86 protein-coding genes and 1 pseudogene (1 of these 87 running past the window's edge) are annotated in these 98,685 nt (G+C 63.0%); 24 read left to right on the top strand and 63 right to left on the bottom strand.

From position 1 onward, the window contains the following. The 3 genes and pseudogenes from P0652_RS09595 to P0652_RS09585 all read right to left on the bottom strand — a co-directional run. On the bottom strand, window positions 1-4,677 hold a 4,677-nt coding region (locus tag P0652_RS09595; RefSeq protein WP_284178554.1), incomplete at its 3' end, for an ExeM/NucH family extracellular endonuclease. Between the two features lie 318 nt (window positions 4,678-4,995). Then, window positions 4,996-5,523, bottom strand: coding sequence for a hypothetical protein (locus P0652_RS09590; RefSeq protein ID WP_284178553.1), 528 nt, complete (start codon window positions 5,521-5,523; stop codon window positions 4,996-4,998). 115 nt (window positions 5,524-5,638) lie between these two features. After that, a pseudogene (locus P0652_RS09585) lies at window positions 5,639-6,382 on the bottom strand (IS5 family transposase). A 327-nt stretch (window positions 6,383-6,709) separates the two neighbouring features. Here P0652_RS09585 and P0652_RS09580 point away from each other — a divergent pair. Continuing rightward, window positions 6,710-7,063, top strand: a complete 354-nt coding sequence (locus tag P0652_RS09580; RefSeq protein WP_284178552.1) for a hypothetical protein — start codon at window positions 6,710-6,712, stop codon at window positions 7,061-7,063. Between the two features lie 448 nt (window positions 7,064-7,511). Here the strand turns inward: P0652_RS09580 and P0652_RS09575 are convergent, their stop codons facing one another. The 19 genes from P0652_RS09575 to P0652_RS09485 form a co-directional block, all read right to left on the bottom strand. Continuing rightward, entirely contained in the window at window positions 7,512-8,216 is a 705-nt protein-coding gene (locus tag P0652_RS09575) for a response regulator transcription factor (RefSeq protein WP_284178551.1), read from the bottom strand. 115 nt (window positions 8,217-8,331) lie between these two features. Further along, window positions 8,332-8,616 carry a hypothetical protein gene (locus P0652_RS09570; protein ID WP_284178550.1) on the bottom strand — a complete coding sequence of 95 codons (285 nt, stop codon included), beginning with the start codon at window positions 8,614-8,616 and terminating at the stop codon, window positions 8,332-8,334. A 362-nt stretch (window positions 8,617-8,978) separates the two neighbouring features. Further along, window positions 8,979-9,518, bottom strand: coding sequence for a hypothetical protein (locus P0652_RS09565; RefSeq protein ID WP_284178549.1), 540 nt, complete (start codon window positions 9,516-9,518; stop codon window positions 8,979-8,981). A 28-nt stretch (window positions 9,519-9,546) separates the two neighbouring features. Continuing rightward, entirely contained in the window at window positions 9,547-10,581 is a 1,035-nt protein-coding gene (locus P0652_RS09560; protein ID WP_284178548.1) for an EscU/YscU/HrcU family type III secretion system export apparatus switch protein, read from the bottom strand. A gap of 6 nt (window positions 10,582-10,587) precedes the next feature. Next, window positions 10,588-11,385, bottom strand: coding sequence for an EscT/YscT/HrcT family type III secretion system export apparatus protein (locus P0652_RS09555; protein ID WP_284178547.1), 798 nt, complete (start codon window positions 11,383-11,385; stop codon window positions 10,588-10,590). A gap of 6 nt (window positions 11,386-11,391) precedes the next feature. Continuing rightward, the gene (locus tag P0652_RS09550; RefSeq protein ID WP_284178546.1) at window positions 11,392-11,661 is read right to left on the bottom strand and encodes an EscS/YscS/HrcS family type III secretion system export apparatus protein; all 270 of its coding nucleotides are present in this window, start codon (window positions 11,659-11,661) and stop codon (window positions 11,392-11,394) included. 8 nt (window positions 11,662-11,669) lie between these two features. Continuing rightward, window positions 11,670-12,320 carry a type III secretion system export apparatus subunit SctR gene (gene sctR, locus P0652_RS09545; RefSeq protein ID WP_284178545.1) on the bottom strand — a complete coding sequence of 217 codons (651 nt, stop codon included), beginning with the start codon at window positions 12,318-12,320 and terminating at the stop codon, window positions 11,670-11,672. After that, the gene (locus P0652_RS09540; RefSeq protein WP_284178544.1) at window positions 12,317-13,267 is read right to left on the bottom strand and encodes a hypothetical protein; all 951 of its coding nucleotides are present in this window, start codon (window positions 13,265-13,267) and stop codon (window positions 12,317-12,319) included. Before P0652_RS09540 ends, sctR begins: the two co-directional genes overlap by 4 nt. Further along, window positions 13,267-13,707, bottom strand: coding sequence for a hypothetical protein (locus P0652_RS09535; protein WP_284178543.1), 441 nt, complete (start codon window positions 13,705-13,707; stop codon window positions 13,267-13,269). The genes P0652_RS09540 and P0652_RS09535 overlap by 1 nt, the downstream gene beginning before the upstream one ends. After that, window positions 13,697-15,112, bottom strand: a complete 1,416-nt coding sequence (locus P0652_RS09530; RefSeq protein WP_284178542.1) for a FliI/YscN family ATPase — start codon at window positions 15,110-15,112, stop codon at window positions 13,697-13,699. Before P0652_RS09530 ends, P0652_RS09535 begins: the two co-directional genes overlap by 11 nt. Further along, the gene (locus P0652_RS09525) at window positions 15,112-15,783 is read right to left on the bottom strand and encodes a FliH/SctL family protein (protein ID WP_284178541.1); all 672 of its coding nucleotides are present in this window, start codon (window positions 15,781-15,783) and stop codon (window positions 15,112-15,114) included. The genes P0652_RS09530 and P0652_RS09525 overlap by 1 nt, the downstream gene beginning before the upstream one ends. After that, complete coding sequence (locus P0652_RS09520; protein ID WP_284178540.1) at window positions 15,767-16,423, bottom strand: hypothetical protein; 657 nt, start codon at window positions 16,421-16,423, stop codon at window positions 15,767-15,769. The genes P0652_RS09525 and P0652_RS09520 overlap by 17 nt, the downstream gene beginning before the upstream one ends. A gap of 14 nt (window positions 16,424-16,437) precedes the next feature. Beyond that, on the bottom strand, window positions 16,438-17,154 hold the full coding sequence (sctJ, locus tag P0652_RS09515; RefSeq protein WP_284178539.1) for a type III secretion system inner membrane ring lipoprotein SctJ: 717 nt from the start codon (window positions 17,152-17,154) through the stop codon (window positions 16,438-16,440). 53 nt (window positions 17,155-17,207) lie between these two features. Further along, entirely contained in the window at window positions 17,208-17,651 is a 444-nt protein-coding gene (locus P0652_RS09510) for a hypothetical protein (RefSeq protein ID WP_284178538.1), read from the bottom strand. Between the two features lie 51 nt (window positions 17,652-17,702). Then, the gene (locus P0652_RS09505) at window positions 17,703-17,879 is read right to left on the bottom strand and encodes a hypothetical protein (protein WP_284178537.1); all 177 of its coding nucleotides are present in this window, start codon (window positions 17,877-17,879) and stop codon (window positions 17,703-17,705) included. Between the two features lie 48 nt (window positions 17,880-17,927). Further along, window positions 17,928-18,251, bottom strand: coding sequence for a hypothetical protein (locus P0652_RS09500; protein ID WP_284178536.1), 324 nt, complete (start codon window positions 18,249-18,251; stop codon window positions 17,928-17,930). Between the two features lie 98 nt (window positions 18,252-18,349). Continuing rightward, window positions 18,350-20,470 (bottom strand): type III secretion system export apparatus subunit SctV, encoded by a 2,121-nt coding sequence (gene sctV / locus P0652_RS09495; protein ID WP_284178535.1) that lies wholly within the window; start codon window positions 20,468-20,470, stop codon window positions 18,350-18,352. Beyond that, complete coding sequence (locus tag P0652_RS09490; protein WP_284178534.1) at window positions 20,467-20,883, bottom strand: tetratricopeptide repeat protein; 417 nt, start codon at window positions 20,881-20,883, stop codon at window positions 20,467-20,469. Before P0652_RS09490 ends, sctV begins: the two co-directional genes overlap by 4 nt. A 14-nt stretch (window positions 20,884-20,897) precedes the next feature. After that, window positions 20,898-21,308 carry a hypothetical protein gene (locus tag P0652_RS09485; RefSeq protein WP_284178533.1) on the bottom strand — a complete coding sequence of 137 codons (411 nt, stop codon included), beginning with the start codon at window positions 21,306-21,308 and terminating at the stop codon, window positions 20,898-20,900. A gap of 252 nt (window positions 21,309-21,560) precedes the next feature. On the opposite strand from P0652_RS09485, the gene P0652_RS09480 reads away from it, so the two are divergent. The 4 genes from P0652_RS09480 (at window position 21,561) to P0652_RS09465 (ending at window position 23,338) form a co-directional block, all read left to right on the top strand. Further along, on the top strand, window positions 21,561-21,785 hold the full coding sequence (locus P0652_RS09480) for a hypothetical protein (RefSeq protein WP_284178532.1): 225 nt from the start codon (window positions 21,561-21,563) through the stop codon (window positions 21,783-21,785). Further along, window positions 21,770-21,946 (top strand): hypothetical protein, encoded by a 177-nt coding sequence (locus P0652_RS09475; protein WP_284178531.1) that lies wholly within the window; start codon window positions 21,770-21,772, stop codon window positions 21,944-21,946. The genes P0652_RS09480 and P0652_RS09475 overlap by 16 nt, the downstream gene beginning before the upstream one ends. A 138-nt stretch (window positions 21,947-22,084) precedes the next feature. Next, window positions 22,085-22,981, top strand: a complete 897-nt coding sequence (locus P0652_RS09470) for a SctD/MshK family protein (protein ID WP_284178530.1) — start codon at window positions 22,085-22,087, stop codon at window positions 22,979-22,981. Window positions 22,982-23,137: 156 nt separating this feature from the next. After that, entirely contained in the window at window positions 23,138-23,338 is a 201-nt protein-coding gene (locus P0652_RS09465; protein ID WP_284178529.1) for a hypothetical protein, read from the top strand. Between the two features lie 209 nt (window positions 23,339-23,547). On the opposite strand, the gene P0652_RS09460 is transcribed toward P0652_RS09465, so the two are convergent. The 3 genes from P0652_RS09460 to P0652_RS09450 all read right to left on the bottom strand — a co-directional run bounded on the left by P0652_RS09460 (window position 23,548) and on the right by P0652_RS09450 (window position 27,584). Beyond that, window positions 23,548-24,483 (bottom strand): hypothetical protein, encoded by a 936-nt coding sequence (locus P0652_RS09460; RefSeq protein ID WP_284178528.1) that lies wholly within the window; start codon window positions 24,481-24,483, stop codon window positions 23,548-23,550. A 691-nt stretch (window positions 24,484-25,174) separates the two neighbouring features. Next, window positions 25,175-26,935 carry a DUF1521 domain-containing protein gene (locus P0652_RS09455; protein ID WP_284178527.1) on the bottom strand — a complete coding sequence of 587 codons (1,761 nt, stop codon included), beginning with the start codon at window positions 26,933-26,935 and terminating at the stop codon, window positions 25,175-25,177. Window positions 26,936-27,056: 121 nt separating this feature from the next. Further along, window positions 27,057-27,584, bottom strand: a complete 528-nt coding sequence (locus P0652_RS09450; RefSeq protein ID WP_284178526.1) for a hypothetical protein — start codon at window positions 27,582-27,584, stop codon at window positions 27,057-27,059. Between the two features lie 620 nt (window positions 27,585-28,204). Here P0652_RS09450 and P0652_RS09445 point away from each other — a divergent pair. Together P0652_RS09445 and P0652_RS09440 are read left to right on the top strand one after the other, a co-directional pair. After that, window positions 28,205-30,190, top strand: coding sequence for a phytanoyl-CoA dioxygenase family protein (locus tag P0652_RS09445; protein WP_284178525.1), 1,986 nt, complete (start codon window positions 28,205-28,207; stop codon window positions 30,188-30,190). Between the two features lie 12 nt (window positions 30,191-30,202). Then, a complete protein-coding gene (locus P0652_RS09440) occupies window positions 30,203-31,804 on the top strand; it encodes a class I SAM-dependent methyltransferase (RefSeq protein ID WP_284178524.1) in 1,602 nt (533 codons plus the stop codon). Window positions 31,805-32,081: 277 nt separating this feature from the next. Here the strand turns inward: P0652_RS09440 and P0652_RS09435 are convergent, their stop codons facing one another. The 3 genes from P0652_RS09435 to P0652_RS09425 form a co-directional block, all read right to left on the bottom strand. After that, window positions 32,082-33,311: a TadE/TadG family type IV pilus assembly protein gene (locus P0652_RS09435; protein WP_284178591.1), complete on the bottom strand. Its 1,230-nt coding sequence runs from the start codon at window positions 33,309-33,311 to the stop codon at window positions 32,082-32,084. Between the two features lie 115 nt (window positions 33,312-33,426). Further along, window positions 33,427-34,527, bottom strand: coding sequence for a DUF1513 domain-containing protein (locus tag P0652_RS09430; RefSeq protein WP_284178523.1), 1,101 nt, complete (start codon window positions 34,525-34,527; stop codon window positions 33,427-33,429). Next, window positions 34,517-35,665 (bottom strand): imelysin family protein, encoded by a 1,149-nt coding sequence (locus tag P0652_RS09425; RefSeq protein ID WP_284178522.1) that lies wholly within the window; start codon window positions 35,663-35,665, stop codon window positions 34,517-34,519. Before P0652_RS09425 ends, P0652_RS09430 begins: the two co-directional genes overlap by 11 nt. Window positions 35,666-35,855: 190 nt before the next feature. Between P0652_RS09425 and P0652_RS09420 the strand changes: the two genes are divergently transcribed. The 4 genes from P0652_RS09420 to P0652_RS09405 all read left to right on the top strand — a co-directional run bounded on the left by P0652_RS09420 (window position 35,856) and on the right by P0652_RS09405 (window position 41,301). Beyond that, window positions 35,856-37,139 carry an imelysin family protein gene (locus P0652_RS09420; protein ID WP_284178521.1) on the top strand — a complete coding sequence of 428 codons (1,284 nt, stop codon included), beginning with the start codon at window positions 35,856-35,858 and terminating at the stop codon, window positions 37,137-37,139. A gap of 8 nt (window positions 37,140-37,147) precedes the next feature. Further along, window positions 37,148-38,623 (top strand): di-heme oxidoreductase family protein, encoded by a 1,476-nt coding sequence (locus tag P0652_RS09415; protein WP_284178520.1) that lies wholly within the window; start codon window positions 37,148-37,150, stop codon window positions 38,621-38,623. 715 nt (window positions 38,624-39,338) lie between these two features. Then, entirely contained in the window at window positions 39,339-40,376 is a 1,038-nt protein-coding gene (gene gmd / locus P0652_RS09410) for a GDP-mannose 4,6-dehydratase (protein ID WP_502947504.1), read from the top strand. After that, entirely contained in the window at window positions 40,360-41,301 is a 942-nt protein-coding gene (locus P0652_RS09405) for an NAD-dependent epimerase/dehydratase family protein (protein ID WP_284178518.1), read from the top strand. Before gmd ends, P0652_RS09405 begins: the two co-directional genes overlap by 17 nt. Before the next feature lie 503 nt (window positions 41,302-41,804). Here the strand turns inward: P0652_RS09405 and P0652_RS09400 are convergent. After that, window positions 41,805-43,769 (bottom strand): glycosyltransferase family 2 protein, encoded by a 1,965-nt coding sequence (locus P0652_RS09400; RefSeq protein ID WP_284178517.1) that lies wholly within the window; start codon window positions 43,767-43,769, stop codon window positions 41,805-41,807. An 838-nt stretch (window positions 43,770-44,607) separates the two neighbouring features. Between P0652_RS09400 and P0652_RS09395 the strand changes: the two genes are divergently transcribed. Further along, window positions 44,608-45,918 carry a glycosyltransferase family 4 protein gene (locus P0652_RS09395; protein ID WP_284178516.1) on the top strand — a complete coding sequence of 437 codons (1,311 nt, stop codon included), beginning with the start codon at window positions 44,608-44,610 and terminating at the stop codon, window positions 45,916-45,918. A gap of 14 nt (window positions 45,919-45,932) precedes the next feature. Here the strand turns inward: P0652_RS09395 and P0652_RS09390 are convergent, their stop codons facing one another. The 6 genes from P0652_RS09390 to P0652_RS09365 all read right to left on the bottom strand — a co-directional run bounded on the left by P0652_RS09390 (window position 45,933) and on the right by P0652_RS09365 (window position 53,620). Beyond that, the gene (locus P0652_RS09390) at window positions 45,933-47,234 is read right to left on the bottom strand and encodes a capsule polysaccharide biogenesis protein (RefSeq protein WP_284178515.1); all 1,302 of its coding nucleotides are present in this window, start codon (window positions 47,232-47,234) and stop codon (window positions 45,933-45,935) included. 104 nt (window positions 47,235-47,338) lie between these two features. Then, a complete protein-coding gene (locus P0652_RS09385; RefSeq protein ID WP_284178514.1) occupies window positions 47,339-48,997 on the bottom strand; it encodes an ATP-binding protein in 1,659 nt (552 codons plus the stop codon). A 194-nt stretch (window positions 48,998-49,191) separates the two neighbouring features. Further along, window positions 49,192-50,004: an SDR family oxidoreductase gene (locus P0652_RS09380; RefSeq protein ID WP_284178513.1), complete on the bottom strand. Its 813-nt coding sequence runs from the start codon at window positions 50,002-50,004 to the stop codon at window positions 49,192-49,194. Between the two features lie 4 nt (window positions 50,005-50,008). Further along, a complete protein-coding gene (locus tag P0652_RS09375) occupies window positions 50,009-51,172 on the bottom strand; it encodes a polysaccharide biosynthesis/export family protein (RefSeq protein ID WP_284178512.1) in 1,164 nt (387 codons plus the stop codon). Window positions 51,173-51,315: 143 nt separating this feature from the next. Beyond that, a complete protein-coding gene (locus P0652_RS09370) occupies window positions 51,316-52,200 on the bottom strand; it encodes a lysophospholipid acyltransferase family protein (RefSeq protein WP_284178511.1) in 885 nt (294 codons plus the stop codon). 7 nt (window positions 52,201-52,207) lie between these two features. Then, on the bottom strand, window positions 52,208-53,620 hold the full coding sequence (locus tag P0652_RS09365) for a cytochrome P450 (protein WP_284178510.1): 1,413 nt from the start codon (window positions 53,618-53,620) through the stop codon (window positions 52,208-52,210). Window positions 53,621-54,271: 651 nt separating this feature from the next. Here P0652_RS09365 and P0652_RS09360 point away from each other — a divergent pair. The 3 genes from P0652_RS09360 to P0652_RS18775 all read left to right on the top strand — a co-directional run bounded on the left by P0652_RS09360 (window position 54,272) and on the right by P0652_RS18775 (window position 58,880). Beyond that, window positions 54,272-56,632 carry a putative bifunctional diguanylate cyclase/phosphodiesterase gene (locus P0652_RS09360; protein WP_284178509.1) on the top strand — a complete coding sequence of 787 codons (2,361 nt, stop codon included), beginning with the start codon at window positions 54,272-54,274 and terminating at the stop codon, window positions 56,630-56,632. Window positions 56,633-56,766: 134 nt separating this feature from the next. Further along, on the top strand, window positions 56,767-58,188 hold the full coding sequence (locus P0652_RS09355) for a mannose-1-phosphate guanylyltransferase/mannose-6-phosphate isomerase (protein WP_284178508.1): 1,422 nt from the start codon (window positions 56,767-56,769) through the stop codon (window positions 58,186-58,188). A 326-nt stretch (window positions 58,189-58,514) separates the two neighbouring features. Then, window positions 58,515-58,880 carry a type II toxin-antitoxin system TacA family antitoxin gene (locus tag P0652_RS18775; RefSeq protein WP_502947503.1) on the top strand — a complete coding sequence of 122 codons (366 nt, stop codon included), beginning with the start codon at window positions 58,515-58,517 and terminating at the stop codon, window positions 58,878-58,880. A 154-nt stretch (window positions 58,881-59,034) separates the two neighbouring features. Here the strand turns inward: P0652_RS18775 and P0652_RS09350 are convergent, their stop codons facing one another. Beyond that, entirely contained in the window at window positions 59,035-59,331 is a 297-nt protein-coding gene (locus P0652_RS09350) for a hypothetical protein (protein WP_284178507.1), read from the bottom strand. 43 nt (window positions 59,332-59,374) lie between these two features. Between P0652_RS09350 and P0652_RS09345 the strand changes: the two genes are divergently transcribed. The 4 genes from P0652_RS09345 to P0652_RS09330 all read left to right on the top strand — a co-directional run bounded on the left by P0652_RS09345 (window position 59,375) and on the right by P0652_RS09330 (window position 60,788). Further along, window positions 59,375-59,614, top strand: coding sequence for an AbrB/MazE/SpoVT family DNA-binding domain-containing protein (locus P0652_RS09345; RefSeq protein ID WP_284178506.1), 240 nt, complete (start codon window positions 59,375-59,377; stop codon window positions 59,612-59,614). Continuing rightward, a complete protein-coding gene (locus P0652_RS09340) occupies window positions 59,611-60,012 on the top strand; it encodes a type II toxin-antitoxin system VapC family toxin (protein ID WP_284178505.1) in 402 nt (133 codons plus the stop codon). The genes P0652_RS09345 and P0652_RS09340 overlap by 4 nt, the downstream gene beginning before the upstream one ends. A gap of 157 nt (window positions 60,013-60,169) precedes the next feature. After that, window positions 60,170-60,403, top strand: a complete 234-nt coding sequence (locus P0652_RS09335) for an AbrB/MazE/SpoVT family DNA-binding domain-containing protein (RefSeq protein WP_284178504.1) — start codon at window positions 60,170-60,172, stop codon at window positions 60,401-60,403. Between the two features lie 109 nt (window positions 60,404-60,512). Further along, on the top strand, window positions 60,513-60,788 hold the full coding sequence (locus P0652_RS09330; RefSeq protein ID WP_349774977.1) for a type II toxin-antitoxin system death-on-curing family toxin: 276 nt from the start codon (window positions 60,513-60,515) through the stop codon (window positions 60,786-60,788). A gap of 301 nt (window positions 60,789-61,089) precedes the next feature. Here the strand turns inward: P0652_RS09330 and amt are convergent, their stop codons facing one another. From amt to P0652_RS09265, 13 genes are all read right to left on the bottom strand, one after another. After that, complete coding sequence (gene amt, locus P0652_RS09325; RefSeq protein WP_284178503.1) at window positions 61,090-63,519, bottom strand: ammonium transporter; 2,430 nt, start codon at window positions 63,517-63,519, stop codon at window positions 61,090-61,092. 155 nt (window positions 63,520-63,674) lie between these two features. Continuing rightward, window positions 63,675-64,772, bottom strand: a complete 1,098-nt coding sequence (locus P0652_RS09320; protein ID WP_284178502.1) for a calcium:cation antiporter — start codon at window positions 64,770-64,772, stop codon at window positions 63,675-63,677. A gap of 120 nt (window positions 64,773-64,892) precedes the next feature. Next, entirely contained in the window at window positions 64,893-65,648 is a 756-nt protein-coding gene (locus P0652_RS09315) for a maleate cis-trans isomerase family protein (protein WP_284178501.1), read from the bottom strand. Further along, a complete protein-coding gene (locus tag P0652_RS09310; RefSeq protein ID WP_284178500.1) occupies window positions 65,632-67,284 on the bottom strand; it encodes a hydantoinase B/oxoprolinase family protein in 1,653 nt (550 codons plus the stop codon). Before P0652_RS09310 ends, P0652_RS09315 begins: the two co-directional genes overlap by 17 nt. Further along, a complete protein-coding gene (locus tag P0652_RS09305; protein ID WP_284178498.1) occupies window positions 67,281-69,386 on the bottom strand; it encodes a hydantoinase/oxoprolinase family protein in 2,106 nt (701 codons plus the stop codon). Before P0652_RS09305 ends, P0652_RS09310 begins: the two co-directional genes overlap by 4 nt. Further along, window positions 69,359-70,660 carry a TRAP transporter large permease gene (locus tag P0652_RS09300; RefSeq protein WP_284178497.1) on the bottom strand — a complete coding sequence of 434 codons (1,302 nt, stop codon included), beginning with the start codon at window positions 70,658-70,660 and terminating at the stop codon, window positions 69,359-69,361. Before P0652_RS09300 ends, P0652_RS09305 begins: the two co-directional genes overlap by 28 nt. Further along, window positions 70,657-71,250 (bottom strand): TRAP transporter small permease subunit, encoded by a 594-nt coding sequence (locus P0652_RS09295; RefSeq protein WP_284178496.1) that lies wholly within the window; start codon window positions 71,248-71,250, stop codon window positions 70,657-70,659. The genes P0652_RS09300 and P0652_RS09295 overlap by 4 nt, the downstream gene beginning before the upstream one ends. A 62-nt stretch (window positions 71,251-71,312) precedes the next feature. Beyond that, window positions 71,313-72,368 (bottom strand): TRAP transporter substrate-binding protein, encoded by a 1,056-nt coding sequence (locus P0652_RS09290; RefSeq protein WP_284178495.1) that lies wholly within the window; start codon window positions 72,366-72,368, stop codon window positions 71,313-71,315. Between the two features lie 185 nt (window positions 72,369-72,553). Then, a complete protein-coding gene (locus tag P0652_RS09285; RefSeq protein WP_284178494.1) occupies window positions 72,554-74,737 on the bottom strand; it encodes a glycoside hydrolase family 31 protein in 2,184 nt (727 codons plus the stop codon). A 30-nt stretch (window positions 74,738-74,767) separates the two neighbouring features. After that, window positions 74,768-75,835, bottom strand: a complete 1,068-nt coding sequence (locus P0652_RS09280; RefSeq protein ID WP_284178493.1) for an ABC transporter ATP-binding protein — start codon at window positions 75,833-75,835, stop codon at window positions 74,768-74,770. 1 nt (window position 75,836) lies between these two features. After that, entirely contained in the window at window positions 75,837-76,892 is a 1,056-nt protein-coding gene (locus P0652_RS09275) for a carbohydrate ABC transporter permease (RefSeq protein WP_284178492.1), read from the bottom strand. Next, window positions 76,889-77,902, bottom strand: a complete 1,014-nt coding sequence (locus P0652_RS09270) for a carbohydrate ABC transporter permease (RefSeq protein WP_502947502.1) — start codon at window positions 77,900-77,902, stop codon at window positions 76,889-76,891. The genes P0652_RS09275 and P0652_RS09270 overlap by 4 nt, the downstream gene beginning before the upstream one ends. Window positions 77,903-77,990: 88 nt before the next feature. After that, window positions 77,991-79,268 (bottom strand): ABC transporter substrate-binding protein, encoded by a 1,278-nt coding sequence (locus P0652_RS09265; protein ID WP_284178491.1) that lies wholly within the window; start codon window positions 79,266-79,268, stop codon window positions 77,991-77,993. Between the two features lie 189 nt (window positions 79,269-79,457). Here P0652_RS09265 and P0652_RS09260 point away from each other — a divergent pair, with 189 nt between their 5' ends. After that, complete coding sequence (locus P0652_RS09260) at window positions 79,458-80,456, top strand: LacI family DNA-binding transcriptional regulator (RefSeq protein ID WP_284178490.1); 999 nt, start codon at window positions 79,458-79,460, stop codon at window positions 80,454-80,456. On the opposite strand, the gene P0652_RS09255 is transcribed toward P0652_RS09260, so the two are convergent. The 8 genes from P0652_RS09255 to P0652_RS09220 all read right to left on the bottom strand — a co-directional run bounded on the left by P0652_RS09255 (window position 80,443) and on the right by P0652_RS09220 (window position 89,191). Continuing rightward, entirely contained in the window at window positions 80,443-81,159 is a 717-nt protein-coding gene (locus tag P0652_RS09255; RefSeq protein ID WP_284178489.1) for an HAD-IA family hydrolase, read from the bottom strand. The two genes, P0652_RS09260 and P0652_RS09255, sit on opposite strands and share 14 nt — an antisense overlap. Window positions 81,160-81,163: 4 nt before the next feature. Continuing rightward, on the bottom strand, window positions 81,164-82,111 hold the full coding sequence (cbbX, locus tag P0652_RS09250) for a CbbX protein (protein ID WP_284178588.1): 948 nt from the start codon (window positions 82,109-82,111) through the stop codon (window positions 81,164-81,166). A 112-nt stretch (window positions 82,112-82,223) separates the two neighbouring features. After that, the gene (locus P0652_RS09245) at window positions 82,224-82,619 is read right to left on the bottom strand and encodes a ribulose bisphosphate carboxylase small subunit (RefSeq protein ID WP_284178488.1); all 396 of its coding nucleotides are present in this window, start codon (window positions 82,617-82,619) and stop codon (window positions 82,224-82,226) included. A gap of 14 nt (window positions 82,620-82,633) precedes the next feature. Continuing rightward, on the bottom strand, window positions 82,634-84,091 hold the full coding sequence (locus tag P0652_RS09240; RefSeq protein WP_284178487.1) for a form I ribulose bisphosphate carboxylase large subunit: 1,458 nt from the start codon (window positions 84,089-84,091) through the stop codon (window positions 82,634-82,636). 28 nt (window positions 84,092-84,119) lie between these two features. Beyond that, the gene (gene fba / locus P0652_RS09235; protein WP_284178486.1) at window positions 84,120-85,205 is read right to left on the bottom strand and encodes a class II fructose-bisphosphate aldolase; all 1,086 of its coding nucleotides are present in this window, start codon (window positions 85,203-85,205) and stop codon (window positions 84,120-84,122) included. Between the two features lie 10 nt (window positions 85,206-85,215). Further along, a complete protein-coding gene (gene tkt, locus P0652_RS09230; RefSeq protein ID WP_502947501.1) occupies window positions 85,216-87,231 on the bottom strand; it encodes a transketolase in 2,016 nt (671 codons plus the stop codon). Window positions 87,232-87,245: 14 nt separating this feature from the next. Beyond that, a complete protein-coding gene (locus tag P0652_RS09225; RefSeq protein ID WP_284178485.1) occupies window positions 87,246-88,121 on the bottom strand; it encodes a phosphoribulokinase in 876 nt (291 codons plus the stop codon). A 23-nt stretch (window positions 88,122-88,144) separates the two neighbouring features. Further along, window positions 88,145-89,191 (bottom strand): class 1 fructose-bisphosphatase, encoded by a 1,047-nt coding sequence (locus tag P0652_RS09220; RefSeq protein WP_284178484.1) that lies wholly within the window; start codon window positions 89,189-89,191, stop codon window positions 88,145-88,147. Between the two features lie 126 nt (window positions 89,192-89,317). Here P0652_RS09220 and P0652_RS09215 point away from each other — a divergent pair, with 126 nt between their 5' ends. Continuing rightward, the gene (locus tag P0652_RS09215) at window positions 89,318-90,247 is read left to right on the top strand and encodes a LysR family transcriptional regulator (RefSeq protein WP_284178483.1); all 930 of its coding nucleotides are present in this window, start codon (window positions 89,318-89,320) and stop codon (window positions 90,245-90,247) included. A gap of 34 nt (window positions 90,248-90,281) precedes the next feature. On the opposite strand, the gene P0652_RS09210 is transcribed toward P0652_RS09215, so the two are convergent. From P0652_RS09210 to P0652_RS09200, 3 genes are all read right to left on the bottom strand, one after another. After that, on the bottom strand, window positions 90,282-91,790 hold the full coding sequence (locus tag P0652_RS09210) for a tripartite tricarboxylate transporter permease (RefSeq protein WP_284178482.1): 1,509 nt from the start codon (window positions 91,788-91,790) through the stop codon (window positions 90,282-90,284). A 35-nt stretch (window positions 91,791-91,825) separates the two neighbouring features. Next, the gene (locus P0652_RS09205) at window positions 91,826-92,284 is read right to left on the bottom strand and encodes a tripartite tricarboxylate transporter TctB family protein (protein WP_284178481.1); all 459 of its coding nucleotides are present in this window, start codon (window positions 92,282-92,284) and stop codon (window positions 91,826-91,828) included. Window positions 92,285-92,388: 104 nt separating this feature from the next. Beyond that, the gene (locus tag P0652_RS09200; protein ID WP_284178480.1) at window positions 92,389-93,351 is read right to left on the bottom strand and encodes a Bug family tripartite tricarboxylate transporter substrate binding protein; all 963 of its coding nucleotides are present in this window, start codon (window positions 93,349-93,351) and stop codon (window positions 92,389-92,391) included. A 184-nt stretch (window positions 93,352-93,535) separates the two neighbouring features. On the opposite strand from P0652_RS09200, the gene P0652_RS09195 reads away from it, so the two are divergent. From P0652_RS09195 to P0652_RS09185, 3 genes are read left to right on the top strand one after another with little or no spacing between them, the layout of a single operon-like run. Beyond that, window positions 93,536-94,201 carry a response regulator transcription factor gene (locus P0652_RS09195; protein WP_284178479.1) on the top strand — a complete coding sequence of 222 codons (666 nt, stop codon included), beginning with the start codon at window positions 93,536-93,538 and terminating at the stop codon, window positions 94,199-94,201. Further along, a complete protein-coding gene (locus P0652_RS09190) occupies window positions 94,198-95,613 on the top strand; it encodes a sensor histidine kinase (RefSeq protein ID WP_284178478.1) in 1,416 nt (471 codons plus the stop codon). The genes P0652_RS09195 and P0652_RS09190 overlap by 4 nt, the downstream gene beginning before the upstream one ends. Next, a complete protein-coding gene (locus tag P0652_RS09185; RefSeq protein ID WP_284178477.1) occupies window positions 95,610-96,692 on the top strand; it encodes an ABC transporter substrate-binding protein in 1,083 nt (360 codons plus the stop codon). The genes P0652_RS09190 and P0652_RS09185 overlap by 4 nt, the downstream gene beginning before the upstream one ends. A 4-nt stretch (window positions 96,693-96,696) precedes the next feature. On the opposite strand, the gene P0652_RS09180 is transcribed toward P0652_RS09185, so the two are convergent. The 3 genes in view from P0652_RS09180 to P0652_RS09170 are tightly spaced (at most 3 nt apart) and all read right to left on the bottom strand, a layout consistent with a single transcriptional unit that may run on beyond the window. Beyond that, window positions 96,697-97,614, bottom strand: coding sequence for an SMP-30/gluconolactonase/LRE family protein (locus tag P0652_RS09180; RefSeq protein ID WP_284178476.1), 918 nt, complete (start codon window positions 97,612-97,614; stop codon window positions 96,697-96,699). After that, a complete protein-coding gene (locus P0652_RS09175; RefSeq protein ID WP_284178475.1) occupies window positions 97,611-98,333 on the bottom strand; it encodes a cytochrome b561 domain-containing protein in 723 nt (240 codons plus the stop codon). The genes P0652_RS09180 and P0652_RS09175 overlap by 4 nt, the downstream gene beginning before the upstream one ends. 3 nt (window positions 98,334-98,336) lie before the next feature. Then, window positions 98,337-98,685: the final stretch of a carbohydrate ABC transporter permease gene (locus P0652_RS09170; RefSeq protein ID WP_284178474.1), read on the bottom strand. 488 nt of this gene lie beyond the right edge of the window; only the last 349 of its 837 coding nucleotides appear in the window; its start codon lies off the right edge, out of view; the stop codon is at window positions 98,337-98,339.

Raw genomic sequence — 98,685 nt, 5'->3', positions numbered from 1 at the left:
ATCGAACTCGTGGTTGCCGATCGTCGAGGCTTCAACCCCGATCCGGTTATGGATCTCGATATCGGCTGCACCCGCATTGTTGCCCTTGTTATGCGTCGCGGCGACGCTGGCATCGGTGCCCGCGGCGAGGAACGGACCCGGCAGGAAGTTGTCGCCCCCCGCAAGGATCAGCGTGTTGGCGTAATCGTCATCGAACGCATCAACGAGCGCGGCGAGGTTCGGCGCTGTATCGCCGGCCAGAAGGCCCGCCTCGCCATCCGCAAAATGCAGAAGCTGGAGGGTGAAGTCCGGTGCCTGTTCCAGCTCAAACGTGGTGAGCGTATTGGAAGCTTCGTTTGAAACGACAAGCAGGGCTTTTCCGGTCGGGCTGTCCGCAGCGGAGATGTTGAGCAACCCTTCGGGGTTGAGGTCGCCGACATTGACCGCTGCCGCCGCATAGGTGACGGCAGAGGGGTCGGTCACGTCGAAAGCCAGCGTGCCATGCGCGCGCTCCAGACCCACGAAGGCGTAGGTCTTGCCGCCAATCTTGGCAATCGAGATGCCTTCGGGTTCCGCACCCTTGTTGTCCGAGCGACCATCATCGAAGACGAGGCCGGACTGGCCGGTTGCAACAATCTGGTCGATGATGTCACCGCTATCGAAGACGATCTCGCCGGCGCTGTTCACGATCGAGAAAGAACGACCGCCATAGGTCAGGATCTGGTCGATATCGCCATCGCCATCCGTGTCACCGCGAAGACCCGTCGCATTCGAGACGTTCAGGCGGCCAAGTTCGGAGTTACCCTTGAGTGTCGCCTCATTCGGGAAGGCCGGATTGTCAAGATCGTAGCTGCTCGACGAGACGCGTACCGTTTCGTCGGGGGTGATGAAGTCGTCGCGATCATCGCCTTCATTGGCAATAACGTAGTACGTCTGCCCGCCTGCCTCGAATGAGGCAATGGAATCCGGCATGAACATCCCGAAAACAGGGTTTCCGGTCTCGAGCTTGATTGCGTTGCTGTTCCCAGCACCATCGCGATCCGAGAAATCCGCAAGAAGAGAGGAGAAATCCTTGACGCCGAGCGGTTCGATGCTGGTGAAGGTTGCGGTTGCGATGTCGAGAATGGCTACAGCATTGGCTTCCTGCAGCGTGACCATAGCCTTTGAGCCATCGGGCGAGATCGCGATATATTCCGGCTCGACATCCTGCGACACGGTCTTGCCGTCAAAGAGACGCACGCCCGCGGCGCGGAGCGCGTTCTCCTGGCCGTCGAACGCCGTGAAGCTCGCCGTCTGGACCGTGGCACTTGCGATACCGGCCGAGATATCGATGATCGAGACAGAGCCGACAGGGTCCGTGCCGTCCGAAGCAATCTCGCCTTCATTCGCGACCAGGATCTTCTCGCCATCCGGGGTGAAGGTCACCTGGTCGGGATTGGCGCCGACCGTAACGGAGTTCAGCAGCGTGCCGGTCGCCGGGTCAATGAAGGCAAGCGTGCCGGGTTGGGTCTTGTCGGTGGCGATGATCGTCGCCACGAGAACACCGCCCCTGAAGGCGACGCTGGATACATTGTTCGAGCCAAGACCAAGCGCCACGAAGTCGATATTGGCCAGCTGAACCGGCGTGCTCGGATTGGCGAAGTTCACAACCTGAAGCCCGGCATCCGACGTCACGAACAGGCGATCCGTTGTCGGGTCGAAGGCAGAGATTTCCGCGCCCGACGTCAAGGTGATCGAGCTGACCTCGGTGATTTCGAGCGCGCCCGTCGGCGTTGTCGTTCCAGTGAAAACCGGGCCGGCATAGGTATTGAACTGCACAGGAGTATCTCCGAGGTTGAGACCGATCAATAGCGGGTCATGATCCGAAACGCGGACGGCAACATTCGCATCGAAGATCGCGGTGTCGCGGCCGAAATCGGTATTGTAGTCAAGGGCATCCGCCTCATCGGCGTTGATGTGCCATTCCGTGATGCCCGTGACCTGAAGCGCGGCGCTTTCGCTGGCGAAGATGTAGTCGAGCGCGCCGATCTGACCGTCGAACACATAGGAATACGGGTCCGTCAGCCGGGTTTCCTGCAGGTTTTCGTAGCCTTGCGAGATCAGGAACTCGATCGGGTCTTCCTGGAAATAGGCATTGAAATCACCGAGCAGGATATAATCATCGTCGGTCGTGCCGGTTGGATCGCTGTCGATCCAGGCATCAAGCGCTTTGGCCGCCAATTCGCGCTGGTTGTTCCAGTTGCCGGCCCCGTCAAGGGCATCGGCATCGGCGCCGGTGCCTGCTCCGCCCTTGGATTTGAAGTGATTGACGACAGTCGTGAAATGTTCGCCGCTGACAGTCTCGGACCACGTCACGGCAAGGGCATTGCGCGAGGTATTCGCTCCGTCGAAAATGGCGTCGACCGAGCTTTGCTCCAGAAGAGATGATTGGCCAAGGGCGGCGAGATCCGCGTCGCCGAGGGATTCAATGGTGGTGTTGAAGGCCACGGTTACCTTGGCCGGCTTGTAGATATAGCCCACCGCAATCGCATCGCCGCCGATGAAACGCTGGCCAGGATCGATCCAGTCATAGGTGCCGGCACCAAGGACGGCATTGAGGCTATCCACCAGATAATCGAGCGCATTGCCCGGGGCGTTGTCCTGGAAGTCATTTTCCAGTTCGACGAGGCCAAGAATATCCGCATCCAAGGCAACCAGCGTGTTGACGAGCTTTGCGGTCTGGCGGTCGAATTCGGCTTGGTTGTTGGCGCCGCGCGGCTCGAGGCCAATCGCCGTGGTGGCGCCACTCGTCGCCAGCGTCGTAAAGTAGTTGAGGACGTTGAAGCTCCCGACGGTCAGGCGGCCGCCGACATCCTGGGGCGCTGCCTCCCGGGGATTGGCATCAACAAAGGTATTGTCGCCGTCCTCGATCGACCGGATGCGCCAGGTCGAGCCTGAGGCTGAGGCCCCGGCCCATTGGTAATCCAGCACACCGGTCAAGCCGGTGATCGTGTCGCCCATGCGCGGCGCCGAGGCAGTGGTGTAGGAGGGGCCAAACCCGTCAAGGTTGCTGATCGCCGCATTCTGAGTGTTCAGCCCATCATCGTAGGTGACGGAGCGCGTTCCGACAAAACGCAAATGATTGTCATAACCGGTGGCGTCCGGCGCATTTTCATGGGTGAACTGCGCCGGACGCTCGCCGGCCACGAGCTTGATCTCGTTGAACCGGTCGAGCTGGAACTGCTCGGTAATCGTGAGGGTCTGCGGGATCGTGACCAGCATGCCCTCGAAGGCCTCAAGGTCCGGCTGGTAGTCGCCATCCTGGCTGGTTGTGACCGCCGCCGCGGGCAGGTTGATCGTCGCGGCCATGGTGCTGACATCGGCGACAGCGCCCGCCGCAACCACCGATACCGAGGTGGCGTTGAGCTGGGTCAGGCCGAAATACTCGGAAACCGTGCCGGTAACCTGTACCCTGTCGCCTTCCTGGACATCGCCGGTCAGGCTGCCAAAGAAAACGAAAATGCCTTCCGAGGTCGCTGCATCGCCGTCGCTGTCAGCCGCTTCTTCCTGGAGGTAGATGCCATTGAGGTTGCGCTTGGTGTCCGTGTCGTCATTCTGGAAATCGCCGACCACAATCGCCTCGACCGTGACCGTCTGCCCAACCAGGGGCGAGGCCGTGCCTGTCCCCTGAATTGCGCTGATCTTCGTCAAGGTGACCGGCGCCAGATCATCGTTGGTAATGGTGCCGATGGCTGTTCCATCGGAGATAACGGCCGATCCGGAAATGTTGCTAAGGTTGCTCAGCGTGACATTCAGTATCTCGTTGGCCTCGACATCCGTATCGCCGTTGAGAGTGATCGACACGGTCTGGATCAGTGCACCCCCGACGGTGAATGTGACAGTTCCGGCGCCGGCGAGATAATCCGTGCCCGATGATGCCGAGCCATCCGAGGTGGCATAGTCAACCGTGAAGGCTCCTTCATTGTCGGAGCGTGTCACCGTGAAGGTCATGGTGCTGGTGCCGGCATCGCCCTCGACAATCGCCACATCGCCGATCGAAACCTGCGCGACATTGCCACCGCTCGCCGCTTGGCTCGAAACAACGATGTTGTCGATCCCGACCCACTCGTCATTGCCGACAGCATTGGTTGTGATGACCCGGACCTGCACCTTCGGCTGGTTCTCGGCGGCAGCGGGCAGGGTCACGGAAACCGGCGTCACCAGGGATGCGAGGCTTGGACCGTTGGCTGCATCCGCGATATAGCCAGCGGGAACGTTGGTCCAGGCGCCAGTCTCGCCCACGCGGAACTGCACCGCAATCTGCTGGACGGCATCGTCTGAGGAGCCGTCAATATCGCGCGCATCAAAGCTGAACACGACATTCGACCGTCCTGTCGTATCAAGATGAAGCACGATGGAGGGCGCATCAGCCGTGCCGGAACCGGCGAGCGCAATTGTCGGGTCTGTGAGCGCGAATTCCGTGACGCCACCGGTGAAAAACGAATTCGGGTTGGTCTGGTTGGCGTTGACATCCACAGTCACCGTGCCGTCGCCGGTCAGGGTCTGGGGGTCAACCCCGGTCGAACTCGTGATCTCGTCGCCGAGATAGCCGATGATCGAGGGCACGGCAGACCAGTCGTCACTGACGGTAATCAACCCGGCATCGGACCAGTTTTGCGTGAAATTGCCAGAGGCCAGAGAATGGTAGGTAACCGGCATTTTTCCCCCGAGAATTGTGACGATGAGCCGTCAAAATACCCGGTGAGTACACGCAAGAAACGCTGACGCGAACCTGGTCACGCGAAAAGCCCGAACACACCGAGGCTCGACCGGTTAATCGGCGGATATGACAACTTAATGAAAACTTAACGATCTGCCCATGCCCGGATCGGCATTGACCGGCTATTCCTTCATCCTCAGTATATTGCCAACGAAATACATTGGCAACGAACCTTGGAAGCAGTCATCCATCCCCTTGCATGCCCGTTCTTCCATCCAGATTGAGGCCGTCAGGAGCCCGGCGCTTGGTCCGTCATGTCAATGAAGGCTCGGGAACACCAATCGGGGGGCGCTACTCGAACTTTCCATCCAAACCGGCCATTCAGGTTCTCGCCATCCCGCGCATTGATGGCAGTGACGAAGGATCTTCAGCCAAGCGAGAAAACGTGGCTCGTCAAACGGCAGGCGGCATTTTTGCCCTCCCACAGCCTGCAAGGTCACGACCATGCCCGCGGAGTGGATGGTGAGACTGATTTCAGAGGCGAGCCAGACCTCGCCTGAACCAAAATCCTCGAAGTGATCGCCTTGCGGGTTGATGGCGCGACTTGCCTGCTGGCGATCGGTTTCAAACCGTTCGGGCGCCGTGCGCGCCATGTCAGGCTCGTGCCCTCTCGAGCCATCGCTAGCGGGCGGAGGATTGACATACCAGCCAAAAAGGCCGTGCCAGAATCGGTCGAGAAGCCTTTGTGTCAGCCAGATTGTCGAGACAGCCCCCTCAGAGGGCATCAGGCAAACCTTGATCCGGTCTTCGGCTTCATCATAGCGCATGGTGACATTGAGCAGCATGGCCAGGATCCTGACGAAAGAGATTGAAAACGCCAAGAGCACGTTCTCCGCATCCGTAACCTGCCGCCCCCTCGTCTCTTGGCATGAACACAGGGGCGTAACCTAGGACCCAGACTCATAACCAGAAACTGACGGTTGCCGCGATGCAGATGGCGGCAAGGAAGTTGGTGGCGTTCCGGTTTCAGGCGGCAGAACATCCGTTCGATGGCATTGCGGTGCCTGTTGAGGCCAGGCGAGAAGCCGTTTTTCCAGATGCGATTGGCCTTTGGCGGGATATTCGGCATCGTGCCGCGCTCTTCGACCTGCCGACGCAGGGCATTGCTGTCATAGCCCTTGTCCGCATGCAGGATTTCGTAAGGCCGGAGGCGCTGCAACAGGGCCGATCCCGCCGTGCAATTAGCAACTTGCCCTCCGGTAAGCATGAAGGCAAGCGCGCGGCAGTATTCGTCGGTCAGGGCGTGGATTTTAGTCGTGCGCCCGCCGCGCGAGCGGCCGACTGCCTGAGTTTTCTCCCCCTTTTTAGCCAGAAGCAGAGCGGTGAGCTTTGACAGCCGAGCTATCGATCAGGACTTGGACGGGTGGCCCGCCAGCACCGGCAAGAGCGTGGAAAAGATCGGACCAGACACCTTTCTCTGCCCATCGGACATAGCGGTTATACAGCGTTTTCTTCGGTCCGTAGTCCGGCGGCGCATCGATCCAACGCCCGCCAGATTTCAACACATGGATGATCCCGCTGATCACTCGCCGGTCATCAACCCGCGCCTTCCCGCGCGTGTCCGTTGGGAGATGCGGCGAATGGTAGATGCGGCGAAATCAGCGCAAACTGAGCCTCGCTTAGCCAGACTTGGTCCCGATTCATCAATGCTTCCTTTCGAAAGCCGTGAATCACACTACGCTGAGCACGCCAACCTTTTTATAGGTCTGGGCCCTAGCGCAATGGCGGGTCAACTATACCTCCCATGCCCGCGAGCATGGCCTGAAAGTCGTCGCGACCCGCGCAGCAGAGCAGGCCTCCTCCCGTTCCTATGGCCCGAAGGACAAATCCATTGTCGATGCCGCCGCGCACCCGAGGCCCGAGCGGAAAGACCAGGATCGCGCCTATGCTAGGGATACCCGGAACGCCACCCTCATCGGGAACGCGCAAGTGCGGATGGAAAGGGCACGCGCCAACCCTGTTCGCGTTCCGATGACCGAGCGTGAGCGTGCTGGAGTGACGGAGAGTCTCGCGCAATGGCGTGGCCTGGCGAAAGACAGTCCAGCCCATGAAGTCGCGAGAACCATGGTCAACCGTCTTTCTGTAGCAAAGGAAGCGGGGGATGCCCTCGACGCCCTCAAGACCACGCTGTCGCCGAAGTCAGCTATCCTGATCCATCCATCAGTCAACGACAAAAGCCGAGCGCCAAAGATGACGGAAAATGCTGAGCGATCTGCGGATACCATGCTGCGCGATCTCCGCCAGATGAACCAGAGGATTGCCGAGGTTACATCCATGCTTCCTGAGGGGTCGCGCGAGCGGTTCACCCGGCAAACGACAGGCTAACTCGAGAAGATTGCCGAACGTATCGATCAGCAGCGGGCGCAGGAAACAAAGGTGAACGTGCCGGCTGGCGTGCAGGCTGCAGTTCGATCACTTGTAAGCGATCAGGCTCAGTCAACACCCGATCAACAAATCCCAATCGATCCTTTGGCCGAGCTTAGGCGCCAGCAGATCGAAATGTTGGACCGTCTTGCGCAAGAGCGCGGGCATTTTAGAGACCGCAAGCGAGTATATGAAGCTGGAGACTAGAACATATTTCGTAATAGATGAATTTGTATATATTCCAAAATACTCGCAAATCAGATGTTAAAATAACCAAAATTTCTATAAGATCTTGGCTTTAATTTGATAATTGCTCTAAATTTTTGTGAGTGATATTGAACGTTATTGGCAATTGCGTTCCTCCCTCATCGAAGTCAGGCGGAGTGATTCACGGTCTGCTGGTACCCCCTCAGCCCAAGGCGCGCCGCCGCTCGGACATCAGGGGTGTGGACGGTGTTTCTGTAAGCTGGGCCCGTTCCATCAATCCGAGTTGCTGGGCAATCTGAACCAGATCACGAACTCTCGGCGCGTTGGTTTTCTTGCGAATGTTGAAGCGATGAGTTTCAACCGTACGGACGCTTAGATCACAGCGGCGGGCGATGTCCTTGTTGGAAAAGCCCTGGCAAATCAGCCGCAGGACCTCAACTTCGCGATCGGTTAGAGCAAAGGCATTCGTCCCGCGTGAAAGACGCTCCTGCTGAACGAACAGATGGCCGGTGATCGGGCTGGAGAAATAGCTCCCTCCGCTGCTAACGGATAGCACAGCATTGACGTATTCACAGGGACTGGCGGTCTTGACCAGCAACCCGTTGGCACCAGCACGTATCAGATAATGCAGTTCGACCGGATCAATTGAGTCGATGATCACCACGATGCCGGGACGATATCCATTCAATAGGATGCGGTTGATTGTCTCGACACAATCGAGCTTGGTGATAGCCGAATCCAGAATGACCACATCCGGCTTCTGGGATTTCGCCGCCAAGGCGGCGGCGTAACCGTCCTCGGCCTCGGCGACGACGCTGATCCGCTCGCTCCGTTCCAGAGCCAGTCGCAACCCCTCCCGGATAAAGGGATGGCGATCTGCCAAAACAACCCGAGTTTTCTCGTTCATGGTTGTATCTCCTCATCCTTCCCAAGGGGCGGGCTGACTTTGGCTTCCTCGGCTGTCAGATGCCCTGCCCCTTCCTTCGCCGGTACCGGGCCGATCAATACTCATCACACGGTCCTTACTCGCGGGCAGGGGAAATCATGGCGACAAACGGAACCGCTGTGCCCGTACGCATGATGAAAGAGCCGGAAGCCGTGACGGTTTGGGTATCGCGGAAGTTATGGGCCGAATTGATTTCGCTCTCGACGGGATCGCCCGGCAGATCCAGCCCGGTGACAGTGGAAAGGAACGTATCAACAATTCGCGATGGAGCATTGTGCATGAAGGCTTCCGGCGCATCAAATTCGAAACGCCCTTCGGAAGCGCCTGCGGGCAGAACAATAATTGCACGATACTTGGTCATCGATCCCTCCTTGGAACATTGAGGTTTCCCTGTCCTGTTTTGGATCAGGAGCCCCATGGACAATCCGAAAGGATCAAATTCCGTGCCAAGGCGGATACGAGCAATAACCAAGGGCCAAAAGCCGACGGAATGGCCTTGGCAGTCCGGCGTTTTGTCAATTCATCCCATCACTGCGCTGGACAACCAGTCTGACTGGAAACACAAAAAACCCACCACATCAAAGCAAAACAAAATATCAACGAAGCAATTTTGAAAAAACAGATCATGTAATTTTATAACTGCATCACATTATTCAACATATTTCATGCTGATGTGGCATAAATTATGCTCCGCAACCTGCCGAAATAAATCACGCCCCGCCCTTAACGCGAGGGCATGGCAGGAGCATTCATGGTTTCAAACATCAGAATTGATGAATGAACGGCACGATAGAAGCGATCATCTTCAATACCCGGCGTCCAATCCTCGGAGAGGTGATGACCGAGATAAATCGTATCGCCTACCACGGAAATGTTGGTCTGGATCGGAGTCGTCTGGTGAACCCGGACCACAACCACATTGGGCCATTGATAACGTGCCAATTTGTGTCGGGATTCCAACAAGGCCAAAACGTCACGCCTCGCGGGAGGGAGGTCCTTCTCGTCTTGGCCGCGCCGCAGCCATTGGGATCGCTGACGGTTCAACGCTTGTCGCAGACGCCGCAGGTCAATCACCCGGATCGTTTCGATTACCGGCGGGGGAGGCGATACGGTTGGGGCAACTGGCGCGGTCGGCAGCCGCACGACCTTGGCGCTTGTTGGCGCTGGCGAAGCGACAGGGATGGTCGGCGAGATGGAGATGGCGCTCCGGTCCGGCAGCGGGGGCTCGTTCTGACCGTCTCCCTTGTTGTTGTCACTGGCCATTTCGCCTGATCAAATCCGTTTGTGTCCGTCAACCCGCCTTTCCATGACGCACAAGAGCCATGGCGACGGCGTTGAATTCCCGTTCAGGAACAATACTGCCAATTCCCCCGCGGAACAATTCACGAGCCAGGCGCGGATCGATCTCGATCGGTGTTTGGCCTATTTCTGCTGCTTTGAGAATGGGATCTGCCGCCCGCCCCTCCCCTTTGGCAATGATGATGGGGATGGGCTGCTCGACCGGATCATATTGCAGGGCCACGACTTCGTTCGAGCTCATGACAATCAGCGTCGCGCCACGCATCCCGGAACCAGCCAGCATTTGCCGGTGCTGTTCACGCCGGGCCCCAATCATTTCCGGAGCGCCTTCCTGCTCCTTGTACTCACGCTTGAGCTCCGAGCGGGACATGCGCTGTTCGCGCAGGAACAGGAAAATCTGGACCGGGAGGTCGAGAAAACCAAATAGGATCAGCATCAACACGGCAACGATGGCAATCCGATAAGCCACATTCCAGCCGACATCCACTAGGCAGGCTTGGCCGCATTGCGTGACCCGCAAGACATCCGGCAGAATGAGCCAGATGATCAGGAAGCTGGCGGCGCCCCAGAGCACCACCCTGAGCAAGGCGACGAAAAACTCGACCGCGTTCCGAATTGACAGGATCCGCTCAATGCCCGTCGCTGGGTTGATGCGCGAAAAATCGGGCGTGATCGGGTCCATGGATACCACGACGCCCTTTTTGTGGACGATATGCGCCACAAGGCTTGCAATTGCGACGATGGTCATGAGGGGCACGACCACATCGCCGGTCAGGGTCATAACACCAACCAATGCAGAAACCAGACCAGCCTCGCCGCCGCCCATGGCATGATCCAAGGCCAGCCGCAGCGAGGAGGCGAATACATCCATGACCTTCTGGCTGTTGCCCATGAGATAGCCCAGCCCGGCGCAGAAACCCACGACCGCCACGAAATCGGCGCTGCTGGCGACCTGACCCTTTTCTCGCGCCTTGCGGAGCTTTCGATGACTAGCTGGAAGTGATTTCTCTTCAGTTTCCCCGGCCATCGGGACTTACCTCAACGAAGCCTCGAGGATGGCGTTGATCTGCCGCAGCGAGGCAATCTCGCCGGTAAAGGCCCGAACCAACCCGAAAGAAACCAGTGGCAGCAGCAAGATTGCGACCAGCGTCTTGATGGACATGGCCAAAAAGGTCACATCGACGCGCTTGCCGAGTTTGGCGGCGATGCCCAGGACAACATCCGTAGCCAGCATCACAATCAGTAGCGGACCTGCCAGCGTCAAGCTTAGCAGGATGAACCGGGCGAGCAAACCCGGCACGACCGCCGCCCCTTCAAGCGACAGGCGCGGCAGGACCTCGAGCGGGGGCCAGAGGCGATAGCTGTCAAAGATCACATCGACGACCAGCCAGAAGCCACCAAGTGAGGCAAAAAGCCATAGGCCGATGATCATGAAGAGTTGCCCGAATGGCGTAACCTCGCCTGCGGGCGAACCGATCGGGGTTGTCGTTCCGCGCATCGAATCGAGAATGCCGCCGGCACCGCCCAAGGCCTCGAAGGGCAGCGAGGCGATCAGGCCGAGCAGAATCCCGATGAACAGCTCCTTGCCGATCATCGCGAAGCCCGGCAGCGGCAGGGCTTTGACCATGGCCGGCGCATCCCCCAGAATTGGTGCTATAGCCGGCAGGGCAAGAACGAGACCAAAAGCGATCCGCAACAGACCGGAATTGAGATGAGCCCAGGCGAAGGCCGTGAAAACCAGTGCAAAACCAAGTGGGCGCGCAGCCAGGATCACCATCATCTGGGCGGTTAGGTAGAGCTGTTCAATCGGCCCAGAAAGCAGGTTTGCCATGACCGGTCACCGATGATAGCGGTGGAAATTCGAGAAGATCTCCGAACTCGAGGAATAAAAGGGCCCGATCAGTGTGTTGCCGAGGAACACCAGCATCAGTGTGATCACCACCATCTTGACCGTTTGCGGGAGCGTCTGTTCCTGAGTCTGCGTGACCGCCTGGAGGATGCCAATCACGAAGGCAATGACGGTAGAAACCAGCAGCGGCGGCCCAACCAGAAAAGCCGTATCCCAGAGAATCCGGTACAAGACGGAGGTGATGGTTGCCTGAGACATGGCTGGTCCTATGCGTAGGTCAGGACAAGGCCCTGAACGATCTTGGTCCAGCCATCCAACAGGACGAACAGCAGCAATTTGAACGGGATGGCGATTGTGGTGGGCTGAATCTGCATCATGCCGAGGGCCACGAGTATCGCGGTGACGATGATATCGATCGCCATGAAGGGCAGGTACAGCAGAAAGCCGATCTCGAAGGCGCGAGTGAGTTCGGAGAGCAGAAAGGCCGGCACAAGGATCGAGAGCGCATTTTCGCTCGGCGGTGCCAGCTTTTCACCGCCCCAGATCTTGGCAGTGGATTGCATGAAGAACGCGAGTTGTCTGTCATCCGTGAAGCGCCGCAGGAAGGCCTGCAGCGGGGCCGATGCCTGCCGCGCAGCTTCCTCCCAGGCCGAAAAGGTCGTGAATTTCAGGCCGGACATCGCCACACTACGCCATGCCTCTTCCAAAACCGGCATCGCAATGTAGACCGAGAGGATCAGGGACAGGCCATAGACGATGATGTTAGGCGGCAATTGCTGGATGCCGATGGCATTCCGGACAATAAACAACACAATCGCCACTTTGGCGAAGGCTGTCACTGTAACCGCCACCAGTGGTAGGAAGGCCAGACCAGCAACCAGAATCAGTAGTCCGAAGGTGTTCTCGCCCAGGTTCATGCGCCGGCATCCACCCTGAGAACTTCCAAAGCGAGGCCGGGCTCAAGCTTGACGAGTTGGCAAGTTGCGATCTGGCGTCCATCCTCGATCAGTGGAATAGCGTCCGGGCTGACTGGTTCATGCCGCAAGCGGAGACCTTGCTGGATGGACGTGGATTCCTGAGTGCGCCCCCAATCCAGAAACAACGTCCGGAGCTGAGACAGTCTGGCGCCGCTCTCGCCAACGGGAAAGCTGCGGAGCGGGCCAGTAATGTCGCTGAAGGTTTCGAACAACTGAACGGGCCAGCCATCACGCTGATCGAGAAAGACCACGCCGGTCAGACTTTCCTGATCTTTCTCGGTGATCAGGAGCTGATCACCGATCGCAAGTCGGCTGTCATCGCGGGGGAGATAGATCGGGCCGATCATAACCATCAAGCCCGGCGGCACTCTCATTGGTTGGCCTGAAATTTCCACCAGCACAGCATGGATCTGGCCGGACTCCACGCCGTCACCCAGCCAGAGCCGAACCGGCTGCCAACCGGCGGGCGTTTCCACCTCGAATGCAAGGCTGGTGGGCGCGACAGGTCGTTCCGGACCTGTCAGCGTGTCAAAGCGAATCGGCCGTCCAAGCCGCTCTTCAATCGCACCGAGAGCTTGGCTCATGAGATGTTCGAGCAGCAACGCAATGGTTGGGCCCGATAGTTCATTCCGCTGAACGGGTTTGGGTGCCAGCATGAGCCCGGCCTGAAGCAGGTCAGCGGTGATGCCGAGCCGGAGCGGCGTTGAGCCAACCACACCTTCGATGAGATGCAGGGGTTCATCGAGAGGCCGTGTCTCGATTTCGCGAACATGCCATTCGGTTTTCGCGAAAGGCATGCGAAAGCGTAACCTGTGCCGGCGCTCCGGTTGCCTCAGGACCACCGGCATACATTCGGGCAAGCGCTGGATTTCTACAGGCACGGCCATCAATGTTCCTCTTCCGTCAGCGCATCATGGCGAAGGGCCGCCTGCCATGCGATGCGATTGACCAGTTCGGTAACCTTCTTTTCCGCCTTTGCCGCAGACTGGGCGGCGCGGCGCGCAATCTCGCATGCCTGGCGCGCGGTCGTCAGCTCATCCCGCATTGCGATGATTGCGCGGGCAGCATCCGTCAGCGCCTCATCATCCGCACTATGTTGAAGGCGCAGCCTGACCATGGTCAGGGTATGGGTCGGCTTCTGGATCATCGAGTCGATCCGATCCGCCCGCTGGGTTTGGATATCCGCCGCCAGGGCGTCATAGCCAGCCATGGCGGTAGCGAGCCGTGCCTCGATAACACGGCAGCGGTTCTCTTCGCGGGCGAGCGCTTCACTGGCTTGCCGGGCCTGCAATTGCCGCAGGGTCAGAAGCGCACGCTCATCCGCCATGGGTCGTTCCCGCCATGGTCATGTCGGGGGTCACGAGCCCGGTCATTTCCTGCAGCGTCGCCTGCAAGTCGATCTGGTCGAACCGCCCCTGGCGCAGGAAGGCCTGGATCTGCTTGTGGCGGGCCAGCGCAAAATCCGCCTCGGGATCGCGGCCCGCCTGGAATTCTCCGACCTGAACCAGCAGCTCGATTTCTTCATAACGCGCCATCAACCGGCGGATGTTCTGGGCGGTTTCAAGATGGGTCTTGGACACAATCCCGTTCATCACCCGGCTGGTAGAACGCAGAATATCGAGTGCGGGATAATGGCCGGCCTGGGCCAGCTTCGGCGTGAGGACGAGATGACCATCGGTCAGCGAAACAACTTCTTCCGCGATCGGATCGTTCAACCCCTCGTTCTCCAGAAGGACAGTATAGAAGGCCGTGATAGACCCGGCAGGATCACGCCCTGACCGCTCGATCAGACGCGGCAATTCGGAATAGACCGATGGCGTGAACCCTCGGCGGACAGGTTGTTCACCGGAAGCCAGACCAACCTCACGCAGGGCGCGGGCAAAACGCGTCACGCTGTCAAACATCAGCGCAACATGATGGCCGCGCTCCCGGAAATATTCCGCAATCGCTGTGGCAATATGAGCGCCGATGACCCGCTCCATGGCCGGGCGATCCGATGTCGACGCGACCACAATGCAGCGTTCGCGGAATTCTGGCGGCAATTCGCGATCCAGGAATTCACGAAGTTCACGGCCACGTTCGCCGATCAGGGCAAGAACACAGAGATCCGCTTTCATGTTGCGAGCCAGCGCTCCGATCAGCGACGATTTGCCGGCGCCGGGCGGCCCGAGGAGGGCAATCCGCTGCCCGACCCCGATGCTGAGCAGGCCGTCAATCGCCTTGATCCCGGTTATTGCCATCTGATCAATCACCGGCCGTGATACCGGGTTTGGCACGCGAGGCGTCAGCGCGCGATCCAGCATGCCGGTGCGGGCTGAATGGCTATGACCGTCCAGCGGGTTGCCCAATCCATCAAGAACGGAACCGATCAAACCGGGGCCACAGGGGAAGGATAGCGGGCCGAAGGTCGGAATGACCTCGGTTTGGGCGGAGAGCCCCTCTGTCGGGCCGATCGGCGCCAGCAGCGCCTGACCGTCCCGCAGTGCCACGACAATCGCCAACGTTTCGAGGTTATGGCGTCGATCGCGCAGTCGGCACACCTCGCCCACGGCAACCTGTCCCAATGTCGAACGCAGCCCGGCGGGCCCAACATCGGTAAGCCGCCCGACAATGTTGTAGAATGGGCGTTGCCGCATGGTCTGATGCCCGTTTCGCAGGCGAAATCGCAGGATGTCGGCATTCACCACGGGAAGCGGCAAACCCCGGTTGGGAGAAGCGCCGGGCGTCGCCATCAATCTCTCCCGGTCCTCGGATCGGACGGCTCGGCGCTGTCCATTTTCAGGCGTGCCTCCAGGATCGACAATTGGCTGGCCAAGCCGATATCGAGATGCAAACCACTGGCTTCCAACCGGCAGAGGCCCGGCGTCAGATCAGGATCGGCCTGAACGCGGGCGGAAATCACCTCGCCGCGTGCCATCAAGGCCTCGATCGCCTGGCGGAACCGGTCCATTTCCGCCGGCGGTACGCGCAAGACAAGTCCTTGGTTCTGGCCGATTTCGAGCACGGCCTTGTGGATCAGGCCTGCCACCTGCTGTTCAGGCGGAAAGCTGCCAATCACCATTTCCACGGCATCGCGGACCAGCCGGACCATTTCAGCATAGGCACGGTCGAGTTCGAGATGAAACTGCTGATGATAGGCGAGCAGCTGCTGCGAGAGAATGTCCTCGCTGCGCTGCCGGGCCTTAGCCTCGATATCTGTGACAAGCTTTGTCGCGGCACCTTCCGCACGGGAAATGATGATATCCGCCTGACGTCTAGCCTGTTCGATGATCGCTTCGGCTTCGCGCTTGGCGAGATCCGCCGGCGATGGCGGCACGGCTTCGGCGGACTTGTTGGCGCCCGGCTGCGTTCGTGCCGGCAGGCGCTTGAGCACATAGCCCGTAGGTTCATGCTCGTCGAGCATCCGATCCTCCTGTCGGCAACTCGGCCAGCAACCGTTTGGCGACATCGCGCAGCAACTTCAGGCGCAAGGGATCCATCAGCCGGCTGACTTCCGTCATTTTGTCGGTCTTTGGCATCGTGAGCCGGATCCGGCCCGAAAAGGCAGGCGGCAGGGTTGCCAGCCATTCCTCGATCAAGGCAGCCCCTTCAGCATCGGCAATGGCAGCGATCTGACCGAAATCGGAGGCAACCCCTGCCGCGCGGTCAGTTTGTGCTCGGACAGAGAAAGCGAGGCACAGATCCGCCTCGTCAAACTGTTCGCGCAGGCGCTGAACCGCTTCAGGTTCGATTTCCACGGCGAGAACCGGCGCCAGAATCGCCAGTCCCAGCACGCGCCGGAACCGGGCCGGCGCCTCAATGGCAACATGATAGGCAATCTGGCAAGGAAGGTCCGGGCTGGAGCTGGTATTGAGCGGCGGCAACCCCTGCCGCCCCGCGAGATCTTCACCGATGCGGCGCTCGAGACGAGGATTGCTTGCCAAGGCTGCCCGGTTGGCCTGCGCCGTGAGATCCGGGCACCATTCGGCTTGCCAATCCTCATGGATGGTTCGGGCTGCAACCTCCAGCGGTTGTCCGCCTTGCTGTGTTGCCAACCCGATCATCGCGGCTTTTCCCCTCAGGCGCGCGCCAGCAACCTCCCCACAGCACGGCCAATCGTCTGCCGAGCGATGAGCATAATTGCGAGGACCGCCCCCAGAAGCATCAACACAATATGGTTGACAGATGGTAAAACTCCGGTCAGCCGCGAGCCGGGCTGATAGCCGACCGGGCTCGAGGGGAAGATCGCCACAGCGACATCCTCATAATTCAGGCCATTCACGGCATTGACGATCAAGGTTTTAATGATCGGGATATGCTGATTCATCGCCACATCGGGCAGATGGTAGACGAACACCGAGGCCCGTGGCGTCTGCCGGTCCCGTTCGAGCGGTGAGGATTCCGGCATCATGACATGGACGCGGGCCGAAACCACGCCTGCGATTTGGGTCAGCGAATTCGCCAATTCCTGGTTGATCGCGTGCATGAAGCGCGCCCGTTCCTCAAACGGGGTCGAGACCATACGCTTGGCATCAAACAGCGTACCGAGCGTTTCGAATTGCTGCCTTGGCAGGCCAAGCTGCGAGAGCAGCATCGTTGCCCTGGCTGCCTGGGACTGGTCAACCGAGAGGGCGAACTGGCCATTCTTCAGCCGCTGGCGCTGGGCATCAATGCCGGCCTGACTTAGAACGCTCATCATTTCATTCGCTTCGCGTTCCGGAAGGCTGGAATAAATCTCGCTCTTGCAGGCGGCGAGCGCGCCGGCAATGCCGCAGATCAGAACAAACCGGACCAATCGGCTCCATACCAGTGTGGGAATGTGACAACCAAACATGGCAAAACACTCCATTATTGCTGACGGATGAGGGTGGAGGTTGTCTGCGAAACGCCGCCAACAACCTGGCTAATCAAGGTGACGGCGATGGCGTGGTCGAAACTCTGGCGGAGCACGTCATTTGCAGCGCTGGCGGGATTGGCCGGCGGCGTGGCGCCGGTCGTCTGCGGGTTGCCCTTTGGCGACGCATCCCCCGCGCCCGATGCCGACTTCCAGGGCGAAGGCAGGATCTGGGCCATTTCACGGGCCACCGGATCTCCCTTCATGCTGGCCGGTGTATCATTGGCGGTGCCCTTGGTGGTGATTTCCTCATGGGCCCGCGCCAGTGCTTCGCGAAAGCCTTCGGCCGCCTGCGATGATTTGTCCACCTGGCCGGCCAGCTTTACTTCGCTTCCCTGGGCGGGAAATGCGCTCGTCGCCTGGCTTTGCGTCAGGGATTGGGACATTGCTTCGATCACGTCGACGCCTCCATCGGTATCAGGCGCCGGCCAAATGGCTGGCCCCAGGAGTTACCCCTCGCCGGTCTGACTCATGATCAGACTGAACAGAATGCCGAAAACCTGCTGAGCACCCTGTTCGATCATCTGATCCAGCATGGGATCATTGGTCCCTGACACGGAAGCGGACTGGGAATTGCCCGCAGCGGTGACAGTAGCCAGGTTCGATGCTTGCAAGATCGGGTCCATGGGCTTTTCGTCCTTTTTTGTTCCAGAATAGAACAGGTCTACGTACGATCAGGCTTTACGCTGGGCAAAACTCGCCAGGGCATCCAGTGTCGCGGCGGCCTTGTGCCGTTCCATGGCAGTCTTGGGGCCGGGAAGCCGAAGCCCCCGGACCCGGTTCGCGGCATCGCTCAGCGTTCCACGGCGGGCTGCGTACATCGCATCGCCCAAGATCAGCAGGTTGCCGCCGGGGGCGAGGCGTTCGGCCAGCCGCCCCAACCCGCCGGCGCGCGGCACGAGCCCTTGCTGCCGGGCCAGGACATAGCACGCCATCAGAGCGGCACGCTCTTCTGGCCTCAGGGCAAACGGACGTGTGGTTCCGATCTCTGGTGACATGGCATCATCCTTATTCTCGGGGATTGCGCGCACAATCCCGCGCGATTGCTGAAACACCTACGTAGTCAGGCGCGTGGCGACGTCTTGCTGGCTTGTCTTCATGCCACCGCCTTCAGATCGGCGCCGGGTTTGTTGAGTTGCAGCGTGCCAACCGGGAGAACGTTGAACTCCGCCGCAATTTCCTGGAAGGAGAGCACGGTCAAGCCGAGATTGTGGCTCCGGAGATAGGCCTGGACATGGCGCCGAAGATCCACGGCGGTCACAATGACCGGCAGCGGCGCATCCGGATCCACCACCTCGCGGATCTGCTCGATCTGGCCGAGCAATGCGCTGGCCTGGCGGCTGGAAAGGCTGAGGAAGATGCCCGCTTCGGTCGTCCGGACGCCTTCGCGCAGCATCTCCTCGAGATCAGGCTCAACGATATAGGCGGCGATCTGGCGGTTCTTGTCGGCAATCTGGTTGCAGATCTGCCGGCGCAGCCCCCGTCGTGCATGTTCGGCGAGTATCGCCGGATCTGTCTCACGTGAAGCCCACTCCAACAGGGATTCCATGATAAGGCGCAACGGAATGAGTGGAACCTGCTCGTCAATCAGGCGGCGCATCACATCGTGCAAGATCGGCGCTGTCAGCACCTGCGTCACCTGCTCGTAGAGCTGCGGCGATTCCTTGCGGGCTTGGTCCAGAATGCGGCGAACATTCTCGTAATCCGTCATCTGGCCGATATTGTTCTTGACCAACGTGAAGGCGACGCGAACCAGCAGGCCGGCGGGCGAAATCAGTGGAACCTGTGCGGCCTCAAGCTGCTCGCGATCCGAAACGCGGACAAACAAGGCACGCTTGAGGCGCCAGGACTTTGGCAGTTCCATGCGCGGCAGACGCAGGATATCAATCGTTTCCGGATCGGTCTCCGCAGCGATTGCGTCGGCAGGAATGGTGCCGGCGATCAGGGCAACCTGGTCCAGTAGCATGGTGAAGCCGTTCGCCGGCAGGCTATCATCGGTGATGAAGCCAAAGCGGCCGATCGGCACACCGAACTGACGGGTCACTGCCATACGCTCGTGATCCCGGAACTGGACGAACTCGGCCTGATCGATGCGGGCGGCGAGAGAACTGCCGACCTTGATCACAAAGCTTTCGCCCGCGTGGTGCTCGGCGGTTTCCGAGGCATCAATCGACTCGATCACGCCCTGGGCAATCCGCTCGCGCTCCTCGGCTTCCGCGCGCTTCTTCGCCTTGACGTCCTGCTCGGCATGCCTGGCCATGCGATGACCGATAAAGGCGAGGAAGCTGCCAAAGGCGAGGAAGATGATGGTGGGGAAGCCCGGAACCAGGCCGATCAGCGCCACGACTGACCCGGTAACGATCAGCGTCCGTGAGGAGGCGGTGAGTTCGGAGAAGATGTCCTTGCCCAGATCGCTCGAATTGTCAGTGGAAACTCGGGTCACCACGGCGCCGGCGCAGAGCGCGATTAGCAGGGCGGGGATCTGCGCCACAAGGCCGTCACCGATGGTCAGCAGCGAGAAGGCCCGCGACGCCTCGCCGATTGACATCCCCATCTGGGTCGTACCGATGGCAATGCCGCCGACAATGTTGACGATGATAATGAGAAGGCCGGCGATCGCATCGCCTTTCACGAACTTCATGGCACCGTCCATGGCGCCGAAAAACTGGTTTTCCTTGTCCAGCTGCCGGCGACGTGCCCGCGCTTCATCGGGCGTGATGTCGCCCGAACGGAGCTCGGCATCGATAGAGAGCTGGCGCCCCGGTAAGGCGTCGAGGACGAAGCGGGCGGCCACTTCGGCCACGCGCTCGGCGCCCTTGGTGATGACCAGGAACTGTACAATGGTGATGATCAGGAAGATCACCAGACCGACAACGATGTTCCCGCCAGTGACGAAATTCCCAAAGGTTTCGATGATCGCACCGCCCTCCGCCGTCGTCAGGACGGTTCGGGTGGTCGAGATGGAAATCGCGAGGCGGAATGTCGTTGCGATCAGCAGGATGGCAGGAAAAGTCGAGAAGCTTGTCGGCCGGTCGAGATAGACCGCCACGATCAGAACCAGCATTGTCAGGGTAATGTTGAACGCGATCAGGATATCGATCATCAGGACCGGCATCGGGATGATCATCACCACCACGGCCGTGAGGAGGATCGCAATCAGGACGAGATCCTGACGCTTACGCACCTGCAGAAGGAAGTTTGTCAGCTTTTCGATCATTGCTGTGCCCTCAGGGTGGAGATGGCGCTCATGAGGCTGGAATGGGCTTTGTTGATCTGGCCGAGACCCAGCCAAATGGCCGCCCGGCGCAGCATGTCGGCCCGTGTTGGGATCGGTTGCCGAAGCTGATAGGCGCGATCGGTCATTTCCGCCGAAGCGTGATCACCAATTGCTAGAAAGGACTGGGTTAACAGGCGCAGAGCCGTGCGATCCTGGGGCCAGATCCGGATGACCAGCTGAAGCAGTGCCAGTGCCTCATCCGTGCGGCCATACCGCAAGTGAAAGGCGCCAAGGGCCGTCATCAATTCCCGGTCGCTCTCGCTGAGGCCCGACTGCGCTGGCCAACTGGCGGCGGCGGGACCCGCCGTGCCAGACCAAGCCGAGGCGGCGGATCGCGGTTTGCCGAAGCTCATGGTGTGATCTCCCATCAGGGCTTGATGACAAGGGCCGCAAGCCCGCCATGCACCAGGCGAAGGCGACGAATTGTTTCGGAAACGATGGTCAACCCGGCCTGGAGCGAGGAATGTTGGTCAGGATCCTTGGCATCCCGCAGGGAGCCGAGCAGGTGGTGCTCGATGCGCGAAAGTTCCGCGAGCATCTGTTCACCACTCATCCCTTCCAGCTTGGCCAGATCCGGGCCGGCCACTGCATGGATCGCATCGGGCTGCTCGAAGGGTTCAGGGCTAGCAAGGCCAAACTCATGCACCGCAGCCCTGGTCGGAATCGACCGGGCGGGTGTCCGCGCCGGGATCACCGACGGGCGGGCCGTGTTGACTTCGCTCCGCCCCGGGACACTGACTCCCGGCCTTGGGTTACGAACCGTATCGATCTGAGACATGGCAGGCTCCTTTGCCAGTTCTTTTGCAGGATCAGGGCCAGATCTGCTTATCTTTCGATGATGGCCGCCGGTCATACGCCGAACCGGCATTCCAGCGCAGCGGGCTGACGCGACAGCGCGGGGCTCTCTGCTGCCCGTACGATTCAGAAGTCAGAAACCTTGTTCTGCTATGCTTTCTGGTGACGGAAAACGACATCCGCCTTGGCACACAAGTTGCTGTCCAGACCCTGCACGACGAAGGATGACGCAACAATGATCCAGATCGAAACAAAGCACGCCATGCCGGGCCTCGACGATCTGGACACCATTGCTGTCATTCTCGATCGTCTGGCCCAACGCATGGGTAACAATGACTGCCAGGTTGATCCCCTGATCAAAGCGGCACTTGTTGAGGCCCGTCGGGTCATTCCCAGTCTCAAACGGGCATCGTCCAGACCGGACGCAAAGCCAAGGAGTGAACCATGGAAAACCAAGTAGCGCCGACCGCCACAACAGGTGCCGGTGGCACAAGTTCCGGCGGCGGCAATGCGCAACTTGCTCAGGCCTTTCAGCAAGCCATCAACGAGGCGTCGGCCACCCTGTCGATTTCGGTGAGCGGTCAGGCTCAGCTGAATGCCTTGCGGGCTCGCCCGAACTGATCTCAAGACTTCCGATCCACGAGGGGGACGCCGCCCCCCTCGAACAGATGGTGACATCCAGGAATGCGATCTGCACTCTCTTCACGTTCGAAGGCCACCGGCCCGGCCGTCACGCCAGGTCTCGCCGGAACCCTTGGCTTGGCCAACACCCTTGGCCTGAAGCTGACTGGCGGTCTGGTTCTGACCGTGGAGTCTGGTGCGCATGCCGGCGCGCGCCTTCATAATGCGCAGGGCCAGCTTTCGGTGGGCTCAGCCCTGACCAATGATGCCGTGCTGATTGCCGATGGCCTGGCTGCGCATCATGTTCGTATTTCGCTGACGGATGCCTGGCAATCCAAGGCTCAACTGGCAGCGGTCGATGCCCTGGTCCAGCTGGATGTCGGCACCAAACTTCGACCCGGACAAAGCCAGGTTGTCAGTTTGCCGGCCACCTTCGTGGCCGGAGGGGCGACATTCCGTGTTGAGACGGCGCGGCTCTGGCAAGATGTGATTCCCGGCGGCAAGCGGAGTCTGACGGCAGTTGCTGTGCTCGCCATTGCCTTTCTGGGCATCAATGCACTTTCCGGCTTGAGCGGCCTCTTTGCCTCCTCGGTGGATGGAGGGCAGATCAGCCGCCAGGTATCGCCCGGCCCAAATGCAGCCAGCGTCAACGAAGCGCAGGCGGCGTTCCGCGACCGGCTGGACAAGGCCGGCCTGGGCAACGAGATCCAGGTCGAGGCGGGTCCTTCCGGCACCCTCGTGGCGCTTGGCAATGTCGGAGCCGCGAATGTCGAGAAATGGCGCGATTTGCTGAAATGGTATGACAGTCGGCCTAGCAGCCCGCTGCTCGTCAACAACGTGACCCGGACGGCACAGGCGAAGGATGTACCGCAGCTTCGCTCAGTTTGGGTGGATGTGAACCCGCAGGTCATGCTGAGTTCAGGGCAGACGGCCCGCGTGGGCGACACGATTGCCGGCGGGTGGCGGATCGAAGCGATCGACCAGCAAGCCGTTGTGCTGAGCCGGGATGGCAGGACCACCCGGCTGACCTATTGAACGGCTCCGCCGCTCTGAGCGCAGTGCTGGCTGACTACTGAGGCCTCGGTAGTTAGCCCCAATATCGGCCCCGTGGCGCAAACTGCCATACTCATCCTGAACGGAAAGATGCCCAACCGGGTATCGGATCTATGGTTGGTTTATCAGGAGGATATCATGGCTGACACCATTGCAGGAGCTTCGGCAGGCGCGGCAGGGGCAACCGGTGGCGCGGCGGGTGGGGCTTCCGCTTCGGGCGGCGGCAACGCACAGCTCCAGGCCTCGTTCCAGCAGGCGATCGGGGAAGCAGCCCAGACCTTGTCAATTTCCGTGACGGGGCAGGCTCAGCTCAACGCCCTGCGCGCCCGCCCGAACTGATCGGCACGGTGGCAAAAAGGCGCCCGCTCGGGTTTCGCTAGACCCACGCGGCCATGGTTTCATCCCGCGCTCCGGCCACTTGACCGTTAGCAATCAGGCCGGGTCGGTTTCCGATCCGGTCATTTCTGTCGTGACACGGGAAACTTGCTTCGCTGCGTGGCCACGGAAGGACATTGACCGAGACTCGAGCAGGCGGTCGGAAGGCGGTATCAGTCGAACTGGACTTTCTGACTGACGCCGGCGCGAATGATGCGCAACTCTGATGAGGCTTCCTGGCCGGTTTTCAGCACCTCAAGAATGGCCGCTGCGCGCGAGAGATACGTCACCGGGGCGGTCATAATGGCCGCCTTCGAGCCCTGCATAGGAATTGGTGTGTAGCGCGATGTATCAATGCCAGCTGAATTGAGTTCGGCAATCCAATCATTGAAAGCCACATTGCCGAGCGGCAGGATACGTGTCCCCATTTCCGAACGCGAGGTGACCTTGAGGACATCCCCCTCAAAGGTCCATTCAATTTCGTACCGGGTCGCCAGCTCACGCAGCAAATCGCGCGGTTGCGACGGCAATTTCACCTGGGAGAGCTTGCCCCGGATTCCGCTGGCAATGTCTGCGCGCAGGCCATAACGGCGGGCAAAGTCCTGCAGGAAGGACCGCAGATCCTGATCTACGATGAAGACGAAAGCTGTATCGCCCTTGCTGCCATTGGCGGCTTCGGAGACGAGCCCGGCGGGCCTGCTGGGGTCAGCAATATTCTGTGCCGGTTTAGCCGCTGCCGGCAGGGAAGCTGCCGGAATCGCGGGATTGACTTTTGAAGCTGCCGGAACGGGCGGTGTGGCTTTGCGCGCATCCTTCGCCGCCGGCACAGGCTCCTGCAAAGCCTTTGCTCTTTCCGGGCGCAGCTCGACTGTCCCGAATCCATCGACCGGCTTGGGCTGGGCCTGCGCGAGACCCGAGACCGGACGCCGGCTCGGGCGGTCCGCTGGCGCGGCTGCAGCAGCGGGCCGTAGTGCGGGCTGATCGCCAATCGCGCCGGTGATCAAGGCCTGACTGCCATGAACGTCGCGAAACCGCCCGGATGGTCCGGTTTGGCTGGCAGCCACTGTCCGGAGCTTTATCGGCTGGTCAGGGGCGAGCGAGGTCTTCACCGCAGCCGGCGGAGCTTTCGGCATCGGGCGCGAAACAACGCGCCCTGCCGGAGCGGGCGCAGTTTCAGACGCAGCCATCACACCCCGGACCGGCGGCCGGAACTCTGACGGCCACGACCTTGTGCTATTGAGCGCGTTTCTGGGTGCTCTGGCGGGCGGGCTGACCCCGGTTTGCCGGGGCATGGACGGATCTCGCGGCGTGACCTTGGGCAAAGCCGGCGTGATGGCTGGTGGGCGCTTCTTCTCGGAGACAGGAGCCTGCCGGTCCATCAAGTCGCCGATCGTGGGGGAGCCCGGGGACGGGTCAATAGCATAGTTGCGCCCAACGGTTTGGGCCATGCCGGCGCCGGAAAGAACGCATGCAAGAACACCAAGACCAATGCGCAACACTCTACCAACCAAAACGCAACTGCCTTCTGCGCGGGTCCGACTACACAGACCCCGGAAAAATCAGACCACGTTTTGGATAATGATCTGCTAACATAATGGCTTTGCTGCCCTTTCGGTGTGGTTCCAGACCCTAGGTCTACCCCATTCGGCTAAATCTGCATGTTGGCCAAACCGGCGATCGCCAGCATACGCCTCGGCTGCACCCCAAAAAAGAGCGGCTCCGGAATGCCAGAGCCGCTCCTCTCACCCCTGCCTGTTCACCGCACAGCTGAGAACGGGCAAAGCTTGTCTGGAAACCGCCTTATGTGGCAGCGGCTTCCTTGGCATTCACGGTCGCTTGGTCGGCCGTCTTGCCATCGATGGTCCAGCCCTTGCCGCTTTCCTGAGCAGTGAAGGCGCCATCCGGGGTCTTGGCGTCGAGGGCCTTGCCGTCATAGGACTGCTCGACCTTCAGGTTGTTCTTGCCATCGCTGTCCCAGCCCAGACCCGAGACCTGAATGGCGTTGTCGCCATTGGTGATGGTCAGGCTTGACGAGAGGGTCTGGCCCGAGTTGCCCCAAGGCGTGGTACCGACAGTGATCTTGGTGCCGTCTTCAAGCTGGAACGTGGCGTCCTTCTTGAAATCCCAATCGTTCTTGCCATCGTTGCCGACATCGACATGGGGATCGCCCCACACGCGGGTCTGGCTCTGGTCGCAATTGTCCGTCAGAATCCAGCGTGATCCATTCTCATCCAGCGCGATCGTGTAGCGATCGCCCAGCTTGATTTCGGCCTTGCCGTCCTTGACTTCGGAAACAGTCCATTCCGCCGGCTTGTCCATGACCTGGTCATCGAACTTGAAGCCTTCAACATTCTTCACCGTGTCCTTGCCGTCCTTGCCTTCGACGTAGGTCACGCCGTCCTTGGTGTAGACCTTGTAATCGTCGCGCTTGCCGGTCCAGACGCCCACATCATGGCCTTCGCCGCCATCGATATGGTCATTGCCCTTGCCGCCGTTCAGCACATCGTTGCCCTTGCCGCCGTTCAGGCAATCATCGCCCTTGCCGCCGTTGAGCACGTCATTGCCGTCGCCGCCATTGAGCTTGTCATTGCCCTTGCCGCCGAACTGGACGTCATCGCCCTTGCCGCCGTTGAGCACGTCATTGCCCTTGCCGCCGAACTGGACGTCATCGCCCTTGCCGCCGTTGAGCACGTCGTGGCCCTTGCCGCCATACTGAACATCGTTGCCTTTGCCGCCATTCAGCTTGTCATTGCCGCCAAAGCCATACTGCACATCGTCCTTGCAGGTGCCGGCGAGCGTGTCGTTGCAGTGGGTGCCGGTCTGAACAGGCCGCTCCGGGTTGGCCGGCTTGGTCTGGCACGGGGCCGGCGGCTGCGGCTCAGGGTGGCAAGGCGACGGCATCGGCCTGCAGGGTTCCGGCTGCGGCATCGGAACCGGACGCGGCTCCGGCCGGCAACCGCAATGCGGCGGCTGCGGCTGCGGGGGGCACGGCATCGGTGCGAAAGGCGGCTTCGACGGGGTGCCACAGGCCGGCGGCTGCGGGAAGCAATTGCCAATCAGGTTGGAGAGCTGGTCAATGATCTGGTTGTATGCACCCATGCCGGTACCGAGGCCTGGCCACTGGCTCTGGCCTGCCCCACAGCCGCAAGAGCTGCCGTAACCCTTGCCCTGCGATTGCAGCAGCGTCTTGATTTCGCCGATCAGGCCTTTGATCTGGCCGATCAGGTCACCGCCACCAGCGCCCGGGATGGTGCCGGCATTACCGCAGCCCGCGCCTTGGCCGATCGAGAGATCACGGATCATGTCGCGGATTTCGGTCAGGGCCGAGCTAATGTCCGTCTGGCAGCCGGCCGTGGCATTGCCATAGCTCGGAACGGACGGTGCAGCCGGGCGATGTTCGGCAGGCTTGCAGGAACCACCCTGGTTCCAGCCGCCATTGTGCTTTGCCGAAGCAATGGCGTGCTGCGCCTTGCCAAGGGTCGCCTGGCCTGCATTCAACGTGGCTTGATGGAGATGACTATTGCCACCGCAGGTCGGAGGATTGATGGGTTTGCACGTCATGATTTGGCACTCCTCGAAGTTCTTCTCAAAATCTTGAAGGCGTTATCTGCCTTTGTGCCTCTCTTTATCATTTCAAATTAAAAACTACGATATTGTGACCAAATGCTCTATTCAGTACGTACTACGTATAAAAATACGTATTGTAGATTTTTGTGAAAAAAAACGACCGGAAAATCCCGGCCGTCTGAATTTTTGCTTTAATCAACTGTTTCACGAATTTCTGACGAAACAGGACGTCTTGCGCATCGGCAGACCGGAAAACCAGCCTGCCAATGGGTGTCTCGGAACGGTTACCAATAGTTCCGGCCGGAGGAATGTGACTTGCCGCCACCCTTGCCGCCACCTTTTCCGGCCTTGCCGCCACCGCATTTGCCGGCCTTGCCGCCACCTTTTCCGGCCTTGCCGCCACCACCGCCTTTGCCGGCCTTGCCGCCACCACCGCATTTGCCGGCCTTGCCGCCACCACCGCCTTTGCCGGCCTTGCCGCCACCACCGCATTTGCCGGCCTTGCCGCCACCACCGCCTTTGCCGGCCTTGCCGCCACCACCGCATTTGCCGGCCTTGCCGCCACCACCGCCTTTGCCGGCCTTGCCGCCACCACCGCCTTTGCCAGCCTTGCCGCCACCGCCGGTCGGCGGGCAATCATCAACCGGAGGTTCCCAGGGCTTGTGCGGAACGGCCGGGGGATTGTGGCCCCCCGGACTATCGCAGTTCGGCTGCGGCTTGGGCTGCGGAGCGCAGTATTGCGGCTTCGCCTGATACAGATTCTGCGAGGCAGTCTTGATGCTTTTCCCAAAAGCATTGGCAAGCTGATGAACGTTGGCCTTGGATCCACCTCCACTACCGAACTTGTTGATCTTTGTCATGTCCTTGGAACCCCGACCTTTTACTCAAAACAAGAAACCGGGCAGCCTGAACGGCATAGCCTGCCCTTGAACCTTTCAGGTGTTGGAGAGGAAGAAAATCCGTGAGTATTACTAGGGTGCCTTCGTATTACGTACGTGGTGACAGCCAGCGCTTAAGGGCCCAAAGCTGCCGCTCCGAGACGTCGTAGGAATCTGGAATTGCTGGGATTTGAAAAACTGGCGAGACACCAGCGGGATCATGCCGGGTTTGATCTTGATACAGTTCCGCCTCGTCGCCATCAGGAGGCGGCTCAAGGTCCGGCCTCAGACCGAGTTATCGCCGGCACTCTGTATCGAAACGGCGCATGTTCGCTTGGCACCTGAATTGCGCACGGGGAAGCAGGCGACGAGAAGGAAGCCATCCATGGATGCAGGATTGATCGATACCCGGATTGAGCGCGCACTGAATTGGGCCCGACGGCACTTTGACTATTCGGCCCATGAGGTTATTCGGGATGTGCCTTGGGGAGTCACCTTGCGCCTCACCAAGGCGGAGACATCGGCTTATCTCAAGCTGTTCCCCAAGGCGCAGGCCAGGCTGGCGGCCAGTGTTGCCGCCATCGCGAACCTGCCGACCGGTGCAATGGCCCGCGTGATCGCCCATGACGCGAGTGCAGGCTTTCTCCTGAGCGAAGATCATGGCGGTCGGACAACGAACAATCCGGATTCCGGAACCCTGATGGCCCTGCTCACGACCGGCTACGCCCAGATCCAGGCCCTGGCCGCAGAACAGCTTGATCTGCTCGCGGCGGTTCCGAAACTCAATGTCGTCCGCCTTCTGGATGATGTCGCGGATTTTCTCGGCCCGCGGAGGGACTATGCCGAAGCCCGGGCGCATTACTCGGACTTCGTCGGCATCCGCCAGGCTGTCCTCGCAGCGGAGGCCTTCTCGATCAGCCGTTCGTCGCTGGAATTCGTGATCCGTCTGGCTGATCACTTGCCGCCAACCTTGAACCATTGCGACCTCCATGATCGCAACGTGGCCATGGATGATGCCGGCGCATGCAAGTTTCACGATTGGGACAATGCCATGATCGGTCCGCCGGGCCTTTCCCTCGGCAGTATGACCGGCACGGTCGCCGAGTTGGTGCGGTGGCAGGTTGACGGGCGTCCCGAGACGGGCAGCGAGGCGGTGGGCCATCTGCTCGCCTATCTCGAAGCCCTTGAGGGCGCCGGCTACCCCACGGTCGAGGATTTGCTTCAGGCCGTCATTGGCGCGGCCCTTGCCGGGCTGCTGGTCCGGTTGGTCAATTATCGGCCCTATCGTCCTCAGGGTGAAGACGAGCGGCAGCTCTGCGTGGATGACCTCAGGGCAATTGTCGATGACCTGCTGGAAACGGTTCAGGTTCTGGCCGGCCAGGATACGGCACAGGCCACGGCGCTTGCCGGCCTCTGGAGCCGCCACAAGCATTATGAAAAGCTGCTTGATCTCGTGAACCGGTCGGCATTCGGGCTCGGCGTCCCATTGGCCGAAGCCCATCTGCCGGACCTGACCAGCCAGACCGAAATCGGCTATGTCACGCGGCTGGCCCGGGCCTACAGGCGCGCCTGGGAGCCGGATACCGTACCGGTCATCGAGACTGATCTCGCCGAGCGTTTTGACCAGGGCCTGTTTGCCCTTCAGGCCAAGGTGGCCACCAAGATCTTCGAAGAACAGGGAACGCTAGCCATTGCCAACGCGTTTCCGCCAGCGCTGCTCTCACGCTGCCTCGCGCAATATCTTGCCATAGGTGGCTCTGCCAGCGGCAAGCCCCTTCAGGTCGGGGACAAGCGGTTCATGGAAGGACTGAGTGTTCAGGGCGCTTTCAACCAGCCTGAAATTTACGCCCAGCCCTTGCTAATGAAGATGTTCGAAACCCTTCTGGGCAAGGATTTCGTGATTGGCAGCATGACGTTGGTGGTATCTCAGCCGGGCTCGCAGACCCAGCATCTCCATATCGATCACCCGCATCTCTTTGGCGGAACCGGGATCGAGGTCGGCATGCCACCGCATGCAGTGACCGTGCTTATTCCGCTGGTCGACATTGATGAGCTGATTGGCGGCACCGAGGTGATCAAGGGGTCGCATCGCGTGCCCTATTCCGAAGGAGCGGACCTGCCGCGCCAGCGCCAGACGCTTAGCCTCGGTAGTTGCCTGATGTTCGATTACCGGCTTTTCCATGGTGGCTTGCCCAACCGTTCTAAACGGAACCGCCCGGTTCTCAGTATCGTCTACCACCGGTCTTGGTTCGCAGACACCACCAACTTCAATAAGCTCCACCCGTTGCAGGTGCCAAAAACAGAATATGACGCCATTCCGGATCAGTTCCGTCCGTTGTTCGCGAACGCAGAAATTCACTCGAACACTTGATCGGATCTGACCATGGCAAACGACAAGACTCGATTTGGCAATGACGTTATCGAAGGTCGCGGCTATATTCTGGATGAGCCGTATATTTCACGCTTCTATGACCTGCAGACACCAGCCCGGATGAGTTATTCCATCCAGGCGGCGGGATTTGGCCATGAAATGGCCAACCGCCCCTTCCGCTATTGCGAACTGGGCTGCGGCAACGGCATCACCATCGTCATTCTGGCCGCCCTCCATCCCGACAGCTGGTTTGTCGGGATTGATATCAATCCTGACCATATCGAAACCGCCAATACCCTGGCGCGCGAGGCAGGCCTGACCAATATCGAGTTCATCCGGGCCGATTTCGATGAAGCCCAGCGACAGAAACCGGAACCGTTCGACTATATCACGGTCCACGGCGTCTACAGCTGGGTGGATGCGGCGGTCAGGGCGAGCATGTTCAACTTCATTGCCCGCTTCCTGAAGAGCACGGGGATTGCCTACATTTCTTACAATTCCAACCCGGGCTGGGCCGCAAAGGAACCGATCTGGCGCCTACTCAATCGCTATTCGCGCGGGGTTTCGGGTAATTCTGTTGAGAAAATGAAGGAAAGCCTGAAATTTGTTGAATTCCTCTCCTCAAGTGATGCGCCATACTTCCATGAGAACCCAGCCGCGCGCGAGCACCTCCAATATCTGAAATCCGAGGATATTCACTACATCGCCCACGAATTCTGTAATGATAACTTCTCGCCGGTCTATTGCTCGGATGCGTTTGCCGATGCCCGCCAGTATGGCCTGCATTTTGTGGCGCAATCCGAGTCTGCCTACAATCTTCCCTTCGAGCGGGTGGCGGAGGCCTATCGTGAGTATATCGACAGCATGTCTGACCGACTGGAGCAGGAAACCTGGTCAAGTCTCCTCCGCAATGACTTCTTTCGGACCGATCTCTATACGAAGATCCTGCCGCCCCAGCATGCGCTCGAGGATTCGCCCCTCTGGGACCGGGTTTTCATGCTGATTCATCCGGCTGATGATCTGCCCGACCAACTGACATGCGGCTCGCGCGAGCTGGCCAAAAACGATGCGCTGGTTGCGGCCCTGATCACCGTTTCGGGGACAACTCCGATGACAGTGCGGGACATGCTGAAACACAACAGCCTGCGTCGTTATTCTCCGCGGATGATCATGGAAACCGCGCAGTTGCTGGAGCTAAGTGGGTATTTCGGCTTCCTGCTCTCCCCGCCGCTCAACATCAACGGTTGCGCGGCCAAGGCCAGTATCGCGACGACGAGAGACGACGCAGCCCGTATCTGGCATTTTGCCAAGCCAAGCTTCCGGCCGCTGCTGGCCATGAACCTTATGTCCAACGAATTCGGCTATCTCGCCGCGCCGGCCTTCGGTTCGGCGATGCGGTTCGAGCTCATGGATACCCTCGCCCTGCTCGCGCTTGACGGTCGCTCGCTTGGGGCAGCCGCGGAGGAGTTTGCACGCGCCCTCAATGACGATGCGCCGCACCTCCTGCGTTATCCGGCCAAAGCAGATTGGGCGCGAGGCTATCTCGATGCCTTTAACGAGCGCTGGCATGTCATCCTGCAGCAGTTGGGATCAATCCGTGTCGGCTGCCGCTGAGTTAGTGAAGTAAGCAAGCGGTTCCGAGCGGCGTGCTTGCGCGAGCTGGACACGGAGCACGCGTGGAGCCAGCGGAAAATAAATCTGACCTCGGCAGGCGCCCGCCATAATGTATTCGACTACATCGAGAGGTTCTATAGTTCTGCCGCTAAACGCGCGTGCAACGGGCGCTACCACCCGTTGAGTTTGAACGGCAGTACAAAATGCAGACCGAAGAGCGCCCAGAAAACTTGGGGCCATTCACGCGAAAATGGCAAGCCGCGAGAGATCCGAGCGATTAGTGAAGCAGGCGAACGCGGCCAGGCCCAACGGTCGGAATGACGTTCAACAACTCGTTCGGATAGGGGATTTCTGCGTCGGCAATGTCAAAATTGATGTTGATCACTCCCGCGCCGCGCCATGAAATACCATCGACGATCCAGACCGTCCATTTGGATTTCGGCTTGAAATTGGTCGAATTGGTCCAGGTGAATTCGGTGTTCGGCATATAGATCGTGCCGAACACATCGATGTCGGTCGAATTGATCGAGCTGCTCGTGGTAGTGCGGTCCGCAAGGATGGCCATGCCTGCGAGCGCCCCGGATTTCGGGGCCTTGAGCGTGAGCTGCGAATTCGTCCATTCCACGGGCGTGCCCGAACCCGTGATGACGATGGTCACGCCTTCGCCAGAAACCGAGGAATTGGTCAGCCGAAATGTTCCGCCCTTGATGATGTAGGTGCCCGGTTCGAGCTCCGCGTTCTTGGCATTGACGAAGGCAAGCCCGTTGCAATAGGTGCCGGGCTTAAGCTTCTGATTGTTGGTATTCACGACGTGGTTCGTCGCAATGCAGCTGTCCGGAGTCGGATACTTCAAGGCAGAAAGAGGGTCCTTGAGGATTTCCGGCGCATGTTCGAGCGGCGGCTTCACATTCTGCAGGTAGTGATGGCCATAGCCCACCGCCTGCACAGTCTTGCCGGTCAGATAATTGTATGGCGTGTGCGGGTCGACCACATCATCGACATGTTCCGAATTGCCGTAGATGTTACAATCTGGCGCATAGACCGAAACCTTGTCCTTCAGTTCCAGCGTATGCTTGCGGGTCGGATGCATCGCCATGAAGCAAACCGGATGGCGCTGGGGATTGGCAGTTGCCGCTGAACTGGCAGAAACATCGAGATGCTTGACGCCGACAACGCTGCCGAAAAAAGTTTCCTGCTTCAGGTCAGCATGTCCATAGACAACGCCGTCTCTTTCGAAAAAGCTCAGTCCCGAAGTTGTGCCCGCAAAGATCGCAATGAAAGCCTGTTTGGCAATCTCGGTCGGATTCGTGCCCAGCTTCTTCTCGCGGGCGGACACACTGACGGCTGCGAGAACTGCGGAATCGAGTGCAGATTGCAACTCGGCCTTCCGGGCGGCACCACGACTGAAATCCACGGCCATTCCGGTGACGACGGTGAGCGGAATGGCGGCAAGGCCAAACATGACCGCAACCTGGCCCGAGTTGCACGACAAGAGTTTCCGGAACATGATCAAGGGCCCTTACGCGATACGGTGCGGCACTCTAGCTCTCGGGAAGATAAAGAATTGTTAATCAGCACTGTAGCCCGTCGAGTTCGATCGGCATTACAAACCGTATTCCATCTCACCGCTCTATAGAAAATGCGATCAAATGATTATCCCATTCCCGCGGGAATTGCCGCCTGGGCAGGCCCGCGGTGGATGACAGCGATCCGATCCAGCCATGACCTGAGGAATAAACGAAGCCGTCAACTGCAGGCCCGGATGCGATGCCGGATATATCGTCGATCTGTCGTTGGGAGACGATTGTCTGCCTGTCGAGATCAATGACTAGCGCCTGCCCAGTCCTCGACGAGGTAACGGCAGCCCATCGTCCGTCGGCATCCATAGCGACAGAACTGACATAGCCCCCCAGTGCGCGCTGGGCCCCAAAAAGAGAAAGCGGCCGGATTGTCTTTCCCAATCTTCCGGTGAACAGCAGCGGCGCTTCCGGATCCTCCATGGCCTGCGCGCCAAGAATAACGAGACCGCGACCACCGGTGTCTAGATGGCGAAGGGAGATACGGCCTGCGGAGGCAACCAAATGCCGCTCGCGCAGATCGCCGGTCTTGAGGTCCAGAAACACAAGGGACGTCTCGAAACTGCCCGGATTCAGGATGCGCCGCCCGCCGCCGAAATCCGGATGTTCGCGATGGCCGCCATTCGCCACGACCAGGCAGCCCTGCTGCGGAATGAGCGCAAGGTCATGCGGGCCGAGGCCGTGGGTTGACCATTCGCCGATGCGCAGAAAACCGGCCGCGACGTCGTAGATTCCAATCACGCCCCGGGCAGTCTCGAAATCGTTCTCGGTTGCATAAAGGAGGGCGCCATCCGGCGAAAAGACGCCATGCCCATAGAAGTGCCTGCCCTCCGGGGCATGGAACACTCTGTCCGGCTGCCGGCCATCTATTGACAGACTGACGGCAAAGCTCCCGGGCCGACGGGCAAAGACCACTGCGATGCGGTTGACTGGACAATAGGTCAGGTCATGGCCGCGTCCTGGCAGGATGACCTCACGGATCGCCCGCCCTTCGCTATCGAGGATCGACGCGCCGAAACTGCCATCGGCTGCGCGGGAGGCGGCCCCAAGAAGACGTTCTTCTCGCTGCTCGCTGGATCGAGCCGCCGCTGTTGCCGCCAGCACCAGTGGCGCGCCAAGTAGAAGGCAGCGCCGGTCAATCGCCATCGGAGAAATTGAACCCGAGATTGATACCGGTGGTCTGGCCGACAATGGCTGCGATCTGCCGGCGACTGACGCCCAGAGACTGGACGACGCCATTGAGCCGCTCGACAGCGGCGTCGTCGCGACCGCTGGCCGGCAAGGCTGCAAGGCTGCGCAATGTCGCCAGCGACGTTGCCAGTTCCCTTTCGACGATGCGGGCCGATGAGCCGACCGCGGTAACCCCACCCCTTGTCGCTGCAAGCATCAGGGCAACGCGATATCCTCCCTCGGCGAAAAGCCGCGTCAAGCCTTCAAGGTTGGCCTGGACCAGCACGTTCGCCCGCTGGGTCCTGCCGAAGGGAAGAATAGCCTCGCTGCGTCCCTGCCGGGTTGATGCCAGCAATCGCAGGCGATCGGCAACCGTTCGTTCCAGGGCCCGATTGAGCGCTTTGGTGGCGGCCAGAACCGCTTCAGCAGGCTCAAGATAACGCGGGTTGGTCTTGCCGGGGTTTAACCAGCTCTGGCTAGCCGCACCGCCAGGAGACCAGGCCGAAGCAAGGTCACCGGCGATCGTGGCGATATTGCTGGCAATCGCCGCTGCGAAGGCACAGCGGTAGGCGCGGTCTATCGGATCATTCGTCGGCGTCGCCCCCGGCCAGAGCACCCTATCCAGCGCGGTCAGGCCCTGAATGGCCACGCTGCGTCCGGCGAGGTTCTCCGGGACCGTGACCGTGGAATCGCGGCTGGCCAGAAGCCGATGGATCTGGCGCGCCCCGATCTGCTGGCGATCCGGCCAGAAAAACAGGCGTTCCTGACGATCATTCTCGGCAACCGGTCCGAAATCGACGACTTCAATCCGCCCCCAGCCGGCCAGTAAGGAGACAAACGCGTTCTCCAAACGGGCATCATCCCTATCCGTACCATCGCAATGCGTCCTGATTGTGGTTTCCATCCGCCGTGCCGAGGCAAGGAGATCCGCGTAGCCTGGTCGAATGAAGCCCTCGAGGCTCAGGCGGAGAAAGGCCCGCATGTCGAACGCGGTCTTTTTCGTCTCCGGAGGCGCAAGGAGCACATGGGCAGCCCAACCCGCACAGGCGAGCATGATGACGGCCAGCAGCCATCGCAGACGGAACACGATCTCCCGCATTCTGGACCTTGGCACGTGCCCTCCCGGCACCGGTGGCGATTCGATCCAGCCTAGTGGCGATGGCCCGGCGCGCAACCCCTGCGACACAGGCCCCCCGAGCGAGGACCGTTCAAGCAAAATCATGAATTCCTCACTCCGGCATTAACGCGGTCTAGACGGTTTTCGAAGATCGTTCCGCACCACATGATCAAAGGGAGTCCCGCTCATGGCATTCCGCATCCGCGCGTTGCTGCTTGGCGTCGCTTTCTCGCTAACGCCAGTCCTGGCCACGGCGTCAAACGGGCCGACCATTGCTCAGGTTTCGGAGACCTACGCGAAAATCGCGCGGGCAAACTATGAAGACAGCTTGCAGGTGGCGCGGGCCATGCAGATCGCCGTCGAGGCCCTGCTGGGAAAGCCTGATGCCGATACGCTGGCGAAAGCCCGCCGGGCATGGATCGACGCCCGGCAGCCCTATTCACAAACCGAGGCATTCCGCTTCGGCAATCCGATCGTCGATGAATGGGAAGGCCGCGTGAATGCATGGCCGCTGGACGAAGGGCTTATCGACTATGTAGATCAGGCCTATGGAACGGCTTCGGAATCAAACCCGTTCTATTCCGCGAATGTCATTGGCAACCGGAAGCTTGTGCTCAACGGCGAGACCATCGATGCCGGCGAGATCACCGGTAAGCTCCTGACAGAAACCTTGCATCAGGCCGGAAAGATCGAGGCGAATGTCGCCACCGGCTACCATGCCATCGAGTTCCTGCTCTGGGGACAGGACCTGAACGGAACCAGGCCCGGCGCCGGCAGCCGCCCAGCCACGGATTTCGCAACCGGCGAGGCCTGCACCAACGGCAATTGTGAACGGCGGCGGGATTACCTCCGGGTTGTCACAGACCTTCTGGTCGAGGATCTGGAATGGATGGTCGCGCAATGGGCGCCGGGCGGCGCGGCAACGAAACCCCTACTGCAATCTGGCCCAGAAGCGCTGGGTGTGATGTTCACCGGCATCGGCTCGCTTTCCTATGGCGAGCTTGCGGGAGAGCGCATGAGGCTGGGCCTCCTGCTCGGCGACCCCGAAGAGGAGCATGACTGCTTCTCCGACAACACGCATAATTCGCATTACTACAACGCACTCGGCATCCAGAATGTCTATCTCGGCCGCTACCGGCGCATTGATGGCCAGGTGATTGAAGGCCCCGGCCTGTCGGATCTGGTAAAGGCCCACTCGCCGGAGATCGACCAGCGCGTTCGGGGCGCCCTTGCCGGGACCATGACAGCGATGACAGCGCTCAAGACGCGCGCGGAAACTGTCGAGGCCTATGACCAGATGCTGGACGATGGCAACAAGGCCGGACGCGCCGTGATCGAGGCCGGCATTCAGGCCCTGATCGGTCAGACCCGCGAGTTCGAGCGGGCAATCGCGGCGCTCGATGTGAATGCCGCCCGGATCGAGGGCTCGGACAGCCTTGACGATCCATCCCGGGCCCTGAGCAAGAAATAGGAAACGCGATGTCAGGGCTGCGCACGCTGCTTGTGGCTCTCGTCGCCCTGACGTTCGAAGTCTGGGCCTTGGCTGCACAGCGCCCCAAAGAGGCGACCGCCGTTGCCGTGCTCGAACCCGGCGAGGAACAACCTGGTGGCGAGGCGACATCAAGGGCGGCTGCGATTAATGCGGATGCGTTCTCCCATCCCTCTGGGAATATGGGCTTTGCCCGCGAACTGGATTTCAAGGTCGGTAATGGCCTTTTCCGCAAGCTCTGGGTATCCGCACCGGCCTCGACCAAGGCATCTGACGGGCTAGGCCCGCTCTACAATGCACGCGCCTGCCAGAGCTGCCATCTCAAGGATGGGCGCGGGCATCCGCCCGCTAGCGACCGGCCGGAGGATCGCTCGGCATCTCTGCTGTTGCGCCTGTCGATCCCGCCGCAAACCGCTGCCGAGGTGGATGACCTTGCAGCCGGCCGGCGCCTGACGATCCCCGAGCCGGTCTATGGCCATCAGTTGCAGGAATTCTCGGTTCAGGGACACCCTGCGGAGGGGCGGCTTGTTGTCCGTTACGTGGAAGTCGAGTTGCCGCTACGTGGCGGCGAAGTGGTGCGACTACGCAAGCCTGCCTACAGCATCGTCGATCCGGGCTATGGTCCGCTTCACGCGGAGGCGATGGTCTCGCCCCGGATTGCCCCGCCGATGATCGGGCTGGGCCTGCTTGAGGCGATACCGGAAGCCGATATTCTCGCACTGGCCGATCTGGAGGATCGCGACGGCGACGGCATTTCGGGTCGCCCGAATCTTGTTCCTTCGCCAGATAGCTCGCGGCCGGTTCTCGGGCGCTTCGGCTGGAAAGCCGGGCAGCCGACTGTGCTGCAACAATCCGCAGAAGCCTTCACGATGGATATCGGGATAGGCACGCCGCTGACCCCACATCCGGCCGGCGACTGCACGGACCGGCAGCAAGTTTGCCTCAGGGCGCCCCATGGCGTGGCACCGGGGCGGGCGGGCGAGGAAATCTCCCGCGCGATGCTGGAAGCTGTCGCCCTCTATTCGCGCAATCTGGCCGTGCCGCCGCGCCGCGAACCGAATCGTCCCGAACATCTGCGCGGCAAGCGTCTTTTCTCCGAGATCGGTTGCGCGGCCTGCCACAAGCCGCAATTCCGCACAGGCGAGGACTCTCCCGATCCGCATCTGCGCGGTCAGGTGATCTGGCCCTATTCCGACATGCTCTTGCACGATATGGGCGAGGGTCTGGCCGATGGCCGGCCGGAGGGCCAGGCCAATGGCCGGGAATGGCGCACCGCGCCGCTCTGGGGCATTGGCCTAACTCCGATTGTCAATGGCCACAGCTTCTTGCTCCATGACGGTCGTGCCCGAAACGCGACCGAAGCGATTCTCTGGCATGGCGGCGAAGCGGAAGCTGCGCGCGAACGTTTCCGCGACCTCAACGCCGAAGATCGGACTGACTTGCTCGCCTTTCTCAACTCGCTTTAGCCGAGGGTGCTAGCGTTCAGCAAAGATGCTTGCGCGAATTGATCGCTTGCCTTCAGACGTGAACCGCTTCTGGTTTTCTGGACGCATTGAACTTCCTGCCCTCGTCCAACTCTCTTGATCCAAGAGCGGCCGATGTGAGAGCGCGATGCTATCCGGCCGCTTTGAATCAAGCGGATGTTCTGGTCGCCTTGATCACTTCCATCGGCCTCGGGCCCAGACCTATAAAAAGGTTGGCATGCTCAACGTAGTGTGATTCACGGCTTTCGAAAGGAAGCATTGATGAATCGGGACCAATTCTGGCTAAGCGAGGCTCAGTTTGCGCTGATTTCGCCGCATCTACCATTCGCCGCATCTCCCAACGGACACGCGCGGGAAGGCGCGGGTTGATGACCGGCGAGTGATCAGCGGGATCATCCATGTGGCCTGATGCCGGTTTGGCTCCTGACCTCGATTTTGGCCCGGTTTGAAAACAAAGGTCGCTCCAGGTGACCGAGCCCCCTTTTCGCCACAGGCGAGCACCTATCCTGCGGCAAAGGAGAACGCGAGGGGATTGGTCACGCCCCCAAAAACCGCCTTGCTGGCTGGACATCTTGCCAGCCAAACCACCTTGCCAGCCAACAAGGGAGCCGCTAGGCAGACAGCTCGGAGGTTCGGGGTGCCGGGGTCAAGGCTGATCCATGGGCAGTTGCGCCCCTGAGCAAAGAATTGGAGCTTGATCGTGCGCTCAACGGTAATTACTGGCGTCACCGGCCAGGACGGGGCGTATCTGGCCAGCCTGATGCTGGAACGAGGATATCGCGTTTTTGGCACCTTCCGGAGAACGAGCTCGGTCAATCTTTGGCGCCTCCGGGAACTTGGGATCGACACCCATCCCCATCTGGTGCTCACCGAATATGATCTGACGGATCCTGGCGCAGCGATCCGGCTTCTGGACCGTGCACAACCGGAACATGTCTTCAATCTTGCGGCCCAGAGCTTTGTTGGGGTATCGTTCGAACAGCCGGTTGCAACCGCACAGATGACGGGTGTGGGCCCCCTTTTGCTGCTTGAAGCGATCCGGACGGTGAACCCGAAGATCCGGTTCTACCAGGCCTCGACTTCAGAACTTTATGGGCTTGTCCAGGAAGTCCCGCAATCGGAGACAACGCCGTTCTATCCGCGCAGCCCCTATGCCGTGGCCAAGCTTTTTGCGCATTGGTCGACGATCAATTACCGGGAAGCCTATGGCCTGTTCGGCGCGTGTGGCATCCTTTTCAATCACGAATCGCCCCTCCGGGGGCGGGAGTTTGTGACGCGCAAGATCACCAATGCCGCCGCGCAGGTTAAACTCGGCATGCTCGACCGGCTGGAGCTTGGCAATCTCGATGCCAAGCGGGATTGGGGGTTTGCTGCCGATTATGTCGAGGGGATGGTCCGTATCATCGAACACGACACGCCGGACACGTTTGTTCTGGCGACAGGGCAAACAACCGCCGTCCGTGATTTCGTGACCATGGCTTTTCACAAGGCGGGCATCGATCTTGCCTTCGAAGGCCAAGGCCTTGATGAAATCGGACGCTGCGGGAAAACGGGCACCGTGCGGGTTGCTGTCAATCCCCACTTCTTCCGACCGGCGGAGGTTGACTTGCTGATCGGTGATCCGACGCGCGCGAAGGAGCAGTTGGGCTGGGCTGCGACAACGTCGCTGGATGATCTTTGCACCCTCATGGTTGAAGCGGACCTGAAGCGGAACCAGGATGGCTGGTCCTTCTGAACGCCCCATCCTGATCACCGGTTCGCATGGATTTACCGGGCGTTCCCTGGCGGCCTCCCTGCGCCGTGCCGGACATCAGGTGGTCTCGCTGGAGGACGCTACCGGAACCTTTGTTGATCTGAGGGACCGCGATCAGGTTGATCTGGCCATCCGGACCCTGAAACCGGGCCTTGTCTATCACCTTGCCGGGATTGCCACCAACCTGCACCCCGATCCTGGCCAAATCTACGCCGTGAACGTGGTGGGAACGGCCAATCTTCTCGCAAGCCTCAAAGCGCTTGACCCACGGCCTCATGGCATCATCCTCGCCTCAAGCGCGACGGTCTATGCGTCCCCGGGCCTATCGGGTTGCCTTGACGAAACGTCGCCCTTGCTGCCCCCGCATCACTACGGATCCAGCAAGCTGGCCGCCGAAGACGTTGCCCGTCACTTTTCGCGTGATCTTCCCATTCTTGTGGTGCGCCCGTTTAATTATACAGGCCCCGGCCAAAGCGACGATTTTGTTGTGGCCAAACTTGTCCAGCATTTTGCACGTCGGGCGCCTGTGATCCGGATGGGCAATCTCGAGATTGCGCGGGATTTCTCAGCGGTTGAAACGGTCGTTGAGATCTACCGCCGCCTCGGGCAACTCTCCCCTGTTCGAGGTCTTGTCAATATTGCCTCAGGGCGAGCGATCTCTCTTCGTGTCATCATAGAGACGCTTGAAAGGATATCCGGTCATCGGATCTTGATCGAGACCGATCCACGCTTTGTTCGCCCCGACGAATGCGTCACGCTTTTCGGGTCAACCGAACGCTTGACCCAGCTGATCGGTCCGATCAGCCATCCGCCCTTTTCCGATGTTTTGGCTGCGATGCTTCGCTACGAAGAAGCAAGGCTCGATGAAGAGACCAGACAGCGCTCCACCTCTTCAGCCTCGCCGTGACCGTCCGAGAACAACGATCGACCTCTTGATATTTATATGCTCTTTTGATTCCAAGAGCAGCCATTTTGCTCGGTTGCGAGCCGTCATTCGGCAAAAGTTTGGGATTTTTATGCCCGCGTGTATGAGGGGTCGGCAAGATTGCGGACCGCACGGCCGCCGCCCCTCTATCCCGTGAGTGGCAAGCGCGTCTTGCAGACGGTTCCGGGGACGGTCGAAGCCACCTCGCGATTGACCATTCGATTGGCGACAATGGGCCTCTGGCAATCGGTAGAAATCACCTATGAAATGGCGCAAAGCCTCGTTTGGAGCCCCCGCATCATGGCTCTCCAGACCCTCTCATCAGGGGCTGGTCGCATCGAAATGGGGCTTGAGGTCGTTTGTCAGCGCCGCCCTGCGCAACGGCACGGAGAACCCGTCCGGCTATTCTGGTCATGCTGGCTTTCGGTTCCGTTCGTAGGAAAGCGGCCCGGTCCCACAAGGGCCGCACCGGAAGAGATGAGCGCTCAGCCAAGCATACCCTTGTTGGACAGCAGGGACAGCGCAGGATGCCAGAACGGGTCACCCCGACGAACGCCTTTCCACCGCTCGGCAAAATACGCCTTTTCTGCCCGGTACCGATCTGGAGATCCTCCTCGTCCTCGACTGGCCGATTCATGGTGGACAAGCACCGCCTCCGGCGAAAAGACGGTCCGGAAGCCACGCTCACCCAGACGAAGGCAAAGATCGATGTCATTGAGCTCAATCGGGAGGTTGACCTCGTCAAATCCGCCAACCTGGTTGAATTTGACCTTCTCGACAGCCAGACAGGCTCCGGTTACCGCCAGCAGCCTGTGTGTCGAAAGTGCACGCCCGAAAGTTCCCGTGGATTCTGCCTCCATATTGAGATCGATATGCCCGGCAAAGCCACCAAGGCCGATAATTACACCGGAATGCTGAACCCTGCCGGATGGATAGAGCAGCCGAGCGCCCACCGCACCGATATCGGGCTGGAGCGCCCATTTCTGGAGATGCGCCAACCAGTCGGCAGAAACGATTGTCGTGTCGTTGTTCAGAAAGACCAGCAGGCGCTTTTCGGTCGCCGAAGCACCCAAATTACAAAGCTTTGAAAAATTGAAAGCCCCAGCAACACGAACCACTGTGCATCGGTCCTGACGGCCCAGGGTATCCAGGAATTCAATGGTATCCAGGCTAGCACTGTCGTTATCGACAATGATCAATTCCGATTTGGGGGGCAGGGTCGGGCGTAGCGTATCCAAGCAGGCCCTCAAAAGGGGCAATCGGTCACGCGTCGGAATAATGACAGCAACGTCATCCATCTCGTCGGGTGCCATCCCCCTCGGATGTGGGGCGGTCGAAGCCATTCGTTCCACAAGATTTCTTGATGCAAGGGCCGGACGACTTTGTATTTGCCGCGTGACAAGCGGACGCCAGAGCGGTTGCCCGCACCATGGACCCGAAGTTGTGGATCGAGAGAGCAGGCCTCGAACCTTGCCCGCCCGGTAGGCGATCGCGGCCGAGTGCGACAGCACCTGAAATGTCGAGAGCGGATCAAATCCCGATTGCACGCGAACACTCCTGCCCGCTTGCCAATCCTCGAGCTCCTCATCCCCATAAAAAAAGGCCGGTTCTGGATCGGCGGCCGCGGCGGTCAGCAGCGCAGGAAGCCCCGCTTCAAAGAGCTGGACCCCGCGCGGCAGGAACATGAAGAGATCGGTGTCGGCAAGGCCGCCGATCAGCTCGAGGAGAGCCTTTTCGCTGATGCCATTGCGGAGACACTCCGGCTCGGGAGCCTGCCTGACAATCACACAAACCCCTGGAGGCCAGGGTGTCCGGGCAAAGCGATCAACTGCGTCTTCGACAAAAACATGGAGATGCGGGAGACCATGCGTCAAGAAGCCATCGAAGTCTGACCAATCCGGCATGCGGAGCTTGCGGCGGCGCCAGGTTGCATATCGGGAAAGGGGAACCGTATTCAGCGCTTCCATCATCAGACACCGAAAGTCAAAAGGCCTGCCAATCAAGGCGGCCCCGAGCGCATGGGCAGCCACAAGGGGCCTTCGAAGGATGCCCAGATGCAAGGAACCGGTCACGCCCATCCAGCGCATCTTTGTCAGCCGGAAGGCAAAGGCGCCTGGGCGATCATATGGAGAAATCAGAAGTCGTGTAGTCCGGGGTGGCACAAAGACGACGGCATCCTGCCTGCCCAATGGAGCCCCTGAGAGAAGGGAGGAGACCTCGGTGCTGCTCGCCCATTCCTCGCCCTGTTCGATCTTCAATTGCGGGCGACAGACGCGCCCCGAGAGCGAGGCATGCCAGCCGAGTTCGAGCCATCCGCCTTTGGGTGGGCACTCGGTCACGATTTCAAGCCATGGCTCTGATGATTCAGCCTGCCAGAAGGGCGCTTCACCGGTTACGGCTTGGAATGGCCTGAGTTGAACCAAAAAGGGTCCCCAAAATCCTTGATGCATCGATCATGCGCGTTTCCTGATTGAGAAGCGCAGCACTCTGGCTGGTTACCAGCATAGCTTGCTCACTCAAAAAACCGGTCGCCCGATATCCTTTGGCCGCACCATGTTTAATCTGCCCTTATTGTCAATCCATCCAAGCGGCAGGTCCCATCCTTGTTGAAGCGAACCCCCTGTCCCGAAGCCGATCACATTCTCTGGCCAGGACCAGGGACAAAAGCGCGGCCTCGGTCCGGGGCGCCGCCGATCTCGCCGACCCGGATCCAAGGGAGAAGGACACAATCCTGCTCGAACAGGGCTAACCGGACGGAAGGCGTGGCCCCAAGGCACGAGACAGTCAATTGCCAACGGTGGAGGACCCTTCGGCAGAGCGTTAAAGGGGCTCCTTTTCGACTTGACTTCCCTCAGGGGCTGCGGGCCTTTCGGGTCCACTCCCCCCGACCGGCCGAGCCAACTACCCGTCTTTATTCGCAAGACCTTCGATGTGCCCTTGTCAGGGGGCTCGGAAGGGTCGGCACAGTCCATGCCTGACCGGTTAAGCCGGCTCCCCAGCAGGGCCCGGCCGGGACAGCACCAACTCCAAAGACCTGCCGCATGCGGGGCCTCGACGATCCTGTCGAGCCCGCGCGACGGGCTGGAGGGGCATCGCCCCTGCCAGTTGGCGTGGAAATACCCATCCCCGGACGCGCTGAGGCTGATCCGGGCGTCCGCGGGGGGACGAGCCAGCCTGCCGGCACGCCTAGGGCGGCCGATCCGTAGACGACCACCAAGCCCAACCTATCCAACCGCGGGAAATAGGGGCTTGCTCCAGGGGTGGCTGCGGCGTAGCACAGGATCTCCCATGTCCGCCCGCCCGATCGCCTATAATCTCGTTCGTCTTGTACAGAGTGCCATCCACAATACCCCGCGGGGTGTGGACCGGGTGGATTTCGGCTATCTGTCACATCTCTTCGAGACCTGGCCCGGCGAGATCTATGGCATCCTTCCAAACATCCTCGGGATGCGCTTCTACTCGCGCGAGCGCGTGCTGCGCGGGCGCGACCGCCTTGCCGCTCTGTGGCGCGAGCATGGCGGCGCAGCCGATGATGCTGCTCTCGAGCGGGTGATTGACCGGCTCGGTGGACGCCGCCGCGCTGGCGATCCCTCGGGCTTTACCCTTTCCAGAGCGGCACAGCCGGGCCTTTTATCGCCGCCATCGCTTTACCGGATGGCGCATGTGCTCCTGGGTGACGGGTTCTCCCTCGGACGGCCGATGCGGGATTTGCCGAAGGACGCTGTCTATCTCGATATCGGCCATTACGGCATCACCTTTCCCGGCGCCTTCAAATGGCGTCCTCAGAGGCCGGATATTGCGCCTGTCTTCCTGATCCATGACGTGATCCCGCTGGATTACCCGCATTTCGTTGCAAATGAGACCGTCACCTCGCATGAGCGTGTGATGAAGAAGGTGGCGCGCCATGCGCGCGCGCTGATCGTGCCGACGGCCTCGGCCGGCGAAAGCATCGCCCGCCGCCTCGAGGAGTGGAACGCGCCGCCCAAGCCAATCCATGCCGTGCCGTTGCCGATTGACGACCTTTTCCTCAACCGCATTGCCCCGAACCCTGCCTTGCAGAAGCATCCCTATTTTGTGATCTGCGGGGCCATCGAGCCTCGCAAGAACCACGCCCTGCTCCTCGATATCTGGGACGGGCTGGTGCGCGATTATGGCACCGCCGCGCCGCGGCTGGTGATTGCCGGTGCGCCGGGCTTCCGCTCGGACGAGGTGCTGGCCCGGATCGCCGGATCGCCGCATCTGTCGGACCATGTCATCGCTGCACGCGGCCTGTCGAGTCCGGCCCTGGCCGAGCTGATGGCCGGGGCACGTGCTGTCCTGATGCCCTCGTTCGCAGAAGGGTTCGGCCTGCCGCCGGTTGAGGCGATGGCGCTGGGCACGCCCGCCCTTGTCTCCGATATTCCGGCTCATCATGATGCCAATCGCGACTGGGCCCTGTTCCGGGCGCCGGATGACCATGCCGGCTGGAGGCGGGACATCCTCTGGCTCAGTCAGGACGGAGCCGAATATCTGGCCCTGAAGCAACGATTGTCGCATTTCCGGCCGGCAAGCTGGCCGACCTACATGACCGAGATCGGACGCATCCTGCAGGATGTCTAACGGCTGACAGGGCTTTAGGTCAGCGGATTTCGGTCCACCGGTACGCCGATCCGGCGTGCGGCTTCCAGCCGGGGCGGCGGATCGACAAAGCCGCCCGGTTCGTTGACCTGGCCCTCGAGGATGCGGCGGATGACCGTCTGCACCGCCTGCCGGCGTCCCTCGGGATGGTAGAACGATCCCTTGACCTGGATCGTTGCCGCCAGGACGCGGACAAAGGCCTCCACCAGGGCGGCATCGACCGGCTCGGGATCCTGCCAGAAGCTGTCGAGCGTGCCCTGATGCGTCAGGCCCGGCATGTCATAGATCGCCATGCCGAGGATCTTGGTCGGGCAGGCCTTGCGGAGCGAGAACAGGCCGACGGTCGAGTTGATCATCACGCAGCCGCGCGCGCTTGCCAGCAGGCGTCCGAGATCGCCGCCATCGATGAAGGATACCCGGTCGGCAAGGCCATGCTGCTGCGCGGTGCGGGCGACGAGGCCGGCGAAATCCTCGGCGTTGTTGTCATGCGGGTGCTGCTTGACGACAAGATCGGCCCCGGCCGGCGCGTGGCGGGCGAAGGAGGCGAAGACCATCTCGATCATCTCGCCCATATGCGTGAACGGCGAGTTGTCGCGGATCTGGTAATCGCCCTGCAATTGAAGCGGCAGGACGAAATAGGGCCGCCCGGATTCCAGATGCGCCTCGATCGTCGCCTCGGCCGCCCGGGCAAGGCCCTTCTGCCTGAGGAGACGAGGGATGCCGACCAGCACCTCCAGGATCGAATTGTAGTATTTGCCGGATTGCCATCCCGGATACAATGCCCGCCAGAAAAAGTTGAACCAGGAATAGGTCACTTCATGGAGGATCTCGGTCCAGAAACCGACGGGATAGCGCACGGCGAGATCGGGCGCCGGGCACTCCGCCGCGAGCGCGCGGTAGCGCGCCGGATCGACCGGCATATGCGAATAGGCGCCCATACCGCCCCGCTCGAGCGTGATCCAGTCGGGCCGGAGATAGCCGTTCTCGACGGCATAGGCCGGTATTCCAGCTTCTTCCGCGACCTGCCGGGCTGCGACATGATAGGCAAAGCGATCGGCGTAGTAGAGGATATCGGTGATGCCCTCGCGGCGAATGAGCCGGCGGAGGAATTCCGGCCAATTGCGGAGGCGGCCGCGATAATGGATGCCGCCAGGGCGCCCCCAGTAGAGGAATTCGCCGAGCGCGAAATGGACCTTCACGACCCGGCATCCGGCGGCCTCGAAGCCGCGGCCGAGCTCACGCCAGAAGGGCGCGGTCGGGCCATGCAGCATCAGGATCACGCGCAGCGGGGATGACATGGGCCTCCATGGCGGGGCCGGCGACTGCGCCGCCCCGAGGCACGCCGTTTAGCGCGGATTTAGGCCTGCGGGGAGGAAAAAATGCCCGATTACACAGGCCATTATCACAGACGACCGCGCAATCTTTCGACCAGCATATGGATACTCAGACCCTGCTGCGCGGCATGAGTGGCGTGGTTGGAGGCTGGCAGCATGCCAACCTGACGTTCCGAGAAGATCATCCGCATCGGCATCACGAGGGCCTCGCCGAAAGCAATCGCCTCGCGGTTTCCAATCGCTGCGAGGAAGCTCAGCACATGGGCGGACGTGTCCGGGAAGGCGCTTCGAATGACATCCTGGTCGCGTTCGTTGGCCAGCCGCATCGCAAAGATTGTCGAGCATTGCGAGAAAATGGTCGGGTCGAGCTCGCTCGGGCGCTGGGAAATCAGTCCGAGATAGCAGCCATATTTGCGTCCTTCCTTGGCGATGCGCGCAATGGCGCGGCGCACCGGGCCAAAAGCACTCCGCTCGTCCTGCGGGATGTAGCGATGCGCCTCCTCACAGGCCAGAACGATTTCATAGCCCGCACCGGCATGCATGGCCGTCTCGAACGCAAAACGCGCGAGCACGGAGACGATCGCGCTGACGACATCAGCAGGAACGCCGGCAAGCTGCAAGATAGTGATCCGCCTGCCGGAATCGGCGATCCGGAAGATCTGGCGCAGCAGGTCCTCAAGCACGTCACCGGATTCGCCCTTGGCGAACATGAAGTCGAATTGCGGATCATTTTTCAGGCTATCGAGCCGGGTCTTCAGTGCGCGCAGGTCCGAGCGCTTGTAGCGCGGTTCGAGGCGACCGAGATGCTCGTCGATCGAGCTCATGATGTCGGTGAGCCGATAGGGCGAAGGCGCATCCACCGAGGTTGCCTGGCTCTCGCCCCGGAGCTGACGTTTGAGAATACCACTATGGAAAGTGCTGGCCTCCGTCCGGAAGGCATCCTTTGCCTCGGTGATGGCCTCGCGCAGGAACTCGATCTCGCCTTCCGGCGCCTCGCGGCCGCGGAACAGCACATGCGTGAATTCCTCGAAGCTGAAGAGGTAATAGGGGAAGGCCAGCGAGCGCAGATCCAACACGACGGCATCCTTGCCGAAGGCCGCGGCGAATTCGTTATGCGGGTCGAGGATGAGGGCGCGCAGGTTTGGACGGGTAGCAATAGCCTCGGTCATCAGGATCGAGAAGGCCGTCGATTTGCCGACCCCTGTTGAGCCGACCAGCGCGAAATGCTGGCGCAGCATCGCATCAAGATCCACATGGGCCTTGAGGGTTGGTGCCTGGGCCAGCGCGCCAATGGCGGCGGCATGGCCGGAACGCACAGCATAAATCGCCTCAAGATCATCCTGGCGGATGACATGGGCCTTGGCACCGAGGCCGGGATATTCCCGGATGCCACGCCGGAAGACGGGCCGGCCCTCATCGTTGTCCTGGATCTCGCCGACCAGCTCGATCTGGACTTGTGTCCGCGGCGGGAGGTCGGTTTCCGTGGCAACGCCTTCAGCATGCATCTCGTAGACGAAGCCGACGATGCGGCTGGTACGGCCGATCAGCGTGATCAGGCTGCCGACCGACCAGCGGCCAGCCCGTTCAGCCTGGATATGGGCGGTATCGGCGAGGATGGTCGCACGGGCACCGGAACAGGCGATGACGACGCCGAGGCTGCGGTCCTGTGGCTGATCGACGAACCGGCGTTCCAATGTCTCCAGTTCCCTGGCCCGCATGTTCTGCATCTTCAACTCCGTGATCTATCCGCCGCTTGCGCGTCCTGTCCTGCGGGCGCGAGGCCGATTGGGTCCTGTCGGCGGCTGGGAGCCTAACGAGAGAAGGTTATTGAAACGGTCCCTGCCAGGAACGAACATCAATTGGGGTTACCATGATATTTCCGAAGGATGCGCACCAGCGGCCATCGTCCGACCGAAGGGGTTCATCGGTTGCGATACTTGCGGAGGATGCGGCGCTGCTGCCAGCGGAAGACCGGAGCATAGAGCGAGTGCAGCGGTGCGAGCAGTTTGATCAGGAGGCCCGGAAGCAACATCAGCTTTCCGGCCTTGGCGTCCTTGATCAGAACCCGAGCCACGGCCCCGGCGGACATCAGGCCGCCGACCGCGGTGATTTCCCTGGTCGCTTCCGGCTTGGTCAGGTTCTCATGCGCGTATTGCGGCGTGTCGGTATCGGGCGGATAGGCGACGCTGACCACAATCCCCTCGCCTTCAAGTTCAAGGGCCAGGGATTCGGCGAGGCCGCGGATGGCGAACTTGCTCGGCGCATAGGCTGAATAGCCGGCAATGCCAATGAAGGCCGCGCCGGACGAGATCAGCGTTATCCGGCCGCTGCGCTGGCGGCGCATCACCGGCACAACGGGGTGGATGAGGTTCAGCGTTCCGAAATAGTTCGCTTCCATCTGGAACCGGTGGTTATCGAGCGGAATATCGACGAACATGCCGGGCTCGGCCACCCCCGCCGACGTCACGAGCCAGTCGATCCTGCCGTGACGGGCCGTGATATTGGCGATAGCAGAGGCACAGGCCGCGCTATCCGTGACATCAACGCTGATCGTCTCGACCAGGGTAGCACCGGATGAGGCGAGCGAGGCTGCAGCGTCATCCAGCATGGCCTGCCGACGGGCGAGGAGAACGAGATGCCAGCCCTCGCGCCCAAGCTGCCGGGCCATTTCAAGCCCGATCCCGCTCGATCCGCCCGAGATGACCGCGACAGGCAGGCCGGTACCGCCGGCCATGCGATCAGAATCCGTTGGCCAGAGCCGAGGCGGTCAGGGCCGGCTGGGCCGCCGTGTTGAAGAGAGCCAGAACCTTCTGGATTTCGTTCAGCGGTGCATTGGCGATGTAGAGCATGTCGCGGTTGCGGATATCGATTTTCTGCGCAAGGAAATAGGAGCGCGGATCCCGCATGTTGACCCGATAAACCACCGGTACGCGGGTATCGTGCGCCGCCATCGCGAAGTTCGGATCGAGCTGGCGTGCAATCGAGACCGATTCGAAGCGGAGCAGGAACACCCCTTCCGGGTCGGAGCGGAAATCCAGCAGACCGCCCGCCTTGGCAAGGGCCTGTTCGAGCGTGATGCCCGCCGCATCGAAGGGCACGACCGCATTGCGGCCGGCAGCGCCGAAGGCGGAGAAGGTCTGCGGATCACGAATCACCGTGAGCACGTCGCTCGGATGGGCGAAAATATTGTCCGCCGGGTTCTTGATCAGCCGCTGTAACGGCACCGTAACCGAGCGACCACCACGCTGCAGGCTTACGAAGGTCTCATGCGCGGGAGCGCGAATGCCACCGGCCGTGGCCAGAACATCAAGGATGCGCTCGCCGCGGACCGAGAGCGGCACACGAGCCCCGTTGGTGACTTCGCCGAGGATAGTGACGGCATTGGACATGCCGCGCGGCACGGTCACGAGCACCTGCGGCTCGATGGCCTTTCCGGTCAGTCGCTCGACGATACGGCGCTCGACTTCCGGTGTCGTCAGCCCCGCCACCGCAACGCGGCCGGCATAGGGGACCGTAATCGAGCCATCGCGGGCGACGACCTGTTCCGGGATCACGGCCGAGCGTGCGCCGGTCGAATTCCGGTCGATCGCCGGGGAGGAGAACAGACCGCCGGCCGCGGCTTCCCAGATAGTGACGAGGATCGTGTCACCGATGCCGATGCGCTGGGAGGGCGCGGGTCGGCGGTCACCGAAGCTTTCGTTGAAGGACCGGGCCCGCGAGCTCGAGAGGATGGAAACAACCTCCTCGTTCACATCGCGCAGGATGTAGCGAATGCTGGTTTCGCTCGTCGAGGCGGTCGTGACCTCGACCGAAGTGGGCCCAGAGGATGGCAGAGCCGAGCAGCCCGCAAGGCCGATGGCCGCGAGAACGATGCCTGCCCAAATCTGTCCGCTGGAAATCATCCGGTCTACCAAACCCAACCCGTCAGTCTTGCGTACCCTGACTACACAGTCGCATGGCGAATGCAAATGATCCGTGACACGATTGTGGCTCCATGACGCAATTTCGCAACAGGTTTAATGCCAGCTTAACCATATGAAATCCATCAGGTTTTCTGATCGATCGGGGCGATGGAATCGTCGAGGAAATACCAGCGGGGGATATTGGCCGCCACAATCGGCTCGACCGCGCTATTGAGGAAGGCGACATCGGCCAGCCGGTCCGGCCGGGCCCGTTCCGGCAGCGCGAAAGGCGTGCCGAAACGCAGCCGGAACCTTGCTCCGGCCAGACGTTCGCTGTGGCAGATCACGAACCGTGCGCCGGTATGGCGGGAAAGCCGCGCCGCAATCGAGAGATTGCCCGCTTCGTGCGGCTCCCGGCCGAAAAGCGGGCCCATTGTGTGCCCGTCGCGCGCCTCGTCCGGGAAGATCATGATAACCCGATTCGCGCGCAGCCGGCGCATCGCCTCGCGGACGCCGGAAGCATCGGGCCGGAGCAGGTCGACGCCGAATCGCCGGCGTGTCTTCACCGCCACCTCGCGCTCCAGCAGATCATCCGGTGGCTGGTAAAACGAAGTCAGCGGAATGCCGGCCTCCTGGAAGACCGGCCCGAACGTTTCCCAGTTGCCGGTATGCAGCCCGATGGCGATGAGAGGCTCGCGGCCGGCGAGGGTGCGGAACGCCTCAAGCCCCTCGACCGCCAACCTCCCCTCAGGCAGGAAACGGTGGATGACCGAGAATTCAGCCATGATGCGCCCGACGCCGTCGAGGAATTCGTCGACCCACCCGTCCAGTTCGGCCGACGAGGCGCCGGGGCGGTGCCGGGCAAGGTTGGCCCGGGCATTGGCGATGATCTCCGGCCGGTTCAGCCGGACATTCCGGCGGATGCCGTGGCTGCCGATATTCGAGGCCCAATCCGTCGGAAGCAGGCCAAGGGCATGATAGATGGCGCGCTTGGCCCAGTATTCCGCGTTCCGCTCGCCGGTGCTCATGCGAGGCTCAGCGCGGATGAACCGTGACGGGCATGCCGCCGGCCGGACGCAGCGTAAGCCGGCAGACCGGCTCGGCCATATAGCCCGGGCGCGGCGCCACCCGGAACATCCGGATGAGGATCGCCAGGCAGAGAATGGCTTCGGACAGGCCGAAATTCAGCCCGGCGCAGATCCGCGGCCCGACCGAGAAGGGAATGAATGCGAAGGGATTGTAGCGCGCATTGTTCTCGAAGCGCTCGGGCATGAAATGGGTGGGATTCTCCCAGATATCCGGGCAGCGCTGGATCAGCCAGGGGGCGATCATGACGAGGCCGCCCTTGGCGACAGGGATGCCGCCCACCTCGTCGGCCTCGCGCGCCTGACGCGGCAGGAGCGGCACCGGCGGGTAGAGCCGCAGCGTCTCCATGATGACCGATCGGGCATAATCGAGCTTGTCGAGATCCTCGATCGTCGGCGTGCGGCCCGGGCAATGGGCGTCGAGTTCGGCCAGCAGCTTCTTCTCGACCCAGGGGGATTTCGCCACGCAATAGAGCGCCCAGGTCAGCGTGGTGGCGGTGGTTTCGTGGCCGGCCATGAAGATCGTGGCGGCCTCGTTGCGGAGCGCCGTGACATCGAGGGCGAGTTCCGGGTTGCGCTGCTGACGCCTAATCAGCAGGTCGACCATCGAGCCGGAATCGCCATCGCCGGCGAGATGGGCGTTGATGACATCCTCGACGACCGAATGCACCATCTCGACAGAGCGGCGCTTGCCCGGCCCATGCAGCACCGGCCAGCCCTCGTCCCAGCCGAGGAAATAGCCGAGATTGAAGTTGTCGATCGACTTCTGGTAGCTGGTGAAACCCTCGATCACCCGCCGGGCCGCCGCAGCGCCGAGGTTCCGGCCGAACACGGTCTGGGCGATGATCTCGGCCGTCAGTTCGGCCATCGAGGCGGTCAGCTCGAATTCCTCGTCCGGGCGCAAGGTCTTCCAGTGCTCGGCGAAGGCGAGCGTGACCTGCTCCATCGTGACGCCGAAAGCCGGAACGCGGTTCTTGTGGACGATATCGGCCACCAGCGGGCGGCGGGTCTTCCACGTCTCGCCCTCGGAGATGAAGAGGCCGTCGCCAAGCAGGACCTCGAGCGCGCGCCGCATCTGCGGGCTCTTGCGTTCGAAATTCTGGTGCCGCGTCACCATCACATACTTGATGTGCTCGGGCGAATTCACAATGACGACCTCACGGCCGAGCACATCGAACCGGTCGAGACCGGCGCGGTAGCTGTCCACCATCCAGTTGCCGAGCAGGCTGTGCCGGGCGCCGAGGACAATGGCCGTCAGGCTCGGCGCGTCCTTGCGCGGCTCAGGATGCGGGGCGATGAAAAAGCCGTCACCGCTTTCCTCGATCACCCTAGGAGGGGTGTAGAGCCGGAACGCCATCCCCATGGGCCTTTCTTTCCACTGACATAAGACCGAACGCAGCGCCGCCGGATAGCAAACCGGAGAGGCGACGGTCGGGCAATGACATGCATCGTCCGAGGTCTTCCTGCCAACCCGCATGGAGGTCAAGCGTTTCCTGCCCCTAGTGGGCGCAAATGCTCAGAATACTGGCACAAGGGTCTTTATTTGGTGTCACTATGTGACATGGCTCTGCGCCTGGCCGCCGGCGAGAGAGGGGAGGTTAGGCACCTGCGTCTTGCCCAGGGAAGATCTCTTCCATGTCAATCTCTCTTCTCCATGTTGCCCTCTTTCCTCCATTCTGCCCTCTCTCTTCCATGCTGCCCGCTTGCATGGACAGGCAAGCTCACGAACAGGCTGGATTGGCGAGCCGGATTTGACTGAGCCCCTGCCATGCTGCCGGGGCCGGAAGGGCAAGGGGGATTCGGGCCGGATAACGCCGCCCTCATGCCGTCCAGACATGTCCAAGTGCGCACGCGGGAAGAGCGGAGGCCATCCGCCGGATTGACGGAATCCTCGGAGATCCCGGCAACCTGGCCTTAATCACGCAGGAATTCCTGAGCCTTTGTCGAAATTTGATGCCATCTCCCGGTAACCAGTCATGGCCTAGCGTTTCGGTACGTGACGCAGGGGGACATCTTGCTTTCAGCGATTTTCAGCGTGCAGGACCGGCTTGTCGGCCTGGCGGGACAGGATCCCGGATTTGTCGGCCGCGCGCATGCCGAGCAGATCCGCGCTGTCGTGCGGCTGACGCCGGCCATGATGCTGGGCAATATGTTCAGCATTGCCATTCTGCTGGTCTCGTATTCCACGCATCCCGCGATGCCCCTGCTCGTGCTCTGGAGCCTCATCCTCTCTTTTCTGGTCTTCCGGTCCCTGCGGGCATGGCGGGCTTTCCGTCGGGCCCCTCCCCGCAACTGGGCCTCGCCCCGTGCCATCCGCCGGGCGACCATCAATGCCGCGCTCTTCGGCATCGTCTGGGGCATGATGCCCCTGATTGCCACCCCGGATTCCGGTGACGGCCAACGCCTCCTCGTCACGGCGGTCCTGACCGGCATGCTCAGCGCCGGGAGCTTCGCCCTCTCTGCCATCCCGCGCGCGACGCTGGTCTTCCTTCTGCCGGCCACGCTCGGCTCGACGCTGGCCCTGCTGGCGCGGATGACCGCCGTCGACCTGCTGCTCGGCATCCTCCAGTTCGCATTGGTCGGCGTTGCGCTGCTGGCCTCGCATCATCATGCGCGGATGCTGGTCTCCCATCTCCGGGCCGAGCGGGACGCCCTCGAGCAGAAGGGCGTGATCGGGCTGCTGCTCAAAAGTTTCGAGGACCATGCCAGCGACTGGCTCTGGCATATCGACGATGCCGGGCGGTTCCAGCATGTCTCCCAGCGCTTCGCCGATGCTGCCGGGCTGCCGGCGCCCGATATCGAAGGCATGTCCGCACCGGTGCAACTCCGCCGGAGCGGCGTGAGGCCGGGAAGCATCGCCCGCCTGATCCTCGCCTTCCGGCGGAAAAGGGCGTTCCGGGATGTCGAGATCGGCCTGACGATCGGAGGCAGGCCGCGCTGGTGGCGCCTTTCGGGCGAACCGGCCTTCGACAATACGGGGCGTTTCCTCGGCTTTCGCGGCGTCGGCTCCGATGTGACCGAGGCGCGGGAATCGGCCAACCGGCTTTCCTATCTCGCCCATTACGACAACATCACCGGCGCGGTGAACCGGGGCCGTTTCGGCGAGCTTCTCTGCGAACTTGCCGCGCGGGCTTCGCTCCGCCAGACACCTTTCGCACTTGTCTATGTCGATCTCGACTTCTTCAAGGTGGTGAATGACCGGCATGGCCACCGGACGGGGGACCTGCTGCTCGCGGCCGTGGTCGAGCGCCTGCGCGCGCTGGTGCCGCCCGAGGCGATCGTCGCGCGGCTGGGGGGCGACGAGTTCGCCCTTGCTCTGGATGCGCCAGGCGGCGAGCACGAGCTTGCAGCCCTTGCCGGCCGGATCATCGCCCATCTCTCGGAGCCGTTCGAGATCGGCGAGGCACGCCTCACCATCGGCGCGAGCCTTGGCATCGTCGTGGCGGAAACCCCGAGCGATGCCGAGACGCTGCTCCATCGGGCGGATCTCGCCCTCTACATCGCCAAGGAATCCGGGCGGCGGACCTTCCGGATCTTCCGGCCCGACATGGAGGACCGCCAGCGCGACCGCGCCCTTCTGGAGGCGGATCTCGCGCATGCCATCACACGGGGTGAACTCGAGCTGCATTACCAGCCCTTCGTCCGGACCCCGCGGGCAGCGGTGGCCGGGTTCGAGGCGCTGCTGCGCTGGAAACACCCCGAACGCGGCATGATCCCGCCAGCATTCTTCATACCGCTGGCCGAGAAGAGCAGTCTGATCAACCGGATCGGCGACTGGGCCCTGCGCGAGGCCTGCCGTGTGGCCGCCGCGATGCCCGGCGACGTGATCATGGCGGTCAACCTGTCCTCGCGGCAATTCGAACCCGGCCATCTCGCGGCCGATATCCGGGGCATCCTGTCCGAAACCGGCCTTGCCCCCCAGCGCCTGGAACTCGAGGTGACGGAAAGCGTGCTGATCGAGAACCCGGATGCTGTGATCGATTGCCTTCGCGAACTGAAGGCGATCGGCGTCCGCATCGCGATGGATGATTTTGGCACCGGCTATTCGAGCCTCTCCTATCTCTGGCGGTTCCCGTTCGACAAGATCAAGATCGACGGTGCCTTCATCGCCGCCATGACGCAGGACCAGACCGCGCGGGATATCGTGCAGGCGATTGCGATGCTGACGCGCCAGCTTGGCGTGGAACTGACCGCCGAGCGCGTGGAAACGGCGGAGGAGATCCGCCTCCTGAAGGAGATCCGCTGCGATTACCTGCAGGGCTATTTCTTCGCCCGCCCGATGCCGGTGGCTGATGCAGCTGTTTATCTGCTTGCCAGGGCGCGGCGCCATGGACGGACCAACCTTGCCGGCCGATCGAAGCCGCTGGCCGCCTGACATTGCCATCCGGCAGGCGCAAGGCTTTCCCGGCCTATTTTCCCAAGCAACAGACCACACGATCCGGCAGGAGGCTTGTCAGGTGCAGAGGCTTATGCCTTTAAACGCCGATAAAATCCTTTGCGTAGGCCGACATGACCGCTTCTCTCCCTCTCGTTCGCCCGATCATCATGTGCGGCGGCTCCGGTACAAGGCTATGGCCCCTCTCCCGCGAGGCGGTGCCGAAACAGTTCGCGCCGCTTTTCGACGGTCGGTCGACCTTCCAGGAAACGATGCTGCGGCTGAAGGACCCGGCGATCTTCGGCAGGCCGATCATCATCGCCAATCAGGGCCACCGTTTCCTGATCGAGCGGCAGATGGCCGAAATCGGCGCCGAGGCCGACCTTGTGCTGGAACCCGTCGCCCGGGATTCCGGGCCGGCCATCGTCGCAGGCAGCCTGTTCTGCGAGAAGTCCAGCCCCGGCCAGCTGGCTCTGGTCCTGGCAGCGGACCATCTCGTGCTCCGCCCGGAAGCATTCCGCGGAGCCGTGGCCGAAGGCCGCGAAGCCGCTCTGGCCGGCTCGATCGTCACGTTCGGCGTCATTCCTGCCGGGCCTGCCACCGGCTATGGCTATATCGAGCCGGGCGAACCTGTCTCCGGCGCGGTGAAGAGCGTTAAACGCTTTGTCGAGAAGCCGGACCTGCCGACCGCCATCCGCTATATTGAACAGGGCTTCCTCTGGAATTCCGGCAATTTCCTCTTCGCCCCGGCCACAGTGATCGCTGAATACGAAACGAGCGATGCGGCCAGCGTGGCGACGATCCGGAAGGCCCTGGCGGAGGCCCGGCAGGATCTCGGGATGCCTGTGCTCGATCCCGAGGCCTTCGGCGCCGCCCGCAAGATCTCGTTCGATTATGCCGTGATGGAGAAGACGCATCGCGCCGCCGTGATCGGTGGGGATTTCGGCTGGTCAGATATCGGCAGCTGGGACGCGCTCTGGGATGTCTCAACCCGGGACGCAGGCAACAATGCCACCTCCGGCGAGGCCGTGCTGGTCGATACGCGGAACAGCTATGTCTCCTCGGAGAACCAGCTGGTGGCGACCCTGGGCGTGGACAATCTCGTGGTCGTTGCCACGCGGGATGCAGTGCTCGTCGCCGACAAGTCCCGCGCCGGCGAGGTGAAGCAGGTTGTCGATACCCTGCGCCAGCAGGGCAAGCCGCAGGCCAACAACCATGCCCGCATGTATCGCCCCTGGGGCTGGTACCAGACGCTGGAATTGCAGGGCCGGTTCCAGGTCAAGCGGATCGTTGTCTATCCCGGGGGCAAGCTCTCGCTGCAGAAGCATTTCCACCGCGCTGAGCATTGGGTCGTGGTGCGCGGCACCGCCCGCGTGACGGTTGACAATGACCTCAAGGAACTCACCGAGAACCAGTCGGTCTATATCCCGCTGGGGGCCGTGCACCGGCTCGAGAATCCGGGCAAAATCGATGTGGAGATCATCGAGGTCCAGACGGGCTCCTATCTCGGCGAGGATGACATCATCCGCCTCGAGGATGTCTACCAGCGCAGCTGAGCCTCCGAACCTGATCCGTTCTGCGCGACATTCACACTCTTTGCCGCACCAGGGCGGTTTAGGGCAGAGCTTGCTCGATAGGTGCGATTGTTCGACGGACATTCTTGACCAACGATGGACATTGCCATGACCCGCAAGGCTAGCCCTGCCAAGGACCGCATGATCCGGAACGACGATCTCGGCATCCGGCTCGCCGAGCAGAGCCCGGGGGTTGATCGAGCGCGCCGCGCTTCTCGAACGGGCCAAGATCAGCAACGGGCCAAGATCAGCAACGGGCCAAGATCAGCAACGGGGCAAGACCAGCAACGGGGCAATATCAAAGACGATTGCTTGACGGCCCTTCCCGGCGCCGCACTATCGCCGAGCACGAGAAGCTCCGCCTGTCGAAGCAGGACCGGGCTGCATTCTTCGAGGCGCTCATCAACCCGCCCGCTCCGAAGGAGCGGCTGGCACGTGCTTTTGCGGAGCATGACCGCCGCATCGACATTAGACCCGGGGCTCTCGGGACCCGGGGCGCTCGCACCGGAGCTTGTCCTCCTCGCGCTGGATCAAGGTGCTCGCGGGCCAATGGGGCTGATGGCTTCTTTGGTGCAGTGAAACTGACCCTGCAAAAATGGGCACCACTGCTCATCGAGAAGCGGACGGGTGACCCCTCATGGGCATTCTTATTCAGTGCACGGACCCCGATTTGACTGACATGATATTGATTGCATTTCCCAAGCCGTCGGAGGCGATGCTTTAAGAAGCCTGGCGGGCGATCCTGTTTGCGGTCGAGGAAATCTATGTCCACTGCAAGATGATGCGCTTCAATCCCGCAGCTCCTGCCATCGACCGATAGGCCGCACCTCAGCTCAAGCTTGCAATGACAACGCCGATAGATCCGACAACGTCAACCCAGGTCAGCCAGGAGTGCTCGCAACGGATACAATCATTGGCTAAGAGCGTTTTTCGAGCGGCCTGAATCGGCATGGGATTCTCAAGTGGCATGAAATCTACGCCTATGACGAGCTCGACCGGCTGACGACGGCCACGAACACCTCGAACGCGGACTTTGAGCCAGAGCTTTACCACTTCGATCGATGGCAACATCCTGATGGCGACCGGCATTGGTAACGGATGGGTTGGCACGCCGACGAACACCATGGTATGTAATACTCAAAATCAAGAAGGTATTACGAGGATCGCCATGCCCACTACTGTTACCAGCAAGGGACAAGTGACCATCCCCAAGCCCATCCGGGATCGGCTCGGCATCAAACCGGGGACGAGAGTGGCCTTCAGTCTCGACAAGGATGGTCGCGCCTTCATCCTGGCCGAGGGTGCCGAGCGACCGCTGACCAGTCGCTTCGAGCACCTCCGTGGAACAGCCACAACACGCCTCAGCACGGATGAAATCATGGCGCTGACGCGGGGCGACGCTGCTTGATCCTCATCGATACCAATGTGCTGCTGGACATCGCAACCAATGATCCGAACTGGGCAGGCTGGTCCATCGAACACCTGGACGCGGCGGCGATGCGTGGTCCTGTGGTCATCAATGCGGTGATCTATTCGGAATTCTCGGTCGGCTATGACCGGATCGAGGATATCGAGCGCCTCCTGAAGGACGTGGATATCGGCTGGGCGGAGATCCCCCGCGAAGCACTCTTCCTCGCGGGGAAGGCGTTCCAGCAATACCGCCGGCAAAGTGGGAGCCGAGCGGGAGTCCTGCCAGACTTTTTCATCGGCGCGCATGCCGCTGTGTCGGGGATAGGTCTGTTGACCCGCGATCCTCAGCGGTATCGTTCATCCTTCCCGAAGGTCAGCCTGATTTCCCCAGCCTGACGACAGCGCATTCTCATGAGGTTGCCCTTTCATCCATTCCGCAATCCCGCTCTAAGTGGACGGAGCCCTGAGTTGCCCCGCCCCACATCTGTCAGCCTTGTCACGCCGATTGACGCTTCGTGAGCCTTTTCATTCTGATTGGCATAACAATCGGAGCATGGCCGTGGCCGTCTTGAAACTCACAACGATCGGCACCGCGACCGGCGTCGTCATCCCCAAGGAGATGCTGGCCAGGCTAAATATTGCCAAGGGCGATACACTCTACGCAGTAGAGACGGCGGAGGGCGGGTTGCATCTCACGCACAATGACCCGGGCTTCGCCGAGAAGATGGAGAAAGCCGAGGCGATCATGCGCCGGTACCGCAATACGCTCCACACCCTTGCGAAATGAGCGAGCGGGTCTTTATCGATCGCACCCTGGCCCTGATGATTCATGAACGACGCTTCAACTCCATGGCGGGGCCAAGGGTGTCCGCGATGCGGCGCTTCTTGACCCGGCCCTGGCCCGGCCGCGTCAGATCGCCGGGTATGAACCAGAGGCCGATATCGTGCGGCTTGCAGCCGCTCTCTCGTTCGGGATTGTCCGAAACCGCCCGTTTGTGGATGGCAACAAGCGCATCGGGTTCGTCATCGGCGTGCTTTTCCTCGAGCTCAACGGGTTCCGGTTTGAGGCGAGCGAGGAAGCTGCGGCCTCTGCCGTGATGGCCCTTGCTGCCGGCGAGCTTGACGAAGCTGGATACGAGGCCTTCCTCAGGGAGAACTCGATCCGGGCGTGACCCGCGCTCGCCCTTCACCGCCATGTCCTGCCCGCCACGACCGCGACAAGAGCTGATGCGGAGTGATGATTGGTTGACGGAAATTATATCGACAATTCAACGATATAGATGTTCTCGCTTTCGCCTTTTCGGGCGCGCCGTTTGAAGCGCAAGATGGCCATTCCCGTTCCGCTCCATGATCCCGACGGGCCGGAAAGTCATTGCGTCAATCCAGGGCTTGAAGCGTGCATGGAAGGCGAGCGTACATGGAAGGCGAGCGTAGATGGAAGGCGAGCTTCAATGGCCGGCGGGTTGCGCGGGGTCAGACCTTGTAGCGTTTCGCCGATTGCTGGAGCGTGGCCGAGATGGCGGTCAGGTCGCCGGCGCGCTGGTCGAGTTCCTGCGCCGACCGGACATTCTCGCCAACGGTCTGGCGGATCTGGCCGACGACATGCCCGGTGGTGGAGATCGCCTGGTCGACATCGCTCATATAGGTCGCGAGGTGGACGACATCACCTGACATGCGGCCAACCGATTGCGCCACCACGCTGACGCGGCCGGATACATCCTCCACCGCACCATGGACCGAGCCGGCCACGCGCGCCTGGCTTTCGGAGGCGTCGGCGATGGTCGTGATGATGCCGCCGATATCGGCGAGCACCGCGCGGAGAGCCTCGAAGCTCTGGCTGGCTTCTGCCGTGCCGCTGCGCAGGGCAGCCACGCGGGCCTTGACCTCCATGGTCGCGCGCTGGGTCTGGAGCGCCAGCGCCTTGACCTCGGTGGCGACGACGGCGAAGCCGCGCCCCGCCTCGCCGGCGCGGGCGGCCTCGATCGTGGCATTGAGGGCCAGCAGGTTGGTCTTGCTCGCGATATCGTCGATCAGGTCGGCGATGGCGTTGATCTGGTCGCTGGCTACAACAAGGCTCGACATCTGCTGCTCGGAGCGGCCAACCAGCTCGCTCGCGGAATGGGAGACTTCCCGGCCCCGGCGGGCGGATTCCCCGACATCCAGCACCGAGCCGGAGAGGGCGCCGATCTGGCGGGCGAGTTCGTTGATCGTCTCGCTCATGCCCATCGCCGCCTCGGCGACGCGGCCGGCATCATCGCGCAGGTCCTCGGCCTGACCGGCGCTCTGGCGCGAACGGCCCTGCAGGTCCTGTGTCGAGCGCCCGACTTCCGCAGTCTCACGGTCAAGCGTTTCGGAATCACCACGGAAGCGCTCGGACAGGCCCTTGAGCGAGCCCGAGGCCTGGGCGATCCGGCCGGCATCCCGCGCGATCTGCGCCTGGAGGCGGTGGAATTCATCGAGGAAGGGGTTGATGATCTTGGCGATCTCGCCGGCCTCGTCGCCCGAACCCGCATCGAGCCGGCGGGTCAGGTCACGGTCGATCTGCGTGATCCGGTAGAGTTCTTCCTGCAAGGCGCCAGTGCCGATCTGGGCGCCGTGTTCGGCGACGTTCAGGCCACGCAGTTCATCCTCGGCGGAAAGCCGGATGCCGATGGTCTTCTTCATGAGCCAGAACGCGGCGAGGCCCATGCCAAAGGCCCAAATGAAGGCGGCGGAGACGCCCTTCAACTGGACGAGGAAGGAACCCATCACGGTGAGGTCGCCCAGTTTGCCCGACAGGGCGAAGAACGGCACCAGCAGCGTGCCGACTGCACCGGCAACACCATGCACGCCGAGAACGCCGGCGACATCGTCGAGCTTGAGCTGGTTGAGCACGAAATCCTCGACATAGACCACCATCGCACCGCAAATGAGACCGATCGCGACGGCGCCCTTCAGGCCGACGGCGTCGCAGCCGGCGGTGATGCCGACAAGGCCGGCGAGCAGGCCGTTGATCAGGCGATTGGTCTGGTAGCAGCGGTCACGGAAGCGCCCGATCAGCACGGCGACGATACCGCCGGCGGCCGCAGCCAGCAGGGTGTTCGCGGCGATCTTGCCGATGGCGCCGCTGGCGGCCACGGTGGAGCCGGCATTGAAGCCGAGCCAGCCGACCAGCAGCAGCATGGCCCCGAACGCCGTCAGCACATGGGAATGGCCATGGATGGGCATCGGCTTGCCGTTCGAATCGAACCGGCCGATGCGCGGGCCGAGCATGATGATGCCGGCCAGCGCGATCCAGGCGCCGACCGAATGGACCACGGTGGAGCCGGCAAAATCGATAAAGCCTTGCGCGGCCAGCCAGGGCTTGTTGTCGGTGATGAGGCCCACCCCCCAGGCCCAGTGGCCGAAGACCGGATAGATGACAAGGCCGACCAGGGCGGCCAGCATGATATAGGCGCCATAGCTCATGCGTTCGGCCACGGCGCCCGAAACGATGGTGGCAGCGGTGCCGGCAAAGGCGACCTGGAAGACGAAATAGGTCTGGCCCCAGTCATCCAGACCCTCGAAGGACCAGATCGGGCCGGGCATGCCGAACAGGCCGCCGATGGAGGGGCCGAACATCAGCATAAAGCCGAACAATGCGAAGCAGAAAGCCGAGACGAAGAAATCGATCACGTTCTTCTGGGCGACGTTGATGGTGTTCTTGGAGCGGACCATGCCGGCTTCAAGCATCAGGAAGCCGCATTGCATCAGCAGGACCAGCGCAGCCGCCGTGATGACCCAGACATGGTTGAGGCTTGTCTTGAGCGCCGCCAGTTCTGCGGCAAGGTTGGCATCAGCAGCGAAAGAAGGGGCCGGCGCGAGAACAAGTCCGATGATCAAAGCGGCGACAGCGTTTCGGGCAGCAGGGCGAGCCGGTGTCATGATCGTTCCCGTCGACAAGTGACTATCAACGGCAAATTTTGATTTGAATTGTATAATATATGGTTAATATATTGAAAAGTATGAGCTTTTGGAATTCATCGCTGAGCTGGCCTCCAGGTCCGTTGCCGGCTCCTGAAATGCGCGGCCAAATGGGCTCACGGAACGGCAGAGATCAGCAGGAAAACCGCAAAGATGACGAGATGGATCACCCCGTGCAGAGCGGTCGTCTTGCCGGTTCCCAGCGTCAAGGTGCTGACGAAAAGCGTCAGGACAAGCATGGCCATGGCCGAGTTCGAGACGCCCAGATCCAGCTTCATGCCCAGCATGACCGAGAGCACGGCGACCACGGGAATGGTCAGCCCGATACTGGCAATGGCCGACCCGACCGCCAGATTGATCGAGTTCTGGAGGCGGTTCTGGAGCGCCGATTTCACGGCCGCGATGCTTTCCGGCAGCAGGACGATGGTGGCGATGACCACGCCGACAAAGGCATCGGGCAGGCCGGCATAGGCCACCGCGCGATCGAGGGGCGCCGAAAGGACCTTGGCGAGCAGGATGACGGCACCGAGCGAGACCAGCAGCAAGGCGAGGCTGGCCTGCGCGACGGTGCGGGTCGGACGGTCGTGCTGATGGACCTCCTCCCCGACCACCGGGGTTTCCAGGAAGTAGTTCCGGTGGCGGATGGTCTGGGTGAAGACGAAGGCGCCCCAGAGCAGGAGCGAGACCGCGCCGACCACCAGAACCTGGACCTTCGAGAAGGAAGGGCCGGATTCGGCGAGGGTGAAATTGGGCAGGATCAGGGTTATGGCGGCCAGCGTACCAAGGACAGCAAGGGCCGAGGAGGCGCCCAGAAGCTGGAAGCTCTGCTCGAAATGACGGCGGCCGCCGGCCAGCAGGCAAAGGCCGATCACCCCATTCAGCACGATCAGCACGGCAGCATAGACGGTATCCCGTGCGACGCCTTCGGCGCCCTGAACCCCGGACAGCATGATCGAGACGATCAGCCCGACCTCGATCACCGTGACGGCGACGGCGAGGAGGATGGAGCCGAAGGGTTCGCCAAGCTTCAGCGCGAGGATTTCCGCATGATGGACGGCGGAGAAGACGGCCCCGCCCAGCAGGACCGAGACGAGGAGCAGCACCCAGATCGCATCGGCGGGAATGATCCCGCTGAATTTCAGCCCGAGCACCAGACAGGCGACGAGCGGGGCAATCCAGGTCCAGGGTGGATTGGTGGCGGAATGGGCAGCCATGCGGATCCTCGTGACGATCGGTCAGAAATACCATCCCGGACGGGAATTGCGACCCGACGAACCGCCTGCGCGAGACGCCACCCACAGGCTGTTGCGGCAGGATCAGAGGGTGCGGGGCGATCAGCCCGGTTGCAGGCGCGGATCAGTGAAGATGCGGCCCCAGCCGGCCAGGCTGTCGGGGCGGAGGCCGATGGCCATCAGGCAGCCCCAGAGCGTGACCGAGACCGAATCGAGCACCATCGTGCCCTCGGCGGGCTCCAGCTGCGGCGCCAAAGCGGCACCATCCATGTTGGTGCAGAGCACGGTGATCGCATCCGGTTTCACGGCGAGGCATTCCCCGATCATGCCGGCGATCGTCGCCGGCGGTACGGTGCCAAAGGCGAAATTGTCCCGGATGCCGAGATGCCGCTCCGCCGGGCAGGCAAACCCCGCCGCCGCATAGGTGGCGATGATGCGGGCCTGCACATCCTCCGTGTAGGGCGTGACGAGGGCCTGCGTTTCCGCGCCGAGGCGGCCGAGAATCTCGAGCAGCGACAGGATGCAGGTGGTGGCACGGATGCCGGTGGCCGCCTCGATCCGCTCGACAAGCCGGCGGTCACGGTCGAAGCCGAGCCAGGACGCGGAGGTGCCGTTCCAGGCGATGACATCGACCTTGGCATGGGCAAGCAACTCGGCGGCGCGGAGGATCTCGCTGTCGTCGAACTGGGCGAGCGCGGCAGCATCAAGGGCGATCTCGGTCACCCGGAAGCGGCTGGAATGGGCGGTGACGCCGGGCAAACCCGCGAGCAGGGCGGCGGTGACCGGCTCAAGCACCGTGTTTGACGAAGGCACGAGCATGCCGATGCGGCGATGGGTGATGTCAGGATTCAAGGACATAGCCCTCCTCCAGGTCGGTGGCAATGGCGGCGGGATCACGCTCGGCGGGCGGGCCGAAACCGCCCCCGCCGGATGTCACGAGCTGAACGATGTCGCCCTTCCTGAGCGGCATGTTGGCGACCTTGGAGGGCAGATCCTGCAGGGCACCGTCACGCGTCAGGGTCAGCCGGCCGGCCGCACCCGAGCCGCCGCCCTTGAGGCCGAAGGGCGTGAAGCGGAACCGGTCCATCTGCGCGGTGAAGGTGGCGGCTTCGGAATCAATCCGCCAGATCCGCGTCAGGCCGAGGCCGCCGCGCTGCCGGCCCACCCCGCCCGAGCCGGGTGCGAGGCCATAGCCGAGATAGGTGACGGGCACGTCGCTCTCGATCATCTCGATCGGGATGGCGGCATTGTTGTGCATGCCGAAGGAGAGCGCGTTGGCCCCGTCGCCGCGTGGATGGGCGCCGCAGCCGCCGACCTCGATCTCGACCAGCACCTTGCGGTTTCCATCGGCCGTGCGGGTCTGGAACGAACAGACATAGCTCACCGCGTAATAGGCGGCGGGCATCCGGTCGGGGATGGCCTGCGAGAGCGCACCGAAGACGACATTGAGCAGCACATGGCAGGGGGCGATGCGGTGCGCGACCGGCGCGGGGTGGCGGGCCGAAATGATCAGCCCTTCCGGCGCGATGATCTCGATCGGGCGATAGCAGCCGGCATTCGGCACGATCGGCCGGTCGGCCGCCGCCATGACAGCGAAATAGACCGCCGAGCTGGAGGAGCCGAGCGTGGCATTGATCGGCCCCGCCGCTTCCGGCGCGGAGCCGGAGAGATCGACGACCAGCCGGTCGCCCGCCACGGTGATGGCGGCGTGGATGCGGACCGGCCTGTCCGGCGTGATGCCGTCATCATCGAGAAAATCCTCGAATGCATAGGTGCCGTCGGGAATGCGGCGGATGCAATCCCGCATCGCGGCTTCGGAGGCGTCGAGCAGGCGCGCGGCCGCCTTCTGAAGGGTGGCGCCGCCATAGCGCCGGGCGAGGCGGGTGATCGCCTCGACGCCGACGCCGAGCGAAGCCACCTGCGATTGCAGATCGCCCATCACGGTCGCGGGCTGACGGACATTCTGGCCGATCAGCGCCCAGAGCGCCTCGTTTCGCCGCCCCGCCTCGAACAGCTTCACCGGCGGGATGCGCAACCCCTCCTGGTAGATCTCGGTGGCTGTTGCAGCATAGGAACCGGGCGACATGCCGCCCATATCGAGATGGTGGCAGAGCGTGCCGACAATCGCGATGCAGCGGCCCGCCTCGAAGACCGGACGGAAGGAGAGGATGTCCGGCAGGTGCTGGCCGCCGCAATAGGGATCATTGGTGATGATGACATCGCCCTCGTTCCATTCCTCGGCCGGAATGAAGCGCTCGAGAATGGCGCGGAGCCCGTAGCCCATGGAATTGAGATGCTGGGGAATACGGGCGGATTGCGCGATGTTGTTGCCGGCCGCATCGAAGATGGCGGTCGAGTAATCCAGCATCTCGCGCACGATGGTTGAGCGGCTGGTCCGCCACATCGTGACATCCATGTCGGCTGCCGCCGCGGTCAGCGCGTTGCGGATGACCTCCAGTTCGATCGGATCGATCTCGCACGAAGCGTCCATCATCCGCCCTCCCCCTCGAAATCCGCGACGAGATGCCCGCCTGCGGCGCGGCGCAGCCGCCAGGCTGGCGCGAGATAGATCGTGGTATAGGCCTCTTCGATCATGGCCGGGCCCGTGATCTCGACAGTGGCGTCGATGGCCTCGCGGCGCCAGATCGCGGCCTCGCCCCAGCGATCGGCAAAATAGACCGCGCGGCTGCCGAGCGGCGTGCCGGCTGCCTCGACCGGGTTTTCGACGGCAGCCGGGCGCGGCAGCAGACCCTTCGCGGCAAGGCGCAGCGTGACCATCTCCACAGCGTCGCCCGGGTTGCAATAGGAGAAGCGCTGCTCGTGCTGGGCGTGGAAACGCCCGGCGATGGCGGCGATGCCTTCCGGTTCGAAGCCGGAATCGAGGCAGGGCACCGTCAGCTCGAAGGCCTGGCCGCGATAGCGCAGGTCGATGGCGAGCTGGAAGATCCGCCTTTCCGGCGGAATGCCATCGGCCGCGAGCTGGGCCTCGGCCTGAGCCTGCATCTCCGCCTCCATCCGGGCAAGGCTTTCGCCCGCGGCGGCATCGAAACGGCGGATCAGAGAGCGGGCGAAGGCATGCTCGATATCCGCCTCCAGAATGCCGCGCGCCGAGAGGGTCGAGGCGTCGACCGGAAAAACGATGCGGCGGATCGCCAGTTCCTCGGCAACGGCGCAGGCATGGACCGAACCCGCCCCACCAAAGCTCAGAAGGGTGAAATCACGCGGGTCGAGCCCCTTCTCGAACAGGCTGACGCGGATCGCCGCGGCGAGGCTGGTATTGGTGAGCCGCAGGATGCCGGCCGCCGCGGCATCGACCGCCAGGCCAAGCGGCGTGCCGATCCGGCCGGCAATGGCGGCGCGGGCGCCCTCGAGATCCAGCGCCATCTTGCCGCCAAGGAAGAAGGCCGGGTCGAGCCGGCCCAGCACGAGATTGGCATCGGTGACTGTGGGTTCGGTGCCGCCGCGGCCGTAGCAGACCGGGCCCGGCCGGGCACCGGCGCTTTCCGGGCCGACGCGGAGCCCGCCACCGGTTTCCACACGGGCGATGGAACCGCCGCCGGCGCCGATGGTGCGGATATCGATCATCGGCACGCGGACCGGCAGGCGCTCGATCTCGCTCTGGGTGACGATCTCCAGCCGATCCTCGCGCACGACGGAGACATCGTAGCTGGTGCCGCCCATATCGACGGCGACGACATTCGCCTCGCCGAGCGCGCGGGAGAGGCCGAGCGCGGCCATGGCCCCGCCGCTCGGACCGGAGAGCAGCAGCCGCACCGGTTCGGCAGCAGCCGTGGCCGGGGCGCAGACCCCGCCATTCGACTGGACGATCAGCAGCCGCGGCGTGAAATCCTCAGCCGCGAGGCGCCTTTCGAGCCGTTCGAGATAGAAGCGGACGACCGGCTGGAGCAGCGCATTGAGGACCGTGGTGCTGGTGCGCTCGTATTCGCGGATTTCCGGGCTCACCGTCGAGGAGCAGGAAATGGCAAGGCCGGGCAAGGCTTCCGCGATCCGCGCTGCCAGCCGGGCCTCATGGGCCGGATTGGCATAGGCATGGAGCAGGCTGATCGCCACGGCGTCGACCTTCAACGCGGCAAGCCGGGCGATAATGACCTCGAAATCGGCCTCGCCGGGCTCGATCTCGGCGCGGCCATCGGCCTTCATCCGCTCCCGCAGGCCAAGCCGCCGGCTGCGCGGCACAAGGGCAGGAACCGGGCGCGGCCAGGTGGCGTAGATGTCGCGCCGGTTATGACGTCCGATCTCCAGCACATCCTCGAAGCCGGCCGTGGTGACGAGCGCGCCGCGCGCAAGCTTGTTCTCCAGCACCGCATTGGTAGCGATGGTGGTGCCATGGAGGATGTAGCCGACCTCGTCGAGGCGGAACCCGTCCCGGGCTGCCGCGCCGTGGATGCCCTCCATCAGGCCGAGGGACGGATCCTCCGGCGTCGTGGGAACCTTGAAGGAGCGGATCTGGCCCGAGCGGGAATCGAGGATCTGGAAATCGGTGAAGGTGCCGCCGATATCGACGCCGATCCGGACGGGCTTACCGTCGTGGTTGCCTGCTGACATCACTACCCGCGCATATAGGTCGGCAGCCATGTCACGATGGCCGGGAACAGGATGATCAGGACGGCGAAGAGCATCATGATCGCCGCATAGGGCAAGGCGCCGCGGATGACATCCGCCACCGGGCCGCCATCGGTGCGGATGCCCTGCACGACGAAGAGGTTCATGCCCACCGGGGGCGTGATCAGCCCGAGTTCGCACATCAGCACGATGAAGACGCCGAACCAGATCGGGTCCACGCCAACCGAGCTGACGACCGGGAAGACCAGCGGGATCGTGGCCACCATCATCGAGAGCGTGTCCATGAACATGCCGAGGACGAGATAGAACAGGATCAGCGCGAGCAGCAGTTGCACCCGTTCCAGCCCGAAGCCGGTGACCCATTTCGTCAGCGCCTCGCCGATGCCGGTGAGGCTCAGGGCGAGATTGAGGATGAAGGCGCCGAGCACGATCAGCAGGATCATGCCGGTGGTGCGGGCACTGGAGAGGAAGCAGGTCTCGAGCAGCGAGAGCGTCAGGCGGCCCTGCAGCGCGATGAGGATGAAGGCGGTGACAAGACCGAGGGCGGCGCTTTCCGTGGCCGTGGCAATGCCGGAATAGAGCGTGCCCATGACGAGGCCGAAGACAAGCAAGGGCTCGACGAGGTAGCGCAGCAGGCGGATGCGCTCGGCCAGCGGCACGTGGACCGGCACCATCTTCTCCTTCGCGAAGCGGTGGCGGAGCGTGATCCAGAGCATGAAACAGCCGGCAAGCGCGAGGCCGGGAATGATGCCGGCGATGAAAAGCTTGCCAACCGAGGTGTTCGTCATCGAGCCGTAGATGATGAAATTGATCGACGGCGGGATCATGATGCCGAGCGTGCCGCCGGCCGCGAGCGAGCCGAGCGAATCCGGCATCGGGTAGCCGTTCTTGCGCAGCGACGGCAGAGCCACGGTGCCGATGGTCGCTGCCGTGGCCACCGACGAGCCGGAGGTGGCGGCGAAGAGGGCACAGCAGCCGATATTCGTGTGCAGCAGGCCGCCGGGCAGGCGGCCGAGCCATGCCGCGAACACGGTGTACATGCGGTCGGCAATGCCCGAGCGCAGCAGCAATTCGCCGAGCATCACGAAAAGCGGGATCGCTGTCAGCGTGTATTCGCTCATCACGCCCCAGGCCACGGAAGCCGAGGAGGAGAAGAAGGCAAAGCCATAGGCCATCACGCCGCCGGCCAGGCCAAGCAGGAGCATGACCGCCGCGATCGGCATGCCGACCAGCATCAGCCCGACCATGGCGAGAAAGCCAACAATCCCGACAGCAACCGTACTCATCGGGCCGCCCCGCCGGCAGGCGGTTCGGCGAGGCCGCCGCGCGCCTTGAGATCGGCCAGTTCCTCTTCCAGCTCATCCTGCGCGCCACGTGGGCCATAATGCCGGTCCACCTCGCGGAAACGGCCCGACAGGGCAAGGCCAATGACTTTCGCAGCCTCGACCAAAGCAAAGACGACGAAGACTGCGAGAGCAGCAAGCCACGCGCCCTGCGGATATTTCAGCGGCGTGGCCCAGGGCGTCTGGGCGACAGAGCCGAATTCGATCGTTTCCCGGAAGGCGAACCAGGCCATGACCAAGATGGCGATCGCGGCGACAGCGAGGGCCGGATAGGCGATCAGGTTGAGTGTAACGCGGAGGGCGCGGGGCAGCCGGTCATGCACGACATCGATCCGGATATGCGCCCGGGAACGGAGCGCCAGCGCGATGGCGAGAGCCGCGCCGATGGCGAGGGCGTAGCCGCCAAACTCGTCGACCCCCTGCAGCGAACGCACGAAAACGCGCCGCATGATGGTTTCGACCGCTACGGCCAGAGCAAGGGCGACGAAGGTCAGCCCGAAGATCCAGGCCGCGAGACGCTCGAAAACAGGCATGATGGCCCCCGCAATGGCAAGCCCGCACGACCTTTAAGGATCGCGCGGGCCGGCAGGATGGTTCAGTTCATGCCGACGATCGGGCCAACCTTGGCCTTCCAGCTGGCCGAGCAGGTCGGGTTGACCTTGTCGCAGGCTTCCGCCCAGGCCGGGAAGGAGATTTCCTTGACGGCGGATTTGACGAACTCGATATCCTGGGGCTTCACCTCGACCGTCTTGAGCTTGTACTTCTTTCCGGTCGTGCAGGGATCGGCGCCGGCATTGCAGCGCATGCCGTCATCCCAGAGTTCCTTCGAGTAGGCCCAGATATCGTCGGTCAGCTTCTCGATGGCGCCCTGGAGCTTCTTCTGCTGGTCGGGCGTGAGCTTGGCCCAGGCGCCATTCGTGATGGCATAGCCCTGCACCGCCACCTGGAGGGCGAGCGGATAGACATGGGTGGCGCTTTCCGGCCAGCCGGCGGAATTGGCCGAGGACGGGCCCGTCACGGCGCAGTCGATCGTACCGAGCGCGAGGCCCTGGCTGACTTCGCCGAAAGCGAGCGTGACCGGCGTGGCGCCGACCTTCTCCATGACCTTGGCCATCACGCCATCGAGGATCCGGACTTTCTTGCCCTTGAGATCCGAGAGGCCGGTAATGGCGGGCTTGCAGAAGATCAGCTGCGGGCCGAAGGGCCAGACGCCGAGCAGCTTCATGTTGAACTGCTTGTCCAGCCGCTCCGCCACCGTGCCCTGGAAGGCTGTGACAACCTTCTTCGCCGTGTCGTAATTCGTGTTCAGGCCGACAAGGTCGAGGCCGAGGATGGTCGGCTCATCGCGCGAGACCTGGCCGAGGCGCAGGCCGATAATGTCGAACAGGCCGGACTTGCCGATGCGCAGCTGCTCGAATTCCTTGATGCCGGTCTGGTCGAGGACCTTGTAATCCGCCTCGATGCCGGTCGTTTCCTTCAGCTTCTCGAAGAACGGCTGCTCGCGGTTCTTCTGGATGTTTCCGGTGGCGAGCGGCATGCCCATCACCTTCAGCTTCGGCGCGCCCTGCGCTGCCGCATTGCCCGATGCCAGCCCCAGAAGGATGGCGGCCGCGAGACCGGCCTTGATTGCGTTGCCTGCTTTGTTCTTCATGCGCTGAACTCCCTGCCCTGCATACAGCACGCTATCACAAGAACCGTGCCAAGGAAGCGCGAAGTCCGGACGGCCGCCCGGCCTGTGGAAAGGGCTTCGCCGGGTCGATTTCCGTGTTTCGAACGGGCATCCGCCGGAAGCCCTGCATGGAAAAGCAGCAACCTGCCCGCTCTTCGGGCGCGAATTCAGGCAGGGAGGTCGAGCCGGACAAGCGGCCTTTGCCGCCAATCCGCTGCGACGCCGTCATCCTGATAGACCATGCAGAACGGCTGTGCCGGCGGGCCGAAGGCGCGGGCTTCCGGCCGCCCATCTGCGCCTGCCAGCGGCAGCACGGCGCCGTGCCGGACAAAAAGCGGCAGCCGCCCCATCGGGCCGGGCACCTTATGCATGGCGCCGCCGGGATAGACGGTGCCATCATGGAAATCGATCCAGCCGCCGGGATGGGCGGGGAAATAGACGCGTCGGCCGGCGGCGCCCTCCTCGAGGACCGGCGCGACCAGCACGTCCGGGCCCAGCATGAACACGTCATCGGCGTCGATGGCGGCAGGGTCGTCCGGCCAATGCCAGAGCAAGGGCCGGATGGCCGGCTCGTCGGTCGTCGCGGCCTGCCACATCAGCGTGTAGATCAGCGGCAGGAGCCGTTCGCGCAGGGCCATCGCGGCGCGGATCTCCGGCAGGACCTCCGGGTACAGCCAGGGCACGGTGGTGATGCCGTCATCGTTCCAGGAATTCATGACGAAGCGTGGCCAGAGGCAGCAGAATTCGGCAAAGCGGACCAGCAGTTCCGGCCCCGGCCGCGGGCCATGGAAACCGCCGACATCATGGCCGGTATTGTACATGCCGCTCAGCACCATGGTGAGGCCCTGGCTGAGATTGAAACGCAGGGTCTTCCAGGCCGTGGCGTTGTCGCCAGACCAGGTCTGGCCATAGCGCCAGATCCCGGCCGAGCCGCCGCGCGTGATATTGTAGGGGCGCTCACCCGGCGCGCGGGCACGCTGGGCCTCGTCCGCGAGCTTGGTCATCAGCAGGGCCTGGGCCGGGCGAGCCAAAGCCTGCGGGAAGGGGCGGCCATCGCCGGCGCAGAGGGCATCCTCGTCCCAGATCTCGTATTCGTTGTTGTCGTTCCAGATCGTCGTGACGCCATGGGCGAGCAGGGTCCTGTCCATGCCGTCGCGCCACCATGCCCGGCCTTCCGGGCTGGTGAAATCAAGATGGAAGCCGAGACCGTCCCAGAACTGCGCCGTGGCCGGCGCGCCAGTGGCGCTGTCGCGCACAAGGCCGGCCTTTTCCAGCTCGCCGACGCGCGGATGATCCTCCAGCAGGCAGGGCTTGAGATTGGTGATGGCCCGCATCCCAGCGGCCTCGATCCGGGCGATGGTGCCGGCGGGATCGGGAAACTTCTCGTTGTTCCAGCGGAAGGCATAGCGCTTGCCGTCATGCATGGAATAGCCCGAGCCGAAATGGAAACTGCGGCAGGGAATGCCATGCTCGTGGCATTTCGCAAGAAAGGCGGTGATCCGTGCATCGGCATCCGGGGCATCGGCAATGGCCATGCTGGTCATGCCGAAGCCGAGCGACCAGAGCGGCGGGAAGGCCTGCCCGCCCGTCAGCCAGGAGAAGCGCCGGGTGACATCCGCCACGCGCGGGCCGGCGAAGACATAGTAATCGAGATCGCCATCATCGGCCGCATAGGAGCGGAAAAGGCCGTGGTAATTGTCGAGCGTGGCGCCGAGATCCACCGAGGCCGTGGCGAGATTGTCGTAGAACAGGCCATGCGCGCCGGCCTCGCCATCGACGATGTAGAACGGGATCATCTTGTAGAGCGGATCGCTCGTCTCGGCATCATAGCCGCAGGGATCGACAGCATCGATCCGGAAGCGGCGGCCGGTCTTGTCGAGGCGGCCGGTCTTGTCGCCGAGGCCGAAATGCCGGTCGCTGCCCTTGCGGGCGAGGAAATGCGCGAAGGCGCCGTTGCGGCGCGAGACGAGATAGGCTTGCGTGCCGCGATCCTCGAGGAAGGGTGCCGTCTCGCCAGCCCGCCGCCAGATGAAGCCAAACGGCGACAGCCGGACCGTGACGGAGAGCCCGGCCCCGGCAATCTCGACCTGGCGGTTCCCGGCCACCGCCATCGTTTCCGGCAAGGCAAAGCCGGACAGGTCCTCGCGCGGGCGGCCCTCGAAACCCGGCTCGCAACGATCCGGGGCAATGGCCCAGCCCCGATCGAGCCGGTAGCCACCGGGCCGACGGAACATGACGCGGGCGAGGCCGTGGTCGAGCACGGCGAGGCGCGCCTCGAAGCCGTGATCGAGGCCGAAGCGGAACCAGGCGCCCTCCCGGCCGAGATAGGTTGCATCAACAAGGGCTTTCATGGGCCTTGGCTCCGGAAGCAGGATCGGGGATCAGGGGCGGATGGCGAGGCCGGCCGCATCGAAGAGATGCAGGCGGGCCGGGTCGAACCGGACGGGCATTTCTTCGCCCCGGCGGGCGGGATCCTCCAGCGGCGAGCGCAAGGTCAGGGCGGTGCCATCGGCCAGAGTGCCATAGAGATAGGATTCGCTGCCGAGCTGTTCGACCAGTTCCACGGCGATCCGGGCATCCGCTTCGGCCGGGCTGCACGGCGCGACATGTTCCGGCCGGATGCCGATCGTGACCTCGCCCGTGGCCGCCGACCCGGGCGGGAGCGGCAGGTTCACCTTGCCATCCGGCGTGACCAGCCTGCCCTCCGGCCCGACCTGGCCGCGGATGAAATTCATGCGCGGCGAGCCGATGAAGCCGGCGACGAAGAGATTGGCGGGGCGGTTATAGAGGTCGAGCGGCGTGCCGACCTGCTCGATCCGTCCCTTGTTGAGCACCACGATCCGGTTGGCGAGGGTCATCGCCTCGACCTGGTCATGGGTGACATAGATCATCGTGCCGCCGATCTCCGCATGCAGGCCCGCCAGTTCCTTGCGGGTGGCGACGCGCAATTCGGCGTCGAGATTGGAGAGCGGCTCGTCGAAGAGGAAGATCTTCGGATCGCGCACGACCGCGCGCCCGATGGCCACGCGTTGGCGCTGCCCGCCCGACAGGGCGCCGGGCTTCCGGTCGAGATACTCGGTCAGGCGCAGCATGGTGGCGGCGCGGCGGACGCGGGCGTCGATCTCCTCACGCGGCAGGCGCATGTTCTCCAGCGCGAAGGCGATATTCCGGTAGACGCTCATATGTGGATAGAGCGCATAGGACTGGAAGACCATGGCGAGGCCGCGCTCGGCGGCGCGCTCGGTGGTGACATCCTGCCCGTCGATCCGGATCGAGCCGGAAGTCACCTCCTCCAGCCCTGCGATGACCCGCAGCAGGGTGGATTTGCCGCAGCCCGAGGGGCCGACAAAGACCACGAATTCGCCATCCGCCACATCGAGATCGATGCCGCGGAGCACCTCGACCGGGCCGAAGGATTTGCCGATCCCCTTCAGGACAAGACCTGCCATCTCATTTCATCCCTGTATTGGCGATGCCGGTGGTGATGAAGCGCTGCAGGAACACGAAGACGAGGGCCACCGGCGCCAGCGTCATCACCGTCATGGCCAGCAGGTAGTGCCATTGCGTCTGCAATTCGCCCTGGAACGCGTTGAGGCCGATCTGGAGCGTGTAGACCTCGCTCTTCGTGAGCACCGCCAGCGGCCAGAGGAATTCGTTCCATCGCCACATGATCGAGAAGATCGCCAGCACGGCGAGGGCCGGCAGGGTGAGCGGCATGACGATGCGGGAATAGATCTGCCATTCCGACGCCTTGTCCATGCGGGCGGCCTCGATCAGGTCGCGCGGGAGGGTCAGCATGTATTGCCGCAGCAGGAAGACGCCGGTCGGCGTAGCGGCGCCGGGCAGGATCACGGCCCAGAGCGAATTGTTGAGCCCGAGCTGGGTGACGACGAGGAAGACCGGCACCAGCACGATGGTGATCGGGATCATCAACGTGCCGATCACCATCAGCAGGGCGGCGTTCTTTCCGCGGAACTCGTAGATGGCCAGCGCATAGGCGGCCATGGAATTGATGAGCAGGGTGATGATCGTCGCGAGGATCGTCACAATCAGCGAATTGGCAAAATAGCGGCCGAACGCGAATTGCTTCAGCGGCTCGGTATAGTTCGACCAGGCGAAGGCGATCTCGCGGATCGGTTCGCGCGCCTCGATCGGGACGCGGATCGCCGGCCTGGCCGGATCGGCGGGGTCGATCATCGTCGCCTGGATGCCGATGCGACGGACCTGCGCCAGTTCCTTCACCGAACCATCCGGCAGGCGGACGCGATGCAGTTCCAGCGGCCGGGCATGGCCGGGGACGGATATGGTCTTCTGCGTGAGCGGCAGGAAGGAAGGCGGGAATTCCAGCAGGGCGGCCGGCGTCTTCAGCGAAGAGAGGACCAGCCAGAGCACCGGGCCGAACATCAGCACGACGCCGAGGGCGAGATAGCCATAGGAGAGGATATCGGTCCAGCCGAGGCGGCCAGGCCGGCGGGTCTGCCGGAGGAGCGAGGTAACGCGGCTCATGCGGCCTTCCTCCTCGCGATCCAGAGCTGCAGCATGGTCAGCGCGAAGAGCAGCGAGCCGAGCAGCATCGAGGCGGCCGCGGCGAGGCCGAAATTCTGCACCTGGTTGGCGAAAGCGGTTTCGTAGATGTATTGCACAACCATCAGCGTCGCCGTGCCGGGCCCGCCGCCCGTCAACACGAAGACCTCGTCGAAGGTCTGCACGGCCTTGATCAGCACGAGGACCAGCACAACGACCAGGTTCGGCCAGAGCAGCGGCAGGGTGATCCGCGTCAGGACGCGCATCGGCTTCGTGCCGTCCATTTCCGCCGCCTCGTAGAGATCGGCCGGGATGGCCTGCAAACCGGCCAGCAGGATGAGCGTGTAGAAGCCCATATGCGCCCAGACCGAGACGAAGACGGCCCAGAACATCGCCCAGCCGGGCTCGACGAAGAAGAGGATCTTCTCGCCGCCCGCAAGCGTGATCGCGCCGTTGAGGAGGCCATCGCGCTGGAGGATCCATTTCCAGATCAGCGCGACCACGACCGGCGAGAGCAGGACCGGGAAGAAATAGACCGCACGGAAGAATCCGCGGCCGCGGATCTTGCGGTTGAGCACAAGCGCTGTCACCAGAGCCGTGCCGACCATAGCGACCATCTGGAACAGCGTGAATTTCAGCGTGTTCGAGACCCCCTTCCAGAAATGATCCTCCCGGCAGGAGGCGGGGTCGAGATAGGAGCCGCATTGCATCAGGGCGCGATAATGATCACCGCCGACAAAAGGCCGCTCGGACAGGAAGAGATTGGTGCCGCCGGTCAGCGACATCGCCATGTTGATGCCGATGGGCAGGAAGACAAAGAGCCCGAAGAACAGGATGTTCGGGGCGAGGAACACATAGGCCATGCCGCGCCCGCCGACGGCGTGCTGGATCCACGCCATCGGCCGGTCAGCGAGGCCCGCCACGGCCTCGATCAGGCGCGAGGCGAAGCTGTCACGCGGGATCGCGCGAGGCGGGGAGCCGTTTGCGGACATGATGGACCCTTGCGATCAGGTTTCGCCGTCGGTTGCCGGAACGAAAAGGCGGGAGGGCGCGCAGCGGGCGAACCGCGCGCCCTGGCCATCACTTCTTGTTGCGCTCGGCGACCTGCTGGGCGACATCGGCATCGATGCGCTTGATGGCGTCGTCGATCGTGATCTCGCCGGCCACCGCCTGGCCGATCCGGCTGATCGCCGCGTTGAAGACGATCCGGCTATAGGCATTGCCCTGGATCCGGTAGGCGGCGGGGTCGAGCGCGCCGACGGCATCTCCGAAGACCTTCAGGGCAGCGGCGGCCTGGGCGGAAGCGCCCCGATAGGCAACGCCCTTCTTCGCGATGCCGATATGGCCGGGCACGAAAAGCGTCCGGGCATAGAATTCCGACAGGATCGGCTCGCTGGCGAGGAAATCCATCACCTTGGCGACTTCCGCCGGATGCTTCGTTGCCTTGATGCCGATCACGCCGGCGCCGCCGGGCATCCCGGAGCAATTGGCCGGGCCGCAAGGCGTGGGCGCGGCAATCCAGTCAAAGGCATTGCCGACGGTCTTGTCGAACTGGGCGATCTGCCAGGAACCGGAGAGATAGAACGGCACCTGCGCGTTCTTGAATTCCTCGTTGGCGCCGCGATAGGCCGTGCCGGAAACCGAGCCCCAGAGCTCCTTCGACATCACACCGCTCTTGTGCCAGTCAACGATCAGCTGCGCGGCACGGCGGAAGCCTTCATCGGACGGGGTCGGCAGACCATCGGCGCCGATCATCTTCGCGCCCTGCGAGACGGCGAGGCCGAAGAAGCGGTGGCCGGACCGGTCAAAAGCCACCGGATAGGGCGCCTTGACCTTGTCCGCGACGGCCTTGGCCGCCTTCGCCCAGTCATCCCACGTCGCCTTCGGGCCGGGGATTGCCACACCGGCCTGCTCGAACAGGGTCTTGTTGACCAGCGGGCCGGTCACGGTGAGCTGCGTCATGTAGCCGGGAATGGCCGTGGTATTGCCGGGCTCGCGCATCCATTCGAGGAAGGGCCCGAAATTCTGCTCCCAGTTGGGAGCATTCGCGAGATGCGGCCGGAGGTCGAGCGCGAATTTGGCGAGGCCGCCAAAATCGACGATCCGGGCCATGTCCGGCCCCTGCCCCGCCGCGAGTTGCACCGGCAGATTCTCGTTGATGGCCTTGAAGGGCACCGTGTCGAGCACGACCTTGATGCCCGGATTGCCGGCCTCGAACCGGTTCAGGAGGTCGCGCATCACCTCCCCTTCATTGCCGTCGGAATACCAGGTCATGCGCAGGGTTGTCTGCGCCTGGACCGGGCTCGATGCCAGGGCAACCGCAACCAGCGCGCCCGCGAGCCAATGCCTGCGATTCATGTCGTTTCCTCCAGGAAGGGCAGCCGGTTCGTCCAGCGCCGCGATCTCGTTTGCCGGCAGCCAGATGCGAGGCCTCGCGCTGTTCACCGGGAAATCAAGCTTGGCAAACGTTTGCCAAGACGTCAATCTTGCCAAGCCGGATTTTTTGGTGATCGTTCTCCAGACAATGCAGGTCCGACAATGCCGGGTATGAGAAAACCGGGAGCCCCTCCCTCGCTGAGCGATGTTGCGCGCACGGCCGGCGTTTCGGCGGCGACGGTCTCGCGCATCGTCAACGGCGATTTCGGGCGTGCCTCCGGCGTAACGATCCGCAAGGTGCAGGATGCCATTGCCGGGCTCGGCTATCGGCCGAACCATGCCGGGCGCAGCCTGCGCCGCCGCGAAAGCCTGATCGTGGCCATGCTCTCGCCCAATCTCGACAACCCGGCCATGGCCGCGATCGCCGCCTCGACCGAGCAGGCCCTGCGCGATGCCGGCCATGTCATGGTTCTGTGCGACACGCATGACCGGCCGGAATTGCAGGACGAATATCTCGAAGCCATGCGGGCGCAGCTGGCACGGGGCTATATCCTCGTTTCGGCCGTGCCGAGCCCGGGCTTGCGCGCAGCCATGGCGCGGGGCGAGGCGATTGTCTGCGTCAACCGGCGCAACCCGCTTGGCCCCTCCCCCTTCGTCGGCATCGACAACCGGAAGGCCGGGGCGGATGTGGCGGATCGCTTCCACGAACTCGGGATCACCGGGCTGGCGGCGATCCGGCCGGAGATCATGTCCTCCTCCATCGCGGAACGGGTCGACGGGTTTCTGGATCGCTGCGGCGAACATGGCCTGCCGCGCCACGCGATCCCCGTTGCTGCAGGTGCGGGCCCGGATCATCTCGCCATGGGCTATGCGGCAATCCAGGCGCTGGTGGCACAGCATGGCTGGCCCGCCGGGCTGCTCTGCCCCAGCGACCTGATGGCCTATGCCGCCTTCCGCCATGCCAGCGAGACCGGCCGCGCGGTGCCCGACGGAACCCGCATCATCGGCATCGACAACAATGCCTTCAACCAGTGGATCGCGCCTTGGCTGAGTTCAGTCGAGATTCCCTACCGGGATTTCGGGCCGGTTGTCGTCGAGCAGCTCCGGGCCTGCTGGGAGGGCGCGGCGGTGGCCGACCGGATCCTGCCGCACCGGCTCATCCGGCGTTAGCGGCGGCATGGGCGGCGCGGATCGCTGCCATGGTCAAGGGCTGGCCGGGCGCCAGGACGGCCTGGGCCGCTGTGAAATCGCTGGCGGCGAAATAGAGGCTGGGCGTGATCAGCGTGGCGAGGCCTGCCGCCAGGGCTGCCTCGAGCCCGGGGCGGGAATCCTCGATGGCGATGGCTGCTTCCGCCGGCAGGCCAAGGGCCGAGAGCGCGGCGAGATAGGCATCCGGTGCGGGCTTCTTGTGCGGCACGGCATCGCCGGCAATCACGATTTCGAAATGACCGCGCCAGTCGCCGTCCGGCTGATGTGCCAGCAGGATCTCGACATTTTCCGGTGAAGTGGTGGTCGCGATGCCGAGGCGAAGCCCTTCGGCCCTCGCCGCCTGCAGGACGGCCGCAATCCCCGGCCGGAACGGCAGGCCACCAGCCCGGGCCTGCTCGGCATAAAGGCGGTTCTTGGCCTGGTGCAGTGCCAGGATGGCCGCCTCGTCCGCCGGGCCCGACGGCACGTCCGGCTGGGCCGCATAGGCGCGGATCCGTTCTCGCCCGCCGGTGACATGGAGCAGCCGTCCATAAAGCGGCGGGTCCCAATGCCAGCCAAGGCCCTGTGCGCGGAAGGCCGCGTTGAAGGCCGCGCGATGGCCCTCCTCGGTCTCGGCCAGCGTGCCGTCGACATCGAAGAGGATGGCTTCCAGCCGGGCCGGCACCGGCCTAGCCGCCCTGTCCGGCCGGGCCGAGGGCACCGCCCTGCGTAAGGACGCGGCTCGCGAGGATGTCCTCCTCGGTCAGCGTGGTCAGTTCCTCCACCGAGAGCGGACGGCCCAGCGCGAAAATCCGGCTGGCCTGGCGCAGCCGGGCACGGTCGAGAGCGTTGCGGATCGAGCGGGCATTGGCGAAATGCGGCTGCGCGCGGCGGGCCTCGACATAGAGCCGGAAGGCGGCCTCGCCGCTGGCGGAGAACCGGTAATTCTGCCCGGCGAGCATCCTGCCGGCGATGTCCAGCAATTCCCCGTCGCCATAATCGGGAAAATCGACATGATGGGCGACGCGGCTTCGGAACCCGGGATTGGAGCGGAAGAAGGTTTCCATCCTTTCGGCATAGCCGGCAAGGATAACCACCAGGTCATCGCGCTGGTTCTCCATGACCTGAAGCAGGATCTCGATGGCTTCCTGCCCGTAATCACGCTCGTTTTCCGGCCGGTAGAGATAATAGGCCTCGTCGATGAACAGCACGCCGCCCATGGCGCGCTTGAGCACCTCCTTCGTCTTCGGCGCGGTATGCCCGATATATTGTCCGACAAGGTCATCGCGGGTGACGGAGACAAGATGGTTGCGGCGGATATAGCCAAGGCGATGGAGGATCTCGGCCATCCGCATCGCGACGGTCGTCTTGCCGGTGCCGGGATTGCCGGTGAAGCTCATATGAAGCGAAGGCGCGCCGGCGGTCAGGCCGAGCCGGGCCCGTACGCGGTCCACCAGCAGCAGGGCGGCGATTTGCCGGATGCGCAGCTTGACCGGCTTCAACCCGACAAGTTCGGCATCAAGCGCATCGAGCACACTGCCGATCTCGCTTTCGGTGAACTCGGCCTGCAGGTCGATCGGGCCGGCAGGCCGCCCGTCGGGGCTCAAGTCCCCGGAAAGCATGTCCTCGGAACGCATGTCCATGATCCCTCTCCGCATGGCCAGGAAAGCGGGCGGCTGCCGGAAGGTCCGGACCGGCAGCCACCCAGTCAGGCCGGACGACAGAAGGCGCCCGACGCGAAAAGAGACGTCATGAGGCCGGGCGAACCGTCATCGCATAGATCTGGTTGCGCCCTGGCCCTTCCTGCCGGGTCAGCACCAGTTCCGGCTCACGGGCCGGGCGGTTGACGATGAAGCTCATCCGTACCGTCTCCCAGCCATGGGTGGAATCGAAGGCATTGATCCGGATGTATTTCTCCGGATGGGCCTGACGGCAGGCGACGAGTTCCCGCACCACGCCGGCTGCATCGGCGAGGTCGAACATCGGCAATTCCCACATTTCCCAGTAGGTATTCCGGGGATGGGGATCGTCCGTGTATTCGATGCCGAGCGCCCAGCCCTGCTCGATGCAATATTGCGCCTGGCTTGTGATCTGTGCGTCGGTGAGATCGGGGAGAAACGAGAAACAGCCCTGGGTGATCCGCATGGTCTTGCTCCGGTTCAGGCAACGGAAGGGGTCGGGACAAAGTCCGACGTGTCGGTGGAGGTGTAGTTGAAGGTGATGTCGCCCCAGGTATCGAGGGCGGCGCGCAGCGGCTGGCACCAGCGCGCGGCATCCCGGAGGATTTCCGGACCTTCATTGCGGATATCGCGACCCTCGTTCCGGGCCAGCACCATGGCTTCAAGCGCCACGCGGTTGGCCTGGGCCCCGGCCTGGATGCCCATCGGATGGCCGATCGTGCCGCCGCCGAATTGCAGGACGACCTCGTCGCCGAACAGATCGAGCAACTGGTGCATCTGGCCGGCATGGATGCCGCCGGAGGCCACCGGCATCATCCGCCGGAGCGAGGCCCAGTCCTGCTCGAAGAAGATCCCGCGCGGCAGGTCGACCTCGTTCTTCATCTCGCGGCAGATGTTGTAATAACCCTGCACGGTCATCGGATCGCCCTCGAGCTTGCCGACGGCTGTGCCCGCATGGATATGGTCCACCCCGGCCATGCGCATCCATTTGGCGATGACGCGGAAGGACACGCCATGGTTCTTCTGCCGGGTATAGGTTCCATGCCCGGCCCGGTGCAGGTGCAGGATCATGTCGTTCTGGCGGCACCATTCCGAGATCGACTGGATGGCGGTGTAGCCGATGATCAGGTCGATCATCACGATGCAGGATCCCAGCTCCTTCGCGAACTGGGCACGGCGATACATCTCCTCCATCGTTCCGGCGGTGATGTTGAGATAATGGCCCTTCACCTCGCCGGTCACGGCCTGGGCGCGGTTGACGGCCTCCATCACGTAGAGGAACCGGTCCCGCCAGTGCATGAAGGGCTGCGAGTTGATGTTCTCGTCATCCTTGACGAAGTCGAGCCCGCCCTTGAGCGCCTCGTAGACCACGCGGCCGTAATTCTTGCCCGAAAGGCCGAGCTTCGGCTTGGTGGTGGCGCCGAGCAAGGGCCGGCCGAACTTGTCGAGGCGCTCGCGCTCCACCACGATGCCTGTGGGCGGCCCCTTGTAGGTCTTCACATAGGCGACGGGGAAATGCATGTCCTCGAGGCGCGCGGCCTTGAGCGGCTTGAACGAGAAGACGTTGCCGATGATCGAGGCGGTGAGGTTGGCAATCGAGCCTTCCTCGAAAAGATCGAGATCATAGGCGACATAACAGAAGTACTGGCCGGGGTTGTTCGGCACCGGATCGACGCGATAGGCCTTGGCCCGGTACTTGTCGCAAGCGGTCAGCCGGTCGGTCCAGACCACGGTCCAGGTCGCCGTCGAGCTTTCGCCCGCCACGGCCGCCGCGGCCTCGATCGGGTCCACGCCATCCTGCGGGGTGATGCGGAACAGGGCGAGGATATCGGTCGGCTTCGGTTCGTAATCGGCGTCCCAATAGCCCATCTGGGCATATTTCATGACACCGGCCTTGTAGCGTTCCTTGCCGGTCACGGCCTTCGGCTGCACATTCATCGGGAGGCTCCTCTGGGTCCGGGACAGGTTATTCGGCGGCCTGGACAAACGCGCCAATCTGGGGGTCAAGCGTGCCCGAACGGTAACGCCGGGCCATCTCGGCCAGGGGCACGACGCGAATGCGCGCGGCGTTGCCGGCCGTGCCGAATTCCTCGAAGCGCTGGCGGCAGAGGCTGCGCATCGCATCCATGGCCGGCTTGAGGAATTTGCGCGGATCAAATTCCGCACGGGTCTCCATCGCGACGCGGCGGAACTCTGCCGTCATGGCCAGGCGACAGTCGGTGTCGATATTCACCTTGCGCACGCCGTGGCGGATCCCGGTCTGGATCTCCTCGACCGGGACGCCCCAGGTCGGCTTCATCTCGCCGCCGAATGCCTTGAACCGCTCCTGGAGTTCCTCGGGCACCGAGGAAGAACCATGCATGACAAGATGGGTATCGGGCAGGCGCTCATGGATCGCCTTGATCACATGCATCGCGAGGATCGCCCCATCCGGCTTGCGCGAGAACTTGTAGGCGCCATGGCTCGTGCCCATCGCGATCGCGAGCGCATCGACCCTGGTCCGGCGAACAAAATCCACCGCCTGCTCGGGATCGGTCAGGAGCTGGTCATGGCTGATCTTGCCCTCGACGCCATGCCCGTCCTCCTGCTCGCCGCCGCCATGCTCGAGGCTGCCGAGCACGCCAAGCTCGCCCTCCACCGAAGCGCCAACCCAATGGGCCATGTCGACGACGCGGCGCGTGATGCCGACATTGTAGTCGTAATCGGCTGCACTCTTGCCATCCGCCAGCAGCGAGCCATCCATCATCACCGAGGTGAAGCCGTGCTGGATCGCGGTGGCGCAGGTGGCTTCCTCGTTGCCGTGGTCGAGATGGAGACAGATCGGGATTTCCGGGAAGATGCGTTCGGCCGCATCGACCATCGCCGCGAGCATGATGTCGTTGGCATAGGTCCGGGCGCCGCGCGACGCCTGGAGGATGACCGGGGCATCGACCGCGCGGGCTGCCTCCATGATGGCGAGCACCTGCTCCATGTTGTTGATGTTGAAGGCGGGCACGCCATAGCCGAACTCGGCGGCGTGATCGAGAAGCTGACGGAGCGTGATGCGCGCCATGGTGGGTTCCTCAGGATTGCGAAAGACGGGTTTGCGCAGCGGCGAACACGGCATCCGCCGTGATGCCGAATTGGCGGTAGAGATCCGCTGCCGGGGCCGAGGCGCCGAAGCCGGTCATGCCGATGAAGGCGCCGCGCTCGCCGATCCAGCGATCCCAGCCGAGGCGGGCGGCCGCCTCGATGGCGATCCGCGGGGCTGTGCCGAGCACTGTCCGGCGATAGGCCTCGTCCTGCTGCTCGAAGAGTTCCCAGCACGGCATCGAGACCACGGCTGCCGGGGTGCCGGCGGCGTCGAGCCGGTCCGCCGCGGCACATGCGATCTCGACCTCGGAACCCGTGGCAAGGAGGGTGACCGCGCGCTTCGCACCGGGATCCCGCAGGAGATAGGCCCCGCGGGCGGAGAGATTGGCCCGGACATCCTGCCGGAGGATCGGGAGGTTCTGGCGGGAGAGACAGAGCACACTCGGTGTGCGGGGGCTGGCCAAGGCGATTTCCCAGGCCTCGGCGGTCTCGATCGCATCGCAGGGACGGAAGACCTGGAGGTTGGGCGTCGCGCGCAGCATCGCCAGATGCTCGATCGGCTGATGCGTCGGGCCGTCCTCGCCGAGGCCGATGGAATCATGCGTCATGACGTAGATGACGCGCTGCTCCATCAGGGCAGAAAGGCGCATGGCCCCGCGGGCATAATCCGAGAAGACCAGAAAGGTGCCGCCATAGGGGATGAAGCCGCCATGGAGCGCGAGGCCGTTCATGGCCGCTGCCATGCCATGCTCGCGGATGCCATAATGGATGTAGCTTCCGCGGAAACGCCCGGGCGCGACCGCAACCTGCCCCTTGGTGATCGTGAGGTTCGAATGGGTGAGATCGGCCGAACCGCCAGCGATGATCGGGAGCGCCTCGTTGATCACACCAAGGGCCAGTTCTGACGCCTTGCGGGTGGCGATCTTCGGCTTGTCAGCGAGAAGGGCCTCCTTGTGCTGTGCCATGGCGCGGGAGAAGGCGCGGGGAATGTCCCGGGACAGGGCGGCCTCGAACCGGCGCCGGGCCGGGCTGGCAGCCAGCCGCGCTTCCCAGGCCTCGCGTTCGGCGACCGAACGCTGCCCGGCCTCACGCCAGGCGGCCCGGATGGTTGTCGGGATTTCGAACGGCGCCGCTTTCCAGCCGAGATGGGCGCGAGCGGCCGCGATTTCGGCCTCGCCGAGCGGTGCGCCATGCGTGGCCTCGGAGCCCTGCTTGTTCGGGGCGCCCTTGCCGATCACGGTCCGGCACGCGATCAGGCTCGGCTTCCGGCTCGCCTTGGCCGCATGCAGGGCGGTGCGGATCGCTTCGGGATCATGGCCATCGATGCGGGCGACGCGCCAGCCGGCGGCACGGAAGCGGCGCAGCTGGTCCATCGAGGTCGAGAGCGAGAGCTTGCCGTCAATCGAGATGCCGTTATCGTCCCAGAGCACGATCAACCGGTTGAGCTTGAGATGCCCGGCGAGATCGATGGCCTCATGGCTGATGCCCTCCATCAGACAGCCATCGCCGGCGAGCACATAGGTATGATGGTCAACCAGCCGGGTGCCGAACCGCGCCTGCATCATGCGTTCGGCCAAGGCCATGCCCACGGCGGTGGCAATGCCCTGGCCCAGCGGGCCGGTGGTGGTTTCGATGCCGAGGGCGTGGCCGAATTCGGGGTGGCCTGCGGTTTTCGCGCCGAGCTGGCGGAAGCGCTGCAATTCGGAAGCCGGCATGTCGGCATAGCCGATCAGATGATGCAGCGCATATTGCAGCATCGAGCCATGGCCGGCAGAGAGGATGAAGCGGTCGCGGTCGGGCCAGTCCGGCCGCGCGGGATCGATCTTCAGGAATTCGGTGAAGAGCACGCTGGCCACATCGGCCATGCCCATCGGCATGCCGGGATGGCCGGATTTTGCCTTCTCGACGGCATCCATCGCGAGAGCGCGGATGGCATTGGCCATTTCGGCAAAGGCAGGACGGGCGGGCGCTTCGGTACGGCCAATCAGGGCGGCGGATGCGGGCATGGAACGGCCTCCGGTCAGAGGGACCTGCGCCGGCGTTCCACCAGCTTCAGGATCATGGGCGTGAGGATGAGCTGCATCGCGATATCGAGCTTGCCGCCGGGAATGACGATGGAATTGGCGCGGCTCATGAAGCTGTCGTTGATCATCGAGAGCAGATACGGAAAATCGATGCCGCGCGGGCTCTTGAAGCGGATCACGACCATCGATTCGTCCGGCGTCGGGATCCAGCGCGCGATGAAGGGGTTCGACGTATCGACAGTCGGGACACGCTGGAAATTGATGTCGGTCTCGCCGAACTGGGGGCAGATGTAATTGATGTAATCCGGCATCCGGCGGAGGATCGTGTCGGTCACGGCCTCGGTGGAATAGCCGCGCGCCGACCGGTCACGGTGGAGCTTCTGGATCCATTCGAGATTGATCACCGGAACCACGCCGATCTTCAGATCGACATGCCGGGCGATATTGACGGTGTCGGTGATGACTGCGCCATGCAGCCCCTCGTAGAAGAGCAGGTCGGTGTCCTTCGGGAATTCCTGCCACTCGGTGAAGGTTCCCGGCGCCGCGCCATGCAGACGGGATTCCTCCTCGTCGTGGATATAGTGCCGGGTGCGGCCGCCGCCGTTGCGGCCGTAATTCTCGAAGGTCGCCTCCAGCTCCTCGAACAGGTTCGAATACGGACCGAAATGGCTGAAATGCTGGTTCCCGGACCGGGCGGCCTCGGCCATTTTCTCGCGCATTTCCATCCGGTTGTAGCGGTGGAACGCATCGCCCTCGATATAGGCGGCCGAAACATTCTCGCGGCGGAAGATCTGGTCGAAGGTGCGCTTCACCGAGGTGGTCCCGGCGCCGGAGGACCCGGTAATGGCAATGATGGGATGCCGGATGGACATGGAATTCTCCCGAACAGGCGAAGTCAGGCGCGGAGGAGGCCGCGACGGCCGAAAAGCGGGGATTGTTCGGCACCGGTCATGGTGCCGAGGTGATAGCGGCGAACGCGCTCGACCTTGTCGAAGGAGCCGAAGATGAAGGGGATCCGGACATGGAGGCCCGAGGGAATGGCATCGAGGATACGATTGACGCCATCGGTTGCCGCCCCGCCGGCCTGTTCAACCAGGAAGGCAATGGGATTTGCCTCGTAGAGATGCCGCAGGCGGCCGCGCTCGTAGCCGCGGCGGTTATCGGCCGGGTAGAGGAACACGCCGCCGCGGACGATGATGCGATAGGCATCAGCGACGAGCGAGGCGATCCAGCGCATGTTGAAATTCTTCCCGCGCGGGCCCTCGTCGCCTTCGACGCAATCGTCGATATAGGCCTGGATGGGCGGATGCCAGTGACGATAGTTCGAGGCATTGATCGCGAATTCCGGCGAACCCTCCGGCACGAGGACAGCATGGCGGGTCAGGCGGAAGCTGCCGGCGAGCGGATCGAGCGTGGCCATGTGGGTGCCGGTACCGGTGGTGAAGACCAGGCTGGTCTGCGGCCCGTAGATCACGAAGCCGGCCGCCACCTGGGCATGGCCCGGGCGAAGGAAGGCCCGGTCCCCGCCGATATCGGACGCCGTGGCGGGCAGGATCGAGAAGATTGTGCCGATCGAGACATTGGTATCGATGTTTGACGAGCCGTCGAGCGGATCGATCGCCACGACAAGCCCGCCCTCCTCGCGGAGAATACGCGGCGCCTCGAGTTCCTCGGACAGGATCGCAGCGGCACCGGCCGCCTCGATCGCGGCGGAAAATGCCTCGTCGGCAAGGACATCGAGCGTCTTCTGGCTGTCACCATCGAGATTGACCGCGCCGGTATCCGCGCCCAGCGCACCGGCGAGATGGCCCTGCCGGATTGTCAGGCTGATGCCGATGGCCGTCTCTGCGATGGCATTGATGAGGGCGGCGATCCCGGGGGTCGTCTCCCGGGCCAGGAAAGCCGGCAAAGTCAGCCCGATCGCCTCGTGCGGCTCCGTCATGGTTCCCTCCAGGATCGCCCTGCTTGCTGCAGGGCTGTTGCTTGTCAGGAAAACTTGACGGCTTTCGCGAAAAAGAAAACTGACTTAAATTGGACGTCAATTAAAAAAAATTGAATGTGTCGGCCCATGACCCAGCTGTCCTTCAAGCAGATCGAGACCCTCCAGGCCATTGCTGCCGAGGGCTCGCTCGTCGGCGCGGCGCAGCGCCTCAACATGACGCCGGCCGCGCTGACCGCGCGGGTCAAGGCTCTCGAGGATACGGTGGGCATGCAGCTTTTCGACCGGCTTCCCTCTGGCCTGCGGCCCAACATGGCCGGGCAGGCGGCGCTGGAATCCGCGCGCAAGATCGAGAATGCGATCCGCGAATTCGTGGAGCTCATGGAAGTGATCCGCACCGGCAAGGGCGGAAGGCTCGCGGTCGGTGTGGTCTCGACCGCCAAGTATTTCGCGCCGCGCCTTGTCTCGGCCTTCACGCAGGAATTTCCCGGCGTCGACATGCGCCTGATGATCGGCAACCGCGACGAGATGATGGAAGCGCTTCGGCGCTTCGAGGTGGATGTCGCGCTGACCGGGCGTCCGCCGAGCGACATTCCGGCTGCGCGCTATCCGATCGGGGCGCATCCCTATCTGATGATCGCGCCGCCCGGCCACCGACTCAGCGGGCGAACCGACATTCCCAAGGAAGAACTGGCTGGCGAGGCCTTCCTGTTCCGCGAGGAGGGCTCGGGATCGCGCGCGCTCTTCGACTATTTCCTCGGCGACATCCCGATCCAGCGGGCGCGGATCGGGATCGAGCTGGGTTCCAACGAGACGATCAAGCAGGCGGTGATTGCCGGGCTCGGCATCGCGCTGATCTCGGCGCATACGATTGCGGCGGAGATCGGCGACGGGAGGCTTGTGCGGCTCGATGTGCTCGGCCTGCCGATCATCCGGCACTGGTATGTCGTGCACCGGACCGACCGCGAACTCTCCCCGGCCGCCCTGTCCTTCCGGGATTTCGCGCGCGAGCGCTGCGGCCATTTCCTGCCGAGGCTCGTCACGCCGATGGCCCGCTGAGACTGGCCCTGCCGGACGGCAGGGCCCTCTCCCGTCAGGCCGTCTGCCCGGCAGCGGCGCGGGCCGCCTGCCTTCGCCGGAGCCAGATCGGCACGAGGACGATGGCAACGGCCATGATCCAGAGGATGATCGAGAGCGTGCTCGAGAAGAAGATCCCGAATTCCCCGCCCGAAAGCGCGAGGGCATTGCGGAAATTCACTTCCATGACCTTGCCGAGCACGAAGCCGAGCACGATCGGCGCCATGTCGAAGCCGAGCTTGCGCAGGAGGTAGCCGACAATGCCGATGCCGAACATGATCAGCACGCTCATCACGCTCGAATAGGCCGTGTAGACACCGAGGATCGACAGGGCGGTGATGCCGGGGATCAGGATCCAGTTCGGCATGAGCAGCATCCGGGCGAAGAGCTGGACCATCGGCAGGTTCATGATCAGCAGCAGGATATTGCCGATATACATCGAGGCGATCAGGCCGCCGACCAGCTTGGGCTGTTCGACGAAGAGCTGCGGCCCGGGCTGGATGTTGTAGAGCATCAGCGCACCGAGCATCACCGCCGTGGTGCCGGAACCGGGCACGCCGAGCGTCAGCATCGGCACGAAGGCGCCGGTTGCCGCGGCATTGTTCGCCGCTTCCGGGGCGGCAAGACCACGGATATCGCCCTTGCCGAAGGTGCCTTCCTTGTCGCTCAGGCGCTTCTCGGTGGTGTAGGAGACCGCGCTCGCTACCGAGGCACCGGTGCCCGGCAGGACGCCGATGGTGAAGCCGATCGCCGTGGCACGCACCGAGGGCCACCAGATGTGGCGGATCTCGGCCCAGCTCGGATAGCTGCCGGTGACCGCCAGCGGCTTCAGCGTGCCCTTGACCTGGCTTTCGAGCATCAGCAGCACTTCGGAGATCGAGAACAAGCCGATGACGAGGATGATGAACTCGATCCCGTCATGCAGTTCCGGCTGGTCGAAGGTGAAGCGATAGGCGCCGGACGTGGCATCAAGGCCGATCGTCGTCAGCATCAGGCCGAGCACGCAGCCGAGCAGGGTCTTGACCGGCTCGTGGCCGACCATCGAGCCCAGGGTGGCGAAGGCGAAGACCATCAGCACGAAATATTCCGCCGGACCGAACTTGATGGCGAGCAGGGAGAGCGGCACGGCCAGGAAGGTCATCGCCACCACCGCGATCATGCCGCCATAGAAGGACGAGATGCCGGAGATGGCGAGCGCCTTCGCGGCCTCGCCGCGCCGGGCCATGGGATAGCCGTCCACCGCGGTCATCACCGCACCGGCATCGCCGGGCACATTGAGCAGGATGGAGGAAATGCGGCCACCATATTCGGCGCCATAATAGACGGCGGCGAGCAGGATCAGCGCGGATTCCGCCGGCAATCCGGATGTGTAGGCGATGGGCAGCAGCAGGGCGATGCCGTTGATCGGGCCGATGGCCGGCAGGCAGCCGATGATCGTGCCGAGGAAACAGCCGACAAGGCCGATGAGCAGGTTCTGCGGCATGAGGGCAACGCCCATGCCCTGCCAGAGGAAATCGAATGACATGGAATGTCTCCGCGAGAAGGGGGCAGGTTGCGGCGTCAGAAGCCGAGCGGGCCTTTCGGCAGCGTGCCGCCGAGAAGCGGGCCGAACATCAGCCACCAGAGCAGGGCCTGCCCGGCGCCATTGACGAGCGCCAGCGTCCAGTTGGCGCCGAAGAGGCGGGCAATCACGGTCATCAGCACCAGCATGGCCGGGACGAACCCGATCCAGTCCATCGCCAGCACGCAGGCGGCGCTGACGACGAGGAAGGTGAGCGCCGCGATCCGGCCTTCCTGTTCCGGCCATTCCTCGGTCGAGCCCGGCACGAGCCAGTACCAGGCGCCAAGCGCGAACAGGGCTACAGCAAGGCCGGCGGGAAAGCCGCGCGGGCCGATCGGATCGGACGAAAAGGAATACTCGATCATCAGGCCGAAAGTGCCGTAGAACACGGCGAAAGCCATCAGTACGGCGGCCGCGATGCGGCCGATCCGGCGTTGGCGTTGGGCGAGATCGGACATGGTGGCCCCCCGGGGGCTTCACCCCCCTTGTTGCGGACAGGCCATGGCGGAAGAATGCCGCGGCCTGTCCCGTTCGGTTTCACGTCAATGCGGAATGCGGAGGCTCAGAGCCCGGCTTCCTTGGCGAGCGCGCGGAACTTCGCGGTATCCGCCTTCACGCGCTTGTCGAAGTCTGCCCCGAGCGAATCGAAGGCGAAGAGACCGCGCGCCTCGCGTTCCTTCACGAACTCATCCGTCTTGGTGAGCTTGGTCAGCGTGTCGACCCACCACTTGTAATCGGCATCGCTGACTTTCGGGCCGACATAGAGGCCGCGCCAGATCGGCCAGTCGATCGTGTAGCCCTGCTCGTAGGTGGTCGGGATGTCCTTGAAGGCACCCGCCAGACGGCGATCCGACATGACGGCGAGAATGCGGAGCTTGCCCTGCTGGTGCAGGTTGATCATCTCCGAGGCATCGCCCGAGGCGATCTTGATATGCCCGCCCTGAAGCGCGGTGGTGACGGCACCGCCACCTTCCAGCGCGGCGTAGCGCATCTTTTTCGGATCGACCTTCGCTTCCTTGGCGATCATCGCCATCTTCATCCAGTCCTGGCTGCCGACGGCACCGCCGCCGCCAACCGGGAAGGCGCCGGGATCCTTGCCGAAGGCCGCAATCAGGTCCTTCAGTGTCTTGATCGGGCTGTCTGGCGCCACGGCGACCACGCCGAAATCAGTCCCGAGCGCGCCAACCCAGCGGACGGCATTCTCGTCATGCTTGCCGAACTTGCCCTGGGCGATCAGCAGGGCCGAACCCGACGAAGCCGCAATGACGAGGCCACCATCGCCCGGGCGGGTGCCGATCACGTGGTTATAGGCCACGGCGCCGACGCCGCCTTCCATGTAGCTCACTGCCATCGGATCCTTGATCAGCTTGGCGGCATGCAGCGCGTTGCCGGCGAGGCGGCAGGTCAGGTCGAAGCCGCCGCCGGGCTTGGCGCCGGCAAGGCATTCGGTCTTGGCGGGCTGGGCCAGCGCCGGGCCGGCAAGGCCGGTCAGGGCGAGCGCGGCGAACAGGAGCGTCTTGCGCATGGTGTTTCCTCACATCAGGGACGAGCGAGGGACGCGATAACGGGATGCGGCACCGCCGCTCCCGTTTCCTCCCCCGTTCGTTGTTTGGCTCACCCACTTGGCGGGGCGATGGTTGCTGGATACCCTTCCGACCTGTCGCGAACCTGACGCGCCGTAAAATGAAGAATCAGGGGGAACGGGCGGAATGCGGATCCTGGTGGTGGAGGATGTGGCCGATGTCGGCGAGGCGATTGTCGCCTCGCTCGAGCGGATCGGCCATACCGTGGACTGGGAGCGGAATGGCGGCGAGGCTGATGCCCTGCTCCGCGCCCAGGTCTATGACCTCGTCGTGCTCGATGTCATGCTGCCGGACATGGACGGATTCGCCATCCTCAAGGCCCTGCGCCAGCGCCGCAAGGCGACACCCGTGCTGGTCCTGACGGCGCGGAGCCAGGTGGAGGACCGGGTTTCCGCGCTTGATCTCGGGGCAGACGACTATCTCGTCAAGCCGTTCGATTTCCGCGAACTGGAGGCGCGGGTCCGCGCGCTGCTGCGCCGCAAGACCGGGTCCGCCACCAACATGATCGAGGTTGGCGGCATCACGCTTGACCAGGCCGGCCGCGCCGCGACCCTCCATGGCAAGCCGCTGGACCTGACCCGGCGCGAATTGACGCTGCTCGAAATCCTTGCTGCGCGGCCGGGGCGCGTCTTCGGGAAGGACGAATTGATGGACCAGCTTTTCGGCTTCGAGGACGAGCCGAGCGAGAATGCCGTCGAGCAATATATCGCCCGGCTCCGCCGCAAGATTGCCGGTGCCTCGGCGGAGATCCGCACCCTGCGCGGCCTCGGTTACCAGATGGTGGTGCTGTGACGTCGCGCGGGCCTTCGCTCTACGGCCGGCTCGCCGGGGTCATCACGCTGGTGCTCGCCATCGGGGCGCTGGTTCTGGGCTGGGCGGCGTGGCTCTATGCGCGCGTCGCGGCCGACGAGGCCTTTGACCGCCTGCTCGTCGGGGCTGCGCTGCAGATCGCGGAGAGCGTGGCGACCGAGCCGGGGCGCGTCACGGTCGATCCACCGATCTCGGCTTTCGAGACGCTGGCCCTCGCCACGGATGACCGCATCTTCTACCGGGTGACCGACCCGGCCGGCGACAGCCTGACCGGGCAGGATGACCTCGCCTCGGCGCGGAAGCAGGGCCGCCCGGGGCGCGAACCCGTTCTGGCGGACGGAACCTATCGCGGCTTTCCGGTCCGGATCGTCACGCTCGGCCGCTATGTGACCGGGCCAGGCGTGGATGGCTGGGTGGAGGTGACCCTGGCCCAGACCCGCCTCGCCCGGCTCGACCTCGCCCGCGACCTGACGTTGAAATCCCTGCTGCTGGTTCTCGGGATGAGCGTGCTGGCGCTGGTCGCGCTGCTGCTTGCCGTGCGGGTGGCTTTGCGCCCGCTCCAGGCCGTACAGGCGGTGATTGCGGCGCGAGACCCGAAGGATCTCCAGCCGGTCGAGATCGAGGCGCCGCGCGAGGTCGCCATGCTGGTCGATTCGATCAACCACTTCCTCGGCCGGCTGGCCGAACGGGTGGGCGGAATGGAGCGCTTCATCGCCGATGCCGCGCACCAGATCCGGACACCGCTGACCGCTCTGGCTGCGCAGGTGGACCTCCTCTCCACCGAGAACCGGGCGGATCGGCGCCGCCAGCAGATGGCGCGCGTGCGCGAGCGCATCGAGCAGCTTGGCCGGCTGACCAGCCAGTTGCTGAGCCATGCGATGGTGATCCATCGCCGCGAGGTGGTGCGGCTCGGCCCGGTCGATCTCGTGCCGGTGGCGCAGGCGGCGCTCAAGGAAGCGGTGCCGCTCTCGCTCGACCGCGATATCCGCGTCGCGTTCGAGCCGGCCGAGCCCAGCCTCGTCATCCGGGGGGACCGGGTCTCGATCGGCGAGGTGATTGCCAATGCGGTCCATAATGCGATCCGCCATGGTGCGCCGGGCCTGCTGGCGCTGCGGCTGTCGCGGGATGGCGAGGAGGCGCTCGTGGAGATTGTCGATGATGGGCCAGGCATCCCTCCCGCGCATTGGGACGAGGTCGTGAAGCCGTTCGTGCGGGGAGCGAGCGAGGCTGCCGGCTCGGGCCTCGGCCTGACCATCGTGGCCGACGTCGTGCTGGCCCATGGCGGCCGGCTGACCTTCCGTCAGGACCCGACCGGGCATTTCGTGGTTTCGCTGCGGTTTCCGCTCCTTGCCCCGGCGGAGGACGCAACGCGCCTGACGGAGGATGCGGCATGAGGGCGGTTCTGACCCTGCTCGCCGCCTGCCTGATGGCCGTGCCCATCCGGGCGCAGGATGCGGTCACGACCTTCCCGGCGCCGGGCACGGAGCGGCAGGTGCTGACGCTCGACACTGCAACCGACCTCGCGGCCTTCGAGCCGCTGATCCGCGATTTCCAGCGGATCGCGCCGGATATCACCATCCGCTACCGGGAATTCGTGACCAATGCGCTGTTCGAACAGGCGCGGGGCGAGTGTCTCGCCGAACGAACCGGGGCGGATCTCGTCATCACCTCCTCGGTCGATCATCTCGTCGTTTTGTCCAATGCCGGCTGCGCCCTCGCGCATCGCTCGCCGGAAACGCTGGCCGCACCGGGCTGGACGCGCTGGCGCGACGAGGTGTTCGGCTTCACCTTCGAGCCGGCGGTGATCGTCTATAACCGCGCCCTGCTGAAGCCGGAGGAAGTGCCGCGCACCCGGCTCGACCTGATCGAACTGATGCGCGAGCAGCCGGCGCGGTTTTCCGGCCGGATCGGCGGCTATGACATTGCCCGCTCGGGGATCGGTTATCTCTTCGCCGCCTTCGATGCCCGCAACGCGCTGATCTATGGCCGCATGATCGAAGGGTTCGGGCGGATGCGCCTCGTCACGCGGTGCTGCTCCTCGGACCTGATCGAGGAACTGGGCAAGGGCGAGCTTTTCATCGGTTACAATATCCTCGGTTCCTATGCCTATTCGGCGCAGAAGGCCGGCGCGCCGATCGGGATCGTCATCCCGCATGATTACGTGCTGGCGCTGAGCCGGGGGGTGATGATCCCCACGCGGACGCGGCAACCGGATCTCGCGAAACGGTTCCTCGACTATCTGCTCAGCCAGCGCGGCCAGAGGGTGGTGCAGCAGGAAGCGTTCTTCTTCGGGCTGAACGGCTCCGTCCCGGAGGGGGTCGAGGCGCCACCGGGCGGGCTGACGTCCGGCATGTTGCGGCCGATCGTGATCGGGCCCGGCCTGCTGCCGACGCAGGACCGTGCCAAGCGCGAACGTTTCCTGCGCGAATGGCAGAACGCCCTTCAGGGCGCCGAGCCGCGCGGGCTGCAATGAGCCTTCAGCCCGCCGCCGGCGTGACGGCCCCGCGCGCTTTCACAAAGAGGCTGTAGAGCGAGGTCTGCGCGCAGATATAGAGGCGGTTGAAGCGCGGGCCACCGAAACAGAGATTGGCCACGATCTCGCCGATCCGGATCTCGCCGATCATTGTCCCGTCCGGATGGTAGCAAAGCACCGAGGTTCCGGCGGAGGTCCAGACATGGCCAGCGGCATCGCAGCGGAAACCGTCAAAGAACCCTCCCGGACAGGTGGCGAAAAGGCGCGGCGCGCCAAGTTGCCCCGATGGGGTGACCGGATAGGCATGGATCGTCGCCGGCAGGCCGGGCTGATGCGATGCGCCGGTATCGGCAACATAGAGGAGGCGCTCATCCGGCGAGAAGGCGAGGCCGTTCGGCTTGACGCGGTCGTGCACCATGGCCTCGATATGGCCGGAAACGGGGTCGAGCCGGTAGACCTGCGAGGCACCGATCTCGCTCTCGGCCGCGATGCCCTCGTAGTCGCTGTCAATGCCGTAGGTCGGATCGCTGAACCAGATCGTGCCATCGGCGGCGACCACGACATCGTTCGGTGAGTTGAAACGCTTCCCCTCGAAGCGATCCGTCAGGACGCGGACCGAGCCGTCGAATTCCGTCCGCGTGACGCGGCGCGTCAGATGCTCGCAGGTGACGAGCCGGCCCTGCCGGTCCGTGGTGTTGCCGTTGCTGTTCTGTGCGGGCTCGCGGAAGACGGAGACCGAGCCATCCGTCTCGTCGAAACGCATCATCCGGTTGTTGGGGATGTCGGACCAGACGAGATAGCGGCCAGCCGGGAAATAGGCCGGGCCCTCCATCCAGCGCCCGCCGGTCCAGAGCCGCTCGAGCCGCGCATGGCCGATGACCAGTGCCTGGAATCGTTCGTCATGGATGATGACCTCGTTCACCGGCTTCCCCTTGTTTCCTCGCGGCCTTCCCCGCCCGGCCGGCGGATGCCCCAGCCGATCGGCTTTCGGGCATTGCCGGGATGGTGGGGCGACGGGCCCCAGATGGCCTGATAGGTATCGACCGCCCTGCCCTGCCGCTGCATCCGGATGAAGAGGAAGAGCCAGAGCGCCCACCAGAATCCGAGCAAAGCTGGCATCCAGCGGGGGGCATTGGCAAGCCATAATCCGGTGAGAATGGCGAGCACCGCAAGGGCCAGCGCGATATAGCCAAGTGACTTGTGCAGCCACTCGAACAGGATGCGCCGGGGCGTCATGTCGTAATGGTCGCCGCGCAAGGAGGGCTCGCCCGGGCCGCCCCTTGAGCCGCGCAGCCAACCGCCAAGGAACTGCGCGCCGCCGAAGGCAAGGACGGACCAGCCGGCCAAAGCATGGAGATGGCCCGGGCCCTTCAGCCCCGGCCCGGCCAGCAGCATGGCAAGCCCGCCCAGCATGGCAAGGCCCCCGGCATATTGCAGCACGAGATGGCCGATCCACCAGAAGCGGTTGTCGCAGCGGGAGGGCCAGTCCTGCCGTGGCGTGATCTTGTAGAAGCGGGCGAGGATCACGCCGAGGGGGAGCAGGATGGCCCAGGCCAGCACCATCAGCCGCGCATGCCAGGCGATGGCGGCATCGACGAGATGCGGCCGGGCCGGATCGAGCGGGGCGAGCCAGAAATCCATCGCTCAGCCCTTCACCGCGCCGGCCGTCATGCCGGTGATGATCTGGCGCGAGGCAAGGAACGTGAAAACCAGCGGCGGCACGGCGATCAAGGTGCCGATCGCCATGATCTGCCCCCATTCGATGTTGTGCTCGTTGATGAAGAGCGAGACCTTCACCGGCATGGTACGGGTGAACCGGTTGGTCAGGACCAGCGCCAGGATGAACTCGTTCCAGGCGATGCGGAAGGTGAAGATCGCCGCCGCCGCGAGGCCGGGCTTGATCATCGGCAGGACGACGAGGAAGAAGACCTGGAAATCGTTCGCCCCGTCGATCCGGGCGGCCTCCTCAAGGGCCGGCGGCACCTGCGCGATG

The sequence above is a fragment of the Rhabdaerophilum sp. SD176 genome (assembly GCF_030143245.1).
Classification (GTDB): domain Bacteria; phylum Pseudomonadota; class Alphaproteobacteria; order Rhizobiales; family Beijerinckiaceae; genus Rhabdaerophilum.
The sequence above is the reverse complement of the archived record's forward strand: the minus strand, read 5'-3'. Positions and strand labels throughout refer to the sequence as shown.

Bases quoted from the DNA above. Each gene is read 5' to 3' on its own strand.
- P0652_RS09590 (WP_284178553.1), bottom strand. From the start codon at position 5,523: ATGCTGCTCAATGTCACCATGCGCTATGATGAAGCCGAAGACCGGATC.
- P0652_RS09580 (WP_284178552.1), top strand. From the start codon at position 6,710: ATGACCGAGCGTGAGCGTGCTGGAGTGACGGAGAGTCTCGCGCAATGG.
- P0652_RS09575 (WP_284178551.1), bottom strand. From the start codon at position 8,216: ATGAACGAGAAAACTCGGGTTGTTTTGGCAGATCGCCATCCCTTTATC.
- P0652_RS09570 (WP_284178550.1), bottom strand. From the start codon at position 8,616: ATGACCAAGTATCGTGCAATTATTGTTCTGCCCGCAGGCGCTTCCGAA.
- P0652_RS09565 (WP_284178549.1), bottom strand. From the start codon at position 9,518: ATGGCCAGTGACAACAACAAGGGAGACGGTCAGAACGAGCCCCCGCTG.
- P0652_RS09560 (WP_284178548.1), bottom strand. From the start codon at position 10,581: ATGGCCGGGGAAACTGAAGAGAAATCACTTCCAGCTAGTCATCGAAAG.
- P0652_RS09555 (WP_284178547.1), bottom strand. From the start codon at position 11,385: ATGGCAAACCTGCTTTCTGGGCCGATTGAACAGCTCTACCTAACCGCC.
- P0652_RS09550 (WP_284178546.1), bottom strand. From the start codon at position 11,661: ATGTCTCAGGCAACCATCACCTCCGTCTTGTACCGGATTCTCTGGGAT.
- sctR (WP_284178545.1), bottom strand. From the start codon at position 12,320: ATGAACCTGGGCGAGAACACCTTCGGACTACTGATTCTGGTTGCTGGT.
- P0652_RS09540 (WP_284178544.1), bottom strand. From the start codon at position 13,267: ATGGCCGTGCCTGTAGAAATCCAGCGCTTGCCCGAATGTATGCCGGTG.
- P0652_RS09535 (WP_284178543.1), bottom strand. From the start codon at position 13,707: ATGGCGGATGAGCGTGCGCTTCTGACCCTGCGGCAATTGCAGGCCCGG.
- P0652_RS09530 (WP_284178542.1), bottom strand. From the start codon at position 15,112: ATGGCGACGCCCGGCGCTTCTCCCAACCGGGGTTTGCCGCTTCCCGTG.
- P0652_RS09525 (WP_284178541.1), bottom strand. From the start codon at position 15,783: ATGCTCGACGAGCATGAACCTACGGGCTATGTGCTCAAGCGCCTGCCG.
- P0652_RS09520 (WP_284178540.1), bottom strand. From the start codon at position 16,423: ATGATCGGGTTGGCAACACAGCAAGGCGGACAACCGCTGGAGGTTGCA.
- P0652_RS09505 (WP_284178537.1), bottom strand. From the start codon at position 17,879: ATGGACCCGATCTTGCAAGCATCGAACCTGGCTACTGTCACCGCTGCG.
- P0652_RS09500 (WP_284178536.1), bottom strand. From the start codon at position 18,251: ATGTCACCAGAGATCGGAACCACACGTCCGTTTGCCCTGAGGCCAGAA.
- sctV (WP_284178535.1), bottom strand. From the start codon at position 20,470: ATGATCGAAAAGCTGACAAACTTCCTTCTGCAGGTGCGTAAGCGTCAG.
- P0652_RS09490 (WP_284178534.1), bottom strand. From the start codon at position 20,883: ATGAGCTTCGGCAAACCGCGATCCGCCGCCTCGGCTTGGTCTGGCACG.
- P0652_RS09485 (WP_284178533.1), bottom strand. From the start codon at position 21,308: ATGTCTCAGATCGATACGGTTCGTAACCCAAGGCCGGGAGTCAGTGTC.
- P0652_RS09480 (WP_284178532.1), top strand. From the start codon at position 21,561: ATGATCCAGATCGAAACAAAGCACGCCATGCCGGGCCTCGACGATCTG.
- P0652_RS09475 (WP_284178531.1), top strand. From the start codon at position 21,770: ATGGAAAACCAAGTAGCGCCGACCGCCACAACAGGTGCCGGTGGCACA.
- P0652_RS09465 (WP_284178529.1), top strand. From the start codon at position 23,138: ATGGCTGACACCATTGCAGGAGCTTCGGCAGGCGCGGCAGGGGCAACC.
- P0652_RS09455 (WP_284178527.1), bottom strand. From the start codon at position 26,935: ATGACGTGCAAACCCATCAATCCTCCGACCTGCGGTGGCAATAGTCAT.
- P0652_RS09445 (WP_284178525.1), top strand. From the start codon at position 28,205: ATGGATGCAGGATTGATCGATACCCGGATTGAGCGCGCACTGAATTGG.
- P0652_RS09440 (WP_284178524.1), top strand. From the start codon at position 30,203: ATGGCAAACGACAAGACTCGATTTGGCAATGACGTTATCGAAGGTCGC.
- P0652_RS09435 (WP_284178591.1), bottom strand. From the start codon at position 33,311: ATGTTCCGGAAACTCTTGTCGTGCAACTCGGGCCAGGTTGCGGTCATG.
- P0652_RS09430 (WP_284178523.1), bottom strand. From the start codon at position 34,527: ATGGCGATTGACCGGCGCTGCCTTCTACTTGGCGCGCCACTGGTGCTG.
- P0652_RS09420 (WP_284178521.1), top strand. From the start codon at position 35,856: ATGGCATTCCGCATCCGCGCGTTGCTGCTTGGCGTCGCTTTCTCGCTA.
- P0652_RS09415 (WP_284178520.1), top strand. From the start codon at position 37,148: ATGTCAGGGCTGCGCACGCTGCTTGTGGCTCTCGTCGCCCTGACGTTC.
- P0652_RS09405 (WP_284178518.1), top strand. From the start codon at position 40,360: ATGGCTGGTCCTTCTGAACGCCCCATCCTGATCACCGGTTCGCATGGA.
- P0652_RS09400 (WP_284178517.1), bottom strand. From the start codon at position 43,769: ATGCATCAAGGATTTTGGGGACCCTTTTTGGTTCAACTCAGGCCATTC.
- P0652_RS09395 (WP_284178516.1), top strand. From the start codon at position 44,608: ATGTCCGCCCGCCCGATCGCCTATAATCTCGTTCGTCTTGTACAGAGT.
- P0652_RS09390 (WP_284178515.1), bottom strand. From the start codon at position 47,234: ATGTCATCCCCGCTGCGCGTGATCCTGATGCTGCATGGCCCGACCGCG.
- P0652_RS09385 (WP_284178514.1), bottom strand. From the start codon at position 48,997: ATGCAGAACATGCGGGCCAGGGAACTGGAGACATTGGAACGCCGGTTC.
- P0652_RS09380 (WP_284178513.1), bottom strand. From the start codon at position 50,004: ATGGCCGGCGGTACCGGCCTGCCTGTCGCGGTCATCTCGGGCGGATCG.
- P0652_RS09375 (WP_284178512.1), bottom strand. From the start codon at position 51,172: ATGATTTCCAGCGGACAGATTTGGGCAGGCATCGTTCTCGCGGCCATC.
- P0652_RS09370 (WP_284178511.1), bottom strand. From the start codon at position 52,200: ATGAGCACCGGCGAGCGGAACGCGGAATACTGGGCCAAGCGCGCCATC.
- P0652_RS09365 (WP_284178510.1), bottom strand. From the start codon at position 53,620: ATGGGGATGGCGTTCCGGCTCTACACCCCTCCTAGGGTGATCGAGGAA.
- P0652_RS09355 (WP_284178508.1), top strand. From the start codon at position 56,767: ATGACCGCTTCTCTCCCTCTCGTTCGCCCGATCATCATGTGCGGCGGC.
- P0652_RS09350 (WP_284178507.1), bottom strand. From the start codon at position 59,331: ATGGTGTTCGTCGGCGTGCCAACCCATCCGTTACCAATGCCGGTCGCC.
- P0652_RS09345 (WP_284178506.1), top strand. From the start codon at position 59,375: ATGCCCACTACTGTTACCAGCAAGGGACAAGTGACCATCCCCAAGCCC.
- P0652_RS09335 (WP_284178504.1), top strand. From the start codon at position 60,170: ATGGCCGTGGCCGTCTTGAAACTCACAACGATCGGCACCGCGACCGGC.
- amt (WP_284178503.1), bottom strand. From the start codon at position 63,519: ATGACACCGGCTCGCCCTGCTGCCCGAAACGCTGTCGCCGCTTTGATC.
- P0652_RS09320 (WP_284178502.1), bottom strand. From the start codon at position 64,772: ATGGCTGCCCATTCCGCCACCAATCCACCCTGGACCTGGATTGCCCCG.
- P0652_RS09315 (WP_284178501.1), bottom strand. From the start codon at position 65,648: ATGTCCTTGAATCCTGACATCACCCATCGCCGCATCGGCATGCTCGTG.
- P0652_RS09310 (WP_284178500.1), bottom strand. From the start codon at position 67,284: ATGATGGACGCTTCGTGCGAGATCGATCCGATCGAACTGGAGGTCATC.
- P0652_RS09305 (WP_284178498.1), bottom strand. From the start codon at position 69,386: ATGGCTGCCGACCTATATGCGCGGGTAGTGATGTCAGCAGGCAACCAC.
- P0652_RS09300 (WP_284178497.1), bottom strand. From the start codon at position 70,660: ATGAGTACGGTTGCTGTCGGGATTGTTGGCTTTCTCGCCATGGTCGGG.
- P0652_RS09295 (WP_284178496.1), bottom strand. From the start codon at position 71,250: ATGCCTGTTTTCGAGCGTCTCGCGGCCTGGATCTTCGGGCTGACCTTC.
- P0652_RS09290 (WP_284178495.1), bottom strand. From the start codon at position 72,368: ATGAAGAACAAAGCAGGCAACGCAATCAAGGCCGGTCTCGCGGCCGCC.
- P0652_RS09285 (WP_284178494.1), bottom strand. From the start codon at position 74,737: ATGAAAGCCCTTGTTGATGCAACCTATCTCGGCCGGGAGGGCGCCTGG.
- P0652_RS09280 (WP_284178493.1), bottom strand. From the start codon at position 75,835: ATGGCAGGTCTTGTCCTGAAGGGGATCGGCAAATCCTTCGGCCCGGTC.
- P0652_RS09275 (WP_284178492.1), bottom strand. From the start codon at position 76,892: ATGAGCCGCGTTACCTCGCTCCTCCGGCAGACCCGCCGGCCTGGCCGC.
- P0652_RS09270 (WP_502947502.1), bottom strand. From the start codon at position 77,902: ATGTCCGCAAACGGCTCCCCGCCTCGCGCGATCCCGCGTGACAGCTTC.
- P0652_RS09265 (WP_284178491.1), bottom strand. From the start codon at position 79,268: ATGAATCGCAGGCATTGGCTCGCGGGCGCGCTGGTTGCGGTTGCCCTG.
- P0652_RS09260 (WP_284178490.1), top strand. From the start codon at position 79,458: ATGAGAAAACCGGGAGCCCCTCCCTCGCTGAGCGATGTTGCGCGCACG.
- cbbX (WP_284178588.1), bottom strand. From the start codon at position 82,111: ATGCGTTCCGAGGACATGCTTTCCGGGGACTTGAGCCCCGACGGGCGG.
- P0652_RS09245 (WP_284178488.1), bottom strand. From the start codon at position 82,619: ATGCGGATCACCCAGGGCTGTTTCTCGTTTCTCCCCGATCTCACCGAC.
- P0652_RS09240 (WP_284178487.1), bottom strand. From the start codon at position 84,091: ATGAATGTGCAGCCGAAGGCCGTGACCGGCAAGGAACGCTACAAGGCC.
- fba (WP_284178486.1), bottom strand. From the start codon at position 85,205: ATGGCGCGCATCACGCTCCGTCAGCTTCTCGATCACGCCGCCGAGTTC.
- tkt (WP_502947501.1), bottom strand. From the start codon at position 87,231: ATGCCCGCATCCGCCGCCCTGATTGGCCGTACCGAAGCGCCCGCCCGT.
- P0652_RS09225 (WP_284178485.1), bottom strand. From the start codon at position 88,121: ATGTCCATCCGGCATCCCATCATTGCCATTACCGGGTCCTCCGGCGCC.
- P0652_RS09220 (WP_284178484.1), bottom strand. From the start codon at position 89,191: ATGACGGAGCCGCACGAGGCGATCGGGCTGACTTTGCCGGCTTTCCTG.
- P0652_RS09215 (WP_284178483.1), top strand. From the start codon at position 89,318: ATGACCCAGCTGTCCTTCAAGCAGATCGAGACCCTCCAGGCCATTGCT.
- P0652_RS09210 (WP_284178482.1), bottom strand. From the start codon at position 91,790: ATGTCATTCGATTTCCTCTGGCAGGGCATGGGCGTTGCCCTCATGCCG.
- P0652_RS09205 (WP_284178481.1), bottom strand. From the start codon at position 92,284: ATGTCCGATCTCGCCCAACGCCAACGCCGGATCGGCCGCATCGCGGCC.
- P0652_RS09200 (WP_284178480.1), bottom strand. From the start codon at position 93,351: ATGCGCAAGACGCTCCTGTTCGCCGCGCTCGCCCTGACCGGCCTTGCC.
- P0652_RS09195 (WP_284178479.1), top strand. From the start codon at position 93,536: ATGCGGATCCTGGTGGTGGAGGATGTGGCCGATGTCGGCGAGGCGATT.
- P0652_RS09185 (WP_284178477.1), top strand. From the start codon at position 95,610: ATGAGGGCGGTTCTGACCCTGCTCGCCGCCTGCCTGATGGCCGTGCCC.
- P0652_RS09175 (WP_284178475.1), bottom strand. From the start codon at position 98,333: ATGGATTTCTGGCTCGCCCCGCTCGATCCGGCCCGGCCGCATCTCGTC.